At 64.1% G+C, this 114234-nt stretch carries 103 protein-coding genes (1 of these 103 cut by a window edge); 67 read left to right on the forward strand and 36 right to left on the reverse strand.

What is annotated here, in order from left to right:
* Positions 1 to 177: 177 nt before the first annotated feature.
* Together QCE58_RS24500 and gabT are read right to left on the reverse strand one after the other, a co-directional pair.
* A complete protein-coding gene (locus QCE58_RS24500; RefSeq protein WP_250440452.1) occupies positions 178 to 1638 on the reverse strand; it encodes an NAD-dependent succinate-semialdehyde dehydrogenase in 1461 nt (486 codons plus the stop codon).
* Between the two features lie 185 nt (positions 1639 to 1823).
* Positions 1824 to 3119, reverse strand: a complete 1296-nt coding sequence (gabT, locus tag QCE58_RS24505; RefSeq protein WP_309780482.1) for a 4-aminobutyrate--2-oxoglutarate transaminase — start codon at positions 3117 to 3119, stop codon at positions 1824 to 1826.
* 115 nt (positions 3120 to 3234) lie between these two features.
* On the opposite strand from gabT, the gene QCE58_RS24510 reads away from it, so the two are divergent.
* Together QCE58_RS24510 and QCE58_RS24515 are read left to right on the forward strand one after the other, a co-directional pair.
* On the forward strand, positions 3235 to 4722 hold the full coding sequence (locus QCE58_RS24510; protein ID WP_175979121.1) for a PLP-dependent aminotransferase family protein: 1488 nt from the start codon (positions 3235 to 3237) through the stop codon (positions 4720 to 4722).
* A 121-nt stretch (positions 4723 to 4843) separates the two neighbouring features.
* Positions 4844 to 6037, forward strand: a complete 1194-nt coding sequence (locus QCE58_RS24515; protein ID WP_175979559.1) for a M20 aminoacylase family protein — start codon at positions 4844 to 4846, stop codon at positions 6035 to 6037.
* A 6-nt stretch (positions 6038 to 6043) separates the two neighbouring features.
* Here QCE58_RS24515 and QCE58_RS24520 read toward each other — a convergent pair whose 3' ends face one another.
* From QCE58_RS24520 to QCE58_RS24540, 5 genes are all read right to left on the reverse strand, one after another.
* A complete protein-coding gene (locus tag QCE58_RS24520; protein WP_034474397.1) occupies positions 6044 to 7585 on the reverse strand; it encodes a methyl-accepting chemotaxis protein in 1542 nt (513 codons plus the stop codon).
* A gap of 138 nt (positions 7586 to 7723) precedes the next feature.
* Positions 7724 to 7885, reverse strand: coding sequence for a hypothetical protein (locus tag QCE58_RS24525; RefSeq protein WP_008353824.1), 162 nt, complete (start codon positions 7883 to 7885; stop codon positions 7724 to 7726).
* A 27-nt stretch (positions 7886 to 7912) separates the two neighbouring features.
* Positions 7913 to 8500 (reverse strand): glycosyltransferase family 9 protein, encoded by a 588-nt coding sequence (locus tag QCE58_RS24530; protein WP_008353823.1) that lies wholly within the window; start codon positions 8498 to 8500, stop codon positions 7913 to 7915.
* 295 nt (positions 8501 to 8795) lie between these two features.
* A complete protein-coding gene (locus QCE58_RS24535) occupies positions 8796 to 9302 on the reverse strand; it encodes a hypothetical protein (protein ID WP_008353817.1) in 507 nt (168 codons plus the stop codon).
* A gap of 129 nt (positions 9303 to 9431) precedes the next feature.
* Positions 9432 to 10928, reverse strand: coding sequence for a UdgX family uracil-DNA binding protein (locus tag QCE58_RS24540; RefSeq protein WP_250440453.1), 1497 nt, complete (start codon positions 10926 to 10928; stop codon positions 9432 to 9434).
* A 198-nt stretch (positions 10929 to 11126) separates the two neighbouring features.
* Here QCE58_RS24540 and QCE58_RS24545 point away from each other — a divergent pair, with 198 nt between their 5' ends.
* Complete coding sequence (locus QCE58_RS24545; RefSeq protein ID WP_250521554.1) at positions 11127 to 11837, forward strand: glycosyltransferase family 2 protein; 711 nt, start codon at positions 11127 to 11129, stop codon at positions 11835 to 11837.
* 7 nt (positions 11838 to 11844) lie between these two features.
* Here QCE58_RS24545 and QCE58_RS24550 read toward each other — a convergent pair whose 3' ends face one another.
* The 6 genes from QCE58_RS24550 to QCE58_RS24575 form a co-directional block, all read right to left on the reverse strand.
* Positions 11845 to 12432, reverse strand: a complete 588-nt coding sequence (locus tag QCE58_RS24550) for an NTP transferase domain-containing protein (protein ID WP_250521555.1) — start codon at positions 12430 to 12432, stop codon at positions 11845 to 11847.
* 110 nt (positions 12433 to 12542) lie between these two features.
* Positions 12543 to 14765, reverse strand: a complete 2223-nt coding sequence (locus QCE58_RS24555; protein WP_008353812.1) for a xanthine dehydrogenase family protein molybdopterin-binding subunit — start codon at positions 14763 to 14765, stop codon at positions 12543 to 12545.
* A complete protein-coding gene (locus QCE58_RS24560; RefSeq protein ID WP_250521556.1) occupies positions 14762 to 15751 on the reverse strand; it encodes a xanthine dehydrogenase family protein subunit M in 990 nt (329 codons plus the stop codon). Before QCE58_RS24560 ends, QCE58_RS24555 begins: the two co-directional genes overlap by 4 nt.
* Before the next feature lie 10 nt (positions 15752 to 15761).
* Positions 15762 to 16454 carry a (2Fe-2S)-binding protein gene (locus tag QCE58_RS24565; protein WP_250435556.1) on the reverse strand — a complete coding sequence of 231 codons (693 nt, stop codon included), beginning with the start codon at positions 16452 to 16454 and terminating at the stop codon, positions 15762 to 15764.
* Positions 16455 to 16763: 309 nt separating this feature from the next.
* The gene (locus QCE58_RS24570; protein ID WP_250521557.1) at positions 16764 to 17279 is read right to left on the reverse strand and encodes an isochorismatase family protein; all 516 of its coding nucleotides are present in this window, start codon (positions 17277 to 17279) and stop codon (positions 16764 to 16766) included.
* Positions 17280 to 17283: 4 nt separating this feature from the next.
* A complete protein-coding gene (locus QCE58_RS24575) occupies positions 17284 to 18612 on the reverse strand; it encodes an inositol monophosphatase (protein WP_250521558.1) in 1329 nt (442 codons plus the stop codon).
* 62 nt (positions 18613 to 18674) lie between these two features.
* Here QCE58_RS24575 and QCE58_RS24580 point away from each other — a divergent pair, with 62 nt between their 5' ends.
* The 9 genes from QCE58_RS24580 (at position 18675) to QCE58_RS24620 (ending at position 32461) form a co-directional block, all read left to right on the forward strand.
* A complete protein-coding gene (locus tag QCE58_RS24580; protein ID WP_008353807.1) occupies positions 18675 to 19097 on the forward strand; it encodes a GFA family protein in 423 nt (140 codons plus the stop codon).
* 7 nt (positions 19098 to 19104) lie between these two features.
* Entirely contained in the window at positions 19105 to 20016 is a 912-nt protein-coding gene (locus QCE58_RS24585; protein ID WP_250521559.1) for a DUF72 domain-containing protein, read from the forward strand.
* 151 nt (positions 20017 to 20167) lie between these two features.
* A complete protein-coding gene (locus QCE58_RS24590; protein ID WP_250440457.1) occupies positions 20168 to 21754 on the forward strand; it encodes a protease pro-enzyme activation domain-containing protein in 1587 nt (528 codons plus the stop codon).
* A 43-nt stretch (positions 21755 to 21797) separates the two neighbouring features.
* On the forward strand, positions 21798 to 23495 hold the full coding sequence (locus tag QCE58_RS24595) for a S10 family peptidase (RefSeq protein ID WP_250458860.1): 1698 nt from the start codon (positions 21798 to 21800) through the stop codon (positions 23493 to 23495).
* 896 nt (positions 23496 to 24391) lie between these two features.
* A complete protein-coding gene (gene katE / locus QCE58_RS24600; protein WP_250521561.1) occupies positions 24392 to 26512 on the forward strand; it encodes a catalase HPII in 2121 nt (706 codons plus the stop codon).
* 218 nt (positions 26513 to 26730) lie between these two features.
* Positions 26731 to 29886 (forward strand): ATP-binding protein, encoded by a 3156-nt coding sequence (locus QCE58_RS24605; protein ID WP_309780483.1) that lies wholly within the window; start codon positions 26731 to 26733, stop codon positions 29884 to 29886.
* A gap of 125 nt (positions 29887 to 30011) precedes the next feature.
* Positions 30012 to 30545 carry a hypothetical protein gene (locus tag QCE58_RS24610; protein ID WP_008353800.1) on the forward strand — a complete coding sequence of 178 codons (534 nt, stop codon included), beginning with the start codon at positions 30012 to 30014 and terminating at the stop codon, positions 30543 to 30545.
* A 227-nt stretch (positions 30546 to 30772) separates the two neighbouring features.
* Entirely contained in the window at positions 30773 to 31039 is a 267-nt protein-coding gene (locus QCE58_RS24615; RefSeq protein ID WP_008353799.1) for a hypothetical protein, read from the forward strand.
* 207 nt (positions 31040 to 31246) lie between these two features.
* Positions 31247 to 32461, forward strand: a complete 1215-nt coding sequence (locus QCE58_RS24620) for a L,D-transpeptidase (protein ID WP_250521563.1) — start codon at positions 31247 to 31249, stop codon at positions 32459 to 32461.
* A 15-nt stretch (positions 32462 to 32476) separates the two neighbouring features.
* On the opposite strand, the gene QCE58_RS24625 is transcribed toward QCE58_RS24620, so the two are convergent.
* Both QCE58_RS24625 and QCE58_RS24630 read right to left on the reverse strand, forming a co-directional pair.
* Entirely contained in the window at positions 32477 to 33361 is an 885-nt protein-coding gene (locus tag QCE58_RS24625) for a DMT family transporter (protein WP_175979134.1), read from the reverse strand.
* Positions 33362 to 33448: 87 nt separating this feature from the next.
* Positions 33449 to 33634: a hypothetical protein gene (locus QCE58_RS24630; protein WP_008353795.1), complete on the reverse strand. Its 186-nt coding sequence runs from the start codon at positions 33632 to 33634 to the stop codon at positions 33449 to 33451.
* A gap of 181 nt (positions 33635 to 33815) precedes the next feature.
* On the opposite strand from QCE58_RS24630, the gene QCE58_RS24635 reads away from it, so the two are divergent.
* From QCE58_RS24635 to QCE58_RS24660, 6 genes are all read left to right on the forward strand, one after another.
* Positions 33816 to 34571: a DeoR/GlpR family DNA-binding transcription regulator gene (locus tag QCE58_RS24635; protein ID WP_250521564.1), complete on the forward strand. Its 756-nt coding sequence runs from the start codon at positions 33816 to 33818 to the stop codon at positions 34569 to 34571.
* An 845-nt stretch (positions 34572 to 35416) separates the two neighbouring features.
* The gene (gene phnS / locus QCE58_RS24640; protein ID WP_250521565.1) at positions 35417 to 36490 is read left to right on the forward strand and encodes a 2-aminoethylphosphonate ABC transporter substrate-binding protein; all 1074 of its coding nucleotides are present in this window, start codon (positions 35417 to 35419) and stop codon (positions 36488 to 36490) included.
* Complete coding sequence (phnT, locus tag QCE58_RS24645) at positions 36490 to 37551, forward strand: 2-aminoethylphosphonate ABC transport system ATP-binding subunit PhnT (protein ID WP_250435565.1); 1062 nt, start codon at positions 36490 to 36492, stop codon at positions 37549 to 37551. The genes phnS and phnT overlap by 1 nt, the downstream gene beginning before the upstream one ends.
* Positions 37529 to 38470, forward strand: a complete 942-nt coding sequence (locus QCE58_RS24650; protein WP_250435566.1) for a 2-aminoethylphosphonate ABC transporter permease subunit — start codon at positions 37529 to 37531, stop codon at positions 38468 to 38470. The genes phnT and QCE58_RS24650 overlap by 23 nt, the downstream gene beginning before the upstream one ends.
* Position 38471: 1 nt before the next feature.
* Positions 38472 to 39290, forward strand: coding sequence for a 2-aminoethylphosphonate ABC transport system, membrane component PhnV (gene phnV, locus QCE58_RS24655; RefSeq protein ID WP_175979137.1), 819 nt, complete (start codon positions 38472 to 38474; stop codon positions 39288 to 39290).
* A 245-nt stretch (positions 39291 to 39535) separates the two neighbouring features.
* On the forward strand, positions 39536 to 41989 hold the full coding sequence (locus tag QCE58_RS24660; RefSeq protein ID WP_008353789.1) for a glycogen/starch/alpha-glucan phosphorylase: 2454 nt from the start codon (positions 39536 to 39538) through the stop codon (positions 41987 to 41989).
* A gap of 8 nt (positions 41990 to 41997) precedes the next feature.
* Here the strand turns inward: QCE58_RS24660 and QCE58_RS24665 are convergent, their stop codons facing one another.
* Together QCE58_RS24665 and QCE58_RS24670 are read right to left on the reverse strand one after the other, a co-directional pair.
* Positions 41998 to 42324, reverse strand: a complete 327-nt coding sequence (locus tag QCE58_RS24665) for a hypothetical protein (RefSeq protein WP_175979138.1) — start codon at positions 42322 to 42324, stop codon at positions 41998 to 42000.
* A gap of 110 nt (positions 42325 to 42434) precedes the next feature.
* Positions 42435 to 42842, reverse strand: coding sequence for a DUF6232 family protein (locus QCE58_RS24670; protein WP_008353787.1), 408 nt, complete (start codon positions 42840 to 42842; stop codon positions 42435 to 42437).
* A gap of 186 nt (positions 42843 to 43028) precedes the next feature.
* Between QCE58_RS24670 and QCE58_RS24675 the strand changes: the two genes are divergently transcribed.
* From QCE58_RS24675 to QCE58_RS24690, 4 genes are all read left to right on the forward strand, one after another.
* Complete coding sequence (locus QCE58_RS24675) at positions 43029 to 43322, forward strand: helix-turn-helix transcriptional regulator (protein WP_008353786.1); 294 nt, start codon at positions 43029 to 43031, stop codon at positions 43320 to 43322.
* A gap of 54 nt (positions 43323 to 43376) precedes the next feature.
* A complete protein-coding gene (locus tag QCE58_RS24680; RefSeq protein WP_008353785.1) occupies positions 43377 to 44438 on the forward strand; it encodes an alkene reductase in 1062 nt (353 codons plus the stop codon).
* Between the two features lie 157 nt (positions 44439 to 44595).
* Positions 44596 to 46287, forward strand: a complete 1692-nt coding sequence (gene aspT / locus QCE58_RS24685) for an aspartate-alanine antiporter (protein ID WP_008353783.1) — start codon at positions 44596 to 44598, stop codon at positions 46285 to 46287.
* Between the two features lie 49 nt (positions 46288 to 46336).
* On the forward strand, positions 46337 to 47983 hold the full coding sequence (locus tag QCE58_RS24690; RefSeq protein ID WP_008353781.1) for a bifunctional aspartate transaminase/aspartate 4-decarboxylase: 1647 nt from the start codon (positions 46337 to 46339) through the stop codon (positions 47981 to 47983).
* Between the two features lie 60 nt (positions 47984 to 48043).
* On the opposite strand, the gene QCE58_RS24695 is transcribed toward QCE58_RS24690, so the two are convergent.
* Entirely contained in the window at positions 48044 to 49246 is a 1203-nt protein-coding gene (locus QCE58_RS24695; protein ID WP_175979140.1) for a porin, read from the reverse strand.
* 240 nt (positions 49247 to 49486) lie between these two features.
* Between QCE58_RS24695 and QCE58_RS24700 the strand changes: the two genes are divergently transcribed.
* Positions 49487 to 49855 carry a nuclear transport factor 2 family protein gene (locus QCE58_RS24700; protein ID WP_175979141.1) on the forward strand — a complete coding sequence of 123 codons (369 nt, stop codon included), beginning with the start codon at positions 49487 to 49489 and terminating at the stop codon, positions 49853 to 49855.
* Between the two features lie 15 nt (positions 49856 to 49870).
* Here the strand turns inward: QCE58_RS24700 and QCE58_RS24705 are convergent, their stop codons facing one another.
* Both QCE58_RS24705 and QCE58_RS24710 read right to left on the reverse strand, forming a co-directional pair.
* Positions 49871 to 50986 carry a succinylglutamate desuccinylase/aspartoacylase family protein gene (locus QCE58_RS24705; RefSeq protein ID WP_250521566.1) on the reverse strand — a complete coding sequence of 372 codons (1116 nt, stop codon included), beginning with the start codon at positions 50984 to 50986 and terminating at the stop codon, positions 49871 to 49873.
* Positions 50987 to 51185: 199 nt separating this feature from the next.
* Positions 51186 to 51980: an ABC transporter substrate-binding protein gene (locus QCE58_RS24710; RefSeq protein WP_008353777.1), complete on the reverse strand. Its 795-nt coding sequence runs from the start codon at positions 51978 to 51980 to the stop codon at positions 51186 to 51188.
* A 374-nt stretch (positions 51981 to 52354) separates the two neighbouring features.
* Here QCE58_RS24710 and QCE58_RS24715 point away from each other — a divergent pair, with 374 nt between their 5' ends.
* Complete coding sequence (locus QCE58_RS24715) at positions 52355 to 53767, forward strand: MFS transporter (protein ID WP_250521567.1); 1413 nt, start codon at positions 52355 to 52357, stop codon at positions 53765 to 53767.
* An 86-nt stretch (positions 53768 to 53853) separates the two neighbouring features.
* Positions 53854 to 54750, forward strand: a complete 897-nt coding sequence (locus QCE58_RS24720; protein ID WP_250435573.1) for a ferritin-like domain-containing protein — start codon at positions 53854 to 53856, stop codon at positions 54748 to 54750.
* On the opposite strand, the gene QCE58_RS24725 is transcribed toward QCE58_RS24720, so the two are convergent.
* Complete coding sequence (locus QCE58_RS24725; protein WP_008353774.1) at positions 54740 to 55474, reverse strand: TetR/AcrR family transcriptional regulator; 735 nt, start codon at positions 55472 to 55474, stop codon at positions 54740 to 54742. The genes QCE58_RS24720 and QCE58_RS24725 overlap by 11 nt on opposite strands.
* Positions 55475 to 55637: 163 nt before the next feature.
* Here QCE58_RS24725 and QCE58_RS24730 point away from each other — a divergent pair, with 163 nt between their 5' ends.
* From QCE58_RS24730 to QCE58_RS24740, 3 genes are read left to right on the forward strand one after another with little or no spacing between them, the layout of a single operon-like run.
* On the forward strand, positions 55638 to 56819 hold the full coding sequence (locus QCE58_RS24730; protein ID WP_250521568.1) for an isovaleryl-CoA dehydrogenase: 1182 nt from the start codon (positions 55638 to 55640) through the stop codon (positions 56817 to 56819).
* Positions 56820 to 56829: 10 nt separating this feature from the next.
* Positions 56830 to 58437, forward strand: a complete 1608-nt coding sequence (locus QCE58_RS24735) for a carboxyl transferase domain-containing protein (RefSeq protein ID WP_175979144.1) — start codon at positions 56830 to 56832, stop codon at positions 58435 to 58437.
* 17 nt (positions 58438 to 58454) lie between these two features.
* Positions 58455 to 60458 (forward strand): acetyl/propionyl/methylcrotonyl-CoA carboxylase subunit alpha, encoded by a 2004-nt coding sequence (locus QCE58_RS24740; protein ID WP_250521569.1) that lies wholly within the window; start codon positions 58455 to 58457, stop codon positions 60456 to 60458.
* Here the strand turns inward: QCE58_RS24740 and QCE58_RS24745 are convergent.
* Positions 60448 to 60975 (reverse strand): OmpA family protein, encoded by a 528-nt coding sequence (locus QCE58_RS24745; protein ID WP_167561848.1) that lies wholly within the window; start codon positions 60973 to 60975, stop codon positions 60448 to 60450. The genes QCE58_RS24740 and QCE58_RS24745 overlap by 11 nt on opposite strands.
* 174 nt (positions 60976 to 61149) lie before the next feature.
* Here QCE58_RS24745 and QCE58_RS24750 point away from each other — a divergent pair, with 174 nt between their 5' ends.
* The gene (locus QCE58_RS24750; protein ID WP_033536337.1) at positions 61150 to 62238 is read left to right on the forward strand and encodes an AI-2E family transporter; all 1089 of its coding nucleotides are present in this window, start codon (positions 61150 to 61152) and stop codon (positions 62236 to 62238) included.
* A 48-nt stretch (positions 62239 to 62286) separates the two neighbouring features.
* On the opposite strand, the gene QCE58_RS24755 is transcribed toward QCE58_RS24750, so the two are convergent.
* The 3 genes from QCE58_RS24755 to pcaH all read right to left on the reverse strand — a co-directional run bounded on the left by QCE58_RS24755 (position 62287) and on the right by pcaH (position 63996).
* Complete coding sequence (locus QCE58_RS24755) at positions 62287 to 62592, reverse strand: DUF2288 domain-containing protein (RefSeq protein ID WP_008353766.1); 306 nt, start codon at positions 62590 to 62592, stop codon at positions 62287 to 62289.
* A gap of 87 nt (positions 62593 to 62679) precedes the next feature.
* Complete coding sequence (gene pcaG / locus QCE58_RS24760) at positions 62680 to 63288, reverse strand: protocatechuate 3,4-dioxygenase subunit alpha (RefSeq protein WP_008353765.1); 609 nt, start codon at positions 63286 to 63288, stop codon at positions 62680 to 62682.
* 6 nt (positions 63289 to 63294) lie between these two features.
* The gene (pcaH, locus tag QCE58_RS24765; protein WP_033536333.1) at positions 63295 to 63996 is read right to left on the reverse strand and encodes a protocatechuate 3,4-dioxygenase subunit beta; all 702 of its coding nucleotides are present in this window, start codon (positions 63994 to 63996) and stop codon (positions 63295 to 63297) included.
* 115 nt (positions 63997 to 64111) lie between these two features.
* Here pcaH and pcaQ point away from each other — a divergent pair, with 115 nt between their 5' ends.
* Positions 64112 to 65050 carry a pca operon transcription factor PcaQ gene (gene pcaQ, locus QCE58_RS24770; protein WP_034471860.1) on the forward strand — a complete coding sequence of 313 codons (939 nt, stop codon included), beginning with the start codon at positions 64112 to 64114 and terminating at the stop codon, positions 65048 to 65050.
* Positions 65051 to 65103: 53 nt separating this feature from the next.
* Positions 65104 to 65622, forward strand: coding sequence for a response regulator transcription factor (locus tag QCE58_RS24775; protein WP_235366236.1), 519 nt, complete (start codon positions 65104 to 65106; stop codon positions 65620 to 65622).
* A gap of 7 nt (positions 65623 to 65629) precedes the next feature.
* On the opposite strand, the gene QCE58_RS24780 is transcribed toward QCE58_RS24775, so the two are convergent.
* Positions 65630 to 66343 carry a 1-acyl-sn-glycerol-3-phosphate acyltransferase gene (locus QCE58_RS24780; RefSeq protein WP_008353761.1) on the reverse strand — a complete coding sequence of 238 codons (714 nt, stop codon included), beginning with the start codon at positions 66341 to 66343 and terminating at the stop codon, positions 65630 to 65632.
* A gap of 153 nt (positions 66344 to 66496) precedes the next feature.
* Between QCE58_RS24780 and pip the strand changes: the two genes are divergently transcribed.
* Positions 66497 to 67486, forward strand: coding sequence for a prolyl aminopeptidase (gene pip, locus QCE58_RS24785; RefSeq protein ID WP_008353760.1), 990 nt, complete (start codon positions 66497 to 66499; stop codon positions 67484 to 67486).
* 12 nt (positions 67487 to 67498) lie between these two features.
* On the opposite strand, the gene QCE58_RS24790 is transcribed toward pip, so the two are convergent.
* Positions 67499 to 68719, reverse strand: a complete 1221-nt coding sequence (locus tag QCE58_RS24790; protein WP_144403698.1) for an EAL domain-containing protein — start codon at positions 68717 to 68719, stop codon at positions 67499 to 67501.
* A gap of 325 nt (positions 68720 to 69044) precedes the next feature.
* On the opposite strand from QCE58_RS24790, the gene QCE58_RS24795 reads away from it, so the two are divergent.
* The 3 genes from QCE58_RS24795 to QCE58_RS24805 all read left to right on the forward strand — a co-directional run bounded on the left by QCE58_RS24795 (position 69045) and on the right by QCE58_RS24805 (position 73922).
* Positions 69045 to 69467 (forward strand): hypothetical protein, encoded by a 423-nt coding sequence (locus tag QCE58_RS24795; RefSeq protein WP_008353757.1) that lies wholly within the window; start codon positions 69045 to 69047, stop codon positions 69465 to 69467.
* Between the two features lie 656 nt (positions 69468 to 70123).
* Entirely contained in the window at positions 70124 to 70798 is a 675-nt protein-coding gene (locus QCE58_RS24800; protein WP_250458883.1) for an N-acyl amino acid synthase FeeM domain-containing protein, read from the forward strand.
* A gap of 154 nt (positions 70799 to 70952) precedes the next feature.
* Positions 70953 to 73922, forward strand: coding sequence for an EAL domain-containing protein (locus tag QCE58_RS24805; protein WP_309780484.1), 2970 nt, complete (start codon positions 70953 to 70955; stop codon positions 73920 to 73922).
* Between the two features lie 10 nt (positions 73923 to 73932).
* On the opposite strand, the gene QCE58_RS24810 is transcribed toward QCE58_RS24805, so the two are convergent.
* Positions 73933 to 74142 (reverse strand): hypothetical protein, encoded by a 210-nt coding sequence (locus QCE58_RS24810; RefSeq protein WP_008353754.1) that lies wholly within the window; start codon positions 74140 to 74142, stop codon positions 73933 to 73935.
* Positions 74143 to 74314: 172 nt separating this feature from the next.
* Here QCE58_RS24810 and QCE58_RS24815 point away from each other — a divergent pair, with 172 nt between their 5' ends.
* Positions 74315 to 75538: an ROK family transcriptional regulator gene (locus QCE58_RS24815; RefSeq protein ID WP_175979148.1), complete on the forward strand. Its 1224-nt coding sequence runs from the start codon at positions 74315 to 74317 to the stop codon at positions 75536 to 75538.
* 1 nt (position 75539) lies between these two features.
* On the opposite strand, the gene QCE58_RS24820 is transcribed toward QCE58_RS24815, so the two are convergent.
* Positions 75540 to 76163: a LysE family translocator gene (locus QCE58_RS24820; protein WP_250521570.1), complete on the reverse strand. Its 624-nt coding sequence runs from the start codon at positions 76161 to 76163 to the stop codon at positions 75540 to 75542.
* A gap of 129 nt (positions 76164 to 76292) precedes the next feature.
* On the opposite strand from QCE58_RS24820, the gene QCE58_RS24825 reads away from it, so the two are divergent.
* The 3 genes from QCE58_RS24825 (at position 76293) to hutI (ending at position 79806) form a co-directional block, all read left to right on the forward strand.
* Positions 76293 to 76757: an Lrp/AsnC family transcriptional regulator gene (locus QCE58_RS24825; protein ID WP_008353751.1), complete on the forward strand. Its 465-nt coding sequence runs from the start codon at positions 76293 to 76295 to the stop codon at positions 76755 to 76757.
* 155 nt (positions 76758 to 76912) lie between these two features.
* Positions 76913 to 78589: a urocanate hydratase gene (hutU, locus tag QCE58_RS24830; protein ID WP_250435582.1), complete on the forward strand. Its 1677-nt coding sequence runs from the start codon at positions 76913 to 76915 to the stop codon at positions 78587 to 78589.
* Positions 78586 to 79806, forward strand: coding sequence for an imidazolonepropionase (gene hutI, locus QCE58_RS24835; RefSeq protein WP_250521571.1), 1221 nt, complete (start codon positions 78586 to 78588; stop codon positions 79804 to 79806). Before hutU ends, hutI begins: the two co-directional genes overlap by 4 nt.
* 65 nt (positions 79807 to 79871) lie before the next feature.
* Here hutI and QCE58_RS24840 read toward each other — a convergent pair whose 3' ends face one another.
* Positions 79872 to 80123 (reverse strand): GlsB/YeaQ/YmgE family stress response membrane protein, encoded by a 252-nt coding sequence (locus QCE58_RS24840; protein ID WP_008353746.1) that lies wholly within the window; start codon positions 80121 to 80123, stop codon positions 79872 to 79874.
* A gap of 204 nt (positions 80124 to 80327) precedes the next feature.
* Between QCE58_RS24840 and QCE58_RS24845 the strand changes: the two genes are divergently transcribed.
* Positions 80328 to 80816 carry a hypothetical protein gene (locus QCE58_RS24845; protein WP_008353745.1) on the forward strand — a complete coding sequence of 163 codons (489 nt, stop codon included), beginning with the start codon at positions 80328 to 80330 and terminating at the stop codon, positions 80814 to 80816.
* A gap of 97 nt (positions 80817 to 80913) precedes the next feature.
* Here QCE58_RS24845 and QCE58_RS24850 read toward each other — a convergent pair whose 3' ends face one another.
* On the reverse strand, positions 80914 to 82728 hold the full coding sequence (locus QCE58_RS24850) for an OmpA family protein (protein ID WP_250521572.1): 1815 nt from the start codon (positions 82726 to 82728) through the stop codon (positions 80914 to 80916).
* A 140-nt stretch (positions 82729 to 82868) separates the two neighbouring features.
* Entirely contained in the window at positions 82869 to 83105 is a 237-nt protein-coding gene (locus QCE58_RS24855) for a hypothetical protein (RefSeq protein ID WP_008353743.1), read from the reverse strand.
* A 150-nt stretch (positions 83106 to 83255) separates the two neighbouring features.
* On the opposite strand from QCE58_RS24855, the gene QCE58_RS24860 reads away from it, so the two are divergent.
* Positions 83256 to 83552, forward strand: a complete 297-nt coding sequence (locus QCE58_RS24860; protein WP_008353742.1) for a YciI-like protein — start codon at positions 83256 to 83258, stop codon at positions 83550 to 83552.
* Between the two features lie 13 nt (positions 83553 to 83565).
* On the opposite strand, the gene QCE58_RS24865 is transcribed toward QCE58_RS24860, so the two are convergent.
* Together QCE58_RS24865 and QCE58_RS24870 are read right to left on the reverse strand one after the other, a co-directional pair.
* Complete coding sequence (locus tag QCE58_RS24865; protein ID WP_033536340.1) at positions 83566 to 84558, reverse strand: LysR family transcriptional regulator; 993 nt, start codon at positions 84556 to 84558, stop codon at positions 83566 to 83568.
* Between the two features lie 187 nt (positions 84559 to 84745).
* Positions 84746 to 86011, reverse strand: a complete 1266-nt coding sequence (locus tag QCE58_RS24870; RefSeq protein ID WP_250521573.1) for a mechanosensitive ion channel family protein — start codon at positions 86009 to 86011, stop codon at positions 84746 to 84748.
* A gap of 218 nt (positions 86012 to 86229) precedes the next feature.
* On the opposite strand from QCE58_RS24870, the gene QCE58_RS24875 reads away from it, so the two are divergent.
* The 17 genes from QCE58_RS24875 (at position 86230) to QCE58_RS24955 (ending at position 102502) form a co-directional block, all read left to right on the forward strand.
* Positions 86230 to 87204 (forward strand): MurR/RpiR family transcriptional regulator, encoded by a 975-nt coding sequence (locus QCE58_RS24875; RefSeq protein WP_033536341.1) that lies wholly within the window; start codon positions 86230 to 86232, stop codon positions 87202 to 87204.
* A complete protein-coding gene (locus tag QCE58_RS24880; protein WP_008353738.1) occupies positions 87201 to 88175 on the forward strand; it encodes an isoaspartyl peptidase/L-asparaginase family protein in 975 nt (324 codons plus the stop codon). The genes QCE58_RS24875 and QCE58_RS24880 overlap by 4 nt, the downstream gene beginning before the upstream one ends.
* Positions 88172 to 90064 carry a dipeptide ABC transporter ATP-binding protein gene (locus tag QCE58_RS24885; RefSeq protein ID WP_008353736.1) on the forward strand — a complete coding sequence of 631 codons (1893 nt, stop codon included), beginning with the start codon at positions 88172 to 88174 and terminating at the stop codon, positions 90062 to 90064. Before QCE58_RS24880 ends, QCE58_RS24885 begins: the two co-directional genes overlap by 4 nt.
* 49 nt (positions 90065 to 90113) lie before the next feature.
* Positions 90114 to 91664, forward strand: a complete 1551-nt coding sequence (gsiB, locus tag QCE58_RS24890; RefSeq protein ID WP_250521574.1) for a glutathione ABC transporter substrate-binding protein GsiB — start codon at positions 90114 to 90116, stop codon at positions 91662 to 91664.
* 46 nt (positions 91665 to 91710) lie between these two features.
* Positions 91711 to 92631, forward strand: coding sequence for a glutathione ABC transporter permease GsiC (gene gsiC / locus QCE58_RS24895; protein WP_008353734.1), 921 nt, complete (start codon positions 91711 to 91713; stop codon positions 92629 to 92631).
* 7 nt (positions 92632 to 92638) lie between these two features.
* Entirely contained in the window at positions 92639 to 93529 is an 891-nt protein-coding gene (gsiD, locus tag QCE58_RS24900; protein WP_250521575.1) for a glutathione ABC transporter permease GsiD, read from the forward strand.
* Positions 93526 to 94536 (forward strand): P1 family peptidase, encoded by a 1011-nt coding sequence (locus QCE58_RS24905; protein WP_250521576.1) that lies wholly within the window; start codon positions 93526 to 93528, stop codon positions 94534 to 94536. Before gsiD ends, QCE58_RS24905 begins: the two co-directional genes overlap by 4 nt.
* Positions 94533 to 95351: a M55 family metallopeptidase gene (locus QCE58_RS24910; RefSeq protein WP_250435600.1), complete on the forward strand. Its 819-nt coding sequence runs from the start codon at positions 94533 to 94535 to the stop codon at positions 95349 to 95351. The genes QCE58_RS24905 and QCE58_RS24910 overlap by 4 nt, the downstream gene beginning before the upstream one ends.
* 57 nt (positions 95352 to 95408) lie before the next feature.
* On the forward strand, positions 95409 to 95657 hold the full coding sequence (locus tag QCE58_RS24915) for a hypothetical protein (RefSeq protein WP_033536342.1): 249 nt from the start codon (positions 95409 to 95411) through the stop codon (positions 95655 to 95657).
* A 33-nt stretch (positions 95658 to 95690) separates the two neighbouring features.
* On the forward strand, positions 95691 to 96068 hold the full coding sequence (gene crcB / locus QCE58_RS24920) for a fluoride efflux transporter CrcB (protein WP_008353729.1): 378 nt from the start codon (positions 95691 to 95693) through the stop codon (positions 96066 to 96068).
* Positions 96069 to 96235: 167 nt separating this feature from the next.
* Positions 96236 to 96715: a GNAT family N-acetyltransferase gene (locus QCE58_RS24925; protein WP_008353727.1), complete on the forward strand. Its 480-nt coding sequence runs from the start codon at positions 96236 to 96238 to the stop codon at positions 96713 to 96715.
* A gap of 122 nt (positions 96716 to 96837) precedes the next feature.
* Positions 96838 to 98367, forward strand: a complete 1530-nt coding sequence (gene hutH / locus QCE58_RS24930) for a histidine ammonia-lyase (protein WP_008353726.1) — start codon at positions 96838 to 96840, stop codon at positions 98365 to 98367.
* A complete protein-coding gene (gene hutC / locus QCE58_RS24935) occupies positions 98364 to 99059 on the forward strand; it encodes a histidine utilization repressor (RefSeq protein WP_008353725.1) in 696 nt (231 codons plus the stop codon). Before hutH ends, hutC begins: the two co-directional genes overlap by 4 nt.
* Positions 99060 to 99061: 2 nt before the next feature.
* Positions 99062 to 99634 (forward strand): HutD family protein, encoded by a 573-nt coding sequence (locus tag QCE58_RS24940; protein WP_250521577.1) that lies wholly within the window; start codon positions 99062 to 99064, stop codon positions 99632 to 99634.
* A 31-nt stretch (positions 99635 to 99665) separates the two neighbouring features.
* Positions 99666 to 101045: a formimidoylglutamate deiminase gene (locus QCE58_RS24945; protein WP_250521578.1), complete on the forward strand. Its 1380-nt coding sequence runs from the start codon at positions 99666 to 99668 to the stop codon at positions 101043 to 101045.
* Between the two features lie 8 nt (positions 101046 to 101053).
* Positions 101054 to 101860 carry an N-formylglutamate deformylase gene (gene hutG, locus QCE58_RS24950; protein WP_250521579.1) on the forward strand — a complete coding sequence of 269 codons (807 nt, stop codon included), beginning with the start codon at positions 101054 to 101056 and terminating at the stop codon, positions 101858 to 101860.
* A gap of 318 nt (positions 101861 to 102178) precedes the next feature.
* Positions 102179 to 102502, forward strand: a complete 324-nt coding sequence (locus QCE58_RS24955) for a DUF4148 domain-containing protein (RefSeq protein WP_250521592.1) — start codon at positions 102179 to 102181, stop codon at positions 102500 to 102502.
* Between the two features lie 206 nt (positions 102503 to 102708).
* On the opposite strand, the gene QCE58_RS24960 is transcribed toward QCE58_RS24955, so the two are convergent.
* Entirely contained in the window at positions 102709 to 103431 is a 723-nt protein-coding gene (locus tag QCE58_RS24960) for a TetR/AcrR family transcriptional regulator (protein WP_250440483.1), read from the reverse strand.
* A 381-nt stretch (positions 103432 to 103812) separates the two neighbouring features.
* Between QCE58_RS24960 and QCE58_RS24965 the strand changes: the two genes are divergently transcribed.
* From QCE58_RS24965 to QCE58_RS25005, 9 genes are all read left to right on the forward strand, one after another.
* On the forward strand, positions 103813 to 105093 hold the full coding sequence (locus tag QCE58_RS24965) for a Zn-dependent hydrolase (RefSeq protein ID WP_008353719.1): 1281 nt from the start codon (positions 103813 to 103815) through the stop codon (positions 105091 to 105093).
* 87 nt (positions 105094 to 105180) lie between these two features.
* Entirely contained in the window at positions 105181 to 106515 is a 1335-nt protein-coding gene (locus tag QCE58_RS24970) for an NAD(P)-dependent oxidoreductase (protein ID WP_250521581.1), read from the forward strand.
* A gap of 21 nt (positions 106516 to 106536) precedes the next feature.
* A complete protein-coding gene (gene preA, locus QCE58_RS24975; RefSeq protein ID WP_008353716.1) occupies positions 106537 to 107823 on the forward strand; it encodes an NAD-dependent dihydropyrimidine dehydrogenase subunit PreA in 1287 nt (428 codons plus the stop codon).
* 73 nt (positions 107824 to 107896) lie between these two features.
* Positions 107897 to 109384, forward strand: a complete 1488-nt coding sequence (locus tag QCE58_RS24980) for an NCS1 family nucleobase:cation symporter-1 (protein WP_250521582.1) — start codon at positions 107897 to 107899, stop codon at positions 109382 to 109384.
* 737 nt (positions 109385 to 110121) lie between these two features.
* Positions 110122 to 111585: a dihydropyrimidinase gene (gene hydA, locus QCE58_RS24985; protein WP_250521583.1), complete on the forward strand. Its 1464-nt coding sequence runs from the start codon at positions 110122 to 110124 to the stop codon at positions 111583 to 111585.
* Positions 111586 to 111714: 129 nt separating this feature from the next.
* Positions 111715 to 112479, forward strand: coding sequence for a CDP-diacylglycerol diphosphatase (locus tag QCE58_RS24990; RefSeq protein WP_239295030.1), 765 nt, complete (start codon positions 111715 to 111717; stop codon positions 112477 to 112479).
* 109 nt (positions 112480 to 112588) lie between these two features.
* The gene (locus QCE58_RS24995) at positions 112589 to 112864 is read left to right on the forward strand and encodes a BrnT family toxin (protein WP_250435610.1); all 276 of its coding nucleotides are present in this window, start codon (positions 112589 to 112591) and stop codon (positions 112862 to 112864) included.
* Entirely contained in the window at positions 112848 to 113027 is a 180-nt protein-coding gene (locus QCE58_RS25000) for a hypothetical protein (RefSeq protein WP_008353711.1), read from the forward strand. The genes QCE58_RS24995 and QCE58_RS25000 overlap by 17 nt, the downstream gene beginning before the upstream one ends.
* A gap of 30 nt (positions 113028 to 113057) precedes the next feature.
* Complete coding sequence (locus tag QCE58_RS25005) at positions 113058 to 113309, forward strand: hypothetical protein (protein ID WP_250521584.1); 252 nt, start codon at positions 113058 to 113060, stop codon at positions 113307 to 113309.
* A 148-nt stretch (positions 113310 to 113457) separates the two neighbouring features.
* On the opposite strand, the gene QCE58_RS25010 is transcribed toward QCE58_RS25005, so the two are convergent.
* Positions 113458 to 114234, reverse strand: partial view of an aspartate carbamoyltransferase gene (locus QCE58_RS25010; protein ID WP_409014153.1) — the 3' portion only. Its footprint extends 507 nt past the window's final position; the window shows 777 of its 1284 coding nt (coding positions 508-1284); its start codon lies beyond the right edge, outside the window — the gene reads right to left on this strand; its stop codon occupies positions 113458 to 113460.

Consider the following 114234-nt stretch of genomic DNA (forward strand, 5'->3'; position numbering starts at 1 on the left):
AGCCTGCTTGAGCGCGGCCACGATCTGCTCCACCGAATATTGCTTGCGCTTCATCGCCAACCTCCCGTTCCTATTGGGAAAATTGCCTCCGAAACACTAACACTCATTTGTGTCCAGGATTTCTAGAGCAGATCAGAAAGCGCCGAGGCTTTTTCTTTTCGCGTCAACGAAACGCGATCACACCGCCATGCAGAGATACTTGATGACGACGTAATCGTCGATGCCGTAATGCGAGCCTTCGCGCCCGAGGCCCGACTGCTTCACGCCGCCGAACGGCGCGACTTCGTTCGAGATGAGGCCGGTGTTGATGCCCACCATGCCGTATTCCAGCGCTTCGGCGACGCGCCAGATGCGGCCGATGTCGCGGCTATAGAAGTACGCGGCGAGGCCGAACTCGGTGTCGTTGGCGAGCTGCACGACTTCATCGTCGGACGAGAATTTGAAGATCGGCGCGAGCGGGCCGAAAGTTTCTTCCTTCGCCACTTTCATGTCCGGCGTGACGCCGGTCAGTACGGTCGGCTCGAAGAACCCGTGACCGAGCGTGTGCCGCTTGCCGCCCGAAGCGAGCGCGGCGCCTTTCGCGAGCGCGTCCGCGATATGCGATTCGACCTTTTGCACGGCCGCTTCGTTGATGAGCGGCCCGAGCGCGACGCCGCTTTCCGTGCCGCTTCCGACCTTGAGCTTGCTCGCGGCTGCCGCGAGCTTTTGCGCGAAGGCATCGTAGACGCGCTCGTGGACGTAGAAGCGGTTCGTGCACACGCAGGTTTGTCCGCTATTCCGATATTTCGATGCAATCGCGCCTTCCACGGCGGCGTCGAGATCGGCGTCGTCGAATACGATGAACGGTGCGTTGCCGCCGAGTTCCAGCGTCACCTTTTTGACGGTCGGCGCGCTTTGCGCCATCAGCAGACGGCCGACCGCCGTCGAGCCGGTGAACGACAGCTTGCGCACGATCGGATTGCCCGTCATTTCGCCGCCGATTGCTTTCGGATCGCCGGTGAGGACGCTGAGCACGCCTTTCGGCAGGCCCGCGCGTTCTGCGAGCACCGCGAGCGCGAATGCGGAGAAGGGCGTTGCTTCGGCGGGCTTCACGACGATCGGGCAGCCGGCTGCGAGCGCCGGTCCGACCTTGCGCGTGATCATCGCGGCGGGGAAGTTCCACGGCGTGATTGCGGCGCAGACGCCGATCGGTTCCTTGGTCACGACGATGCGCTTGTCGGCGGCGGGCGTGGCGAGCGTATCGCCGGCGACGCGCTTGCCTTCCTCCGCGAACCATTCGATGAACGACGCCGCGTAGGTGATTTCGCCCTTGGCTTCGGCGAGCGGCTTGCCTTGCTCGGTCGTGAGGATGAGGGCGAGATCGTCGGCGTTTGCCATCATCAGGTCGAACCAGCGGCGCAGGATGGCCGCGCGTTCCTTCGCGGTTTTTTTGCGCCAGGCGGGCCAGGCGGTGTTGGCGGCATCGATCGCGCGGCGCGTTTCGGTTGCGCCCATGTTGGGGACTTTGCCGAGGGATTCTCCCGTTGCCGGGTTCACCACTTCAAACGTTTCGCCGTTGTCGGCTTGTTGCCATTCGCCGTCGATGTACGCTGCGTGACGCAAGAGCGTCGGGTCTTTCAGGTGTTCTTTCAGGCTCATTTGCTAGTCCTTTCGGGTCGGCTCGGGGTTGTCGCTGGATCCCGTTCTCGTGTCGGCTCCGGTGTTTCGCCGGATCCCGTTTTCTTAGTGGTCTATTAGCACTGCCCCGCACAGGGGCAACGCTAATAGACCGACGCGAATACGGGATCCGGCGACCAACGCAAAACAAAAAACCAAAAACCAAATCAAACCGCAACGCCAACAGTCTCCGTCAACACATCTTCAAGAATACCGAGCGCCTCATCAAAAACCGCATCCTGAATGGTGAGCGGAAACAGGAACCGAACCACGTTCGAATAAACGCCACAAACCAACAGCAGCAACCCGCGCTCCAGCGCCCGCGTCTGCACGAGCTTTGCAAAAGCAGCATCCGCATCATGCGAATCGGGCTTGCAGAACTCGACCGCGATCATCCCCCCCGGCCCGCGCACATCGGCGATCTGCGGCACATCGCCCTTCAGCGCTTCGAGTTTCGCCTTCAGCTTGTCGCCGAGCACAACCGCGCGCTCGCAGAGCTCTTCATCGTCGATGATGTCGAGCACCGCATGCGCCGCCGCCACCGCCAGCGGATTGCCCGCATACGTGCCGCCGAGCCCGCCCGGCGCCGCCGCATCCATGATCTCCGCGCGCCCGACGACGCCCGACAGCGGCATCCCGCCCGCCAGCGACTTCGCGATCGTCATCAGATCCGGCACGACGCCGTGATGCTCCATCGCGAACAGCTTGCCGGTGCGCGCAAAGCCCGTCTGCACTTCATCGGCGATCAGCAGAATGCCGTGGTCATCGCAAATCTTGCGCAGGCCGCGCACGAATTCCGTCGGCGCCGGAACGAAACCGCCTTCGCCCTGCACCGGCTCGAAGATGATCGCGGCAACACGCGTCGCTTCGATATCCGCCTTGAAAAGATGCTCGATCGCGCGCAGCGAATCCTCGACGGACACGCCATGCAGCGAATTCGGGAACGGCGCATGGAACACGTCCGACGGGAACGGCCCGAAGCCGATCTTGTACGGCGCGACTTTGCCCGTGAGCGCCATGCCCAAGAGCGTGCGGCCGTGAAAGCCGCCCGTGAACGCGATCACGCCGGGCCTGCCCGTCGCGGCGCGCGCGATCTTCACCGCGTTCTCGACAGCCTCCGCGCCCGTCGTGAAAAACGCCGTCTTCTTCGCGTGCGAGCCCGGCGCGCGGGCGCTGATCTTCTCGGCGAGCGACACATACGACTCGTACGGCACGATCTGATACGCCGTGTGCGTGAAGCAGTCGAGCTGCGCGCGAATCGCCTCGACGATCTTCGGATGGCGATGCCCCGTATTGCACACCGCGATGCCCGCCGCGAAGTCGATGAAGCGGCGGCCCTCGACATCCCACAGTTCCGCGTTCTCGGCGCGCGCCGCGTAGAAATCGCACATCACGCCGACACCGCGCGGCGTCGCAGCGTTCTTGCGGGCGTGCAGATCGGCATTCTTGAGGTTGGTGCTCACGGAAATCTCCTGGATCGTTGGTGGCCGCATCGGCCGACTGAATATAGAGACGACTATAGTAAGATTTGGCCCTCAAGTTCAGAGCCATTTCAATAAATCTATAGGAGCCAATTTGATGTCGACGCGCGCAAGCGTGCTGTCCGACTGGCTGGCGCAGCGCATCGATCGCACGAACGGCCAGCCGATCTACCGGCAATTGCATCGGCTGCTACAGCAGGCCATCCTCACGCGCGAGCTCGCGGCGGGCGCGAAAGTGCCGTCGTCGCGCTTGCTTGCCGCCGAGCTCGGCGTCGGGCGCAACACGGTGACGCAGGTCTACGAGCAACTCGCGCTCGAGGGCTACGTGTCGTCGGCGACGGGGCGCGGCACCTTCGTCGCGGACAGCACGCCCGACGACATCGTGTTCGACGACGCGCCGCCCGCGGCGATCGCGCCATCCGATGCACAATCGACGCTCTCCACGCGCGGCGCGCGGCTGATTTCGGGCGCGGGCGTGTCGAAGCGTCAGGGCGGCGCGTTCATGCCGGGCGTGCCGGACGTATCGCGGTTTCCGTCGCGCGTGTGGAACCGGCTGCACGCGAAATACTGGCGCAAGCCGCTGCCCGATCTGCTCACCTACGCGCCGGGCGGCGGCCACGCGGGACTGCGCCACGCGCTCGCGCACTATCTGCGCACATCGCGCTCGGTGCGTTGCACGCCGGAGCAGATCGTCGTGACGACGGGCATCCATCAATCCATCGATCTCGCCGCGCGCCTGCTCGCCGATCCGGGCGACACGATCTGGACGGAGGATCCGTGCTACTGGGGCGTGCGCAGCGTTCTGCAGGTTTCGGGGCTCGATCTGAAGGCGATTCCCGTCGACGCGGAAGGCATCGCGCCGACATCCGCCGATCTCGCGTCGCCGCCGAAGCTGATGCTCGTCACGCCGTCGCATCAGTATCCGCTCGGCATGGTGATGAGCCTCGCGCGCCGCCGCATGCTGCTCGAATATGCGCGCCAGCACCGCTGCTGGATCATCGAGGACGATTACGACAGCGAATTCCGCTACGGCAGCCGGCCGCTCGCGTCGCTGCAGGGCATGGACACGGCGGGGCAGGTGATTTACGTCGGCAGTTTCGGCAAGACGCTGTTTCCGGGGCTGCGCATCGGTTATGTGGTCGTGCCGGAAGCGCTCGCGGAGAGCTTCGCGATGGCGAGCGCCGAGTTGTATCGCGAAGGGCAGTTGCTGCAGCAGGCCGTGCTCGCGGAATTCATCGAGCAGGGGCATTTCACGTCGCATATCCGGCGGATGCGCGCGCTCTACGGCCAGCGCCGCGACGCGATGCTCGCGACCATCGCCGCGCGCTACGGCGACACGCTTTCGATCGCCGGGGGCGATGCCGGGCTGCATCTCGTGCTGAAACTGCCGCGCCACGTCGATGATCGCGCGCTCGCCGCCGCCGCGCTCGCGCAGAACATCGTCGTGCGGCCGCTGTCGGGGTATTACGCGCATCGGCCGGACGCGGAATCCGGTTTGCTGATCGGATATGCATGCGTGCCGGACGACGACATCGCGCCGGCTTTCGCCACGCTCGCCGACGTGATCGACCGGTTTCTGCGCTAAAAGCGGTCGAAATTTCACGATTCGCTTACGGTCAGCGAAAAAAACGCGCGCGGAACTGGCAAGGGCGGCGCATGTGGAGGATCATGTGCGCCGTTTTCCGATCAACCGCAAGGGCTTCTCCATGACGATCTCGTCCGACCACCACTTCACCGTCATCGCCGATCTCTCCGACGACGCGCCTTCGCTGCGCGAAATTCGCCACGATATCCATCGTCATCCGGAGTTGTCGTATGAGGAGACGCGCACTGCGGCGCTCGTCGCGGAGCGGCTCGAAGAGTGGGGCTGGACGGTGACGCGCGGCGTCGGCGGGACGGGCGTCGTCGGCACGTTGAAGGCGGGCGACGGCACGAAGAGCATCGGACTGCGCGCGGACATGGACGCGCTGCCGATCATCGAGCAGAGCGGCAAGCCCTGGGCGAGCGAGACGCACGGCAAGATGCACGCGTGCGGCCACGACGGCCACACGACGATGCTTCTCGGCGCGGCGCGCCATCTCGCGCGCACGCGCAATTTCAACGGCACGGTGCATCTGTATTTTCAGCCGGCGGAAGAGCACGGCGTGCCGAGCGGCGCGCAGAAGATGATCGAGGAAGGTCTTTTCGAGCGCTTTCATTGCGACGCCGTGTTCGGCGTGCACAACCATCCCGGCGCGCAGCCCGGCACGTTCCTGTTCCGCAAGGGGCCGTTCATGGCCGCGGGCGATCAGGTGTCGATCGTGGTCGAAGGCGTCGGCGGGCACGCGGCGCGGCCGCATCTGTCGGTCGATCCGGTCGTCGTGACGGCGAGCATCGTCATGGCGCTGCAGACGATCGTCGCGCGCAACGTCGATCCGGCGCAGCCGGCCGTCGTCACTGTCGGCTCGATGCACGCCGGAACGGTCAACAACGTCATCCCGAATCGCGCGACGCTCGAACTGTCCGTGCGCTCCTTCGACCCGCAAGTGCGCGAACTGCTCAGGCGCCGCATCAAGGAACTGGTGGAATCGCAGGCGGCGAGCTACGGCGCGAGCGCGACGGTGAAGTATCTGGAAGGCTATCCGGTCGTCGTGAATTCGGACGCGGAAACGGAGTTCGCTATGGAGGTCGCGCGCGAACTGGTCGGCGCAGAGAACGTCGTCGCGCACGCCGATCTGCTGATGGGCAGCGAGGACTTCGCGTTCATGCTGCAGCAGCGGCCGGGCTCGTTCCTGCGCCTCGGCAACGGTGCGGGCGAGGACGGCTGCATGGTCCACAACCCGCACTACGATTTCAACGACAAGAATCTGCCGGTCGGCGCGGCTTACTGGGCGCGCCTCGTCGAACGATTCCTGGCGTGACCGAAATCACGCCGGCAGCCTGAAACTTCCGATCGCCTCGCGCAGCACATCGACCTGATCCTTCAGCGAATGCGCGGCGGCGGCGGCTTCCTCGACGAGCGCGGCGTTCTGCTGCGTCACCTGATCCATCTCGACGACCGCGCGGTTCACCTGCTCGATGCCCGCGCTCTGCTCGCGCGACGCGTGGCTGATCTCGTCGAGAATCTCGTTCACGCGGCGCACCGATTGCACGATTTCCGTCATCGTCGCGCCCGCGTTCGTCACGAGCGACGCGCCTTGCTCGACCGTCTGCGTCGACGTTTCGATGAGCGCCTTGATTTCCTTCGCCGCCGTCGCCGAGCGCTGCGCGAGACTGCGCACTTCCGCCGCCACGACCGCGAAGCCGCGTCCCTGTTCGCCCGCGCGCGCCGCTTCGACCGCCGCATTCAGCGCGAGGATGTTCGTCTGGAACGCGATGCCGTCGATCACGCCGATGATGTCGCCGATCTGCTGCGAGCTCGCGGTGATGCGCGTCATCGTGTCGATGACGTCGTCGACCACGCCGCTGCCGCGCGTCGCCACGTCCGCCGCCTGTTCCGCGAGACGCGCCGCCTGCGCGGCGCTCTCCGCGTTGTTCTTCACGTTCGCGGTCATCTGATCCATGCTCGACGCGGTCTGCACGAGCGCCGCGGCCTGTTCCTCGGTGCGCTGCGACAGATCGGTGTTGCCCGCCGCGATCTCCGACGCGCCCACGTTGATGTTGTCCGTGCCGCTGCGCACCCGCGACACGGTATCGACGAGACCGCTCTGCATCACGCTGAGCGCGTGCAACAGACTTGTCGTGTCGTTCGGACGGACGTCGACGCTGCTCGTCAGATCGCCACGCGCGATGCGATGCGCCGCGTCGACCGCCAGTTCGAGCTCGCCGCCGAGATTGCGTTTGATGCTGCGCAGAACGATGAGCATCGCGGCCGTCGCGAAGCCGCCGAGCACGGCCGTGATCGCGAGCCAGCGCAGCGCGCTTGCCCAGAACGCGCTCTGCACGTCGTCCATGTACATGCCGGTGACGATGTACCAGTCCCACTGCCCGAAGCGCTGCGAGTAGGAGAGCTTGCCGACTGGCTTGTCGCTGCCGGGCTTCGGCCACAGATAGCTGATGAAGCCGCCGCCGGGCTGATCGCCCGCCTTGACGATATCGACGAACAGGCGAGTGCCCGCCGGATCGGCATAACTCGACAGATCCTGCCCGTTCATCGCGGACTTGATCGGGTGCATCACCATCCTCGGATGCGAGTCGTTGATCGAGAGATAGCCGTCCGTGCCGTAGCGGATCGCGCCGACCACTTCCAGCGCGCGCTTTTTCGCTTCGTCTTCGGTGAGCGTCTTGTTCGCGGCGAGCGCCGCGTAGTGCGCGGTGATCGAGTGCGCCTCGTTGACGAGCGTCTTCAACTGCTCCTTGCGGTCGTCGATCATCGACGTCCGGTTTTGCCATGCCCCGATGATCCCGATCGCGATCAAGCCGATCCACAGCACGGCGATCAACGAGCCGAGCTTCTTGTTCAACGTCATTCTGTTCATGTTGCGCCCGTCGCCTGTTTGCGTTGTATTCGCGTTGTCGTTTGCGACGGCGCACGCCGCCGCATGCCCGCTTTACGGCAGGCATGGGCGGCGAATGTAGGGCGGGAATTCCCGTAGGGAAGCGTCGGATCAGAGACGCCGGATCGGATCCTTGTCGGGCGGCGCGTCGGGATGCTGCGGCTCCTCCGGCCGATGACCGGGCGAAGGCGGCGTGAGCGGATCGGCTTCCGGATCGCGGTTCGGGTCCGCGACGGGATCCGGAACGGGATTGGTCTGCATGTCGAATTTCATGATGTCCCCCGAAAGGTGGCTCTTCGTCTATGCCGATTCGTGCGCCGCCGGCATGTGCAGCGTGAACGGCTCGCCCGGATGCGCGCCGCCGGTGTGCGAGAGCGCGTCGCGGGCGTGTGCGGCGATCGCGTCGCTGCCGGTGTCGCGCGGATGTTCGTCGAGCACGATATGCGGCGTGCCGAGCGCGCGGGCGGCGGCGACGGGCGAGGACGCTTCGGCGTCGTCGGACAGGAGCAGCCGCGCATTGGCGATCAGGCGCGGCAGCGTCGCCGGCGCGACGGCGCCCGCGAGAAAGAGCGCGGCCGTCTGCATCGCGCCGAGCACGCCGGCGGTGCGCTCGGGATCGGGCGAATCGCCGACGATCGCGATCTGCCAGCCATCGGCGGCGAGCTGGTCGGCGACATCGGCATATCGTTCGGCGGGCCAGGCGGGCGCGGCGTGATGGCTGCCCGGATGGATCAGCACCAGGCGCTCGCGCTCGATGCCGTGGAACGCGGCGAGCGTGTCGTAATCGTCGCTCCCGTCACGCGCGGCGGCGGGCGGGGCGCTCGGCGCGTCGGGGACGAGCGTTGTCGTGAGGTCGTCGCTCAACGTGGAAAGGGGATTGGCTCGCATCTTGGCTCCTGCAAGTGGCGTGGCCTCGCTCGATTCGGCGCAACTCGCGGGGCCGCGCGCTTGGCAAGCACCCGCCATGCCCGGCGCGTTTGCGGCACGTTCCGCCTGAAAATGCCCGCGTTGGACACAGATTGCGTTCCGAAGCGTGACAGTTTGAGCGTCGATTGCGGCATCTGTCACGTATTGAAGGAGGCGCGGCGGCGCTCGTCAAGGCGCGAAGTTTTCAGCGTCGATGTAAAAAAGCCGCCACCTCGCGATGGCGAGGCGGCGGCTTGGATGCGGCGTCGAGCGGCGCTCAGGTTTCCGTGTTGCCGTCGGCGGCGGGCAGCGTCTTCGGCGTGAACGCTTCGGCGCGGCGGCGGATGCCGTCGACTTCGCCAGTCACGAACGTGCGCTTGTCCGCGGCGAGCGCTTCCTGATACGACACGCCTTCCGGCACGCGATGCAGCAGCGCGCGCAATTCGCCTTGCGTCGTCTGCTCGACGGGCTCGTAGTCGTAAAGACCGAGCTCCAGTTCGGCGCGCTCGTGCAGGATGAACAGGCACGACGCGAACACCGCGACGCCGAGCACTTCCTGCACGCCGAAGCGGAATGCGTGCGGCACAGGCGAGAACGGCAGCCACGCGATGAGCGCGACGCCCGCGAGCGCCACCGCGATGGTCACGTTGAGCAGCAATTGCAGACGCGCGACGATGCGCTCGCGTTCGGTCTTCAGTTGCCCGGCCGATTTCGGCACGAGCGCGCGTGTGTGCAAGCCCTGCGATTGTTGACGGCGGAGTTCTTCGAGCGGGAGAGCGGCCATTTGGGTGTGATGTGGACCATCGGTGAGCGCCAGTCGGCGCGACACCGGTATAACGCGCGGCTTACAGGAACGTTGACGACGCTTTCGTCTTGTTGCGTCCTGTTTCGTCCTGTTGCATCTGCGGCTCGTTCAGCGCGTCGGGTCCTTCACCGGCGTGCGGATGGTCGCGGTGCCGTCGGCGATCTGCTGCGCGAAAACGAGCGCCTCGACGATCGTCCCGAAGACTTCCGCGCGCACTTTGTCGTCGGCGAGGCGCATCAGATACGACGGGTGATACGTCGGCACGATGATGTGCCCCTTATGCTCGATGGTCTTGCCGAGATACTCGGACAACGCCGTGCGATGCCCCGTGAGCGCCTTGAGCGCCGTCGCCCCGAGCGCGACGACGACTTTCGGCCCGATGCGCTTCAGTTCTTCGTCGAGCCAGTAGCGGCAGGCTTCGCGTTCGCGCTGCGCGGGCGCGAGATGCGCGCGCTCCTCGCCTTGCGCTTCCCATTTGAAATGCTTCACCGCGTTGGTCAGATAGAGCGATTCGCGCGCGATCTGCGCCTCGGCGAGCGCTTCGTCGAGCAGCTTGCCCGCCTGACCGACGAACGGCTTGCCCTCGCGGTCTTCCTGATCGCCCGGCTGCTCGCCGACCAGCATCACGCGGGCGTCGCCGGGACCGACGCCCGGCACCGCCTGCGTCGCGTTGCGCCACAGCGCGCAGCGCCTGCATGCATCGAGCGACGGCGGCTCGATCAGCATCGTGCCCTTGATCGGCTCCAGATCCGTGTTGATGGCGACTTCCATGTCGGGCGGCACATTACGCGGATGACGGTCGCGCCGCGAATAGGGATCGGCGCGGGAGATCAGCGCGGGATCGGTGCGCGCGTTCTCCGGGCTTTTCCAGTAGCGCACCGGCATATGCGACGCCATTTCGGCGGCGTTTTCCTGCGCCGGCGCGAACGTGCTCTCGTAATACGCGAGCCAGAGCGCCTCGATGGCGTCGCCGCTGATGGCTTCGCCGCTCATCGCGGTGTCGCCGAAATCCATCGGCTTTTCTTCCGGCTCGCTCGTGCGGTCCACGCGCAGGAGCGCGCCGTCCCAGAACGCGGCGCCGTGCGGCGTGGCGATCATCCACGTGGCGCTGCCCATGCGCGTGGCGAAGTGCATCGCGGCGTGCTCCAGCACATCGTGCACCGGCTCGAACCAACTGATGAACTCGGGCGGCCCGAGCGACGAATCGCGATGCCGGAAACGCAGCACTCTGCGCATTTCGCTTTCTTCGGCCTCGACCGATTCGATCATGCGCCGCAGCCGATGCCCGTCCGGATCTTCCGGCGAGGCGATCGCGCGGTCGCCCTGCGTCCAGCGCCACAGCGCCTTGTAGAGAAACCGCCAGCGGTCGGGCGCGCGATAGCACGCCGCCGTTTCGAGCATGGCGAGGAATTCGCGCGCGATCTTGACCGGCTTCTTCGCATTCGGATCCGACGGGCCGCGCGACGCAACGATGGAGCCGAACACCGTTGCCGATGCATCGGTTTCGAGCCATTCCACGTCTTCCGGGCGCGCGTCTTCCATGAGGAGATTGCGCGCCTCGGTACGCCAGGCAGCGAACGACGGATCGATGGTGACGCTTTTCATCGGCGAGCGGAATCATAAAAGCACTGTATATCCATACAGTAATTCTAGCGATTCCCGCCGCTTTTCAGCAACTATTTAGAGACGATCGCGCCCTTATACGGCGGAGCGGCCCGCCATTCACGGGAACGGCCATTGCTGAAATTCATCCATCGCGCCGTCCGATTGCCAACGGAAAAAAACTCACACACGGAGCCGCCAATGCTTGCCATCGTCATTCCTGCTCACAACGAAGCCGCGCATATCGGCGCGTGCGTCGCGGCTGCACGTCGCGCGGCAGATCATCATCAACTGCTTGGCGAGGCGGCGCGCGTGATCGTCGTCGCCGACAGTTGCAGCGATGACACCGCCGCCATCGCGCGGGCGCTGGGCGCGGAAGTGACGTGCATCGAGGCGTGCAATGTCGGCGTCGCGCGCGCGCATGGCGCACAGCGGGCGCTGGCGCTGGGCGCGCGCTGGCTCGCGTTCACCGATGCCGATACGACCGTCGCCGCAGACTGGCTCGTGCGCCAGCTCGACTGCTGCGCGGACGCGGTGTGCGGCGTGATCGGCGTGCACGACTGGTCGCCGCATATCGGCGCGGTGCGCGAGCACTTCGGGCGCACTTATACCGATGCGGACGGGCATCGGCATATTCACGGCGCGAACATGGGCGTGTCGGCGAGCGCGTACGTGAAGGCGGGCGGATTTGCGCCGCTGGAGACGAGCGAGGACGTGGCGCTCGTCGAAGCGCTGATCGCGACCGGCGCACGGATCGAGTGGAGTGCGTCGCCGCGCGTGGTGACGAGCGCGCGGACGGATTTCCGGGCGAAGAAGGGATTCGGCGCGACGCTGCTCGAAGTCAGCCGGCGCTATCTGCCGATCGGCGCCGACGCCGAAGATTCCGCGGAAACGGCGGCGATCGCGGCTTAAGTCGCGCTCAAGTCTGCCCGAGGTCGCTCGGCAAATCCACGTCGCGCAGCACGTTCGCATCGTCCACTTCGACGATGAACGGCTTGTGCGTCGTGAAGATGGCGCGTGCGCCCGCGTCGCCGTCGAGCGTGGCGAGCATCTCGCGATGCGCGATGCCGAAGCCCACCGGATGCCCGCGCTTGCCACGATGGAACGGCGCGACGAGCGCTTCCCCGCCGTCGAGCGCACGCGCGACCGCTTCATACGACGACGCTTCGATCCATGGCATGTCGCCGAGCGCGACGAGCCAGCCATCGGCTTCGGACGTCGCGCGCACGGCCGCGGCGAGCGTCGCGCCCATGCCGCGCTCGGCGTCGACGCTGAAGATGACGTTGCAGCCTGCTTCGTTGAGCACGTCGGCGAGCTTTTCGGCGCCGGGACGCACGACCGCGATCACTTCGGCGCACACGGCGAGCACCCTGCGCGCCGACTGGAACACGATGGGCGTTCCGTCGGGCAGGGTGGCGAGCAGCTTGTTGTGGAGTCCGGACGGGTCGAAACGGGTGCCGAGACCCGCCGCCAGCAGAATGCCGGTCGCGTTCGACGAATAGGTCATCGCGGGTGCTCGTGTGGGGATGAATCGCGATTGTGCGGCGCATCGAACGGCGTCGCAAGCATAAAAAAACACACGGCGGCCGGGCGGACCGCCGTGTGCGTCGTTTCACTTCACGCCATCGTCGGCGGCAGGATTTTGTCGAGCGTGATCGGCAGATCGCGCACACGCACCCCCGTCGCGTGATACACCGCGTTGCCGAGCGCGCCTGCCACGCCCGTAATGCCGATCTCGCCGATGCCCCGCGCGCCGTGCGGATTGATATGCGGGTCCGGCTCGCCGACGAACGCGATATCCAGCATGCCGATATCCGCGTTCACCGGGACGTGATATTCCGCGAGATTCGCGTTCGTATAGCGCCCGTAGCGCGAATCCATCTCGCTCTTTTCCAGCAGCGCCGAGCCGACGCCCCACACGATGCCGCCCATCAACTGGCTATGCGCGGTCTTTTCGTTGAAGAGCGTGCCGACGTCGTACACGCCGACGATGCGCGGCACGCGGATGATCCCGAGGTCCGCATCGACATGCACTTCCGCGAACACCGCGCCGAACGAGTGAAACGAATACTGCTTTTTCTCGTCGCCGGGTCGGGTCGTGGCGATCGCCTCGATCGGCTTGCCGCCGTTGCGCGCGATGATCGCCGCCGCGGGATCGCGCTTGTCAGGATTCGACAGGCTCACGACCCAGCCGTTGGACACGGTCACGTCCTCGCGCGCGAGACCGGCGACGGGCGATCCGCGATCCGCGAGCGCCATCGCGATGAGTTGATCGCGCGCCTCCATCGACGCCGCCCGCACCGCCGGCGACACGCTCGCCGCCGATTGCGAGCCGCCCGAGACCGGCGCCTTCGGCAAGGACGAATCGCCGAGCGCGAAGCGCACGTAATCGAGCGGAAAGCCGAGCGCGTCGGCGGCGACCTGCGTCATGATCGTGTACGTGCCGGTGCCGAGATCCTGCGTGCCGGAGGCGACCATCGCGGTGCCGTCGGGCAGGATGCGCGCCACCGCCGACGCCTCGCTGCGATTCGCCGGATACGTCGCCGTCGCCACGCCCCAGCCGATGAGCGTATTGCCTTCGCGCATCGACTTCGGCGCGTGGTTGCGCTTGGACCAGCCGAAGGTATCCGCGCCGCGCCGATAGCATTCGAGCAGCGCCTTCTCCGACCACGGCTTCTTCTCCTGCGGCTCCATGTTCGCGTGATTCTTGATGCGAAACGCGAGCGGATCCATGTTCAGTCGATACGCCATTTCGTCCATCGCCGATTCGAGCGCGAACGAGCCGCTCGTCTCGCCGGGCGCGCGCATGAAGGTCGGCGTGCCGATGTCGAGCTTGACCAGCTTGTGCGACGTCGACTGGTTCGGCACCGCGTACAGCATGCGCGTGACGATCGCGGAGCTTTCGGTCCAGTCCTCGAACGTCGATGTCGTCGAAACGACGTCGTGACGCATGCCGGTCATGATGCCGTCGTCGCGCGCGCTCACCTGAAAGCGCTGCTCGGTGAATGGCCGGTTGCCGACCATGCCGAACATCTGCGGCCGTTCGAGCACGAGCTTGACGGGGCGGCCGGTCTGCTTCGACGCCATCGCCGCCAGCACGACGTGCGACCACACCGACCCCTTGCAGCCGAAGCCGCCGCCGACGAACGGGCAGATCACGCGCACGTTCTCATCGGAGATGCCGAAGAACTTCGCGACCGCGCTTTTCGCGCCGGACACGCCTTGCGTCGCGTCGTAGAGCGTGAGATTCGGGCCGTCCCAGCGCGCGACGGTCGCGTGCGGCTCCATCGGATTGTGATGTTCGTACGGCGTCGTGTAGACGGCGTCGAGGCGCGTCGGGCCTTGTTTCAAACCGGCGTCGACGTCGCCGCGTTTCGTCGTGATCGCGCGGCCCATCATCTTTTCCGGCTGATACGCCGAGGCCTTCGCGCGCGTGAAATCCGCGTTGGGCATCGCGGCTTCGTAGCGCACGTCGACGTAACGCGCCGCGCCTTGCGCGTGCTCCAGCGAGTCCGCGACGACGACCGCGACCGGCTCGTTGCTGTAGCGCACCTCGTTGGTCTGCAAGAGCGTGAGCTTGCGCACGGCGGGCGGCTGCGCGTCGGGGACGCCGTTGTTCGGCAGGCGCATCGCGTTCCGATACGTCATCACAAGAAGCACGCCGGGCATCGATTGCGCGCGGCTCGTGTCGATCGACGCGATACGGCCGTGCGCGACCGTGCTCGTGACGATGACCGCATGCGCGAGCTTGGCGTCGGTGTTGTCGGCGGAATAGCGCGCCTGGCCGGTGACTTTCAGCACGCCGTCGGTGCGATCGAGCGGTTTTCCGATGACAGTCATGCGACACCTCCGGCCTGTTGAACCGCGCGCACGATCGCGCGCTGCGCGAGCACGATCTTGAACGCGTTGTCGCGCTGCGGCTGGGCGCCCTGTACGGCGAGCGCGGCGGCGTTCTGCAGCGTGGCTTTATCGAGCAATTGGCCGACGAGCGCGCGTTCGGTCGCGTTCGCGCGCCACGGCTTGTGCGCGACGCCGCCGAGCGCGATGCGCGCGCTCTTCACCGTGTTGCCGTCCATCTGCAACGCGGCCGCGACCGACACCAGCGCGAACGCATAACTCGCGCGATCGCGCACTTTCAGATACTTCGAGTGCGCGGCGAAGAGCGGCGGCGGCAGATCGACCGACGTGATGAGCTCGCCTGCCTGCAAGGTCGTGTCGAGCTCGGGCCTGTCGCCCGGCAGCCGATGAAACTCCGCGAACGGAATCGTCCGCTCGCCGTTCGGGCCCGCGACGCGCACGACGGCATCGAGCGCCGCGAGCGCGACGCTCATGTCGGACGGATTCGTCGCGATGCACTGACGGCTCGCGCCGAGAATCGCGTGCATGCGATTGTTGCCGTCGATGGCCGCGCAGCCGCTGCCCGGCGAGCGCTTGTTGCATTGAGGAAAGCCGGTGTCGTAGAAGTACGCGCAACGCGTGCGCTGCATCAGATTGCCCCCGACGGTCGCCATGTTGCGCAGTTGCGCCGATGCGCCCGCGAGCAGCGCCTGCGACAGAAGCGGATAGCGTTCGCGCACCCACGCATGATTGGCGGCGTCGCTGTTGCGCACGAGCGCGCCCAGGCGCAGACCGCCATCGGGCAGGGCGGTGATGCCATTCAGGCCGTCGATGTGCGTGATGTCGACGAGCCTCATCGGCCGCATGACGCCGCCTTTCATCAGGTCGAGCAGATTCGTGCCGCCGCCGATGAACATCGTGCCCGGCTGGCTCGCGGCCGCGAGCGCCGCGCCAATATCCGGCGCGCGCTGATAGGAGATCGCGTCCATGTGCGTCTCCTTATGCGTTGCCCGACGCGACGGCTTTTACCGCCGCGACGATGTTCGGATACGCGCCGCATCGACAGATGTTGCCGCTCATGCGCTCGCGAATTTCGTCGTCGGAGAGTTGCGCGGGGCGAAAGCGCACGTCGGCCGTGACCGCGCTCGCGTCGCCGTTGCGATATTCGGCGATGAGCGCCGTCGCCGAGCACAATTGCCCCGGCGTGCAGTAGCCGCACTGAAAGGCGTCCTTCTCGATGAACGCGCGCTGGATCGGCGCGAGCGTGTCGCCGTCGGGCGCGAGGCCTTCGACGGTCGTGACGGATTCGCCGTCGTGCATCACCGCGAGCGTCAGGCACGAGTTGATGCGCCGGCCCGACACGATCACCGTACACGCGCCGCACTGGCCGCGGTCGCAGCCTTTCTTCGTGCCGGTGAGGTTGGCATATTCGCGCAGCGCGTCGAGGAGCGTCGTGCGCGCCTCGACCTGCAGTTCATACGGATGGCCGTTGATGGTGAGCTTCACGGGCAACATCGGCGTGGCGGCGGGCGGCGGCGCCAAGGCAGGCGTCGCGGCCGGTTGCTGCGCGTGCGCGTGCGGCGCGGCGGTCACTGCTGCGGCCGCGGCGGCGGATTGCAGGAAACGACGGCGCGACGGCTTTTGCGCCGCGTCGCTGGCGTCGTCGTGAGGATGGGTATCGGCTGGGGACATGGCGATCGATTGCTCCTCGCTCGTTCGGAAGGGCGTCGACGGGCTCAAGTCTTCACGGGGATTCGCTCGCAGCCGATTGCGACGGATCGGGCGGAGCGCCGATGCTCGAGTCCTCGGGGCGGCGCAAGAGGCGCGGTTCGCGATCGTTCGGCAACTGTAAGGGAACCGAACGTTCGTCGAGCCGCAATCGCAGACTACAGCAAGTGGGGTGCCATGCGCTCGGGACGGACGCTGGCTGGCTTATGAGCGGGCCGTGCGGGTAAATGCTGCATGCGCGCGTAAAACTAACGGTCTGGTTCGAAACCCACGTCACTTGATAAGCGCAAGCACGTCCCGAAAGCGCGGATGCCGGCAACTGCCCATCCATCCGAAGATCGTCGTTTCGACCGTCGTGAGCCGCGCGCCGTCCTGCCGCGCCCGTTCGACCGCGACGGCGCGATCCGCGGCTCGCCGCGACGCGACCGCGTCCGCCACGAATTCCACGCGATAGCCGAGCCGCAACACTCCGAGCACCGTCAGCAGCACGCACACATGCGCCTCCGCGCCGGCGACCCACAGCGTCGCGGGCGCGGGCGGCAGCGCATCGACGAACGCGGGTTCGAGCGTCGCATCGAATGTGTGCTTTTCGACGACTTTCGCCGACCGGAGATCGACGGGCAGGCTTTCGACCGTCCCGCCGAGCCCGCGCGGATTCTGCTCCGTAAAAAGCACCGGCACGTCGAGCAGGTTCGCCGCGCGCAAGAGCGTGCCGGCGCGCTCCGTCAGACGTTGCGCGCCATCCAGATGCGGCAGGAGCCGCGCCTGCATGTCGACGATGACGAGCATCGCGTCAGGCCTCGCTCTCCATGATCCGGTCGATGAGCCGCGCGTTCTCGCCCGCGGAGCCGATGCCCGCATGCTTGGCCATCGGCACGAAGAAGTGCGTGGCGATCGGCAGCTTCGAGCGTTCGAGCCAGTTGGTCAGATGCGCGGCGAGGCGCTTCGCCGGCGTCTTCAGTTCCTCGCGCAGCACGCCGGGCAGCTTCTCGAAGTGCCGCATGTCGGTCTGATACGGCTCGGGCGCGACGCACAGCGCGTTCGGCCGGCCATCGACATCGACGGGAAGGCGTTCCAGCGCCTGATGCAGCAGCGCGACGCCGAGGCCCTCGCCGCGCCACGGCTTTCTCACTTCCCACAGGCTGATGTAAATCACGCGATGCGCGTTGTAGACCTCGCACAGCTTCTCCGGACCGAGCGCTTCCGTCGATGCGAGCGCGAGCGAGAGCATTTCGACCGAGTAAGTGTCGAGCGTGTAGACGAGATCGGCGCTGCTCGTGAGCGGCGGCACCTTGACGAGTTTCAGCCGCACCGCCGCCGCGACGATATCGCTGCCCGCCTCGTGGAAGACGGCGAACGCGGTGCCGAGCCGCTCGTCGTCGACCTGCGGGTATTCGTGGCGATAGGTCATCGTGAAGAGAAACGGCCCGATCTTCTCGCGATACGCGAGCGGCCTGTCGACGTCGTAATCGTCGACGCCGTCGAGACCGTACGGATCGTAATCGCGCTTTTCTCGCCGCTCGCCGTTTTGCGCGGCGGCGAGCGCCGCGAGCGGACGGCGCGATTCCGGCACGAGATCCTCCGGCAAACCTTCCCAGCTCAGACGCAAAAACTCCCGTCCGCCGCGATAGTGCGTCTCGAAGAGCGAAAGAACCGGCTCGCCCGCGACCGGATCGAGAATGCGCTGGGCGCACTCGTAGGCGCGGTCGAGCAGCTGATCGGCTTCGGCGGGATCGGGCGCGAGATGCGGCTCGCTGCCTTGCGGCTCGGCAGGCAAGCCTTTTGCAACGCGTTCCTTGTGCGCGAGTTCGAGCCATTCGTCGGCCGCGCGTTCGGCGATGAAACCCGCCGCGATGCGATAGCCCGTCAGCACGATCGACTGGCCGGTGCGGCCGAGCGGGAACACGTACTCGTCGTTCATGACGTCGTCGACGGTGACGCCGCGGAACGTTTCGCGCGGCGCGTTCGCATTCGCGACCGCATCGAAGCGATCATGCGACAGCACCTGGGCGACGAGGTCGGATGCGGCCGGACCGAACTCCGATCCGACGCCGGGAAGCAGCTTCAGCAGGGACAAGGTACTCGCGGTATACGTGGTGCCGGTCGTGCTTGGTGTGCTCATGAGTGCCATCTCCGATCGTGAAGGGTTATCGTAACAAACCATCGTATTTACGGGAGAGATCGATGAGCGTTGAAAAGGACGAAACGCGGGCGGCTACGGTTCATGAAGGCGGATGCGCGTGCGGCGCGTTCCGCTTTCGCGCGACGGGCAAGCCCATTCGCGTCTGCATCTGCCACTGCACGACGTGCCGGCAAGTGCATGGCTCCGCCTTCGGAGCTTATGCGATTTACGCGCGCGGCAACGTGATGATGAGCGGCAGCCTTTCGACGTGGAAGAGTTCCGACGATGGCCGGCGGCACTTCTGCCCGGCGTGCGGCTCGGTCGCGTACATGGAATTCACGACGCGCGACGAAGTCGATCTGCCCATCGGCGCATTCGACGAAACCGGCGTCTTCGAGCCGACTTACGAGCTCTGGTGCAAGCATCGCGAGCCGTGGCTGCCGCAGGGCGCGCGGGCGGAATACGACGAAGGCCGTCCGCACTAGGCGCGCGATGACCGGGCGCATCCGCATCGGTATTTCGGGCTGGCGCTATGCCGGCTGGCGCGGCGTGTTCTATCCGAAAAAGCTCGCGCAGGCCCGCGAGCTCGATTTCGCGTCGCGCGCGGTCCAGACGGTCGAGATCAACGGATCGCATTATTCGCTGCAAGGCGTGACGAGCTATCGCGCGTGGCGCGACGCGACGCCCGATGGCTTCGTCTTCAGCGTGAAGGGGCCGCGCTATCTGACGCACATGCTGCGTTTTCGCGACGAAACGGCGATTCCGGCGATCTCGAACTTCTTCGCGTCCGGCGTGCTCGCGCTCGGCGACAAGCTCGGTCCGTTCCTCTGGCAGTTTCCGCCGAACTTTTCCTTCCGTCCCGAAGCCTTCGAACGCTTTCTCGAATTGCTGCCGAAGGATACGGTCGCCGCCGCGCGGCTCGCCCAGGGCCACGACACGCGCGTGAAAGACCCGTGGTTCGAGCCCGGAAGAAAGCGCGCGCTGCGGCACGCGATCGAGATCCGTCATCCGAGTTTCTGCACCGATGAATTCGTGCGGCTGCTGCGCAAACACGGCGCGGCGCTGGTCGTGTCGGATTCGGTGGCCGGCTGGCCCTATGCCGAAGATCTCACGTCCGACTTCACTTATTTGCGGCTTCACGGCAGCGAAACGCTTTATGGCGGCAGTTATAAGGACGAGGCGCTCGACGAATGGGCGCGCCGCATCGAATGCTGGGCGTCGGGCGGACAGATCGCCGACGCGCGGCTGATTTCATCGGCGAAAGCGCGGCCGCGCGCGGGCCGCGACGTCTTCTGCTACTTCGACAACGATCAGAAAGTGCGCGCCCCGTTCGACGCGCGACGCCTGATGGAGCGCCTCGGCATCGCGCTCCCCGCCGAGCCGCACATCGAGACGAAACGTTGAAGACCGGGACAGCTTTTGTCTCGCTGGAACTGCATGCTCTCGTCAACGGTCCGAGCAATTGCATTCGCGCCCGGAAAATAAGACGATAAGCGCGGGCAGCGGCAGGATCGAGAAACTTTGATTTTCATGGCCAACGAGGAGCATCGATACCATGACGAAGCAACCGGTCAGCGGCAGCGACAAGATTCATCCCGAAGGCGCGCAATGCATCGGCGACTGCGATCCGTCCGAACAGATCGAAGTCATCGTGATGCTGCGGCGCAAGGACGAGGCGGGCTTCAAGCAGATGATGGCGCGCATCGATTCCGGCGAAGCGCCCGCGCAAGCCGTATCGCGCGAGGAATTCGACAAACGTTTCACCGCCTCGGACGACGACATCGCCAAAGTGAAGGCGTTCGCGCAGCAGTACGGCCTGACGGTCGTGCGCGCGGAAACCGAAACGCGCAGCGTCGTGCTGAAAGGGACCATCGAACAATTCCAGAAGGCTTTCGACGTCAAGCTCGAACGCTTTCAACATCACAACATCGGCGAATATCGCGGACGCTCGGGGCCGGTGAAGGTGCCCGACGAAGTGCACGACGCCGTCACCGCCGTTCTCGGCCTCGACAGCAAGCCGCAGGCGCGTCCGCACTTTCGTTTCCGTCCGCCGTTCAAGCCGGCGCGCGGCGCGGCGAGCGCGTCGTTCACGCCGGTCGATCTCGCGCGTCTCTACGATTTCCCCGATGGCGACGGCGCGGGCCAATGCATCGCCATCATCGAGCTGGGCGGCGGCTATCGCGATGCCGATCTTTCCGCGTACTTCTCGAAGCTCGGCGTGAAGTCGCCGCAAGTCGTGTCGGTCGGCGTCGATGGCGGCAAGAACGCGCCCACGGGCAATCCGAACGGCCCGGACGGCGAGGTGACGCTCGATATCGAGGTCGCGGGCGCGGTGGCACCGGGCGCGCGCATCGCCGTGTACTTCGCGCCGAACAGCGACGCCGGTTTCGTCGATGCCGTCAATCGCGCGCTGCACGATTCCACCAACAAGCCTTCGGTCATATCCATCAGTTGGGGCGGGCCGGAGGCGAACTGGTCGTCGCAATCGATCGGCGCGTTCAACGACGTGCTGCAAAGCGCGGCCGCGCTCGGCGTGACGGTGTGCGCGGCATCGGGCGACAGCGGCTCGTCCGACGGCGCGGGCGACGGCGCGGATCACGTCGACTTTCCGGCGTCGAGCCCGTATGTGCTCGGCTGCGGCGGCACGAGCCTGAAGGCGTCGGCGACGGGCATCGCGAAGGAAGTCGTCTGGAACGACGGCGATCAGGGCGGCTCGGGCGGCGGCGGCGTGTCCGGCGTGTTCGCGCTGCCGGCGTGGCAGAAGGGTTTGTCGGTGATGCGTAACGGCAAGCCAACGGTGCTCGCGAAGCGCGGCGTGCCGGACGTTGCGGGCGACGCATCGCCGCTGACCGGCTATGAGGTGCTGATCGACGGCGAGGATACGGTCGTCGGCGGCACGAGCGCGGTCGCGCCGTTGTGGGCTGCGCTGATCGCGCGCATCAACGCGATCAACGGTTCGCCATCGGGCTTCGTCAATCCGAAGCTCTACACGGCGAAGACGGCGTTTCGCGACATCACGGAAGGCAACAACGGAAGTTTTTCCGCGGCGGCCGGCTGGGACGCGTGCACCGGCATGGGCAGTCCCGACGGCGCGAAGATCGCGGCCGCGTTGAAACCCGCGAAGTCTTTGAGCAAGGCGTAAGACAGTGAACAACAACCACGACGACGATTCTGGAGCGATCACGATGAACTCCGATCCACTGGCAGCGAGCGACAAACCTGCGAACGCGGAAGAACCGGCCTTGACCGCCGCCGCGAAGAAAGCGCCGAAGAAGACCACGACGGCGAAGAAGGATCAGCCGTATTTCGATCCGGTCGCGTACGGCAACGGTCCCGACGACGCCATCGCGGCGACCGAGGCCGACGAGAACGCGGCGATCACGCATCACAGCGTGACGATCGGCGGCGCGAAGATCGCTTATACGGCGACGGTCGGCCATCTCGTCACGGTCGATCCGAGCAGTTCGAAGCCGAGCGCGAAGATGTTCTACGTCGCGTTCACGAAAGACGGCGCGAAGGAAGAGGCGCGTCCGCTGACGTTCTTCTATAACGGCGGGCCGGGGTCGTCGTCGGTGTTCGTGTTGCTCGGCTCGTTCGCGCCGCGCCGCATCAAGACGGCGATGCCGGGCTTCACGCCGCCCGCGCCGTATCAGATGGAAGACAACCCGGACAGCCTGCTCGACCGCAGCGATCTCATCTTCATCAATCCGGTCGGCACGGGCTATTCGGCGGCGATCGCGCCGAACAAGAATCGCGATTTCTGGGGCGTCGATCAGGATGCGGGGTCGATCGCGCAGTTCATTAAGCGTTATCTGACGAAGAACAATCGCTGGAATTCGCCGAAGTTTCTGTTCGGCGAGTCGTACGGCACGGCGCGCAGTTGCGTGCTCGCGTACAAGCTGCATGAGGACGGCATCGATTTGAACGGCGTCACGCTGCAATCGTCGATTCTCGATTACGCGCAGGCGGGCAATCCTGTCGGCGCGTTGCCGACCGCCGCCGCCGACGCGTGGTATCACAAGAAACTCGGCGTGCATCCGACGCCGACCAACTTGCTGACGTTCGTGGAGGAAGTCGCGGAGTTCTCGCGCACGGATTATCTGAACGCGCTGCGCAAATTTCCGCAGACGGACGATGAAGTGGTCGAGAAGCTCTCCGAATACACGGGCATCGACCGCGCGACGTTGCTGGCGTGGAGTCTCGATATCGCGGCTTACGACAGCCGGGGGAATTCGCTTTTTCTCACGACGCTCTTGAAGTCGAAGGGCGAATCGCTCGGCTCCTACGATGGTCGCGTGACGGCGATATCGACGGGCATCGCGGGCAAGATCGATCCGAATTCGGGCGGCAACGATCCGACGATGACCGCGGTGAGCGGCGTCTACACGACGATGTGGAACAGCTATCTGAACGAGCAGTTGAAGTTCACGTCGACGTCGTCGTTCACGGACCTGAACGATCAGGCGTTCCTCAACTGGGACTTCGAGCATACGGACCCGACGGGCGAACAGAAGGGCCTGGATTCGAAGGGCAACATCATTCTCTACACGGCGGGCGATCTCGCCGCGGTGATGGCGCTGAACGTCGATCTGAAGGTGCTGGCCGCCAACGGGATGTACGACTTCGTGACGCCGTTCTATCAGACGATCATCGACTTGCAGCAGATGCCGCTGATCGACAAGACGGTGCGGCAGAATCTTTCGGCGACGTTTTATCCTTCCGGACACATGGTCTATCTCGATGGCGGATCGAGGACGCAGCTCAAGGCGGATCTCGCGAAGATGTACGACGAAGCGACCACGAATCATGCGGCTATGAGCCGGATCATTACGTTGCAGAAGACTACGGCGGATAAGTTGGGGGCGTTGTCGCCGGTGGGGTGATGGTTTGCTTTTACCGCGAGGCGGTGGGGTTCGGGGGTTTTCTGTTTTGTTGTCGCCGGATCCCGTATTCGTGTCGGCTCCGGTTTTTCGCCGGATCCCGTTTTCTTAGTGGTCTATTAGCACTGCCCCTGTGCGGGGCGGCACTTACTTTCTTTGCTGCTGCAAAGAAAGTAAGCAAAGAAAGCAGCTTCCGATACGCCCGCGGTCACACGCAATTTGGGTAGTCCTCTCGTCGTTCGTGGGCTGCCTAAAGAGTGCCCTCATAGGCCCCATCGGGCTTGGCTCGCGCACGGTCTGTCACATCGCACCACACAACAAACTGGTTCAGCACCAAATAGCTCCAGCCCGCTTCGCGGCCGACCGGTCTATCGGGTCGGCGCGTGCTTCGCTACTAACATCTTTATCGCACTGCGCGCGCAAACCGATGGTTTCCCTTGCAGACCCAGCGGCAGCGCGTAGCGCTGTGCCGAAGCTGTTTCGTGCTGAACCAGCGCGCTCAACGTATTCGGGCGGCAGACCGTGCGCGAGCCAAGCCCGATTAGGTGTTTGAGGGCACTCTTTAGGCGAGTGCCGCCTGGGACGAGAGGACTACCCAAATTGCGTGTGACCGCGGGCCTGAAAAGCTGCTTTCTTTGCTTACTTTCTTTGCAGCAGCAAAGAAAGTGAGTGCCGCCCCGCACAGGGGCAGTGCTAATAGACCGACGCGAAACCGGGATCCGGCGACAACAGCAAGGAAAGCGACTGCCGCCCCGCAAAGGGGCAATGCTAATAGACCACAAAGAAAACGGGATCCGGCGAAAACAACCACGGCGAAAAGCACCCCCGCCCGGGAACATCAATTGCGGTAGAGGACCGCAAGTCCTCACCCAAACCCCGGAGTCCGCAAAAAAATGGCAATGGAGAAGCAACCGCCCGAAGGCGGCGTAGCCCGCACCCCCTCGCAGAGCAACACCAACAAAAAAGTCGAATCCCTCGAAACGTTCCGCTCCGACGCGACCAACCAGGCCCTGACGACAAACCAGGGCGTCAAGATCGCCGATAATCAGAACACCCTGCGCGCCGGCGAACGCGGCCCTTCGTTGCTCGAAGACTTCATCATGCGTGAAAAAATCACGCACTTCGACCACGAGCGCATTCCGGAACGCATCGTCCACGCGCGAGGCTCGGCCGCTCACGGCGTCTTCAAGGTGTACGAATCGCAGGCCGAACTGACGAAGGCCGCCTTCCTGCAAGACCCGTCGAAGGAAACGCCCGTCTACGTGCGCTTCTCGACCGTGCAAGGCTCGCGCGGCTCAGCCGATACCGTTCGCGACGTGCGCGGCTTCGCCGTCAAGTTCTACACCGAAGAAGGCAATTTCGATCTCGTCGGCAACAACATGCCGGTATTCTTCATTCAGGACGCGATCAAGTTCCCCGACTTCGTCCACGCGGTCAAACCCGAGCCGCACAATGAAATGCCGCAAGGCGCATCCGCGCACGACACCTTCTGGGACTTCGTCTCGCTCGTGCCCGAATCGGCGCACATGGTGCTCTGGACCATGTCCGATCGCGCGATTCCCCGCAGCCTGCGCACGATGGAAGGCTTCGGCATCCACACCTTCCGCTTCATCAACGCGCAAGGCAAAGGACGCTTCGTCAAGTTCCACTGGCGGCCGACGATCGGCTCCGCATCGTTGCTCTGGGACGAAGCGCAGAAACTCGCGGGCAAGGATTCGGACTTCCATCGGCGGGATCTCTGGGAAGCGATCGACAACGGCGACTATCCCGAATGGGAACTCGGCGTGCAGATCGTCGAAGAAGAGGATGAACACAAGTTCGACTTCGATCTGCTCGATCCGACCAAGATCATTCCCGAAGAGCTCGTGCCGCTCAGGATGATCGGCAAGCTCACGCTGAATCGCAATCCCGACAACTTCTTCGCCGAAACCGAGCAGGTCGCGTTCTGCCCCGGGCACATCGTGCCGGGCATCGATTTCACCAACGATCCGCTGCTGCAAGGGCGTCTGTTCTCCTACACCGACACGCAGATCAGCCGGCTCGGCGGCCCGAACTTCCACGAAATTCCGATCAACCGGCCACTCGCGCCACTCGCCAACGGCCAGCGCGACGCGATGCATCGCCAGACGATCGACAAGGGACAGGCGTCCTACGAGCCGAATTCCATCGACGGCGGATGGCCGAAGGAAACCCCGCCCGCCGCATCGGGCGGCGGCTTCGAAAGCTACACGGAGCGCGTCGAAGGCTCGAAGATCCGCGTGCGCAGCCCGTCGTTCAAGGACCATTATTCGCAAGCCACGCTCTTCTGGAACAGCATGACCGATCCGGAAAAGGATCACATCGTCGGCGCGTATTCGTTCGAGTTGTCGAAGGTCGAGCGCAAGCACATCCGCGAGCGCCAGCTCTGCATTCTCGCGAACATCGATGAGACGCTCGCCGCGCGCGTCGCCGAGAATCTCGGCTTGCCCGCGCCGAAGAAGAACGCGGATGCCGACGAGCTCGGCAAGTCTTCGGTGACGGAATCGCCGGCGCTGTCGATCGTCGCGAAAACGAAGCCGTCGATCAAGACGCGCAAAGTCGCCATTCTCGCCGCGCCCGGCGCCGATGCCGCGAGCATCAAGGCCGTCCAGGACGCGCTGGAAGCCGAGGGCGCGCACGCAAAGGTCATCTCGCCGACGCTCGGCTCGCCCGCGCAAGGCATCGAGGCCGATGCGACCATCCTCGGCATGCCGTCGATCATGTTCGACGGCGTGATCGTCGCGGGCGGCAAGGACAGCGCGAAGACGCTGTCGGAATCCGGCGACGCGCGTCACTTCGTGCTCGAAGCGTTCAAGCATCTGAAGGCCATCGGCGCGATCGGCGACGGCGAGGACCTGCTCGCGGCCGCGCATCTGCCGGGCGGCGAGGAAGGCGTCGCCGTGGGCAGCGACGCGAATGCCGTGCTGAAGAGCTTCATCGAAGCGATGAGCAAGCATCGCGTGTGGTCGCGCGCGCAAAAGGCGGAGTCGGTGCCCGCCTGACGCGCGTTTCGCGCCGCGCAACGAAGCGCGGCTTCATGCGTCACGCCGTCGATATACGCGCCCGGGTGTTTTTGAGACACTAGCCGCACTCGGGTCCATCGGGGCGTGACGTGTTCAATCTAGCGCAGCATCGCGCCGGCGCCGGGCGGGGCGCGTGCGCTGTTCTCGCTTGTGTGCTCTGCATCGCGTGCGGGTTTGCGCATGCGAAGGAGTCCATCGTGATCGGCGCGGTGCCGGGCATGGCGCCGCCGCTCGACATGGCCGATTCGGTGAATCATTGTTCGGCGCGGCCGGGCTTGCCGCGCGGCATCTCGGCCGATTTCGCGAACGCCGTCGCGAGTGCGCTCGGAATCGATCCGGACTGGCGCTTCTTTCCCGACAGGCCGGCGATGATCGCGGCGCTCAGGCTCGGCGACATCGACATGGCGACGGGCGCGACAGGCGAAGACGCCGGCGAACCGCTCGCGTTCAGCCGCCCGTATCTGCCGACGAAGCTGATCTACGTCGAGCCGCTCCATTCCCATCCGCCGACGCATCGGCTTGCTTACGTGGCCGCGCAGACATCGCCGGCGCGTCTGCGCGCGGCGTATCCATCGCTCGAACCCGTCGCTTATCCCGATCTGACCGGCGCGCTGCTCGCGGTGTCGCTCGGCGACGCGGACGCCTTCGTCGGCGACATGACCGTGGCCTCGTACACGATCGATCATTTCGATTTGCCGAACCTGACGATCACCGGTTTCGCGACCCTCGACGAAGGCGGCTACAGTTTCGCGTTCGCGCCCGGACGCGCCGACGCCGATGCGCTGCGCAAGCGCGTCGACGATGCGCTCGCCGCATTGCCGCCGAGCTTCGCGCTCGTGACGCACGAGCGCTGGCAGCCGGCGGCGTCCGCGATCACGCGCAACACGCCGATCCCGCTCACGCGCGAGGAAGCAGCGTGGATCGCGGCGCATCCCGTCGTGCATTATTCGATGCTCGCGCAGGCCGCGCCGCTGATGTTCCGCGATCAGCGCGGCAACGCGGCGGGCATCGCCGTCGATATCCTCGACGCGATCGCGCGCGTGACCGGCTTGCGCTTCGAGCCGCGCATACGCACGTCGATGGCGCAGTTGCGCGCCGATCTGAAGAGCGGCGCGTCCGCGATCGTGCCGTTCAGTCTCGGCGCGTTGTCGCCGTTGCCCGGCGGCGAGGCGACCACGCCGACGGGCGAAAGCATTTTTGCGATCGTGACCGCCGTGGGCCGTCCGCCCTTGCGCGACGCCGCCGCGCTCGCCGGCAAGCGCATCGCGATTCCGCACGATTGGCCGATCCTGAACTTCGTGCGCGAGGATGCGCCGCAAGCGCGCATCGTCGATTCGAAACCGTTCGACGGTCCGTTTCGCGCCGTGGCCAACGGCGACGCCGATGCGGCCGTCGCCGATCTGCCTTTCGCCAATTACGCCGTGGGCAATCCGTTTCGCGGCACGCTCACGATCAGCGGCGTGCTGTCGACGAAGCCGATTCCGCACGGACTCATCGTCAGTGCGGGCGAGCCGGTGCTGCTCGGCATCCTGAATCGCGCGATCGCGAGCCTGCCGCCGCCGGAACTCGAATCGATCCGCACGCGCTGGAAGCTCGCCGAGCATCCCGAAATGATGTGGGAGCGCCGCCGTCCGCAAGTCGAGCTGGGCGCGCTGCTCGGCATTGCGCTTTTGCTCGCGCTCGCGGGCTGGGCGTTGACGCTGCGCGTGCAGATCGCGCGACGGATCGCCGCCGAACGCGCCATGCGCGCCGCGAAGGAAGAGGCGGAAACGGCGAATCGCGCGAAATCGACGTTCCTCGCGACGATGAGCCACGAAATCCGCACGCCGATGAACGCCGTGCTCGGCCTGCTGGAAATGGAGCTGCGTGCGCCCGGCGAGCGCGCCGCGACCGAGCGCGCGCTGTCGACCGCGCATCACGCCGCGCGCGATCTGCTCGGCATGATCGACGATCTGCTCGACGTCGCGAAGATCGAGGCGGAGCGCCTCGTGCTCGCGCCCGCGCCGCTCGAGGTCGAATCGTGGATCGCGGGCGTCGCGGCGATCTACGAGCCGGCCGCCCGCGCTAAGGGCATCGCGCTCGTCGTGAAGCGGCTTTCCGGCGACGGTCCCGTCTCGATTCGTGCCGATGGTCAGCGTTTACGGCAGATCGTCGGCAATCTGCTCTCGAACGCGATCAAGTTCACCGATACCGGCGCGGTCACGCTCGAACACGACGTCGCGCCGGCGCTGGACGGCAGGCGCGTGGTGACGCTCGCGGTGTCCGATACGGGCATCGGCATCGCGCCCGGGAAGCAGGCGCTGCTGTTCACGCCGTTCGTGCAGACGCACGATGGCCGTGCGCGCAGCGTCGGTGGCACCGGCCTCGGCCTCACGATCAGCAAGCGGCTCGTCGAGATGATGGGCGGCGCGATCGAGCTGGCGAGCGAGCCGGGGCGCGGCACGCGCTTCACCGTGCGGCTCGATTTGCCCGAGGCGGATGCCGTCGCGTGCGCCGCCGATGCGCCGGCCGTGGAGACGGGCGTATCGGCGGAATCGCTTGCGGGCTTGCGCGTGCTCGTCGTCGACGATCATCCGGCGAACCGCATCGTGCTCGACGGACAAATCCGGCTGCTCGGCGGCGTCGCGCAACTGGCCGTCGACGGCAAGAGCGCGCTCGCACGCTGGCGCGCCGCGCCGCACGCCGTCGACATGATTCTGACCGACTGCTCGATGCCCGAAATGAGCGGCGAGGAACTGGCCCGCACGATTCGCGAGGACGAAGCGAAGCATCCGGCGACGCGCGCCGTGCCGATCATCGGCCTGACAGCGAACGCGCAGCCCGAGGCGGCATTGCGCGCGGTCGCATCGGGCATGAACGCGTGCCTCGTGAAGCCGCTCGGCCTCGACGCGCTGCGCGAGGCCTTGCTCGGCGCGACGCGCGACGGCCGCGTGCCGGTTGCAGCGCCGGTCGCATCGGCGACGCGCGAATCCGGCGAGCCGGTTCTGGATGCCGAGTTGCTCGCCGGTTTCGGCGATCAGGCCGGGACGCTCGTCGATACGCTGAAGTCCGCGAACGCGAGCGATCTCGCCGGTGCGCACGCCGCGTTCGCCGACAACGACCACGCCTTGCTGCGCGACATCGCCCATCGCATGAAGGGCGCGGCGGCGGTGATCGGCGCGGCGTCGTTCATGCGCGCGTGCGTCACGTTGCAGCGCGACTGCGAACTGGCGGTCGACGACGATCGCAACGGCGAGGACGATGCGCGCATCGCGGCATCGTTCGCGGCGTTCGTCGCGGCGGCCGAGGCGCTCGATGCGGCGCTCGACGCGGCGTCGGCATCGGTTTGTCCGGCGTCCGGCGCGTCGACGTGACGCGGCTTCGCGGATCGCGAGCAACTCTTCGCGTGCGGCGCGCGTTTCGTGTGCTTTAATTGAACCTCCGATCATCTTGAAAACAAGCGGCGGACCGAGGCCGCGATCGATGGCGCACGAAACGCATGAGTCGAAGGGATACCGGGTTCACCGAGGAACCGAAACCGGGCGCGCGCCGCGCCCGCCGGGCCGCGCGCGCGGCGCTCGCGTGCTGCTGCGCGATGCTCGCATGCGTGCCCGGCACGCCGCGCGCCCAGCGCGCCGAATGGCTCGATGCGCGCGTCACGCAGGCGACCATCGTCGATACGATCTGCATTCCGGGTTACGTCGACCGCGTGCTGCCGTCGTTTGAAATCCAGATGCGTCAGAAGGAGCGGCTGCTCAAGCAGCGCAGCATCGATCCGTCGTTCGCGTCGGAATACGCGCTCGATCATCGTATGCCGGTGCTGCTCGGCGGCTCGCCCAACTCGCCCGCGAATCTCGATCTGCGCCGCTGGGAAGGGCGCGAGGGCCAGCGCCGAAAGGAACGGCTCGCGGTGTACCTGAAGCGCTGCGTCTGCACCGGCGACATGACGCTGAAAGAAGCGCAAACCGCAATGGCGGGCGACTGGCCGAATCGGTATCCGAATCTTTCCAGCATGACCTGTACGGGCCTGTAACGATGCGTTCGGCTTATCCGTCCGATTTAGAACATCTATTGAAATAGGCGGAATGTCGCATCACACGCGCCATTAACGGGATTAGTATGGAGCTATCTCGAAATTAGTCCTGGAGTCGCCATGATGCTCGCGTATGTGTCCCTCTTCGTTGTCGGTACGCTCGCGGCGCGGATGATCGCGAGGCAGAGCCGGCGGCCTGTTTTCGCACGCGCAAGAAGGTGACGGCGATGAACCTGCTCGTCTGGAATCTTCCTCAACGCTGCGCCGCGCGCGACGTGCGGCGATTTCTCGAGCACGAACTCGGGCAGTATGCGAGCGACATCGAAGTTCACGGCGCGGGCACCGCTCACGCCTACGCGACCGCCAGGCTCGCGACCGATGTGCCTTACATCGGCGAGGCGATCGCCCAGAAGCTGTGCCATCAGCGCTTTCACGACGAACCTTTGCGTGCCCGGGCTTCCGCGTCCGGCGACGCCTCCATCCGTCTGCATTGATGTTTCCGCTGCGCCGCGCATCGTCGCGCGTGCGGTCGGAACGAACTTTGCTGCGCTTCCGTTGACGAACCTCAAGTAGCGGCGAAGCCGGCGCGTCGTGCGCGCCGGCTTTTTTGTCGATGCGCGCAGTCTCGCGCATGGGCCGCTCGAACCGGGCGATCCGGTGGATCGTCCGTTGGCGAATGGCAGAGCGGATCAATCAAATCAATGCATCAGGCAGGAAAGAGCAGGACGAACAAGACGCCGATCGGCGCAAGGTTTCTCGTGTGCGCGGCGGCGGGCGCGCTTCTTTCGATCTCGACGGCGGCTCGCGCGCAGCCTCAGGCGGCCTCGGGCGCATCGGGAGCGGTCGCGCAGGGACGCGTGACGGCGTTGCCCGTCGCGCCCGTGGCCCGCTCTATCCCGGTGCGGCCGATGCCGCAGGGCGCAAGCATTCCGCAAGCCGCGAGCGCGCCCGAGCGCGCGCTTCCCGCCATGCCCGTGCCGATGCCCGCGCAACCGGCTCCGGAGGCGTCGGCTGCATCGGCTGCATCGGCGGCGAGCGCAGCCAGCGCGGCATCGGCGGCGAGCGCGGCATCGGAAGCGGCCGTGCCCGAAGTGCCCTTGCCGCCGGAAACACCCGAGCCGAATCTCGCGCAGCGCAGCGGCATGCAGCCGGCCGGCGCGTATGCGATGCGGCAGACTTTCGCGAAGGAAGTCGATCGGCGGCTCAATGTGCCCGTCGCGGATCAGCAGGGCTACGGCCGTCTGCTGCAACGTACGCTGGAAGAAGACGGTCACGGCGGCCTCGTCAACGAATTCGTCGTGATGGTCGATCGCAGCGCGAACGTGCAGGCGATCTTCGTCTATTTCCGTGCGAAGGCCGACGATGCGTGGTCGATGATCGGCGCATCGCCGGTATCGACGGGGCGTCCCGGCAGTTACGATCACTTCCTCACGCCGCTCGGCGTCTTCCAGCATGTGCCGGGCAACATGGACTTTCGCGCCGAGGGCACGCTCAACGAGTTCAAGATTCGCGGCTACGGCGCGCGCGACATGCGTATCTACGATTTCGGCTGGGCCGAAGGCGAGCGCGGCTGGGGCCATGGCGGCAAGTCGCCGATGCGCTTCCAGATGCACGCCACCGATCCCGAGAAACTGGAGCCGCTGCTCGGCATGCGGCACTCGAAGGGCTGCGTGCGGATTCCGTCGACGCTCAACACGTTCTTCGATCATCACGGCATTCTCGATGCGCAATACGAGGCGCGCGTATCCGAAGGCCAGTCGATGTGGGTGCTGAAGGCCACGCGCAAGACGACGCCCTGGGCGGGGCATTATCTCGTCGTCGTCGATACCGGAAGGAAGACGCGGCCCGCGTGGGCGCCGGGTCCGGGCAAGGCGGTGCGCGAGCACATCCCGGCGGGCGCGGACACGGTCGATTGAGGCGTGCCGGGCGTGCTATTTCGAGCGCGCGAGCAGCACGCCCGCGAGCGCGACGCCGAAGCCCGCGAGCTGCATCGCGTCGAGCGTCTCGCCGAATGCGAGATAGCTTTCGAGCGCGGCGAGCGGCGGCGCGAGAAAGAGCAGGGCGGTCGCGCGCGATGCGTCGCCGCGACGGACCATCCATACGAGCAGCGTCGTCGCGACGCCCGAGAGCATCACGATGCCCCACGCGAGCGCGAGCCACGTCGTCGTGGAGACGATGAAGCGATGCTCGCCTAGCGCGATCACGAGCACGAGCGCGACGATCGTCGCGCCCGCGTTCTGCAACGCGCTGGCGCTGCGGATATCGGCGCGCGCGAGCGAAGTCTTCTGATACAGCGTGCCCGCGGTGATCGCGACGACGGCGAGCACGGCGATCGTCGCGACGAGCCATTGCGGCGCGTGTCCGGACGATGCGTGCGTGACGGGCGCGCCGCTCGCCGCGATCTTCGGCGCGAGCACGAGCGCGACGCCGAAGAGGCCGAGCACGAGCCCGCTCCATGCGCGCGGCGAGAGCCGTTCACCGAAGAGCCGCGCGGCGACGGCGGCGGTCAGAAGCGGTTGCAGCGCGCCGAGCAGCGCCATGATGCCCGCACCCATGCCTTGCGCGACGGCCCAGTAGCCCGCGCCGAGATAGACGCCTTGCAGCAGCGCGCCGGCGAACAGATGGCGGCCGATGTCCCCGCCTTTCGGCCATGGCGCGCGCGTGACGACGGCGATTGCGAGAAACAGCAGCGTCGTGCCGCCGAAGCGCGCGAGCAAATAGAGATTCGGATCGACGTAAGGCGTGATCGCCCTTGCGACGATGAAACCCGTCGACCAGAGAAACACGAAGACGGGCGCGGCGAGAATCGAGACCATGTGAGGCAAGCGGCGAAACGAAATGCCGCAGTATCGGCCGGAACGCTTGCGCGCGTCTTGTCTAACCGTGCACTTCGGCGCGGCGCGTCATTCGATGGTGAACGTATCGAGCGGCTGATTGGCGCGCGCTTCGCCCTCGAAACGCCGCGATAGTTGCGCATGCAAGCGCTTTGCCTCGTCGAGTGTGAGGTCGATCCAGTAGGGATCGCCAGCCGCGTCGTTCAGACGTTCGGGAGGGAACTGGATTTCGATCACCACGCCTTTCTTGTACATCGTGTTGCCTCGTTCAAAGCTCGTGCATAAGGCACGAAGTCTAGCGGAGGCGTGCTTGTCGATTGCGTACCCGGGGGAAAGAATTCATTGCGCGTCGTGGCTTGACGAATCGCGCTTGCCAGAGAAATGCCACATAGGGCCGCTAAACTCCACACGCCGCCTTGCCTTTCTTCATCGAACGATGCTCGCCGAACAACGTCACCAGTACATCCTCTCCGAATTGGACAAGCATGGCGCGCTCGCGGTGGCGGATCTCGTGCGTGCGTTGTCGGTGTCGCGCGAGACGGTGCGGCGCGATCTTAACGCGCTCGCCGGACGCGGGCTCGTGACGACGACGCATGGCGGCGCGTTATCGGTCGACCGGCGCGAGCCGCACGTCGATGTGCGCGAAGCCGAAAACGCGGCGGCGAAACATGCGATCGGCGTGCGCGCGGCGGCGTTCGTGCCGGACGGGGCGTCGCTCGTCATCGATTCGGGAAGCACGACGCAGGCGTTGGCGCGTGCGTTGGGGCAGCGGCATCGGCTGACGGTGTATACGAACGACTGGCGTATCGCGATGTTGCTGGCGCGGCGCAATGGCAATCGCGTGACTTTGCTGGGTGGCGAGATCGCCGATGTCGAAGATGCGACGTTCGGGCTCGATACCATTCAGCAGCTTGCGCAGTATCACGCGGATTTTGCTTTCGTCGGGGCGGGGGGGATTACGAATGACGCGCATCTGACGGATTATTCGCGGCTCGCCGCTGAGGTGCGCGGGAGCATGATCGCGTCTGCTGCGTGCCCGGTCGTGGTTGCTGATTGCTCGAAGTTCGGCCTGGTTTTGCCAGTTAGGATCGCCGGGTTTGAGGCGGTTCGGTTTCTGGTGTGTGAAGCTCTGCCTGAGCGGGGGGTCCGAAGGGCGCTGGCCGCGCGGGGGCTTGAGGTCGTTGTTGCTTGATTTTTGTTGTTCGCTTTCGCTGGGTCTCGTTTTCGTGTCGGCTCCGGTTTTTCGCCGGATCCCGTTTTCTTAGTGGTCTATTAGCGTTGCCCCTGTGCGGGGCGGCACTCACTTTCTTTGCTGCTGCAAAGAAAGTAAGCAAAGAAAGCAGCTTCCGATACGCCCGCGGTCACACGCAATTTGGGTAGTCCTCTCGTCGATCGTGGGCTGCCTAAAGAGTGCCCTCAAACACCTAATCGGGCTTGGCTCGCGCACGGTCTGTGTCATCGCACCACACAACAAACGGGTTCAGCACCAAATAGCTCCGGCCCGCTTCGCGGCCGACCGGTCAAGCGGGGATGCATGTGCTTCTCTACTAACGTCTCCATCTCACGGCACTCGCCGCTCGCCGGTTTCCCTTGCGGACCCGGCGGCAGCGCGTAGCGCTGTGCCGAAGCTATTTCGTGCTGAACCAGCGCGGTAAAGGGAATGGCTCGTCAGACCGTGCGCGAGCCAAGCCCGGTTGGGCCTATGAGGGCACTCGTTAGGCGAGTGCCGCCTGTGACGAGAGAACTACCCAAATTGCGTGTGACCGCGGGCCGTGACGAGCTGCTTTCTTTGCTTACTTTCTTTGCAGCAGCAAAGAAAGTGACTGCCGCCCCGCACAGGGGCAGTGCTAATAGACCGACACCATAACGGGATCCGGCGAAAAAGCAGACACCAAAGAACAAACCACAAGCCCCTTGGCGAAATATGCAAATACGTGGCGACCCGTGGCGCCTTCACGTCGATGTCACACATCTCTGCAATATTCCGGGTCGAAGGTCGCCCCCGACCTTCATCGATCCCCGACACGAGAGACCACCATGACCCGCGATTCCCGCTTCGCGCGCACTGTGCTGCCGGCGTTCGCCGCCGCGTTTGCTCTGCTTGCCGCGATGCCCGCTCACGCCGCCGACGCCGTCGTCCTCTACACCGCCGATGGCCTCGAGAATCTCTACAAGGACGTGCTTCCCGCATTCGAAAAGAAGGAAGGCGTGAAGGTCAACATCGTCACGGCGGGCAGCGGCGAAGTGGTGAACCGCGCGACCGTCGAAAAGGATTCGCCGAAAGCAGACGTCCTCGTCACGCTGCCGCCGTTCATCCAGCAAGCGCAACAAGGCGGCCTGCTGCAGCCGTATCAGAGCGTGAACTACAAGAACGTGCCCGCCATCGCGAAGGAAAAAGACGGCGCATGGGCCACCTTCGTGAACAACTATTTCTCGTTCGCGATCAATCCCGAAGTCACGAAAACCGCGCCCAAGACCTTCGCCGATCTCCTGCATCCGAACTACTCCGGCAAGATCGCATACTCGAATCCAGCCACGGCAGGCGACGGCATGGCCGTCATCATCCTGACGTCCGCGCTGATGGGCGAAGACCAGGCTTTCAATTACCTGAAGGATCTCGAACAACACGCGAAGTTCCATACGAAGGGCACGGGCTATCTCGACGTGCTGCTCTCGCGTAACGAGATCGCATTCGCGAACGGCGATCTGCAAATGGACCTCGACGATGCCGCGAACGGCGGTCTCTCCATCAAGCCGCTCTTCCTGTCGCACAAGGCAGGCGAAGCGCCGAGCACATTCCAGCTTCCGTATGCAATCGGCCTCATCAAGAGCGGACCGAATCAGGCGGCGGGCAAGAAGCTCATCGACTATCTGATGTCGTCGGATGTGCAGTCGAAAGTGCCCGATATCTACGGCATCCCCGGCCGCACCGACGTGCCGCTCGCCGGCAAGAACGGCGAAGCCGTCAAGCAGGCGATCTCCGGCGTGAAGCTCATTCCCGTCGACTGGAACGAAGTCATACAGAAGAAGGCGGGCTGGACCGAGCGCTGGAAGACCGAAGTGATCGGCAACACCGGCAAGCAGACCGACGTCGTCAAGCCGAAGTCCTGATGAGCGCCGTCCCCAAGGAAGCGTTCGGCGTCGATCAAACGCCGGGCGTGCACATCGATCGTCTGACGGTGCGCTTCGGCACGCGTACCGTGCTCGACGATCTCTCGCTTCGGATCGAACGCGGCGAATTCCTCACCGTGCTCGGCCGAAGCGGATGCGGCAAGACCACGCTGCTGCGCTTCATCGCCGGCTTCGTGAAGGCCGATGCGCTCGCGGGCACGCTCGCCGTCGCGGGCCGCGATCTCACGCACGTGCCGCCGCATCAGCGCAATCTCGGGCTGCTGTTCCAAAGCTATGCGCTGTTCCCGCATTTCTCGGTGTTCGACAACGTCGCGTTCGGCTTGCGCGCACGGAAGCTGAAGACGGGCGAGATCGCGCGACGCGTCGCCGATGCGCTCAAGCTCGTGCAGCTTTCCGATGCCGGTCACGTCATGCCCGCGCAGCTTTCCGGCGGCATGCAGCAGCGCGTGGCGCTGGCGCGCGCGCTCGTCATCGAGCCGGACGTGCTGCTGCTCGACGAGCCGCTCTCGGCGCTCGATGCGAATCTGCGCGCTTCGGTGCGCAGCGAGCTGAAGGCGTTGCATGAGCGCTTGCCGAATCTGACGATCGTCTGCGTGACGCACGATCAGGACGATGCGCTCGTGCTCTCCGACCGCACGCTGCTGATGCGCGATGGCCGCATCGCGCAACTCGGTGCGCCGCGCGAGCTGTACGACGCGCCCAACGATGCGTTCGTCGCGCGCTATCTCGGTGCCGCGAATTTGCTGCCGCCGCGCGTGGTGTATCCCGTCGGCGATGCGCGGCACGACGAGCGCGAACGTCTCGCGTGCATTCGTCCCGAACGATTCGCGATCGCGCCGTTGGGAGAAGGCCATCTGCATGGCACGATCGCGTCCGTCGAATGGTATGGCGCGGCGCTTTCCATTTCCGTTGCGCTCGATGCGTTGCCCGGCGAGCCCGTGCTCGTGACGACGCAGCGCGGCCATTCGCGCATGCCGGACAAAGGCGCGCGCGTTTCCCTTCGCTTCGAGGCTGACGATGTCGTCCTTGTTCGTCCCTGACAGCGTCGCGCGCGACGAACGCGGCATCTGCGACGCCTATCTCTCCGCGCAATTCGCAGCGCACGCCAAAGAAGCGCAACGCCGCGAGCGCAAGGCGCGGTGGCATCTGCTCTTCATTCTCGTCGTCGTGCTCGGGCCGCTCGTGGTGTATCCGCTCGCGCGCCTCGTCATGTCGAGTGTGACCGGGCCGCACGGTTTCTCGCTGCACGCGTACAGCGCGTTCTTCAGCAACCCCGAAACGCGCGGGATGATCGGCACGACGCTCGGCATTCTCTTCGCGAGCGCGAGCATCGCTTCGTTGCTCGGCGTCGCGCTCGCATCGATGCTGTTCTTCAGGCCGTTCGCGCTCGCGCGCCTGCTCACGCGTTTTCTGGAATTGTTCGTCGCGTTTCCGTCGTTTCTGGTCGCGTTCACGCTGATCTTTCTATACGGCTCGCAAGGTTCGGTGAGCATCGGTCTGCAGCGGATCTTTTCGCTCGATGCGCCGCCGCTCGATTTCCTTTTCGGCATCGGCGGCGTGATTCTCGCGGAGGTCGTGTTCTATGCGCCGTTCGTCGTGCGTCCGACGCTCGCATCGTATGCGACGCTCGACATGCGGCTCGTCGAAGCCGCAAAGAGCCTCGGCGCCGATGGCTGGATGGTCGCGACGAAAGTCGTCTTGCCGCTCGCGTGGCCGGGCATCGCGGCAGGCACGATCCTCTGCTTTCTGCTGACGTTGAACGAGTTCGGCATTCTGCTCGTGCTCGGCAGCGCACATCTGATCACCTTGCCGATCGCGATCTACAGCGCCGCGACCGTCGACCTCGATCTGGCCACCGCGGCCGCGGGTTCGGTCGTGATGCTGTTGATGTCGCTATCGCTCTATGCGTTGTATCGACGCGTGAATCGGCAAACGAGTCGCCGTTCGGGAGAGCGCTGACATGCAACTCATCGCTGCTGCGTTCAGACCTCGCGCGCTCCTGCGTCATGCGTTCACGGGCCTCTTCGCGTTGCTGTGCTTCTGGCTCTTCGTGCTGCCGGTGATCGTCGTCGCGTTGTCGAGCGTCGCGTCGCACTGGTCCGGCACGATCCTGCCCGATGGTTTTTCCACGCGCTGGTTCGCGCGTCTTTCATCGAGCGATCTCGATGCGGTCGCGACGAGTCTCGAAGTCGGCCTGGGCGTCGCGTTTCTCGGCACCGCGCTGGGACTCTGGCTCGCGCTCGCGCTGGAAGGACGCGACCGGCGCGGTCTCGGCGCACTCGTCGATGCCGTCGCGATGATGGGCAGCGGCGTGCCGAGCGTCGTCCTCGGGCTCGCCGTGTTGATCGCGTATCACAAGCGTCCGCTCGATCTGTCGGGATCGGCCGCAATCGTCGTGCTCGTGCAACTCGCGCTCGTGTTGCCGTTCTGTTATCGATGCGCCGCCGCGGCGCTGCGCCCCGAGCTCACGACGCTGCGCGAAGCCGCCGCGAGTCTCGGCGCGCCGCCGCGCATGGTGCTCGCGCGCGTGGTATTGCCGCAACTCGTGCCCGCGATCCGCGCGAGCCTCGCGCTCGGTTTCGCGCTCTCGCTCGGCGAACTTGGCGCGACGCTCACCGTGTATCCGCCCGGATTCGCGACGGTGCCGATCGTCGTCGTCGGGCAGGTGAATCGCGGTTACTATCTGCCTGCGTCCGCGCTCTCGCTGATTCTGCTGGGCGTATCGCTCGCGGCGCTTCTGCTGATCGCCGCACGCGCGCCACGCCGCTCCATCGCATGACAAACATACGGAATCCGAACTAAATATCGATGCCATCATGTGCCCGCAAGCTCTTCGTTAGCAATTTGCGGGCCGCTCTCCGTTTCCGCCTTGTCATACCAAAAAAAATAAAACTGGCGTAACCTGCACGTTCAGGCACGTCCGCACCCGCCAGACCGGGGCAGGGCGCCAATTCGGTGCGTCCGGATTGAACTCCCGTCAGGCTTTCGCGGTCGTTGCATATGTTGCAAACACCGGAGGTTTCGATGACATCCGTCGATCTGGAATTCGACCAGCTCAACAGTACCGTCGATGCGCTCAGGCGCTCCATCTCGAACCGCCTGATGTACGGCGTCGGCAAGGATGCAGTCACCGCGCAGCCGCGGGACTGGCTTCACGCCGCTGAACTGGCCGTGCGGGATCGTCTCGTCGCGCGCTGGATGCGCACCACGCGGCTCCAATACGAACAGGACGTGAAACGCGTCTACTATCTGTCGATGGAATTTCTCATCGGCAGAACTTTCAGCAATGCGCTGCTCGCGCTAGGCATCTACGACGAAGTGCGCGATGCGCTCGCCGGCTTGGGCGTCGATCTCGCGGCGCTCGAGGAACTCGAGCCGGACGCCGCGCTCGGCAATGGCGGCCTCGGACGCCTTGCGGCCTGTTTCCTCGATTCGATGGCGACGGTCGGCGTGCCGGGCTTCGGCTATGGCATCCGTTACGAATACGGGATGTTCCGTCAGACGATCGTCGACGGCAATCAGGTCGAGATGCCCGATTACTGGCTGCGCGCGGGCAATCCGTGGGAGTTTCCGCGGCCCGAAGTCGTGTACACCGTGCATTTCGGCGGGCGCACGGTGCAACATGACGATCGCACCGACTGGATCGACACCGAGCACGTCAACGCGATGGCCTACGACACGGTCATTCCCGGCTTCGCGACAACGGCCACCAACACGCTGCGCCTGTGGTCCGCGCGCGCAACCGACGAGTTCGATCTCTCCGCGTTCAATCAGGGCGACTATCGGCGCGCGGTGGAGGCGAAGAACACATCGGAACATGTGTCGCGTCTCTTGTATCCCGACGACTCGACTCAGGCCGGACGCGAGTTGCGTCTGCGTCAGGAATACTTCTTCGTCTCCGCGACGATGCAGGATCTGATACGCCGCTATCAGCGCACGCATACGCACTTCGGTCGGCTCGCGGAAAAGGTCGCCGTGCATCTGAACGACACGCATCCGGTGCTCGCGATTCCGGAGCTGATGCGCCTGCTCGTCGATCGGCATCATCTGCCGTGGGACAAGGCGTGGAAGCTCGTGCAGCAGATGTTCTCCTACACGAATCACACGCTGATGCCCGAAGCGCTCGAAACATGGGACGTCGAGATGCTCGCGCGCTTGCTGCCGCGGCATCTGGAGATCATCTTCGAGATCAACGCGCAGTTCCTGAAGCAAGTCACCGAGAAGTTCGGGCGCGATGTCGAACTGATTCGGCGCATCTCGCTCGTCGATGAATTCGGCCAGCGGCGCGTGCGCATGGCGCATCTCGCGATCGTCGCGAGTCACAAGGTGAACGGCGTATCGAAGCTGCACTCGCAACTGATGGTGCAGAACATCTTCTCCGACTTCGCGCGCATGTATCCGGAGCGCTTCACGAACGTGACGAACGGCATCACGCCGCGCCGATGGCTCGCGCAGGCGAGTCCGTCGCTGTCATCGCTGATCGACAAGCGGCTCGGGCCGCGCTGGCGCACCGATCTCTTCGAACTCGGCAGGCTGCGCGAATGGCGCGACGATCCGGAGTTCTGCAAGGCCTTTCACGATGCGAAGTTCGCCAACAAGCTGCGGCTCGTGGAACGCGCGAAACGGGACGCCAACGCGATCATCAATCCGGAAGCGCTGTTCGATCTGCAGGTGAAGCGCATCCACGAATACAAGCGGCAATTGCTCAACATCCTGTATGTGATCGTGCGCTATAACCGCATCCGCGAAAATCCGGAGCAGGACTGGACGCCGCGCGTCGTGATGTTCGCGGGCAAGGCGGCGTCCGCGTACAAGATGGCGAAGAACATCATCAAGCTCATCAACGATGTGTCCCGCAAGATCAACACGGACCCGCTCATCGGCGATCGGCTGAAGGTCGGCTTTATTCCGAACTACGGCGTTTCCGTGGCCGAGCTCATCATTCCGGCGGCGGATCTGTCGGAGCAGATTTCGATGGCGGGCACCGAAGCATCGGGCACCGGCAACATGAAGCTCGCGTTGAACGGCGCACTGACAATCGGCACGCTCGATGGCGCGAACATCGAGATCTGCGATGCCGTGGGGCGCGAGAATATTTTCATCTTCGGCAACACGACCGACGAGATCGAATCGTTGCGCGCGGCGGGTTATCGGCCACGGCAGATTTACGAGGAAAACGCGGAGCTCAAAGTCGCGCTCGACCAGATTCGACTCGGGCACTTCTCGCCGGAAGAGCCGCACCGTTTCTACGACATCTTCCATACGCTCGTGGACTGGGGCGATCACTACATGGTGCTCGCCGATTTCGACAGCTTCGACAAGACGCAGACCGAAGTCGATCTCAAGTACCGCGACAAGGATGCGTGGACGCGGAGCGCGATCGAGAACGTCGCGGGCATGGGCATTTTTTCGTCGGACCGCACGATCGCGGAGTATGCGCGCGACATCTGGCACGTCGAGCCGTTGCAGATCACCTGACGACGCGTTCAGCGCCGTGTGATGCGCGTAATGCGCGTCACGCGGCCGAGCGTTGCGTTGGGAAAATGCGCGGTGAGCGTGCCGATGACATCGTCGATGTCATCGCGATCGGTCTCGACATGGAGCGTGGTGCAATCGCGGAGGCGGCTCGTCTCCACGATATAAGCCTGCGTGCCCGCGCCGAACGCATACGCGAGCATGTCGCGTGCGGCCGACGAATCCAGTCCCGGAACGGTGAGGTCGAACGCGACGCAGTGGCGTGCTTCGCGGCGGCGCGGCGAGCCGCCGTTGACCACGCGCGAAAGAGCGATCGAGTCGAATGTGCGGATATCCATCGATGGAAGCCGTCCGGCGACGGCTCGTTGTGGCGATGCCCGCACTCTAGCGCCGCGCGCCTAAAGGCCGGGCTAAAGAAGCGCGCCGCCGTGTAAACGGCGCATCAAGATCAGGCTTGCGATGACTTCGCGCCTGCGCTCGCCGCATGTTTCGCGACCGCCTCGCCGACGAGCGCCGCGACCTTGTCCGCGAATTCCTGATCCTTCGTGATGAGCACTTCGCGCTCGCCGTCGGGCGTCGCGACCATCAACTGATAGATCACGTCCTGCGTGATCCAGGTGAGATAACCCACGACGACGATCATCACGCCGAGCACGAGCGCCGCGCCCGAGCCGGTGAAGATGCCCGCGCCGAGCACGATCAGCCCGATCAGCGCGATGATGATCGGCAAAGGCTTCTGGCGCGGGATCATCACGACGCGCGCGGCGCGCAGATCGCGCAGCGGAATCATCTGACCGGACGCCGAGAGTCCGGCGCGCGAAAGCGTCACGCCACGTTCATTGAAAGGAGTATCCATAAGGTTTGTGCAGTCTTCTTGCAGCCGATGAAACCGGGGAGCGTACCAGACGGCGCGGCGCGGCGGCATGTCGCACATCGACGCATTCGGCGGGGTTTGCATATCGTAAATTTACGATATATACTTCGCAGCAAGACGATTCGGAACAGGCTGCACGTTCCGTCCGTCAGACGCACGAGCAACGAAATGGACATCGACGCAATTCACAAGGCCCTCGCCAACCCCCTTCGCCGCGAGATTCTGGAATGGCTGAAGGAACCCGAGCTGCATTTCCCTGATCAGGAATTGCCGCACGTGCACGGCGTTTGCGCGGGTCAGATCGATGGGCGCTGCGGCATGTCGCAGTCCACCGTTTCGGCGCATCTCGCGACCTTGCACAAAGCCGGACTCGTCACCACGAAGCGCGTTGGACAGTGGGTGTTCTTCAAGCGCGACGAAGCGGTCATTCAGGCGTTTCGCGATTCCATCGGGAATCTCTGAGCTTGCTTGCCATTCGGTGAAAGTCTGCTTTCAATTTCATTAGGAATCCAATTCATGTCGACTCTTTTCGATCCGCTTAAAGTTGGCGCACTCACGTTGAAGAACCGCATCATCATGGCGCCGCTCACGCGTCAGCGCGCGGGCGTCGAACGCGTGCCGAACGCGTTGATGGCGCAGTACTACGCAGACCGCGCATCGGCGGGGCTGATTCTGAGCGAAGCGACGTCGGTGACGCCGCAAGGCGTCGGCTATGCCGACACGCCGGGCATCTGGTCCGACGAGCAAGTGGAAGGCTGGAAGCTCGTCACGAAGGCCGTGCACGAAGCGGGCGGCAAGATCTTCCTGCAACTGTGGCACGTCGGCCGCATTTCCGATCCGATCTTTTTGAATGGCGAACTGCCGGTCGCGCCGAGCGCGATCGCGGCGGGAGGACACGTGAGCCTCGTGCGTCCGCAGCGTCCGTACGTGACGCCGCGCGCGCTCGAACTGGATGAAATCGCCGGTGTCGTCGCGGCGTACCGCAAGGGCGCGGAAAACGCGAAGCGCGCGGGCTTCGACGGCGTCGAAGTGCACGGCGCGAACGGCTATCTGCTCGACCAGTTCCTGCAGGACAGCACGAACAAGCGTACCGACGCCTACGGCGGCCCGATCGAAAATCGTGCGCGCCTGCTGCTCGAAGTCGTCGATCAGGCTATCGAAGTTTGGGGCGCGGATCGCGTCGGCGTGCATCTCGCGCCGCGCGCGGATTCGCACACGATGGGCGACAGCGATCGCGCCGCGACCTTCGGTTACGTCGCGCGTGAACTGGGCCGCCGCAAGATCGCGTTCATCGCGGCACGCGAGCATGAAGCCGCCGACAGCCTCGGGCCGCAATTGAAGAAGGCGTTCGGCGGCGTGTATATCGCCAACGAAGGCTTCACGAAGGCCAGCGCCGAAGCGATCATCGCCCGCGGCGACGCCGATGCCGTCGCGTGGGGCAAGCCCTTCATCGCGAATGCGGATCTGGTGCGCCGCTTCGAAGTCGATGCCGATCTCAACAACTGGGACACGTCGACGTTCTATGCGCCGGGCGCGAAGGGCTATACGGATTACCCGTTGCTCGAAACGGCGGAATAAGACGCGTCGAAGTTAGCGTCTCGATGAAAACAGCGGCTCCGGCCGCTGTTTTCATTGATGGTTTCAAAGCTGCACCAAATAGTGTATTGCTGGCGTTCGGATCATTCATTCCCTTCATCGCTGATGTGCGAGCGGCTCATACCGCAAAGGAGTGCCTATGTCCTGGCTTACGGCAACACTGCGCAGTTATCCTGAAATCGCCATCTTTCTGTCGCTCGGCGTCGGCTATTGGGTCGGCGGAAAAAGCTTTCGCGGCTTCAGCCTCGGCGCCGTGACGGCGACCTTGCTCGCGGCCATCGCCATCGGGCAACTAGGCATCACCATTTCGTCGAACGTCAAATCGGTCTTCTTTCTGATGTTCCTGTTCGCCGTCGGTTACGGCGTCGGTCCGCAGTTCGTGCGCGGCATCGCGAAAGACGGCTTGCCGCAGGCGATCTTCTCCGTCATCCAGTGCGTGCTGTGCCTCGCGGCGCCTTACGCGGCGGCGAAGATCGCGGGTTATGACGTCGGCTCGGCGGCGGGCCTGTTCGCGGGCTCGCAGACGATTTCCGCTTCGATGGGCCTTGCCACCGACGCCATCAACCGGCTCGGCCTGCCGCCGGATCAGGCGAAGGCGCTGCTCGACGCGATGCCGACCGCCTACGCCGTGACCTATATCTTCGGGACGATCGGCTCCGCGCTGATTCTCGCGATGCTCGGGCCGAAGCTGCTCAACATCGACCTCGTCGCGGCCTGCAAGGAATACGAGGCGACGCTCGGCGGCGGCGGCGATCTCGGCGGCGCGGGGCAGGCGTGGCACAAGTTCGAACTGCGCGCGTATCGCGTGGCCGAGCACGGGCGCGCGGCGGGCATGTCGGTCGCGCAGGCCGAAGCGCTGGAGCCGGAAGGCGCGCGGCTCTTCATCGAGCGGATTCGGCGCGGCGGAACCATTCAGGAAGCGAAGATCGACGACGTGCTGCAACCGGGCGATGTCGTCGCGGTCTCCGGGCGGCGCGAGCTGCTCGTCGATCTGCTCGGCGGCGTCGCGACCGAAGTGGACGACGCCGAACTGCTCGCCGTGCCGATCGAAGGCGTCGATATCTACGTGACGAGCAAGGCCGTCGACGGCAAGACGCTGCAGGAGCTCGCGCATATGCCCGCGTCGCGCGGCGTGTTTCTGCGCAAGATCAAGCGCGGCGCGACCGAAACGCAGATACCGATTCTGCCGAGCACGAAGCTGCATCGCGGCGACACGATCACGCTCGTCGGCCGGACGCAGGACACGTCGGCGGCGGCGAAGGCGATCGGCGTGCTCGACCGTCCGACCGACGCCGCCGACATGGCGTTCGTCGGCCTCGCGATCACGCTCGGCGCGTTGATCGGCGCGCTCGTGCTGCATGTCGGCGCGATTCCGCTCACGCTGTCGACGGCGGGCGGCGCGCTCATCGCGGGCATCGTGTTCGGCTGGCTGCGCGCGATCCATCCGACGTTCGGCCGCATTCCGTCGCCGACGATCTGGTTCATGAACTCAGTCGGCCTGAACGTCTTTATCGCGGTCGTGGGGATTTCGGCGGGGCCGGGCTTCGTCGCGGGCTTGCAGAAGCTCGGCGTGAGTCTCTTTCTGTGGGGCATTTTCGCGTCGGCGGTGCCGCTCATCATCGGCATGTACATCGCGAAGTACGTGTTCAAGTTTCATCCCGCGATCCTGCTCGGCATCTGCGCCGGCGCGCGCACGACCACCGCCGCGCTCGGCATGATCTGCGACGCCGCGAAGAGCCAGGTGCCGGGCCTCGGCTACACGGTGACGTACGCGGTCGGCAATACGCTGCTCACGATCTGGGGCATGGTCATCGTGATGCTGCTGACGTGACGCGGTCTTCCTGCCGCATTGTTTCCATCATCAATTCTGGAGGTGTTGGATGGCAAAGTCCGATAAATCGGGTTCCAACGACCGCGCCGGCATGGCGGCGCTCAGCCCGTTCGAGCTGAAGGACGAGCTCATCAAGGCGGCGGGCGGCGGGGCGGTCGAGCGTCCGGCCAATCTCGCGATGCTCAATGCGGGGCGCGGCAATCCGAACTTTCTCGCGACGATACCGCGTCATGGTTTCTGGCAACTCGGCCTCTTCGCGATGCGCGAGTCCGAGCGCTCGTTCGCGTACATGCCGGAAGGCGTCGGCGGTTTTCCGAAGCGCGAAGGGCTCGAAGAGCGCTTCGAGATTTTCGCGCGCGAGAACAAGGGCGTGCCGGGCATCGCGTTTCTTGCGGGCGCGGTGTCGTACGTGCGCGATCAGCTCGGCCTGAACGCGGGCGACTTTCTCTATGAGATGTGCGAAGGCATCCTCGGATCGAACTATCCCGTGCCGGACCGCATGCTGAAGCTGTCGGAGCAGATCGTCGCGCAATATCTGAGGCGCGAGATGATCGGCAAGCATCCGTTCGTCGGCGAATTCGATGTCTTCGCGGTCGAAGGCGGCACCGCCGCGATGACCTACATCTTCAACACGATGCGCGAGAACTTCCTGATCGCGCCCGGCGACACGATCGCGCTCGGCACCCCGATCTTCACGCCGTACATCGAGATTCCGCGCCTGAACGATTACAAGCTGAAGGTCGTCAATCTGGAGGCGGACGTCGCCCGCGGCTGGCAATACTCGAAGGCCGAGCTCGACAAGCTGCGCGATCCGAAAGTGAAGGCGTTTTTCCTCGTGAATCCGAGCAATCCGCCATCGGTGAAGATGGACGACGAAAGCCTCGAATACATCGCGGAGATCGTGAAGGAGCGGCCCGATCTGATCCTTCTGACCGACGACGTCTACGGCACCTTCGCCGACGATTTCGTGTCGCTGTTCGCGTTGTGCCCGAAGAACACGATCCTCGTTTATTCGTATTCCAAGTATTTCGGCGCGACCGGCTGGCGTCTCGGCGCGATCGCGACGCATCGCGACAACGTGCTCGACAAGCAGCTCGCCGCGCTGCCGAAGGACAAGCGGGCGGAGCTTCACGAACGCTACGAATCGATCACGACGGAGCCCGACAAGCTCAAGTTCATCGACCGGCTGGTTGCGGACAGCCGTACCGTCGCGCTGAATCACACGGCGGGATTGTCGACGCCGCAGCAGGTGCAGATGGTGCTGTTCTCGCTCTTCTCGCTGATGGACACGCCCGACGCGTACAAGAACGCGTTGAAGCGCCTGATCCGCAGCCGCAAGCAGGCGCTGTATCGCGAGATCGGCATCGCGCTCGAAGAAGAGGACAAGAACGAGGTCGATTACTACACGATCCTCGATATCGAATATCTCGGCGAGCGCAGGCACGGCCGCGAACTGGTCGACTGGGTCATCAAGAACACGGAGCCTTCGGAGATGCTCTTCAGGCTCGCGAAAGAAGCGCGTGTCGTGCTGCTGCCGGGGCGCGGCTTCGGCACGCAGCATCCGTCGGGGCGCGTGTCGCTCGCGAATCTGAACGAGAGCGACTACATGCAGATCGGCCGCGCGATCCGCAAGCTGATGGACGAGTACATCGAGCGCTATAACAAGGCCGTCGGCAAGAAGTCCGACAAGAGGTAAACAAATCGGGCCGCCCGATACGTCTGGCGGCCCGATCTCATGTCAACTCAGCAAGCAAGCTCAGAACTTGTGGCGGATGCCGATGCGGAACGCAAGCTGATCGTCTTCGCCCAGACCCGACGTGCCGAAGTAGCTCGACGACGACGAACCGATCGACGCCTGATTCTCGACGCCGCGGTTCGAACCCGAAGCCTTCTGATAGATGCCGAGCACGTACACATCGGTGCGCTTGGAAAGCGCGTAGTCGACGCTCGCGTCGACCTGGTTCCAGTGGCCGCTCGAGTTGCCCGTCATGTTCAGGTACGAGTAGCCGAGGCCGGCCGACAGCGCCGACGTGAAGCTGTACTTGCCGCCGATATCGAACGCGTTGAGCTTGGAGCTCGCGCCGTTGATCGGCTCGAACAGCGTGTTGGTCCACAGGCCGAACACGGTCGCCGCGCCGAACGCGTAGTTCGCGCCGACGCCGAACGTGCGCAGATCCTTGCCGGCGTTCGCGGTGCCCATCGTCTGGATGTTCGCGACGGCCGTGCTGAACGCGGGCGTCGATGCCGCCGGATAGCGGATGTCGGTGTACGCCGCGCCGATGCCGAACGGACCCGCCTTGTAGTTCAGGCCGAAGCTGTACGCGCGCGACGAACCCGCCGTCGTGGTCGTGCCGACGGTCGTGTTGGGCGTGCCCGCGAACGCGCCTGCCTGGTTCGAGAAGCCGTACATCGCGCCGAACGTCACGCCGTAGAAGCTCGCGCTGCTGAACTTGACCGCGTTGTTGATGCGGCTCGACGTCAGCTGGTCGACGTCGTTCATGTGATACGCGTAGTTGCCCGCGAGCGTCTGGCCGCCGATCGAATAGTTGCTGCCGAGGTAATCGGTCGAGAACGAATATTGACGGCCGAAGGTCAGCGAGCCGACGTCGTTCTTCGCGAGACCGACGTATGCCTGACGGCCGAACAGCGCGCCGCCCTGGCCGAGCGTGCCGGTGCCGCTATTGAAGCCGTTCTCCAACGTGAAGATCGCCTTCAGGCCGCCACCCAGGTCTTCCGAACCCTTCAGGCCCCAACGGCTGCCTTGCGCGACGCCGTCGTCGTACTTGAAGAGCTTATCGCCCGCGCGCGTCGCGGTTTGCGTGCTGTTGTTCACGTAGCTGATGCCGGCGTCGATGATGCCGTAGAGCGTTACGCTGCTTTGCGCTTGCGCTTGCGCGGACGTGGCGGCGAGGGCGGCAAAGGTGGCGAGCGCGGCGGTCGCCAAGAGATTCTTCTTCAAAACAAGCTCCGTATGATGGTTCGCGGTGTGGTTGTTGACGGTGTCTGCAGTGCGTCGCGCTCTGATGGCGCGTGGCGTTCGACGGGCGCAAATGTAGCGGGCGCTAAAGAAAGAAATGTGACAGTGCTTTCAGCCGCCTTGCGGTGTGTCGCGTGTGCAACAGGGATGGCGAAATATCGGCGCTTGTGTATTCGGCGCGTCCGATGCGATGCTCTCGGTTCCGTCACCGCGAGCGAAAACATGGACGAGCAAGGAATCCGGGAACTGGAGGAGCGCCTGAAGAAGGCGATGCTGGCATCGGACGTGGACGCACTCGATGCGCTATTGGCCGACGACCTCAGTTTCGTCGATGCGACCGGCAAGGTCTGGACGAAGTCCGACGATCTCAACGGACATCGTTACGGCATGCAGCGCATCGAGAAACTGGACGTCGAGGATCAGAGCGTGCGCGTGTACGGCGCGTTTGCCGTGACGGTCACGCGCGTGGCGCTTTCGGGAACGTTCGCGGGCGCGCCGTTCGCGGGCAGCTTGCGCTACACGCGAACGTGGGGTGACATTGGCGGCGCGTGGAAGATCGTCGCGGCGCAATGCTGTCTCGCGCCGTTCTGATCCGCCGCGAAACGCTTACGCCGACAGCAGCGAGCCCGTGCGATAGGCCTTCGCGCCCGCAATGCGCGCCACTTCCAGCCCGGCCGTCGCGAAGCGCGTGATATGCCGTGCGTACATCACGCCGGAGGTCGTGCACTTGAGCGTGGTGACGACATCGGTGAGCGGATCGACGATATCGGCGATCGGCTCGCCCGCTTCGATGAACGCGCCCACTTGCGCGCGAAACACGAGCACGCCCGACGCCGGCGCGACGATCGGCTCCGCGCCCGCGAGCGGCGTCGCCGGATACGCGAGCGGCGGCTGCTCGGGCACGGGCGCGTCGATCACGCCGCGGTGGATCAGATAGTTGACGATGGCCTGCGCGTCTTTATCCGCGAGTTCGTAGGACACGTCGTGCTGGCTGCGCAGTTCGACCGTCACCGAAATGCCGCCATTCGGAATCGGGAAGCGCTCGCCGTAACGCTGGCGCAAATCCGACCAGCAGAAGCTGTGGATTTCGTCGAACGGATTGCCGACCGAATTCAGCGCGAGCAGCGACGCTCTTGCATCGAGATAGCGCGCGAGCGGCTCGACTTCGTCCCAGATGTCCGGATTGGTGTAGAGATGCAGCGCGGCGTCGAGATCGCAGTGCAGATCGAGCACGACATCGGCGTCGAAGGAAAGCTTTTGCAGCGCGAGGCGTTGCGATTCGAGCTCGGTGTGCGGCGTCTGCTCGTCGAGCGCTTCTTTCATCGCGGCGCGCACGGCGAGCTTGTTCGCGCCGGCGTCCTTGCCGAGGCGCGCTTCGATGCGCGGCGCGATCAGCGCGGCGAGATCGTGGAAATTGCGGTTGAAGTTGTGGCCGCTGTTGGTCTCGAAGCGGCCCATCAGCGTGCCGTGCAGATGTTGCGACAGGCCGATCGGATTCGGCACCGGCACGATGACGACTTCGCCGCGCAGCTTGCCCGCCGCTTCGAATTCGGTGAGCTGGCGGCGCAGACGCCATGCGACGAGCATGCCGGGCAGTTCGTCCGCGTGCAGCGACGACTGGACGTAGATTTTCTGGCCGCCGCCGGGGCCGTAGTGAAAACTCGTGATGTTGCGGGAAGTGCCGAGCGTCGGCGAGATCAGGGAATGAGTTCTGGTTTGCATGTTGGTCGCGCGCAGGCGAGTGCGCGGTCTTGCCTCGGAAAAGTGCTCCGCGCCGCGGCGTCTCCTTCCGTCGGCGCTGTCTCGAACGTTCGATCTTAGCGGAAATCGGCCGCCGAAACCGCTGTCCGAAAAGCAAACGGGCTCCGCGCCCTTGAGCGCGGAGCCCGTTCGTCAGCCGGTGTGGCTTGTGGCGAGCGGCTTAGCTGCCGTACACGTCGAAGTCGAAGTACTTCTTTTCGAGCTTCTTGTAGGTGCCGTCCTTGATGATGTCGGCGATAGCCTTGTCGATCTTCGCCTTCAGATCGGTGTCTTCCTTGCGCAGACCGATGCCCGCGCCGTTGCCGAGCGTCTTCGGATCGTCGATGTTTTGACCGGCGAAGTCGTAGCCCGCGCCGCGCGGCGTCTTCAGGAAGCCGATTTCAGCCTGCACCGCGTCTTGCAGCGCGGCGTCCAGGCGGCCCGAGATCAGATCGGCATAGACCTGGTCCTGGTTCTGGTACGGCGTGACCGTCACGCCCTTCGGCGCCCAGTAGGTCTTGGCGTAGGTTTCCTGGATCGTGCCCTGTTCGACGCCCACGTTCTTGCCCTTCAGGCTTTCGGCCGTCGGCAGGATGTTGCTGCCCTTTTTCGCGACGAGGCGCGTCGGCGTGTTGAAGAGCTTGCTCGAGAAGGCGATCTGCTCGGCGCGTTGCGGCGTCATCGACATCGAGGAAAGCACGCCGTCGAACTTCTTCGCCTTGAGCGCGGGAATCATGCCGTCGAAGTCGTTTTCCACCCACACGCACTTTGCCTTCAGGCGCGCGCAGATCTCATTGCCGAGATCGATGTCGAAACCGACCAGCTTGCCGTCGGAACCCTTCGACTCGAACGGGGGATAGCTTGCGTCGACGCCGAAACGGATCGTCGAATAGTCCTTCGCAAGCGCCGGCGTGACGGCGGTGAGCGACGTGGCGGCGAGGAGGGACATCGTCAGTGCCGCGAGCAGTTTCTTCACTGTTTTAACTCCAGAAGGTGGTCAGTTCAGCCCGGAAGGTCTCGTACCGGACGTCCGGCGCGTCGTTGGGCGCCAGAGCATGATATTCCGCGGATCGTGTCCGTTCAGAATCGGCAGAAGGTTACCAAGCCAAAATAGTTCGGGAGCTAGTAAAAGCCCGGATAGCGGGGCTTTAGAGCTTTTCTTCGTATCGGGGGCTGAGCGGATGGTTCTTCCGGAACCCCGGCAGTCCGATGGCGATCGGTGTGACGCACGAGGCGACGGGATTCAGCTTCCAGCTCATGTTACCCACCCGGTTAAAATTCGTCCCTCGTCCGACCGCGCCGCGCCAGCGATGCCGCGCGGCGCACCCCGCCTCATCAGGAGACACCCCGATGGCAACACCCCGCAGCGCACACGCACAGGCGCTTCCCGTCACCGCCGGCAGCATTTCCGCCCGGCTCGATCGCCTGCCCGCCACGCGCTCCGTCTGGACGCTCATCGTCCTTTTGAGCCTCGGTTTCTTCTTCGAGCTCTACGATCTGCTGTATTCCGGATACGTCGCACCGGGTCTCGTCAAAAGCGGCATTCTCACGCCGACGACCAGCGGACTTTTCGGCATGACGGGCGTCGCGAGCTTTATCGCGTCGCTGTTCGCGGGGCTTTTCATCGGCACGATCGCCTGCGGATTTCTCGCCGACCGCTTCGGACGGCGCGCGATCTTCACGTATTCGCTGCTCTGGTACACCGGCGCCAACCTCGTCATGGCGTTCCAGGACACGGCGACCGGCCTGAACGTCTGGCGCTTCGTCGCGGGCGTGGGCATCGGGGTGGAACTGGTGACGATCGGCACGTATATCTCCGAACTCGCGCCGAAACACATCCGCGGGCGCGCGTTCGCATGCGAGCAGGCGGTCGGTTTCATGGCGGTGCCGGTGGTCGCGTTTCTCGCCTATCTGCTCGTGCCGCGCGCGCCCTTCGGCATCGACGGCTGGCGCTGGGTCGTCATCATCGGCGCGCACGGGGCGCTCTTCGTCTGGTGGATTCGCCGCACGCTGCCCGAAAGCCCGCGCTGGCTCGCGCAGAAAGGACGCCTCGACGAAGCCGATCGCGTGATGCGCGCGCTCGAAGAGAAAGTCGCGCGCGAATACGGCAAGCCGCTGCCGCCGCCCGAACCCGCCGTCGAGACAGCGGAGCGGCGCGGCGCGTTCGCCGACATGTGGAAGCCGCCCTACGGCAAGCGCGCCGCGATGATGATCATCTTCAACATATTCCAGACCGTCGGTTTTTACGGCTTCGCCAACTGGGTGCCGACGCTGCTGGTCAAGCAGGGCATCACGGTGACGTCGAGCCTGATGTATTCGAGCATCATTGCGATCGCCGCGCCGGTCGGACCGATCATCGGGCTCGCCATTGCCGACAGGATCGAGCGCAAGACCGCGATCGTCGCGATGGCCGCGCTCAACATCGTCTGCGGGCTGGCCTTCAGCCAGTCGGGCAACCCGGCGTTTCTGATCGCGATGGGCGTCGGCCTCACGCTCTCCGCGAACATCATGTCGTACAGCTATCACGCGTATCAGACCGAACTCTTTCCGACGAGCATCCGCGCGCGCGCCGTCGGTTTCGTGTATTCGTGGAGCCGTTTCTCCGCGATTTTCACGTCGTTCATCATCGCGGGCGTGCTGAAGGGTTTCGGGACGACGGGCGTGTTCGTGTTCATCGCGTCGGCGATGCTGATCGTGATGGCCGCGATCGGTTTCATGGGCCCGCGAACGCGCGATCTCGCGCTGGAGAAAATCTCGCGATAGGCGAAAATGCGCGCATGATGCTGCGAGTCAGCGTCCTGTATGCCAAAATCCGCAGGACCTACCCATTCGGCGGCCAATATTCGAATATGTCCGACACGCTCAACCCGGTGGAAGCAGATCATGCGATGCGCAACTGGACGTACCGGTCGACGGGGAAGATTCCGATCGGTTCGGACCTGCACAAGCGCATGTTCTGCGAGATGTTGCTGACGACGCACAATCCGTACAAGCCGGCCGTCATCGACTGGCCGAAGCTCGATCCCGCGGCGTTGAAGCGCGTGACTTCGCTGCCGATCTGGGATATCGCGGTGCAGACGGAAGGGCGCGCGTCGATCCGCGTCGCGACCTACGCGGGCACCGTCGGCGATCCGCAATTGCGCGAAGCCTTGCGCATGAACGGCGGCGAGGAAGCGCGGCACAAGCTGGTGCTGTCGAAGCTCGTCGAGGCATATGGCATCGAGCTCGCGCCCGAACCGCCGTATCCCGCTCCCGACGATGCATTGCGCGCGTGGATGCTCACGGGTTACAGCGAGTGCATCGACAGTTTCTTCGCGTTCGGCCTATTCGAGGCGGCGCGACAATCGGGTTATTTTCCCGAGGAACTCGTCGAAACCTTCGAGCCGGTGATTCAGGAAGAGGCGCGGCACATCCTGTTTTTCGCGAACTGGGTCGCGTGGTATCGGCGGAGTCTGCCTTGGTATCGCAAGCCGTGGTTCCTGGTCAAGACCGCGAGCGTGTGGATTTCGCTGATTCGCGACCGCATCTCGCTCGCGCGCGGCTTCGACAAGAGCGGCGCGGCGCAGGATGCGAACTTTCCGGCGAATGTCGGCGATTCGGTCGCGGGCGATGTATCGGTTCGCTCGCTGATCGAACTGTGTCTCGCCGAAAATGATCGCCGCATGGGCGGTTACGACGCGCGCCTGCTGCGTCCTACGACCGTGCCGAAACTCGCGCGGCTCGCGCTGCGCTTCGTCAAGAAGTAGGTTTCTCGCGCGCGGCGCTCGCTTCGAAGCGCCGCGACGCTTCCTCGACGTCCTGCCGGAACTGCGCGAGCGCCGCCAGTTGCGCGTTCGGCGGCTGCAGCGCCGCCCACAATACTTCCACCAATTCGTTCGCCGTCGTCTCGATCTGAGTCTGACTCAGGCGGCGCTTCGCGAGCGTCGCGTCCCACAGGACGTGCTCCATCGGCCCGAAAACGAGCGAGCGCAACAGACGCAACGGCATGTCGGCGCGCACGTGGCCGAGCGCCTGGCCGCGCGCGAGCACGTCCATCAGCGGCGCGGTGTAGCGGCGTTGCAGCTCGGTCAGCGTGTCGGAGAGATCGTGCTGCTTCGTGCGGCCTTCCGACAGCACGAGCGCGCACAACCCGGTGCCGTTCATCAGCATCAGCCGCATGTGCGTTCTGACGATGAACGCGAACTGCTGCCGCACGGAGCCGTCCCGCGGGAGGCCGCTCTCGAACGCATCGATGATTTCGTCGTACCAATCCGCGATGACGCGCGCGCACAACTCGCGCTTGCCGCTGAAATAGCTGAACACCGTCGCTTCCGAAATGCCCGCGCGCTGCGCGATCTCGGCGCTCGTCGCGGCGTCGTAGCCTTTCTCGGCGAAGACGTCGCGCCCCGCCTGCAGGATGTCCTTCACGCGCTGCTGCGATTTGACGCCGGCGGGCGCGCGGCGGCCGGTGGCGGTGGTTTGCGTCGACATTGGCGGGAAACGTGGGGAAATAAATGTGAGCGTAGCTCAAAAATCTATTGACGGCTAGGCGATTTGAGCGTGAAATTGCCCCATTCCGTGGTTTGTGGTCCTGTGTGAGTGAGGCTCATATTTCAGGACGCACCGAAAACATCGCATCTGGAGGAGACGACCCATGAGCAACGTACCCGGCCTGAATTTCGCGTTGGGCGAAGACATCGACATGTTGCGCGACTCGCTCGCCAATTTCGCAGCGAAGGAAATCGCGCCGCGCGCGGGCGAGATCGATCACAGCGATCAGTTCCCGATGGACCTCTGGAAGAAATTAGGCGATCTCGGCGTGCTCGGCATGACGGTCTCCGAGGAATACGGCGGCGCGAACATGGGCTATACGGCGCACATGGTCGCGATGGAAGAGATTTCGCGGGCGTCGGCGTCGGTCGGGTTGTCGTACGGCGCGCATTCGAATCTGTGCGTGAACCAGATTCATCGCAATGGCACCGAGGCGCAAAAGCGCAAGTATCTGCCGAAGCTCGTGTCCGGCGAGCATATCGGCGCGCTTGCGATGAGCGAGCCGAACGCCGGTTCCGACGTCGTCAGCATGAAGCTGCGCGCCGAGGAAAAGGGCGATCACTACGTGCTCAACGGCACCAAGATGTGGATCACCAACGGGCCGGATTGCGACACGCTCGTCGTGTACGCGAAGACGGACATCGAAGCCGGTCCGCGCGGCATCACGGCGTTCATCGTCGAGAAGGGCATGAAAGGCTTTTCGGTTGCGCAGAAGCTCGACAAGCTCGGCATGCGCGGCTCGCATACCGGCGAACTCGTGTTCGAGAACGTCGAAGTGCCGAAGGAGAACATTCTCGGTCAACTGAACGGCGGCACGAAAGTGCTGATGAGCGGCCTCGACTACGAGCGCGCGGTGCTCGCGGGCGGGCCGACCGGCATCATGCTCGCGTGCATGGACGCGGTCGTGCCGTATATCCACGATCGCAAGCAGTTCGGTCAGGCGATCGGCGAATTCCAGCTCATTCAGGGGAAGGTCGCGGACATGTACTCGACGCTGCAAGCGTGCCGCGCGTATCTTTACGCCGTCGGCCGTCAGCTCGATACGCTCGGCTCGGACCATGTGCGGCAAGTGCGCAAGGACTGCGCGGGCGTCATTCTCTACACCGCCGAAAAAGCGACGTGGATGGCGGGCGAAGCGATTCAGGTGCTCGGGGGCAACGGCTACATCAACGAATATCCGGTCGGCCGTCTGTGGCGCGATGCGAAGCTCTATGAAATCGGCGCGGGCACGAGCGAAATCCGCCGCATGCTGATCGGCCGCGAACTGTTCGCCGAGACGGCTTGAGGCGCGCGTCATGACGATCATCGAATCGAAACTGAATCCGCGCGGCGAGGAATTCCGCACGAACGCGGCGGCGCTCGAAGCGCTCGTCGCGGACCTCAAAGAGAAGATCGCGAAGATCGCGGAAGGCGGCGGCGCGGCCGCGCGCGACAAGCACGTATCGCGCAACAAGCTGCTGCCGCGCGATCGCATCGCGCAACTGCTCGATCCGGGCACGCCGTTTCTCGAACTGTCGCAGCTCGCGGCGTACGGTATGTACAACGATGACGCGCCCGGCGCGGGCATCATCACCGGCATCGGGCGCATTGCGGGGCAGGAGTGCGTCGTCGTGTGCAACGACGCGACGGTCAAGGGCGGCACGTACTATCCCGTCACCGTGAAGAAGCATTTGCGCGCGCAGGAAATAGCGGAGCAGAACCGCCTGCCGTGCGTGTATCTCGTCGATTCGGGCGGCGCGAATCTGCCGAATCAGGACGACGTGTTTCCCGATCGCGATCACTTCGGCCGCATCTTCTACAACCAGGCGAACATGTCGGCGCAAGGCATCGCGCAGATCGCCGTGGTGATGGGCTCGTGCACGGCGGGCGGCGCGTACGTGCCCGCGATGAGCGATGAATCGATCATCGTCAAGAATCAAGGCACGATCTTTCTCGGCGGTCCGCCGTTGGTGAAAGCCGCGACGGGCGAAGAAGTCAGCGCCGAAGATCTCGGCGGCGGCGATGTCCATACGCGTCTGTCCGGCGTCGCCGATCATCTCGCGCAGAACGACGCGCATGCGCTCGGCATCGCGCGCAGCATCGTCGGCAATCTGAATCGCGTGAAGACGCCGACGCTCGCATTGAAAGAACCGCTGCCGCCGCGCTATGACCCGCAAAGCGTCTACGGCGTGATTCCCGTCGATACGCGCAAGCCTTTCGACGTGCGTGAAGTGATCGCGCGCATCGTCGACGATTCCGCTTTCGACGAATTCAAGGCGCGCTACGGCACGACGCTCGTCTGCGGTTTCGCGCATATCTGGGGGCATCCGGTCGGCATCGTCGCGAACAATGGCATTCTCTTCAGCGAATCCGCCTTGAAGGGCGCGCATTTCATCGAACTGTGCGCGCAACGCAAGATTCCCCTCGTGTTCCTGCAGAACATCACGGGCTTCATGGTCGGCCGCAAGTACGAGAACGAAGGCATCGCGCGCAACGGCGCCAAGATGGTGACGGCGGTCGCGACCGCCAAGGTGCCGAAGTTCACGGTGATCATCGGCGGCTCGTTCGGCGCGGGCAATTACGGCATGTGCGGCCGCGCGTATTCGCCGCGCTTTCTGTGGATGTGGCCGAACGCGCGCATCTCGGTGATGGGCGGCGAGCAGGCCGCGTCCGTGCTCGCGACGGTGCGGCGCGACGGCATCGAGAAGAAGGGCGGCACGTGGTCGAAGGAGGACGAGGAAGCGTTCAAGGCGCCGATCCGCGATCAATACGAAGTGCAAGGGCATCCGTATTACGCGAGCGCGCGTCTGTGGGACGACGGCGTGATCGATCCCGCGCAGACCCGCGACGTTCTGGGCCTCGGATTGGCCGCGACGATGAACGCACCTATCGAAGAAACACGCTTCGGCGTGTTCCGCATGTGACCTCGGGATGTAACGCCATGTTCAACAAAATACTCATAGCGAACCGCGGCGAGATCGCATGCCGCGTCGCGGCGACGGCGAAGCGCCTGAACGTCGGCAGCGTCGCGGTGTATTCGGACGCCGATGCCAAAGCGAAACACGTCGATGTCTGCGATGAAGCGGTGCATGTCGGCGGATCGGCGGCGTCGGAGAGTTATCTGCGCATCGAGCGCATCGTCGATGCAGCGAAGAAAACCGGCGCGCAAGCAATTCATCCGGGCTACGGATTTCTTTCGGAAAACGAAGCATTCGCGAACGCGTGCGAAAAAGCCGGACTCGTGTTCATCGGACCGCCCGTCGAGGCGATCAGCGCGATGGGTTCGAAAGCCGCCGCGAAAGCGCTGATGCAATCCGCATCGGTGCCGCTCGTGCCCGGCTATCACGGCGACGATCAGGATCCGTCGCTGCTTCAGCGCGAAGCGGATCGCATCGGTTATCCGGTGCTGCTGAAAGCGAGCGCGGGCGGCGGCGGCAAGGGCATGCGCGTCGTCGAGAGAAGCGAGGATTTCGCGGCGGCGCTCGCGTCGTGCAAGCGCGAGGCGGCGTCGAGCTTCGGCAACGATCGCGTGTTGATCGAGAAGTATCTGCTGCGTCCCCGTCACGTCGAAGTGCAGGTTTTCGCGGACAAGCACGGCAACGCGGTCTATCTATTCGATCGCGATTGCTCCGTGCAGCGGCGCCATCAGAAAGTATTGGAAGAAGCGCCCGCGCCCGGCCTCAACGACGAAACCCGTCGCGCGATGGGCGAAGCTGCGGTCGCGGCGGCGCGCGCCGTGAATTACGTCGGCGCGGGCACGGTCGAATTCATCATGACGCAGGACGGCCAGTTCTACTTCATGGAGATGAACACGCGCCTGCAGGTCGAGCATCCGGTGACAGAGATGGTCACGGGCCTCGATCTCGTCGAGTGGCAACTGCGCGTGGCGGCGGGCGAGCCGCTGCCGTTGAAGCAAAACGAGCTGAAGGTGCATGGCCACGCGATCGAGGCGCGCATCTACGCGGAGAATCCGTCGCGCGGCTTTCTGCCGTCGACGGGCACGCTCAAGCACGTGCGCATGCCGCACGCGGTTGAGTTTTCGATCGATGGCGACGTGCGCGTCGATAGCGGCGTGCGTCAGGGCGATGCCATCACGCCGTTCTACGATCCGATGATCGCGAAGCTGATCGTGCATGGGCGCGACCGTCGCGACGCGCTCGCCCGCATGGCGCGCGGGCTGGCGGAATGCGAGATCGTCGGCTTGTCGACGAACGTCGAGTTCCTGCAGCGCATCGTGAAGAGCGAGCCGTTCGCGTCGGCTGATCTCGATACGGGCCTGATCGAGCGTCATCACGATGCGCTCTTCGCGCCGACGCACGTCTCGCGCAAGAAGGGGCTCGCGCTCGCATGCGCCGCGCTGCTCACGCGCGAGGGCGGCGAGGCGCACGGACATTCGCCGTGGGATGCGCTGTCGCACTGGCGCATGGCGGGCGGCTACAGCCAGGATTTGAACTGGCGCGCGCTCGATACCGACGAAACGCTCAAGGTCGTGTTCACGAAGAACGGCGAGAAGCGCCTGCGTCTCGACGATGCCAGCGCGCGCTTCGACTGGTCGCATAGCGGCGAGACATCGTTCGCGGTGCAACTCGACGATGCGCTGATCAAAGGCCACGTCTTCACCGACGGCGACGTCTTCCACGTCTTCCACGAAGGCGCGGCGTTCCAGTTCGAATGGCAGAACCTGATGGCGCACGCGGGCGATGCCGAGCACGAAGGCCGTCTCACCGCGCCGATGCCCGGCAAGGTGATCGCGGTGCTCGTGGAAACGGGCGCATCCGTGACGAAGGGCGCGCCGCTGATGGTGATGGAAGCGATGAAGATGGAGCACACGATCGTGGCTCCGGCGACGGGCAAGATCGGCGAGATTCTGTTCGAGGTCGGCGATCAGGTCGCCGACGGCTCGCAATTGCTCGTGCTGGAAGTCGAGCAGGCCGCTAGCGCTTGACCTTGGCGGGCGCGCCGAGCAGCGTCTCTTCGCTCTCGGCGCGCACGAGAATTTCCACGCGGCGATTCAGTGCGCGCCCTTCACGGGTGTCGTTCGTCGCGATGGGCCGCAGATACGCCATGCCCTTCGTCGTGATGCGTTCGGCGGGCACGCCGCGCGCGATCAACGCCTGCGCGACGGCATCGGCGCGCGCCGCCGACAGTGCGCGGTTATAGGCGAGCGAGCCTTCGTTGTCGGTATGGCCTTCGATCAGCACGGGCCGCATGCTGCGCTTCAACACTTGCGCCGCGCGATCGAGCATCGGCGAATCGCTGCGGCGAAGCGTCGATTCATCGGTATCGAAGAGCGGCGTGTTCGGCAAGCGCATCTCCACGCCTCCCTTGACCGGCAACATCGTGATGCCGTATTGCGCGTTCAACCGGTCTTCCTTCGACCGATTGAGCCCGCTTGAACATCCGGCGAGCAGCGCGAGCGACACACATGCGCCCACCGTTGCGCGCGAAGCCATTGCCTTCATTGCATAGTCCTGCATCGAAATCGAGTCTCGATTATAGGGAGCGCGAAAGGTGCCTTCTGTAAATAACGTTGCCTGACTGCGCGCATCGAGTGGAATGATTCGTGCGTGATTACAATGCTGGCGAGCTTTCATGTTTCGCCGGTCATCGATCTCACGAACAGAGCCTCATCATCCATGCCGATCCAGCCGCGCAACGACCCGACCCCGGACTCATCCGAGCGCACGCGAAAGATGCAGCGCACCGCTTCCGCCGCGCTCTATGCCGTGCTCGTTCTGGTCGCGCTCTATACGGCGCGTACCTTCATTCCGGCGGTCGTCTGGGCGAGCGTGATCGCGATTGCGCTGTGGCCGGCTTTCGGCTGGCTCGAACGCCGGCCCATGTTCAGACGGCATCACAACGTGCTTGCTGTCGGGCTGACCGCGGCCATCGGCCTGCTTTTCGTCGTGCCGTTTTTCATCGTCGCGGCGCAGACGGTGAGCGAAGCGCGCGACATGCTCCACTGGTTCCACGAAGTGCTGCGCACCGGCCTTCCGATGCCCGCGTTCATCGAGCATCTGCCGATGGGTTCGCAACAAGTCGCGCGCTGGTGGCAGGAGAATCTCGCGACGCCGCTCGAAGCATCGCCCGCAGTGAAGAACCTGCATAGCGCGACGGTCGTCGCGATGACGCGGCACTTCGGCGGGCGCGTCGTGCATGGTTTCGTCATCTTCGGCTTCATGCTGATGACGCTCTTCTTCGTGTTTCTCGCGGGTTCGAAGCTCGGCGAGCAACTGCTCGCGGGTTCGCGCCGCGCGTTCGGCCCGGATGGCGCCGCGATCGTTCGCCGGATGGCCGAATCGGTGCGCAGCACGGTCGTGGGGCTCGTGGTCGTCGGCTTGGGGGAGGGCGCGCTGCTCGGCGTCGCCTATGCGGTGACGGGCGTGCCCCATGCGACGCTGCTGGGCATGCTGACGGCCGTCGCGGCGATGCTGCCGTTCTGCGCGCCGATCGTCTTTCTCGGCTCGGCGCTATGGCTGCTCGCGCAAGGCTCGACCATCGCGGCGGCGTGCGTCGCCGTGTTCGGGCTGATCGTGGTGTTCGTGGCGGAGCACTTCGTGCGGCCGGTGCTGATCGGCGGATCGGCGCGGCTGCCGTTTCTGCTCGTGCTGTTCGGCATTCTCGGCGGCGCGGAGACGTTCGGGCTGATCGGCCTTTTCATCGGTCCGGCGCTGATGACGATTCTCGTCGTGCTGTGGACGGATTACGTCGACAACCGCAGTTAGCGCTTCAGCGCCTACTGCGGTGTCGCGAGGCAGCGCGACTGCATCCGTTCACCCGCGTTCCTGGACGCACACCCACGGCGACAGCACCACCGCCCACAGTTGCGGATCGCGCGCGGCGACATCGGCGGCGGTCTCGGCCTGCATGCGTTCGACGAGTCCTGCCGAAAGCCATTGCGTGACCTGCTGCTTGTCGTCGTTGGCGATGGCTTCCGCGACGCTTACGAGATCGAGATCGCCCTTCACCCAGATGAGCTTGCCTTGCGCGAAAAAGCGCTCCAGCTCGGACCAGCCGATCTGGGCGGTTTCGGCGAGAAGCTTGACGTAGAGCGGGCTGGGCGTGGGAGCGTCGGACATGGAAAGAGTGCGGAGAAAAACGAAAGGCGTCCGACACTATAGCGCAGTGCCGGACGCCCTCGTTTCAAACGACTGCTGCGAGAAACTTTACAGATCGAAGAAAACCGTCTCGTTCGGGCCGCGCAGATGGATGTCGAAGCGATAGATCGTGCCCGACGAACCCGGCTTGGCCGACGCGCCCGCTTCGCGCTTCGCGACAAGCGTATGACGGCGCTCCGCCGGCACGCTCTGCAGCACGGTGTCCTTCGCGTTGGCTTCGGTTTCGTCCTCGAAGTAGATGCGCGTGTAGGTGTGCAGCAGCATGCCGCGCATCAGCACGATGACATCGAGGTGCGGCGCGGAATCGTCGGCGGTTGCGCCCGGCTTCACCGTATCGAAGATGAAGCGCAGCTTCGGATCCGTGCCCGTGCCGCAGCGCGCGAAACCGCGAAAGCCCGACTCCCGCGCTTCCTGCGCGCTCTGCACGTAGCGGCCGTTCGCATCGGCCTGGGCGATTTCGATCAGCGCGTCGTTGACGGGCTTGCCTTCCGCGTCGAACACGTTGCCGACGACGGCGATATGCTCGCCCGGCACTTCACGATCCGCCGCCGATGCGGTGAAGAGGCTCTTCAGATCGAAGTTGTACTGCTCGGGAACGAGGCCGTAAGCGAAGTACGGTCCGACGGTCTGCGAAGGGGTCTGTTTCAGCGTGGTCATGTTCGGTTACTCCGTCGGCGTTTGGTCCGGGCCGCGCAGCACGATGTCGAATTCGTAGCCAAGCGCGTAGTTTTCCTGCGTCGTGTCGATCGAAAAGGCCGAAACCAGACGCTTGCGAGCGTGCTCGGGAATGCCTTGGTAGATCGGATCGAGATCGAGCAGCGGATCGCCGGGGAAATACATCTGCGTGACGAGGCGCGAGCCGAAATATTCGCCGAAGAGCGAGAAGTGGATGTGCTGCGGACGCCACGCGTTCGGGTGGTTGCCCCACGGATACGCGCCCGGCTTGATCGTCATGAAGCGATAGCGGCCTTCGTCGTCGGTCAGGCAGCGGCCCGCGCCGAGGAAGTTCGGATCGAGCGGCGCATCGTGCTGGTCCGCCTTGTGCACGTAGCGGCCGGCGGCGTTCGCCTGCCACACTTCCACGAGCGTGTTGCGCACCGGACGGCCGCCTTCGTCGAGCACACGGCCCGTCACGATGATCCGCTCGCCGAGCGGTTCGCCGTTTTTCGCGGCGTTACGGGTGAGGTCGTTGTCGAGCACGCCCAAGTCTTCAGCACCGTAGACCGGCACGCGGCGGTTGCGCAGATTTTCCTTCAGCGGAATGAGCGGCAAACCGGGGCTGCGCAGGACCGACGACCGGTAACCCGGCGACAGATACGCGGGATGGGATTCCCAGTCACGCGGTGTGAGGATGGGGGAGGTCATGTCGACTGTCTCCTGTATTTGTGGAAGTTGAATAGGATGTTTCTGACGGCTACTTTATAGAACGACACAAGTTATGGAAAATGATGTTTCGTGCCATCTTGCATAACGGATCGTCATGGATACCGATTTCACCAACACCCGCGTCAAGTTCCGGCATCTCCAGTGTTTTCTGGCCGTCACGCAACTCGGCAGCGTGCAGCGCGCCGCCGATAGTCTGTCGATCACGCAGCCCGCCGTTTCCAAAACGATCGGCGAGCTCGAATCCATTCTAGGCGTGCGGCTGTTCGAGCGTGGGCGGCGCGGCGCGGTGCCTACGCGCGAGGGCCGGCTCTTCGCGCCGCACGCGAGCGCGTGCGTGGCGTCGCTGCGCGAGGGCGTCGACATGCTTCTGCGGGAACGTGGCGACGTGCCGGGATCCATTTCGATAGGCGTTCTGCCGACGGTCGCGCCGGTGCTGCTTTCGCCCGCGCTGACATCGTTCCGGCAGCAGTGGCCGGCGGTGTCGCTGTCCGTCTGGACCGATTCCAACGCGCTCTTGCTGGAAAAGCTGAAGGCGGGCGACGTCGATCTCGTCGTCGGACGCTTGTCCGAGCCGGAAGCGATGCACGGGCTGTCCTTCGAGCAGATTTATCGCGAGCCGCTCGCGGTGGTCGTGCGCCGCGAGCATCCGCTGACGCTCGAAACGCCGCTCACGCCCGCGCTGCTCGCGCGCTTCGTGATCGTCGTGCCGCCTTTCGGCACGCTGATCCGTCAATCGGCGGAAAGCGTGCTGACCGCGTTCGGCGCGCACGCGCTGACGGCGCTCGTCGAAACGTTGTCGGTGTCGCTTGGGCGCGCGCTCGCGATGAACAACGACGCCGTGTGGTTCGTGCCGGCCGGCGCGGTCGAGCAGGACATCGGCCTCGGACTGCTCGCCGCGCTGCCGATGCCCTTCGCGGGCACCGACGAGCCCATCGGCCTGATCCGCCGCAACGACGCCGCGCGCACGCCGGTGGAAGAGGCGCTCGTCGACGCACTGCGCGACGCCGGCCGCTCGCGCGCCGGGAGCAAATGACCGCCGACGCCGGGCGGCGCGCAAGTTGCTGAAGCAGCATTTACCGCGCAGATTTGGCGCGAAAGAAATACTATGACAAAAAGCTGCAGATAAGCGGTGACGGCAACCATCGGCCTTGGCGGCAGTCACTACCGATGTTGCCGGCAGCCTTTGTCCTGCACCTCCCGCCGCACAAACGCGCCGCACTCGAACAAGTTCGCAAGATGAAGACTGTACTGCTCGTCGACGACGACCCCGCCACCATCGAAGCCTGGACCCTCTCTATGCAAGGCGAGGATTGCAATGTCTTATGCGCGTTCGACGGCAACAAGGCGTTGTCGATACTCGGCGAACAGAGCGTGGACATCGTCGTATCGGACTGGATGATGCCGGGCTTGGGCGGCGCGCTGCTCTGCCAGACGATGAAGAACGACGCGTCGCTCGCGCACATTCCTTTCCTGATGATTTCGGGGCATCCGAACCCGCCGGCGTTCGTCAGCTACGACGGCTATTTGCGCAAGCCCGTCGACGTGGGGACGCTGATCGCCGCGGTGAACCGCTTGTGCGCCGCAAAGAAACGTCCGCCGTATTGAGCGCCGTCTAGCGCAACACGGCGAGCGCATCGTCCATTTGCGACTGCGCGAGGCGGTTCAATTCCTGCGGAATCTGGCAGTCGAGCGGCAGGCAGGGCGTGACGATCACGCGGATATGCCCGCCGCGATCCGGCCACCCTTTCGCCGGCCAGACCTTGCCCGCGTCGTGGACGACAGGTACGACCGGCACCTTCGTCGCGCACGCGAGACGCACGCCGCCCGACGCCAGCTTGAGCGGCGCATCGTGCGCGACGCGCGTGCCTTCCGGAAAGATCACGACGGAATCGCCCTTTTTGAGCCGCGCGGCGCATTCGCGCGTCACGGCCGTATGCGCCTGACGGATCGAGCCGCGGTCGAGGCTCACCATGTCGAGCCCGCGCAGCACCCAGCCGAAAAACGGAATGTTCATGAGTTCGTGCTTGAACACGAAGCTGATGCGTCGCGGAAAGAGCGCCATGAACGAAAGCGTTTCCCACGTCGATTCGTGACGCGACAGGATGATGCACGGCCCGTCGGGCAGATGCTCCAGACCTTCGATCGAGCACGTCACGCCGGTGATGACGCGCATCATCACGACCATCGCGCGGCACCAGAGCTTCGCGAGCCGGTAACGTCCGTTGCGGCCGACGAACGGAAAGAGCGGCAGGATCAGAATCGACCAGACGATGCCGCTGCCCAGCAGATAGGTTGCAAAGAGCCACTTGACGAGGGTGCGTCGCATCGGGATTCGTGAATGACTGTGGGATGAACGGCGGGAATCCGCAAGCATAGCGTATCGGGTGAAACGCCCCGGATCGGCGTTTCGCGTCATGCGGCGTCATCGAAGCGATGCAACAATGGACCCCGACAAAACACACAGCAAGGAAACAGCGCAATGGAAAATCAGACGCCGGTGCAGTTCGACGAAGGCATGCTCGACGTGGGCGACGGTCATTCGATCTACTGGCGCGCGCAGGGCCCGCGCGACGCGCCGGTGATGCTCGTCGTGCACGGCGGCCCCGGCGGCGCGATGAACGTCAAATGGGCCGAGGTGCTGGAGCAGGACAAATGGCGCGTCGTGTTCTTCGATCAGCGCGGCTGCGGCAAGTCCACGCCGTTCGGCAAGCTGGAAGCGAACGGCATCGATGCGCTCGTCGGCGATATGGAAAAGCTGCGCGTCGCGTTACAGATCGAGCAATGGGCGATCTTCGGCGGCTCGTGGGGCACGACGCTCGGGCTCGCGTATGGCGTCGCGCATCCCGAGCGCTGCACGGGCTTTCTGCTGCGCGGCATCTTTCTCGCGCGGCGCGAGGACATCGACTGGTTTCTATGGGACGTGCGGCGCGTGTTTCCGGAAGCGCATCGCGCGTTCCTCGATGCCATCGAGGCGGCGTGCGGCCAGCGTCCCGCGAACGGGCAGGACATTTTGCGGATGACCGAAGCGCCGCTCGCGCGCTTCGACGAAGCCGGCACGCGGCTCGCGCGCGCGTGGACGCAGTACGAGACGACGCTTTCCGTCGTCAACAAGCCCGAGAAGGAACCGGCCGAGGAAGAGAAACGTCCGAGCGCGGAAGCGAACGCGGCGGCGATCTCGATGGCGTTGCTCGAACGGCACTACATGGCGAACGAACTGCCGCCGATCCCGCTCTTGCCGCTCATCGCGCGAATTGCGCATCTGCCTTGCCGGATCGTGCATGGCCGCTTCGACATGGTGTGTCCGGCCGATCAGGCGCTCGACCTCGCGGCTCACTGGCCGGGCGCGGAACTGACCGTCGTGAATGCGGCGGGACACTGGACTTTCGAGCCCGGCAATGTCGCGGCGCTGCGCGCGGGCGCGGCGGCGCTGGCCGATGCGATCGCGCGGACGAAGCGCGCGACCGCCTGAGACGCTGAAGAGTCAGAGAATCGCGGGCGCCGCTTCGCTCAGGCGACGCCAGTCGAGATCGACGCCAATCACGACCGGTTTGGCGTTGCGCTGCGTCGCGATCGTCAGCGTCACACATAGCGACGTGCCCGTCACCGAGAGATACGGCGTGCTCGCGACGACCTGCTGCGGCTTCGCGTGCGCATCGACGAAATACGGACGATTGTCCCAGCGGCCCGTCGACGGATCGGCGATCGGCGCGAACCGCGCGGTCGGCGATCTCGCGGCCGCGCCCGCCAGGCCGGGCATGAACTCGCGGCCGCCCTGATCGAGGAAAAAGCAACTCAGCGTGCACGGCTGCGCGAGCAGGTCGGCGCAAGAGGCTTCGGCCGTCGCGCCCGACGCGAAACGCCGCGCCGCCTGCGTGAGTCCCGCGCGATAGGGCAGCAGAAGCAGATCGCCCGCGAGGCGCTCGGTGCGGCGCATCTGCGCGAGCGTGTCGAACACGTCTTCGAAAAGCGGCGTGACCGCGCCGCGCTCGGCGAGCCGCACCGACGGCATGCCGAGCAGATAGCCCTGGACGAAATCGACGTTCGAGCGCGCCGCCAGCATCAGATCCTTGTGCGTCTCGATGCCTTCGGCGACCACGAACATGCCCGACTCGTGCAGCAGATCGACGAGCTTCGGCAGCAACGCGTCGCGCATGTGAGCGCTTTTCGCCCGCACGAGACTGCGATCGAGCTTGACGATGTCCGGCCGCAGCGTCAGCAGCCGGTCGATGTTGGAATGCCCCGCACCGAAATCGTCGACCGCGACGAGAAAGCCTTGAGCGCGAAAGGAACGCGTCGCGCGCGCGATTTCCGCGACGTCCGTGCCGCCGGATTCGAGCACTTCGATCACCAGTTGCTCGGGCGCGAGACCGGATGCGCGCGTGGCCGCCGCGAGCCGCGCGGCATAGCCGGGATCGGTGAAGGTCGCCGGATTGATGTTGACGAAGAGCCAGTGCGCGGCGGGCAGCATCGGCGCCGCGTTGCGCAGATGCGTGAGATGGCTCATGCGGTCGAGCTCGGTCAGCTTGCCCGCGACGATCGCGCGCGCGAAGAGATCGAACGGTCCGACTAGCGCGCGGTCTTCGGCTTCGCCGCGCAACAGCGCCTCGTAGCCCACCTCGCGCTGGTGCGGCAGGCTGTAGATCGGTTGCAGATGCGTGCGCAGCGTGATGCCGTCGACGATCTCCGTATGTCCGGTCAGCACGTTCAGGGACGCTGTCGCGGCGGCCGCACGGCGGTGCCCGGAGACGGCATGCGGGAAGCGAGCGCCGGCGGACGAACGCACAAAGGAGCAGTCAGGTCGATGAACGGCACGGCAGTCACGCGTTTCGGTGGGGATGAGCGCAATATCGGCTGGTCGCGTGCAAACTTGAGCGCGATCCGTCCATGCGTCGAGCGGGCTTTGTCGTCTCCGGTTTGCCGCCGACGCCCGCGCGACCTATCTTTGTTGGTGCGATGCTACGATCCGCGTGCAACTTAAGCCGGGCCGTGCCCGTCGAAAGTCGCAACGAACCCCTTGAGAGAGATAGATGGCGCAACAGAAAACCAACCCCAAACTCGAGCAGGCGCTGACGCGCGGCGATCTCGCGATCCGCCAGGCCAACTCGGGCCGCGCCACCGCGGTGCTGCGCGCGCTCGGCAAGATGATCGTCGAGGCGTCGGCGACGATCGGCGTCGAGGCGCACGTCGTCATCCACGACGGCGACAAGATCTACGATCCGGCCGACGGCGTCTGGCCGCAGCAATTGCTCGTGTCGCTCGACGGTCCGGTCGAGGATAACGATCCGGACGAAATCCGCACCATCACGCTGCTCGCCGACACGCCCGCGACGATTTTCCGCTGCGAGTGGCAACGCGCCGACGGCAATATCGGGCGGCAGGAAGGCCGTCCGCTCGCGATGGTCGCGTTCATTACCGACGTGGATATCCCCTGGCTAGACGAAGAGGACTGATTTTTTAATTCGCTTCAGCGCGTTTCATACTGCCGACACGATTATGTCGTGATAGAGCGGGCGTCCTTTCGGAAGGGCGCCCGCTTTTTTTCGTCCTCCTCGATCGCCTTTCGGCAATCCCAAACTTTGCATATTTTTGGTTTCGCAGAATCTGCGAAGAAAAATGTAAGCAAACGTTACCGAACCCCTTTTATTAAATGTTTTCCAGCGTTTACGCGATGCTCCGCGACTGTTCGCCGAACGCTATTCTCCTGAATGCCTCTCGCGTTGGCCGGTGGCTGCTTACCCTCGTTCTTTCACCCTCATCGGGCGCGCATATACCTTCCTGGCATATGCATATTTCGGTTTGCGGCTGCGGCCGACGATTGGCTTATTCGCCGATTAGAAGCTTTCTTCCACTGAATTAGCCCAAAAGTTGCTGAGAAACAGCGGCAAGCGCGCACCCCCTTTTTCGACTTCGTGAGAGGCTCGACCCGCCCGTGTAAGGAACCCTCCAATAAACGTCCTCAACACGCGGCACCTTTCCAATCGCCAAGAAAAAATGGGGTTTACAAATGGAACGTCTGAACCTTGCCAACAATGCCGCCGCTAACCAGACCGAATCGGCGGTACGCCCGACTCTCACGGTCGTCCCCGCGCTTCAGAAAACGGAGCGCATGCCGTTTACTATCCGTATCGTCGAAGACGATGGCGGACTGCAGAAAGCCGTGAGCATCAGACGTTCGGCCTACGGGCGGCATCTGCCCGAATTCGCCGAAAAGATGACGATCGAGCCGTCGGACCGCGATCGCGGCACGGCGGTGCTTCTCGCGGAATCGAAACTCGACGGCGCACCGCTCGGGACGATGCGTATTCAGACCAATGCGTACGGCCCGCTCGCCGTCGAGCAGTCGGTGCGTCTGCCGGATCATCTGGCGACGAGCCGCCTCGCGGAAGCGACGCGTCTCGGCGTCGCGGGCGGCATGGTGGGGCGGGTGGTGAAAGTGGCGCTGTGCAAGGCGCTCTGGATGTTCTGCGAACTGCACGGGATCGATTACATGGTGATCACGGCGCGCACGCCGCTGGATCGGGAGTATGAGGCGATGCTCTTCAAGGATGTTTTCGGCGTCAACGAATTCCTGCCGATGTCGCATGTCGGCGGGCTGCCGCATCGCGTGCTCGCGAAGGACGTCGCAGCGGCGCGCCAGCGCTGGGAAGAAGCCCGTCATCCGCTCTTCAATTACATGGTGAACACGCATCACCCGGACATCGATTTGCATTCTGTAGATTTATCTTTTGACTGGGAACCGGTACGATGCCCAGACGCTCCGTTGATGGCTTACGGCAGGTAAAAGAAACGGACGATCGTATTTAGGACGGTAATAGCGAATAACCGGACCACGAGCGGTCCGGTTGGCCAAAAGCGGCGGCGCGCGGGGCTTCGGCCTCCGCCGCTGTCTGCGCCGGCGCATTTCGCGCTGGGCGCAAACGGGGGTTTTTCCAAGAATGGCGTCGGTTATTCCAGCTTCCTTATCGAGATTCAGACGCACGGGCTCGTGGATCGACGACGCGCTGTACGCGGTCGCCGTTTACGCCGTGCCTTTTCTGATTTTGCTCGGTACGATCGCCACGCTCTATTTCCTTCCGCGTCAATACGAAACGCGCGGCGCGGTTCCGCTCCAACTGCGCGTCGTCGCCGATAAAGCCGCGATCATGAATCCCGGCGACGCGCTCGTGGCGCTTCGAGGCGTCACGCCGGTATCGCGCTACAGCACGCGTCTTTCGGAAAAGCCGGTCTGGTTCAGTTTCACCACGCCAAGCATGAGCGCGCATTCATCGACGGTCGTCGAATTGCCGTCGCGTCACGCGCAAACGCTTGCCTGCTGGAACGCGGACACGCTTGCGCCGCTCGGCGAGGCGAGCCGCGAATCCGTCAGCGGCCAGATGCGCGCGGTTAAAGCCGGTTTCTCGATTCACGTCGGGCGATTGAAAGAACCGGAAAACATTCTCTGCCGGGGCACATTTTCCGGACCCGCGCAAATCAACGCATTTACATGGGAATGGCAAGGCCTCCGTAATTCGGCGCTCGATTTTCAGGAAAGCTCCGGATTGATCGCCGGCGGTTTGCTGACGCTCGCGGTATTCGTCTTCGTGACGGCGCTCATCAATCACGAATGGACCTATGTGATTTTCGCGGTATGGCTCGTCGGCAATCTGCGCCTCTGCGCAAATGCGATGGGCTGGGACATGCAATGGCTCGGCCGCGTATTGCCGACCGAATACATTCAGCCATTGCGGCAAATCACCTTCGCGGCCTATTACCTGTTGACGGCCGCGCTCTTTCAACAGCTTTTCCGGCGCGAGTTGCGCGTGGTCGGTTATCGCTGGCTGCTGCGCGTCATTCAGTACGTCGGCATTGTGCTGCTCGCCGCCGCGATCGCGTTGCCGTATGAGCTTTTCATTCCGACGCTCTGGGTCATCGCGGGTTTCGGCATATGCGTGCTGTTGTTCTTCCTCGCGCGGCTCGTGTGGATGGCGCGTTCGCGCACCGTGCTGTGGTATGTCGCGTCGCTCGCGATCGTGCTTTTCTCCACGTTCTCCGAAGTGCTCGGCGCGGCCTTCGGGCTGAAGGTGCTCGTCGGCGGCTTCAATACGGTGATGGCCGCGCTGTCGTCGAGCATGATGGCGGCGTTCGCGATCGCCGAGCAGATGCGCGCGGAACGCGATTTCCGCCGCCAGGCGCAGATGGAACTGCGCAACACCTACGAAGTCACGCCGATCGGCCTCTTCACGCTCGATTCCGACGGTCACTTCGTGCGCGCCAATCCGGCGTTGCGCGCGATGCTCGATCTGCAAAAGGCCGACTACAAGGTGCGGCACTGGAACGACTACTTCGAAGCCGGCGCGTGGGGCGCGCTGCAGGCGCTCGCGTCGAAGGGCAGCGACGGCGAACTCGAAATGGGCGGCTCGCCCGAACGCGGCACCGCCGAGCGCCGCTATCTGTTGAAGGCAATCCGCTCGAACGGCTGGATCGAAGGCTCGCTGCAGGACACGACCGAACGGTCGAAGGCCGTCGAGCGCCTGCGCTTTCTCGCCGAGCACGATTCGCTGACGGGCTCGCTCAACCGGCGCGGCGTCGAGAAGGCGATTGCCGCGCAAAGCGAAGAGACGCTGCCGTGGGCACTGGCCTATGTCGATCTCGACCGCTTCAAGCTCGTCAATGATCTCTTCGGCCATCGCAGCGGCGACGAAGTGCTGCGCCAGGTCGCGGCCCGCACGCGCGCGCACTTCGCGCGCAGTTATCCGGTCGGACGCATCGGCGGCGACGAGTTCGTCTGCGTGATGCACGACACGTCGATCGAAGACGCCATCGCGCAATGCCGCGAACTCATCTCCATTTTGTCGGATGCGCCGTATCAGGTCGGCAATCGCGCGTTTCAGGTGAAGGCGTCGATCGGTCTCGTCGAATGCTCGCAGGGCGTGCGCGTGCAGGACGCGCTTTCACACGCGGATCGCGCGTGCCGGGAAGCGAAAAAGGTCGCGCACACGCATCTCGTCACGTACCGCAAGGGCGCGGCGGCGTTCGAGGAGCGCGCGGAGGAACTGAAGCTCGTCGAGACGCTCGGGCGCAATCGCCTGCCGCCGGGACTTTTCCTCGTGATGCAGCCGATCATGTCGCTCACCAAGCCGACCGAATCGCTCAACTTCGAAGTGCTGCTGCGCATGCGCGCGCCCGATGGCGCAACGCTGCCTGCAGGCAAGGTGATCGTCGCGGCGGAGGAATCGGGCAACATTGCGGCGATCGATCGCTGGGTCATCTCGACGCTGCTGGACTGGATCGAAGCGCATCGGCATCAGCTCGGCAACACGCAGTTCATTTGCGTGAATCTTTCAGGCGGTTCGCTGAACGACGAGCAGTTCATGGAGGATATCTTCGCGCTCTTCGCGCGGCATCAGTCGATCGTGCATTACCTGTGCCTCGAAATCACGGAAAGCGTCGCGCTGCACGATCTGGAGAACACGCAGCGTTTCATCGCGCGCGTGCACGACATGGGCGGCAAGATCGCGCTCGACGACTTCGGCGCCGGCTACACGTCGTTCAAATATCTGAAGGCGCTATCCGCCGATGCGCTCAAGATCGACGGCGAATTCGTGCGCTCGATGTGCGCGCATCCGGCCGATATCGCCATCGTCGAGGCGATCGTCGCGCTGGCGCGCAATCTCGGCATGCGCAGCGTCGCGGAGTGGGTCGAGGACATCGATACCTTGCGCGCGCTGCAGGAGATCGGCGTGGACTATGTGCAGGGTTTCCTCGTCGCGCGGCCGCAGGACAGCTCGGCGATTCTCGCGGCGAGCTCGGCTGCGAGCTTCGTCAAGGATCCGGAAGTCATCGGTTTCGTCGAAAGCCTGTCGGAGCCGGTGCAGGCGACCGTCTTCGACTACGAATGGCACGCGCGCGCCTCGGGCACGCACTGAGCGGCGCGCGTCAAGCCGTCTTCATCTCGTTCAAAATCTTCGCCGCCGCGATGGGAATGCGCGTGTCTTCCCATTGCGCGAGCCATTGAATCTCCTTGCGCGTGAAATAGCCGGGATGGTTGCGCAGCGCGAACTGCAAAGAATCGACGATGTGATCGCGAATGATTTGCGGCGCGTTTTCGTCGTTGACGATCGCGTGAAGGGCTTCCAGGGTGCTCATGTTTTCGATAAGACGAGGTTGATCGGCGATGACGCTCTCCCGAACATAACCGACTAAAAATCCGGAAAAAATTCGGCGCGGATGTTTAAATAAAAGGACTCGAATTAATCCAGCGGGGACAAACACATGAATCGCTCACGGCGCGCACGCTCGCGCCACGAGGCACGCGCCGATGTCTGAGCGGCCCGCGCACAAAGCTTCGATGCACTCCATCGGCTCGAATCAACTGGGCATGCGCCAGTTCAACGAGCGCATCGTCTTGCAGGCAATCCGCCTGCATGGCGCGCTGCCGAAGGCCGATGTCGCGCGCATGACGCGCCTGTCGATGCAGACGGTTTCGCTGATCGTCGATCATCTGATCGAAGACGGCCTGCTCGCTAAAGAGCCGCGTTCGCGCGTGCGCGGGCGCATCGGGCAACCGTCGGTGCCGATTTCGCTGCGCGCGGACGGCGCGTTTTCCATCGGCGTGAAAGTGGGGCGGCGCAGCCTCGACGTGCTGTCGATGGACTTCGCCGGCAACGTGCGCACGCGCGAAACGCTGGAGTATCCATATCCGGATCCGCATACGCTGTTTCCCGCGCTGGAAGAGCGGCTCGCGCGCGTCACCGCCGCGCTCGGCGACGACGCGCGCAAGATCGCGGGCATCGGTGTCGCGGCGCCGTTGTGGATCGGCGGCTGGCGCGATTTCTTCGACACGCCGCCCGACGCGCTCGCGGCGTGGGACGACATCGACATCCGCGCGCGCATCGAAGCGATGACCGCGCTGCCGGTCGAATTCGCGAAGGACACGACCGCCGCGTGCGCCGCCGAACTCGTGATGGGCCAGGGGCGCGGGCTGCGCGATTTCCTGTATGTGTTCATCGGGACGTTCATCGGCGGCGGGCTTGTCATCGATGGCCGATTGCACGCGGGACCGGGCGGGAATGCGGGCGCGATCGGATCGCTGCCGCTCGTCGGCGGAGGCAAAGGCAAGCGCGCCGGGCAGTTGCTCAACACGGCGTCGGTGTACGTGCTGGAAAAGGCGCTCGCCGCGGCGGGCGCGCCGGCCGCCGCGGCGCACGATGAGCGCGCGTGGTCGCCGGAGTGGCGCGCGCTGTCGGAAGCGTGGATGCGCGAGACGTGTCCCGCGATCGCGACGGGCATCGCGTCGTCGGCTGCATTGCTCGATCTCGAAGCCGTGGTGATCGACGGTGAAATCGACCGGAATCTGCTGCGCGAAGTCATTGGCCGCACCGATGCGGCGCTCGGCAACTTCGACTGGCAAGGCATGACGCGGCCGCGTCTCGTCGAAGGGCAGATCGGCCCCGACGCCCGCGCGATGGGCGGCGCGATCCTGCCGCTTTACGCGCACTTCGCGCCGAAGCACGAGCTCTTTCTGAAGCCGCTCGACGTCTGAATCATTCGAGCGAAAGGCGCGCCGCGAATGCGAGCAGCGCCGCGGAGAACGTCCAGCGCTGCACCGTCTGCGCTTTCGGATGACGGCGCAGCCAGCCGGAGATACGCACCGCGCCCGCCGCGAGCGTCAGGTCGAACGCGACGCCGACAACGACCAGCACGACGCCCAATTCCACCACTTGCGACCAGACCGGCCCCGTCTCCGGCCGCACGAATTGCGGCAGCAGCACGGAGCAGAACAGCAGCGCCTTCGGATTGAGGATGCTGCTCAGAATGCCTTTCGCGTAGGCAGAGCGCAGCGTGGATGCAGTGTGTCCGGATGCGGCTTCGAGTCCGAAAGCGGGCGAGCGGAAGATCTGGATCGCCACGTACGAGAGATATAGGCCACCCGCGATACGCACGCCGTCGTAAAGCCACGGCGCGCTGCGCAAAAGTGCTGCAACGCCGAGCGACGACAGCGTGACGTGCGTCGCGCGTGCCGTGGCGAGACCGGCGGCGACGGCGAGTCCGTGGCGGAATCCGCGCGTGCCGCTCGTCTGCAGCACGAGCGCCATGTCCGGTCCGGGCAGCGCGTAGACGACCGCGAGCGCGCCGATGAAAACCCAAAGCAAGTGTGCCGAAACCATGATGCGCTCCTGTTCAGAAGGCTTTATCGTGCCACTTCGGAAAGAGCGATTTATGGTCTTTTGAGGCGATTTTGCGAGTCGGGTTGCAGCTTTCCTCTAAGATCAGAAGAGTTTAAAGGGGATAGCACCATGACTGAAATCGACCGCATCGATCGCGCGATGCTTGCTGCGCTCCAACACGACGGCCGCATGCCCGTCGCGAAACTGGCCGAGCGCGTCGGCCTGAGCGAAACGCCGTGCGCGCGCCGTCTCAGGCGTCTCGAAAGCGAGGGATTCATCGACGGCTATCGCGCCGTGCTGTCGCGCAAGGCGCTGGAACTGGGCGTCGTCGCGTTCGCGCAGGTGCGCTTCAGCGTGCACGACCGCGCGCTCTCGGATCGCTTCGAGCGCGAAATTCAGGGCATTGCCCGCATCGTGTCGTGCCACAACATTTCGGGGACGGCGGATTATCTGCTTCAGATCATCGCGCGCGATCTCGACGAATACGGCATCTTCATGCGCGACGTGCTGCGGACTTTGCCGGGCGTCACCGCCGTGGAATCGATGCTCTCGCTGCGTGAAGTCAAACGCGACAGCGGGCTTCCCCTGCCGTGAAGATTGTCTAGACAAGGAGCGACATCGCTCGAATGGGAAGCCTCGGGATTCCCCTAATACAACGTAAGTTGTATATACAAGAAGATGAAGTGAACTCGACGCGGGTTGTCGTTCGCGTCTGTCCACACTCACTTCTTGATGCGCAGGAGCAATCCGTGACTTCGACTTCCCGTTTTCGCGACACCGAGATCCGCGCGCCGCGCGGCACGCAACTCAGCGCAAAGAGCTGGCTGACTGAAGCGCCGCTGCGCATGTTGATGAACAATCTCGATCCCGAAGTGGCCGAGAATCCGAAGGAACTGGTCGTGTACGGCGGCATCGGCCGGGCGGCGCGCGACTGGGCGTGCTACGACAAGATCGTCGAAACGCTGAAGCGTCTGGAAGCGGACGAGACGCTGCTCGTCCAGTCGGGCAAGCCAGTCGGCGTGTTCAAGACGCACGAAAACGCGCCGCGCGTGCTGATCGCGAATTCGAACCTCGTGCCGCACTGGGCGAACTGGGAGCACTTCAACGAGCTCGACGCGAAAGGTCTCGCGATGTACGGCCAGATGACCGCTGGAAGCTGGATCTATATCGGCAGTCAGGGCATCGTGCAGGGCACGTATGAAACCTTCGTCGAGGCCGGGCGACAGCATTACGGCGGCGATCTCAAAGGCCGCTGGGTGCTTACCGCCGGTCTCGGCGGCATGGGCGGCGCGCAGCCGCTCGCGGCGACGCTCGCGCTCGCGTGTTCGCTGAACATCGAATGTCAGCAGAGCCGCATCGATTTCCGTCTGAAGACGCGTTACGTCGACGAACAGGCGACCGATCTCGACGACGCCCTCGCGCGCATCCGGCGCTACACGTCCGAAGGCCGCGCGATCTCCATCGCACTGTGCGCGAACGCGGCGGACGTGCTGCCCGAACTTGTGCGTCGCGGCGTTCGGCCGGACTTGGTCACCGATCAGACCAGCGCGCACGATCCGCTCAATGGCTATCTGCCGAAAGGCTGGACGTGGGCGCAGTATCGCGATCGCGCGCAAAGCGATCCCGCGGCGACCGTCAGGGCCGCGAAGCAATCGATGGCGGAGCACGTCCGCGCGATGCTCGCGTTCCGCGAACAGGGCGTGCCGACCTTCGACTACGGCAACAACATCCGCCAGATGGCCAAGGAAGAGGGCGTCGAGAACGCGTTCGACTTCCCGGGCTTCGTGCCGGCGTATATCCGGCCGCTCTTCTGCCGCGGCGTCGGGCCGTTCCGCTGGGCCGCGCTGTCGGGCAATCCCGAGGACATCTACAAGACCGATGCGAAGGTGAAGGAGATCATCGCCGATGACGCGCATCTGCATCGCTGGCTCGACATGGCGCGTGAGCGGATCAGTTTTCAGGGCTTGCCGGCGCGCATCTGCTGGGTCGGCCTCGGGCTGCGCGCGAAGCTCGGCCTGGCGTTCAACGAGATGGTGCGCAACGGCGAATTGTCGGCGCCGGTCGTGATCGGCCGCGACCATCTCGATTCCGGCTCCGTCGCGAGCCCGAATCGCGAAACCGAAGCGATGCAGGACGGCTCGGACGCCGTGTCCGACTGGCCGCTGCTCAACGCGCTGCTGAACACGGCGAGCGGCGCGACGTGGGTGTCGATCCACCACGGCGGCGGCGTCGGCATGGGCTTTTCGCAGCACGCGGGCGTCGTGATCGTCTGCGACGGGAGTCGTGAAGCCGATGCACGCATCGCGCGCGTGCTGCACAACGATCCGGCGACGGGCGTCATGCGCCATGCCGATGCCGGTTACGACATCGCGATCGAATGCGCGCGCGATCAAGGCCTCGATCTGCCGATGATCGACAAGCGATGAAAAAGCTCTGGCAACACTGCCACGCCGCGACGATGGCCGGCGGCAAGTATTCGGTCATCGACGACGCGGCGATCCTGACCGATGGCGCGCGCATCGAGTGGATCGGACCGCGCGCGGCCGCGCCGGATATCGGCGAATGCGAACGTGTCGAACTCGATGGCGCGTGGGTGACGCCGGGTCTGATCGACTGTCACACGCATCTGGTTTTCGGCGGCGATCGCAGCGGCGAATTCGAGGAGCGGCTCGAAGGCGTGAGCTACGCGGAGATCGCGGCGCGCGGCGGCGGCATCGCGAGTACGGTGCGCGCGACGCGCGAAGCCAGCGAAGACGCGCTGTTCAAAGCGGCGAAAACGCGCGCGCTCGGCCTGCTGCGCGAAGGCGTGACCACGCTCGAAGTGAAGTCAGGCTACGGGCTCGACCTCGCGAACGAGCGGAAGATGCTCGCCGTCGCGCGTCGTCTCGGCGAAGCGCTGCCGCTGACCGTGCGCGCGACCTGCCTCGCCGCGCACGCGTTGCCACCCGAGTACGCGAATCGCGCGGATGACTATATCGCCCATATCTGCGATGAGATGCTGCCAGCGCTCGTCGAAGAAGGCCTGGTCGATGCCGTCGATGCGTTTTGCGAGCACATCGCGTTCTCCACGGAGCAAGTCGAGCGCGTGTTCCGATGCGCGCGCGATCTCGGCGTGCCAGTCAAAGCGCACGCCGAGCAGTTGTCGTCCTTGCATGGATCGTCGCTGGCGGCGCGGTATCGGGCGTTGTCGGCGGATCATCTCGAATACATGACCGAGGACGACGCCATCGCGATGGCGCAATCCGGCACCGTCGCCGTGCTTTTGCCGGGCGCGTTTTACATGTTGCGTGAAACGCAGTTGCCGCCCATCGACGCACTGCGGCGGCATCGTGTGCCGATCGCGCTCGCGAGCGATCTGAATCCGGGAACGTCGCCCGCGCTTTCGCTGCGCATGATGCTCAACATGGCCTGCACGCTCTTTCGCCTGACGCCCGAAGAAGCGCTCGCCGGCGTGACCTTGCATGCGGCAAAGGCGCTCGGCTTGCACGCGACGCACGGATCGCTCGAAGCGGGCAAGACCGCCGATTTCGTCGCCTGGCGCATCGGCAGGCCGGCCGAGCTTTCCTACTGGCTCGGCGGCGCGCTCCCGAACCGCGTCGTGCGGGGCGGTGCGGAGGTCGATATCGAGCGCATCGCCCGATGAAACAAACGCCTCGTCCGAACCGGAACGAGGCGTTTCACCAAGAAAAGAAACGATGAGGCGCGGCGTTACGTGCGCTTGCGGATCATTCCCCAGACGACGAGCAGGATGATTGCGCCGATCACCGAGGCGATCCAACCCGCCGGTTGTCCCGGCTGATACCAGCCGAGCGCCCGGCCGACGTACCCCGCGATCAGCGATCCGGCGATGCCGAGGACGATGGTCATGATCCAGCCCATGCTGTCGTCGCCCGGCTTCAGTGCGCGTGCGATGAGACCGACGACGAGTCCGACGATCAAAGTACCGATAAATGCAAGCATGCGGTCGCTCCTTGACTAAGTTTTACGGCGTTTTGATTGCGTTTGCGGAAGGATTCCGGACGATCCGGTACATCCAAAGTAGCACGGCGCAATGCGTTTGGATATGACACTGGCCGTTCGGCTAACCCGTGGAGCACGAACGATGCCGCGTCCCGCCCCAAGGTAAAATTCGTCGCATTGCCTCTCTGCATGCGTTGCTACGATATGACCGATTCCGAATTCCCCTCCACCGACGAAGCCATCCACGAAGACCGCCTCTGGCGCGACGACGGCTGGACCGCGCGCGTCATCAAGAACGAGGACGACGACGGCTGGGCCGTCGAGATGATCCAGGCGGGCGAGGCGGAACCCGCGCTCGTCGGCCCGTGGACAATGGGCCGCGACAAGAAAAATCCGAAGCCGCTCGATGCAGGCGCGTTCCGCACGCTCGTCAAGACGGCGTCGGAAGTGTTGCGTCGCCATGAACAGCAACGTCATGCGATGTTGAACAAGAACGTCACCATCGACGTGCGGGGTGAGGACATCACCGTCACGCTGGAGATCGTTCCGGATGAAGACGATCCCTACGCCAATCTCAAAGCCTTCGATGCGTACGGCGCGCAGCTCGCGTTCGTGCGTGTGTCGCCGGCGTTCAAGCTCAGCAAGGCGAGCGCCGAACGCTGGGCCGAGAACGATTTCGCCAAGCCGAACTGAATCGGCTGCAGACCGCGCATGGCGCGGGCACAAATAGAAACGCCGTCGCGCTTTCGTGCGACGGCGTTTGAAGAAATCTTGCGAGTCGAAGCGGCGCTCAGCCCTTTCTGACGACGAACTCGATTCGGCGATTCGCGAAACGTCCGCTGGCAGTATCGTTGTCGGCGATCGGATTGGCGTCGCCGTAGCCCGCTGCCGTGAGCGATTGCGGCGGCACGCCGTTACGCACGAGGAAGCCTCGGACCGCCTGAGCGCGTTCCTTTGACACTTCCAGCTTGGCCGCCGCTCCGCCCTGGGCATCCGAATAACCCGCGATTTCGAGATTCACCATCGAACCCTTGGCTGCGCAGTTCTTGAGCAGCTGCGCCGTCTCGCCGAGCGTGGCGTAGGCGCTTTCCGGCACCTGCGCACTCGAACGCTCGAAATTGACAACCTGAAGGTCGAGCACGCGCGTCAGCTTGTCGCCGGAGCAAGGCGTGTCCGTGGCGAGCAGGCTCTTTAGCGCGCTGCGAAAGGATCGTGTCGCCGTGGCGACCGCGCCGTCCACGTCGAACGCCGCGACCTGGAACATGCCGCCGAGCGAGCTTCTCATCCTATCGACCCAGCCGAGCTTCGCGTTTGCGGCCGCGCCGCTCAGTTCCACCTTCGAGCCGGTGATCTTGGCTTCCGCGCCGGGCACGGCCATGAGCGGGAAGAAGTCGCTCAGACGCGAAAGCCAGGCTGCCGGGCGTGTTTCGGCAACGACGGAAATATCAGCCGTGTAGGCTTTGCCGAAGCGAGCCGTCAATGCGTCGATGAGATGCTTCTTCTCTGCTTCGGTGCCGACCGTCGCCTCGATCGCCGGGACGCCCGCCGAGTTGACGCTGAACAGCAACTGCGCGTCTTTCCATGAAGCCGGCGCCGCTTTCATTGCCGAGGCCGATTGCGGTGCTGCCGCCGTGTTGGCTGACGCATCGATGGATGACACGGCCGGCGTTTCATCGCTGACCGGCGAGACCGATGGCGTCGCGGAGGAAGCCTGCGTCGACGCATCGGCGACCGGCTGCGTGGCTGGCGCGGCGCTCAGATCGACGCTTTCGCCATGCGTGAAGCCACGGTAATAGACGAGCGCGAGGACGACGGCCAACACAGCGAAAAGCAGCCAGATCCACTTGTTCGAACGCTTCTCCGCCGGCTTGCGAACCGGTGCGCGCATCGGCGGCGGCGAGGGGGGCAAGGACGGCGCGGGCTTGGGCGCCGAGGCGCTTTGCGTGACGGCTTTCGCGACGGGTTCGGGCGCAAGCGCCACCGCGACGTCGCCGTCGATGCGCGGTTCGAGGCTCGATGCGACGGTATCGAGGCGCGGCGTGATACAACTGGTGAAGCCTTCGGTGTTGCCAACGCCGATGGCCGTCGCGACCGCGTTCGACATCGACGAATTGATCTCGCCGACCTGATCGCGCAGGAGCTTGGGCACCTGCGGCAGTCCCCACTGTGCAAGCAGGAAGTGGCGTTTCATGACGCCGAACAGCACGGCCGCCACGATGCCGGCGAGCGCCGACGTCGCTTGCGTCGGAACGCCGGTTTCTGCCGAGACGGCGTCGGTCAGGGCATCGACACGCTGGCCCGTCGCGAGCGCGGCAAGCGAGTGCCCGGTGGTTTCGAGCTGCTTGAGCCCGCCGGTGGTGGCGATCAGCTTTGAGAACTGTTCCGCGATGTAGGCGTTGGTCTCCGGCTGCATGATGACGGCGTAGACCGACTGCGAGCCGGGCACGAGCGTCGCCCGGTCCATGAGCGAGGCGACGAGTCCGGGCGCGATGCGCGCCGCGAGTTGCCGGACCATTTGCCCAGGTATGCCGAACTGCTGCGACAACTGCTCCGCGACGTTTTCCGAGATCGCGGCGTTGACCGCCTGGACCAGATTGATGCTCATCGACTGAATTTCCTTTCTACATGAGCGCTTAACGCAAGCGCAGAAGCGCAGCGGATTCTATATGCACAGTTATCCTAAAAAGAATCGTGCAAACTTCTTTACAAAAACGGTGCTTCGATGCGACTTGCCTTACGCTTTTTTTAGCGTGCAAGCGGGCTCATTTGCGAGAAAAATTTGAGAATCCGCTTGCAGGCGATGCCGAGCCACGACGGTTCGGCGGGCGCGGTTTCCGCGCTTTTCACGGACAGCGCGACGAGCGACAGCATGGAATGAGACTGGATGAGCGTGCGATACGAAGCGTCGAGCGGCGACGTCCACGCGCACGAGCGGCAATCGTGCTTCGCGCACATATTGCAGGGAGGTTGATCGCGGTTCATGGCAGAGTCCTTTACAAGTATCCGCTCATGATCTTCGATACGGGATCGCAAGGCGATCAGAGCCTTCCGATTGAACTCTTGGTTTTATTTTCGGAAATAGGACAAACTAGCTTGATAAATCCGGCACTGTTCGCACCAAAGGAGATGGCGATGCACTACCTGTTGATTTACGAACTTCGGTCTGACTATCTGGAGCGCCGCGCGCAGTTTCGCGATGAACATCTGGCGCTCGCGTGGGCGGCGGTCGAACGGGGCGAAATCGTGCTCGCCGGCGCGCTCGATGCACCCACCGATCGCGCGATGCTGCTGTTTCACAGCGAATCGCCCGCCGCCGCCGAAGATTTCGCGAAGAACGATCCTTACGTGACGAACGGGCTGGTGGAGCGTTGGGAAGTGCGCAAGTGGAACACGGTCGTGGGCGCGAACGCAGCCACGCCCGTGCGATAGCGCGACGCGAAGATCACGCGTCGGCGGTTTCTTCCTCCGGCCGGTCCCGCCGCGAGGAACCGCGCCGCTGCGCCGAGCGATACAGGCTCGTCAACGTATCGTCGATCTGTTGCGAACGCTCGAAGAGCGTCGCGAGCCAGTCGACGAACGCGGATACGCGCGGCGTCGCCTGACGGCTCTTCAGGAACGCCACCGACACCTTGAGCGGCGGCGATTTCCATTGCGGCAGCACTTCGCGCAACTGTCCCGAGCGCAGATAAGGCTGCGCCGCGATCCGCAGCGGCTGAATGAGCCCGAGCCCTTCGACGCCGCACGCGAGGTACGCGTGCTCGTCCGCGACCTGAACGAAACCGCGCATCTTCATCGTGACGGCTTCGCCGTCGACAGCGAAATCGAAATCGGCCGGGCGCCCGCTTTTCTCGGCAAGACAGTTCACCGCGACGTGCTGCGCGAGCTCGTCGAGCGTTTCCGGCGTGCCGTGCTTCTCCAGATACGCGGGACTCGCGCACGTCACCTGTTCGAGCATGCCGAGCCGGCGCGCGATCAATCCGGAATCGGGCAATTCGCCGAGCTGCACGCTGCAATCGACGCCTTCGCCGACGAGATCCACATTGCGATTGCCGATGCCGATCGACAGTTCGATCTGCGGATAGCGCGCGTGGAACTCCGGCAGCGCGGGCACGACGATCGACGTCGCGACGGTATCCGGCATTTCGACGCGCAGCCGTCCGCGCAGGCGCTCTTCGCCCGCGCCGAAACCGGATTCGAGCTCGTCGATATCGGCGAGAATTTGCGCGCAGCGCTCGTAATAAGCGGCGCCGTCGACGGTGAGATTCAGGCGCCGCGTCGTGCGTGCGAGCAATTGCACGCCGACTAGCGCTTCGAGTTGTTGCACGGTCGTCGAAACACTCGCGCGCGGCATGCCGAGCGACTCGGCGGCGCGCGTGAAACTGTTCGTATCGACGACACGCGTAAAGACACGCATGGCATGGACGCGATCGATCACGTTGAGTTTTCCTTTTATGACGATTGAATGGCGATGCGCGAGAAAAAACGACTTCACCGCGGCTACGAAACCGCGGAAAAAAGGCGCATCGGCGATGGTTGAATCGTACGGACGGGAAGCGTCAACGTGAATACACAAAAATGGCGGATTCTTGCCTGATTCTTTTCGACGGCGAATCCTGCGCGCGTCACAGCATCGGCATTTCGCCGCGCAGGCGGCCCGCGACGCCCGAGAAGTCGCTGCCCGACGGCGCCTGATAAAGCCGCAGGCCCATCTCGGGAAGGATCGAGAGCAGATGATCGAAGACGTCGCCCTGAATGCGCTCGTATTGCGTCCACGCGGTCGTCGCGGTGAAGCAATTAACCTCGACAGGGATGCCGTCCGATTGCGGCTCCATCATTCGCACCATGATCGCCATGTCCTGGCGAATCTCCGGATGGCGCTGCAAAAACGCAAGCCCGTACGCGCGGAACGTGCCGATGTTCGTGAGCCGCCGCCGGTTCGCGGGCTCGTTCGCGAGTTCGCCGAGATTGCGGTTGGTTTGCTCCACCTCGGTCTGCTTCTGTTCCAGATAATCGTGCAGCAGGCGAAAGCGTTTCAGGCGCGCAGTCTCTTCCTCGGTGAGAAAGCGCACGCATTGCGCGTCGATACGCATCGTCCGCTTGATGCGCCGCCCGCCCGATTCGAACATGTGCCGATAGTTGCGATAGCTCTCCGAAAAGAGCTTGTAGGTCGGCACCGTGGTCACCGTGTTGTCCCAGTTCTGCACCTTGACGGTGTGCAGCGCGATGTCCTTCACGAAGCCATCGGCGGCGGCTTGCGGCATTTCGATCCAGTCGCCGATGCGCAGCATGTCGTTCGACGTCAGTTGCGTGCTCGCGACGAGCGACAGCAAGGTGTCCTTGAACACGAGCAGCAGCACGGCCGAGAGCGCGCCGAGACCGGAGAGCATCCAGAGCGGCGAACGGTCGATCAGTATCGACAGGACGAGCACGCCGCATACGAGCGCGAGTCCGAGCTTGCCGATCTGGATGTAGCCTTTGATCGAGCGTGTCTGCGCTTCCTTGCTTTCCGCATAAACGTCCTGCCACGCGGACAGGGCGCTGCCCGCGGCGAAGAACATGCAGATCCACGCGCCGCCGTGCGCGACGCGGCCGATGATCGTCGCCCAGTGACCGATGCGCGGCACTTCGTCGATGCCGAGCGCGACCGTCGCGAACGGCACCGCATACCAAAGCCGGTGATAAGCGCGATGCTTGATGAACGCGCGGTCCCACTTCTGATGCCCCGCGAGCACGAGCAGGCGATGCGCGACATGGAGCACGATGCGGGCCACGACCCATTGCACGAAGAGCGCGATCAGCGCGAGCGCGACGAGACCCGCGACCGTTTGCGCCCACGGATGAATGGCGAGCAGATGCGGCAGCGGATCGGGCAGGAAATCGAAATTCATAGGGATCGTGGAGGACTGAAGACGCGCGATCTTGCATCGCGACGCGCTCCGTATTGTGCATGATCGTGCGCGTCCGAGGCATCGGATGCGGCCGAGTTGCGGGCCGTGGCGCGCCTTATCGAAAACCCGAGTTCGATGAAAATGAATTTTTTTTGGCCGGATTTTCGAGTAAATATACTTTCATCGCGTTCAATCGCCATGAGGGCGCAGCGCATTTCATGTCCCGTTCACTATCGGTCCGTGCGCCGGCGAGCGCCGACGATCTGATCTCCGCGCGCATCGCGGCGGCCATGCCGACGCTCACGCCGATCCATCGGCGCATGGGGGCGTTCGTGCTCGCGAACCTGTTCCGCTCGGCGACGATGCGTATCGACGAACTGGCGGGCGCGGTGGGCGCGTCGGTGGCGACGGCGAACCGTTTTGCGCGCGCGCTCGGCTTCTCCGGCTATCCCGCGTTTCGCGAGGCGCTCGTGCGCGGCTTCGAGGCGACCATCGCGCCGGTCGAGCGCTTGCGCACCGCGCTCGAATCGCCGGCGAGCGGCGCCGAAGTATTCGATGCATCGCTTGCACAGGCGGCGGCGAATCTGCGTCTCGCGCAAACATCCGTCGATGGCGCGAGGGCCGAAGCGATCGTCGATACGATTCTCGCCGCGCCGCGCGTCTTCGTGATCGGCTACGGCGCGAGCGCGTTTCTCGCCGGCCTGATGGAGCACGGTCTCACGCCGTATTGCGCGAACGTGCAATCGCTCGCGCTGATGGGCGGGCCGTCGCACGCGGCGCGCAGGCTTTTCACGGCTTCGCGCGGCGATGTGCTCGTCGCGATCGCGTTCCCGCGCTATGTCGACGACACCATCACGCTTGCGCGGCTCGCGCGCGATCACGGGTTGCGCGTGGTCGCGTTGACGGACAGCGCCGCGTCGCCGCTCGCGCAGGTCGCCGATCTCGTGCTCGCGATCCGCGCCGAACGCAGGCTCGCGGCGAATTGCGATACCGCCGTGCTCGCCGTCATCGAAGCGCTGTGCGATGCGGTCGCGCATCGGGCGAAGCGTTCGGTGGAGGCGGCATCGGGATTGACCGAATTCGTGTTGCCGTGGCTCGTCGCCCCGGCGCTCGCCAAAGATGCGCGCGCCGCTCATACGACGCGCCGCACGACCGCGAAACGACACACTCACAGGGAACCGCGCGACTCATGAAGGTCACACCAGTCATTGCGATTCACGGCGGCGCGGGCACGCTCCTGCGCAGCGCGATGAACGCCGAAACGGAAGGGCGCTATCTCGCCGCGCTCACCGATATTCTCAGCGCGGCTCAGCGCGTGCTCGCCGATGGCGGCAGCGCGCTCGACGCCGTCACCGAAGCCGTGCGTCTGCTCGAAGACTGTCCGCTCTTCAACGCGGGGCACGGCGCGGTGTTCACGGCGGCCGGCACGCACGAACTCGACGCCTCCGTGATGGACGGCGCGACGCTCGAAGCGGGCGCGATCAGTTGCGTGACGCGCGTGAAGAACCCGGTGCTCGCCGCGCGCCGCGTGCTCGACGCGAGCGATCACGTCATGTTTACGGGCGCCGGCGCGGAAGCCTTCGCGCAGTCGCAGGGTCTCGAATTCGTCGATCCGTCGTACTTCTACACGGAAGCGCGCTTTCAGCAATGGCAGAAGGCGCGTGGCACGTCCGGCACCATGCTCGATCACGATGCGATGACGAAATTCGCCTTCGATAACGGCCCGGACGATCCTATCGATCCCGACAAGAAGTTCGGCACGGTCGGCGCGGTCGCGCTCGATTCGAACGGTCATCTCGCGGCGGCGACGTCGACGGGCGGCATCACGAACAAGCAGGCGGGTCGCGTCGGCGATGCGCCCCTGATCGGCGCGGGCTGCTATGCGAACGACGCGACGTGCGCGGTCTCCACGACGGGCACGGGCGAGATGTTCATCCGCATGCTCGCGGCGTATGACGTGTCGGCGCAGATGGAATATCGCGGCGTGTCGCTGGAAGAAGCATCGAACGATGTCGTGATGAACAAGCTGCCGCGCATCGAAGGACGCGGCGGACTCGTCGCCGTCGATGCGAAAGGCAACGTCGTGCTGCCGTTCAACACGGAAGGCATGTATCGCGGATTCGCGCGCGTGGGCGAAGCGCCCGTCACGGCGATCTATCGATGATGACGCTGCCCGAAGCGTGCGTCATCGACGTACACGGCCTGTCCGTGAATTTCCGCTCGCGCTCGCGCACCATCGAAGCGGTGCGCAACATCTCGTTTAGCGTCGACCGCGGCGAGACGCTTGCGATCGTCGGCGAATCGGGCTCGGGCAAGTCGGTCACGTCGCTCGCGCTCATGCGTCTCGTCGAGCATGGCGGCGGACAGATCGTGTCGGGCAGCATCGCGTTTCGCCGGCGCAACGGGCAAGTGCTCGATCTCGCGAAAGCATCGTCGGCGACGATGCGCGGCGTGCGCGGCGCGGACATCGCGATGATCTTCCAGGAGCCGATGACATCGCTCAATCCCGTGTTCACGGTCGGCGACCAGATCGCGGAAGCGATCGCGTTGCATCAAGGCAAGAGCCGTTCCGATGCGCGCGCCGAGGCATTGCGTCTGCTCGATCTCGTGCGGATTCCCGAGGCGAGGCGCGTGTTCGCGCGCTATCCGCATCAGTTGTCGGGCGGCATGCGCCAGCGCGTGATGATCGCGATGGCGCTCTCGTGCAAGCCCGCGCTCTTGATCGCCGATGAGCCGACGACCGCGCTCGACGTGACGATTCAGGCGCAGATCCTGCAACTCGTGCGCGGCTTGCAGGACGAGATGAACATGGGCGTGATCTTCATCACGCACGACATGGGCGTGGTCGCGGAAGTGGCCGATCGCGTGCTCGTCATGTATCGCGGCGAGAAGGTGGAAGAGGCGCCATCGGACGCGCTGTTTCATGCGCCGAAGCATCCGTACACGAAAGCGCTGCTCGCCGCCGTGCCGACGCTCGGCGCGATGCGCGGCACCGATCGTCCCGCGAAATTCCCGATCCTCGAAGTCGAGTCCGCCGACATCGCGCCCGACGATGCGAGCGCGTTGCGTCCGTCGGAAGCGGTCGAGAAGGAGAAGCAGCCCGCCGTCGATGAAGCCATTGAACCGATACTGCGCGTGCGCGATCTGGTCACGCGCTTTCCGGTGAAGAGCGGCCTCTTTGGCCGAACGACGGCGGCGGTGCACGCGGTCGAACGCGTGAGCTTCGACTTGCGGCCTGGCGAAACGCTTGCGCTCGTCGGCGAATCGGGTTGCGGCAAATCGACGACGGGACGTTCGCTGCTCAGGCTCGTCGAGAGCCAGAGCGGGTCCATCGAATTCGATGGACGCGATATCAGCAAGCTCGAAGGTCACGCGTTGCAGGCGCTCAGGCGCAATATCCAGTTCATTTTTCAGGACCCGTTCGCGTCGCTCAATCCGCGTCTGACCGTGGGCTTTTCGGTGATGGAACCGCTGCTCGTGCATGGCGTCGCGAGCGGAAGACAAGCACAGGCGCGGGTCGACTGGCTGCTCGACAAAGTGGGCTTGCCGCCCGAAGCCGCGCAACGTTATCCGCATGAATTCTCGGGTGGTCAGAGGCAGCGCATCGCGATTGCGCGCGCGCTCGCGTTGAACCCGAAAGTCGTGATCGCCGATGAATCCGTGTCCGCGCTCGATGTCTCCGTGCGCGCGCAGATCGTCAATCTGATGCTGGATTTGCAGCGCGAACTGGGCGTCGCGTATCTCTTCATTTCGCACGACATGGCGGTCGTGGAGCGCGTGAGTCATCGCGTGGCGGTGATGTATCTCGGGCAGATCGTCGAGATCGGGCCGCGCGCGGCGGTGTTCGAAGCGCCGCGTCATCCGTACACGCGCAAGCTGATGAGCGCGGTGCCGGTCGCCGATCCGTCGCGTCGGCACGCGAAGCGCATGCTCGCCGCCGACGAGATTCCAAGCCCGATCCGCAAGCTCGGCGATGAGCCGATCGTCGCAAAACTGGTTGCTGTCGGACCTGATCACTTTGTCGCCGAGCATCACGTTGGCGGCGCTTACTAAAAGCAATTCGAAGAGCACCTCGAAAAGCACTTCAACAAGGAGTCCAACGATGCCGTCCTTCAAATTGCGCGCGATGCTCGCAGCAAGCGCGTTCGCCACATTGACCGTTCTCGCGCCGGTCGCTGCGCACGCGCAAAGCACCGCCGTGATGGCCGTCGCCTCGACCTTCACGACGATGGATCCGTACGACGCCAACGACACGCTCTCGCAAGCCGTGGCGAAGTCGTTCTACGAAGGCTTGTTCGGTTTCGACAAGGACATGAAGATTCGCAACGTGCTCGCGACGAGCTACGAGGCGAGCCCCGACGCGAAGGTGTACACGATCCATCTGCGCAAGGACGTGAAGTTCCAGGACGGCACCGACTTCAACGCCGATGCGGTGAAGGCCGTCTTCGACCGCGTGACGAATCCGGACAACAAGCTGAAGCGCTACAACCTCTTCAACAAGATCGAGAAGACCGAAGTGGTCGATCCGTACACGGTGAAGATCACGCTGAAGATTCCGTTCTCGGCGTTCATCAACGTGCTCGCGCACCCGTCGGCGGTGATGATCTCGCCGACCGCGCTGCAGAAATACGGCAAGGACATCGCGTTCCATCCGGTCGGCACGGGGCCGTTCGAGTTCGTCGAATGGAAGCAGACCGACGACCTGAAAGTGAAGAAGTTCGCGGGCTACTGGCGCAAGGGCTTGCCGAAGATCGACATGATCGACTGGAAGCCCGTGGTCGATAACAACACGCGCGCCGCGCTCATGCAAACGGGCGAAGCGGACTTCGCGTTCTCGATTCCGTTCGAGCAGGCCGCGACGCTCAAGTCGAGTCCGAAGGTCGATCTGATCGCGGCGCCTTCGATCATTCAGCGCTACGTCAGCATGAATACGCTGCAGAAGCCCTTCGACAATCCGAAGGTGCGCGAGGCGATGAACTACGCGATCAACAAGGAAGCGCTCGTCAAGGTCGCGTTCGCGGGTTATGCCGTGCCGTCCGAAGGCGTCGTGCCGCCGGGCGTCGACTACGCGATGCCGAAGCTCGGACCGTGGAAATACGATCCCGCGAAGGCGCGCGAGCTGTTGAAGGAAGCCGGTTATCCGAACGGCTTCGAAACCGTGTTGTGGTCCGGCTATAACCACACGACCGCGCAGAAGATCATCCAGTTCGTGCAGCAGCAACTCGCGCAAGTGGGCGTGAAGGCATCGGTCGAAGCGCTCGAAGCGGGGCAGCGCGTGCAGCGCATCGAGAGCGCGCCCGATCCGAAGACCGCGCCGGTACGCATGCTCTACATCGGCTGGTCGTCGTCGACGGGCGAAGCGGACTGGGCGATCTCGCCGCTCCTGAGCGGCGGCTCGTTCCCGCCGAAGCTCTTCAACACGGCGTACTACAAGAACGATCAAGTCGATGACGATCTGCAAAAAGCGCTCGCGACGACCGATCGCAACGAGAAAGCGAAGCTCTACGCCGATGCGCAAAAACGCATCTGGGCCGATGCACCGTGGATCTTCCTCGTCACGGAAAAGGTCGTGTATGCGCGCAGCAAGCGCTTGTCGGGCGCATACGTGATGCCGGACGGCTCGTTCAACTTCGACGAAATCGCAATCAAGTGATGGACGACGGCCGGGCTTCATCGCCCGGCCTTATCTGACGAACACGATGCTCAACTTCATCGCCAAACGCCTGTTCGGATTGCTGCCGACACTCTTCATCGTCGCAGTGCTGGTGTTCTTCTTCGTGCACATGCTGCCGGGCGATCCCGCGCGTCTCGCAGCAGGCGCGGAAGCCGACGAAGCCACGGTCGCGCTCGTGCGCGCCGATCTCGGCCTCGACAAGCCGCTGCCGCAACAGCTCGTGAGCTTCTTCGGCAAGGTCGTGCACTTCGATTTCGGCATGTCCACGCGCAGCAAGCGGCCCGTGTCGACGGAAATTGCCGAGCGCTTCATGCCGACCTTGTGGCTCACGCTCGCGAGCATGGTATGGGCCGTGATCTTCGGCATGACCATCGGCATCGTGTCGGCGGTGTGGCGCAATCGCTGGCCCGATCGACTGGGCATGACGCTCGCGGTGTCGGGCATCTCGTTTCCGGCCTTCGCGCTCGGCATGCTGCTGATGGAAATCTTCTCGGTGAAGCTCGGCTGGCTGCCCATCGTCGATGACGGAACGTGGAAAGGCTACGTGCTGCCATCGATCACGCTGGGCGCGGCGGTGGCAGCCGTCATGGCGCGCTTCACGCGCGCGTCGTTCGTCGAAGTGCTCGGCGAGGACTTCGTGCGTACCGCGCGCGCCAAGGGCGTGCATGAGCCGATGGTCATCGTGAAGCACTGCCTGCGCAACGCGATGATTCCCGTCGTCACGATGATGGGCCTGCAATTCGGCTTTCTGCTCGGCGGCTCGATCGTCGTCGAGAAGGTGTTCAACTGGCCGGGCCTTGGCCGCCTGCTCGTCGATGCCGTCGAGATGCGCGACTATCCCGTGATTCAGGCAGAGGTGCTGCTGTTCTCGCTGGAGTTCATCGTGATCAATCTGATCGTGGACGTGCTGTACGCGATCATCAATCCGACCATTCGCTTCAAGTGAGGACGCGATGAGCGTGACAGCCGAAAGCGCGACAACCGCGCCGCAAGAGATCCGCACGCCGTGGACCGAGTTCTGGCGCAAGTTCAGGCGGCAACACATCGCGATGATCGCGGCCGTGTTCGTGCTGCTGCTGATCGTGATCGCGATCATCGCGCCGTACATCGCGCCGTATGACCCGGAAAACTACTTCGACTACGACGCCCTCAACGCCGGTCCTTCGGCTGCGCACTGGTTCGGCGTCGATGCTCTGGGCCGCGACATTCTGAGCCGCATACTCGTCGGCAGCCGCATATCGTTGACGGCGGGATTGCTCTCGGTCGTGCTCGGCGCGGTGATCGGCACGTTCTTCGGCTTGCTCGCGGGCTACTACGAACGATGGTGGGACCGCATCGTGATGCGTATCGCGGACGTGCTCTTCGCGTTTCCCGGCATTCTGCTCGCGATCGGCGTCGTCGCGATTCTCGGTAACGGCATGGTGAATGTCGTGTGCGCGGTCGCGATCTTCAGCATTCCCGCGTTCGCGCGGCTCGTGCGCGGCAATACGCTCGCGCTGAAGCATCTCACGTATATCGAGGCGGCCAAGAGCATCGGCGCCTCGGACTGGACGATACTCGCGCGGCACATTCTGCCCGGCACGATTTCATCGGTGGTCGTGTACTTCACGATGCGGATCGGCACGTCGATCATCACGGCCGCGAGCCTGTCGTTTCTCGGACTCGGCGCGCAGCCGCCGACGCCCGAGTGGGGCGCGATGCTCAACGAAGCGCGCGCCGACATGGCGATGGCGCCGCATGTCGCCATCTTCCCGAGTCTCGCGATCTTCTTCACGGTGCTCGCGTTCAATCTGCTCGGCGACGGCCTGCGCGACGCGCTCGATCCGAAGCTCGACCGGCCATGATGCACATCGGCTCGCTCGTCGCGGGGCCGCGCGGCACGATCGCGGATGTCGCGGGCGTGACGGTCGGTCATTGCACGCTTGCGCAAGGCGCGGTGCAGACCGGCGTCACGGTGATTCGTCCGCATGACGGCGACGTGTATCGCGACAAGGTGCCCGCTGCGGCGTGCGTCATCAACGGGTTCGGCAAGAGCGTCGGGCTCGTTCAGGTCGACGAGCTCGGCGTGATCGAAACGCCGATCGCGCTGACCAACACGTTCGGCGTCGGCACGCTCGCCAATGCGCAGATTCGCGCGGCCATTGCTGCGAATCCGCGCATCGGACGCGAAGACCCGAGCGTGAATCCGCTCGTGTTCGAATGCAACGATGGCTATCTCAACGACATGCAGGCGCTCGCGATTCACGAAGCGCACTACACGAGCGCACTCGATGCGTGCAGTGTCGAGTTCGAGCGCGGCGCGGTCGGCGCCGGGCGGGGCATGTCGTGCTTCGAACTGAAGGGCGGCATGGGTTCGGCTTCGCGTGTGGTGCATATCGGCGGCGACGCTTATACGACGGGCGCGCTCGTGCTCGCCAATTTCGGCAAGCTGCAGCAATTGATTGTCGAAGGCGAAGCGCTCGGTCGCAAACTTCAATCGAGCGTCGATGAGAAGCCCGAGCAAGGATCGATCATCATGTTGATCGCCACCGATGCGCCGCTCGATGCACGTCAGTTGCGCCGTCTCGCGATGCGCGCCGCGGCCGGTCTCGCACGCACCGGATCGGTCTTCGGACACGGCAGCGGCGACATCTCGCTCGCCTTCACGACCGCGTACACCGTGCCGCACGATGCAGACTTCATCGCGATGCCGCCGCTCATCAACGACGCGCGTCTCGATCCGCTGTTTCAAGCCGCCGCCGATGCCACCGAACAGGCGATCCTCGATGCGCTTTACAGCGCGGAAACGGTCGCCGGGCGCAACGGTCATCGGCGCATCTCACTCAAGGACGCATTGAGAACACGACCATGAAAGTGCTGATCTCGGTGGATATCGAAGGCATCGCGGGCGTGTTTCATCCGGAGCAGACGCGCGCCGGCAACACGGAATACGAACAGGCGCGCCGCTGGATGTCGCGCGAAGCCGATGCGGCCGCGCAAGGTGCATTCGATGGCGGCGCGACGCAAGTCTGGATCAACGATTCGCATGGCGGCTTTCGCAATCTGATGCCCGATCTCATCGATCAACGCGCGCGGCTCGTGCTCGGCAAGCCGCGCACGCTCGGCATGATGGCGGGACTGGAAGCATCGCCGGAAATCGTGTTCATGATCGGCTATCACGCGCGCGCGCAAAGCCGCGGCATTCTCGCGCATACGATCAACAGCGCGGCCTTTGCGCGCGTCATGCTCGACGGCGAGGAAGTGGGCGAGGCCGGACTCTATGGGCGGCTTGCCGAGGAACGCGGCGCACGCGTCGCGCTGCTGACCGGCGACGACGTGTTCGGCGCCGAAACGCTGCCCGCATTCCCAGGCGCGCGCTTTCTCTGCGTGAAGACGGCGCACGGCTATTCGAGCGGTGTCACCGAAACGCCCGCCGCAGCGTGCGAGGCGATCCGGCTCGCCGCGCGCGAAACGATCGAAACGTCTTCCGGACATGCCCGCCGTCCGGCGATCACGGAACACCGCTGCGAGTTGCGCGCGCAAACGAGCGCATTCGCCGATCTCTTCTGCCAATGGCCGACGCTCGAACGCATCGATGCCGTGACGCTCGCTTTCGATGCGCCTTCGATGGAGCATGTCGTGCGGATACTCAATTGCCTTTCGGCAATGTCTTTCATGATACGGTGAGTGGTTGAACCAGGCGCTTCGAGTATCGTTAGAATGGCGTCTTTCGCGAGACCGCTCATGGTTTCGACTTGCTTGCAGACGACGCTCATGCATACCGTGAAGCTTGAACATAACGACGACGAAGTCCTCGATCCCGCCGATCCGCAACTTGTCGTGCGCGGCTCGCTCTTCATCGACGGTCACGATGCCGGTTGCTGGGAAGAGCGGCGCGACGGCACATGGGCGGCGCATGTGCGGCACAAGGGCGGCTGGATCGTCGAGACGAGCCGTGGCGCGCTGATCGAGCGGCTCGCCCGCGGGGCATAACGCAGTTTTCTTCGAACTGATTTAACACATTTCATGTATCTGTCGATCATCGCCGTGGGGCTCGGCGGCGGGCTGGGCTCGTTGCTCAGATGGGTCCTCGGCTTGCGCCTGAATGCGATTTTTCCGAATCTGCCGCTCGGCACCTTTGCGGCGAACGTCATTGCGGGCTACATCATCGGCGTAGCGGTCGCTTTTTTCGCGCGCTTTCCCGATATTTCGGTGGAATGGCGCCTGTTCATCATCACCGGATTGATGGGCGGCCTGTCCACGTTTTCCACGTTCTCGGCCGAAGTGGTCGCGCATCTGCAGCAAGGGCGGCTCGGCTGGGCGCTCGGGGAGATCGCGATTCACGTTGGCGCGTCGCTCGTGATGACCGCGCTCGGCATCGCGACGGTGGCCGTCGCTTCCTGAAGGACCCGATCGGCGGCGCGGCATCGGCATCCGTCTTTTTATCGATTTGAACGTTTGCGCGCGCCGATTCCGCTCATTCCCGTAAAGTTTTTTTCCCGCGTTTTGAACGCTAGACCCTCGCTGCTTCGGCAGCGGTTTTTTCTTTTGACAGTAACGAAGGTGATGAAATGCCAGGCCTGCCGCTCATCGAAGTCAGACCGTATCGTGCGAGCGATCTCGACGGTGTAATCGATCTGTTCCAACGCGCCGTTCGCGAAACGGCATCGGCCGACTATAACGAAGCGCAGATCGCAGCCTGGTCGCAAGCCGATCGCGACGAATGGGAACTCGCGCGCTTGAGCCGCCCGACTTGGGTCGGACTTGTCGACGGCGAACTCGCGGGCTTCGCCGATCTCGAGAAGAACGGTCTCATCGACATGATGTTCGTCGATCCGATACATCAGCGCAAAAGCGTGGCGACGTCGCTGCTCGCGCGCATCGAGGCCGAAGCGGAGGTGCTCGGCCTGACGACGCTGCATACCTATTCGAGCGTCACGGGGCGGCCTTTCTTCGAATATTGTGGTTTCACGATGCTGCTGGCGCGCGCCGTCGTCGTGCGGCAGCAGCGCTTTGTCCAGTTCGTGATGGAGAAAGTGCTGGATCTGTGAAATCTGTATAGACAACACGCGTCGATCTTCCGGGGCGAGCTTAGTGAAATCCCGGATAACCCCTTGTTTCGTCCTTTCTGCGCGATTAGACTTGAGTCTAACTTGTATAGACAGGACGAACCATGATCACGCTTACGCCCGGAAAACTGACGCTGCCGCAACTGCGCCGCATCGCGCGAGGCTCGGACCCGCTTCTGCTCGATCCGGCCAGCTTCGACGCGATCGATGCCAGCGCGCGCGCAGTCGCCGCGATCGCCGCGAAGGGCGATCCGGCTTACGGCATCAATACGGGCTTCGGGCGGCTCGCCAATACGCACATTCCGGCCGATCAGCTGGAACTGCTGCAAAAGAATCTCGTGCTGTCGCATGCGGTGGGCGTGGGCGAGCCGATGTCGCGTCCGGTCGTGCGGCTTTTGATGGCGCTCAAGCTGTCGAGTCTCGGGCGCGGCCATTCGGGCATCCGCCGCGAAGTCATCGACGCGCTCATCACGCTCTTCAACGCCGACGTCCTGCCGATCATCCCGATCAAGGGTTCGGTCGGCGCATCGGGCGACCTCGCGCCGCTCGCGCATATGTCGACGGTGCTGCTCGGCATCGGCGAAGTCACGATTCGCGGTGAGCGCGCCAGTGCGCTCGACGGTCTGGCGGTCGCGGGCCTCAAGCCGCTCACGCTGCAGGCGAAGGAAGGTCTCGCGCTGCTGAACGGCACGCAGGCGTCGGCGGCGCTCGCGCTTTACAACCTTTTCGCGATCGAAGATCTGTTCCGCACCGCGCTCGTCGCGGGCGCGCTGTCCGTCGATGCAGCCGCCGGCTCGGTCGTTCCGTTCGATGCGCGCATCCATGAACTGCGCGGTCATCGCGGGCAGATGGAAGCCGCATCGGCGTATCGCACGCTGCTGAAGGGCTCCGGCATCAATCTGTCGCACGCGGATTGCGACAAGGTGCAGGACCCGTACAGCCTGCGCTGCCAGCCGCAGGTGATGGGCGCGTGCCTCGACCAGATGCGCCACGCGGCGGATGTCCTGCTGATCGAATCGAACGCCGTCTCCGACAACCCGCTGATCTTCCCCGATACGGGCGAAGTGCTCTCGGGCGGCAACTTCCACGCCGAGCCGGTCGCATTCGCCGCCGACAATCTCGCGCTCGCCGCAGCCGAAATCGGCGCGCTCGCGGAACGCCGCATCGCGCTTTTGATCGACGCGACGCTCTCGGGCCTGCCGCCGTTCCTGGTGCGCGATGGCGGCGTCAACTCCGGCTTCATGATCGCGCACGTGACGGCGGCCGCGCTCGCATCGGAGAACAAGACGCTCGCGCATCCGGCGTCGGTCGATTCGCTGCCGACGTCCGCGAACCAGGAAGACCACGTCTCGATGGCGACGTTCGCCGCGCGCAAGCTCGGCGACATCGCCAGCAACACCGCGAACATCCTCGCGATCGAACTGCTCGCGGCGGCGCAAGGCGTCGATCTGCGCGCGCCGCATCAGACGAGCGCGCCGCTCGCCGAAGTGATGAAGACGCTGCGCGCGCACGTGCCGCACTACGACCTCGACCATTACTTCGCGCCCGACATCGCCGCGATCGCGACGCTCGTGCAGCAAGGCGCGATCGCGCGGCACAGCCCGTTCTCGTTCGCGTCGGAACAAGCTGAATGAGCACGCCCGCGTATCAGGAGATCAAGGACTACATTCTCCAGCGCATTCATATCGGCGAGTGGAAGGAGGGCGACCAGGTGCCTTCCGAAAACGAGCTTGCGCGCGAATTCAAGGTCGCGCGCATGACCGTGAACCGCGCGCTGCGCGAACTGACCGCCGAACAGGTGCTGACGCGCGTGCAGGGCGCGGGCACCTTCGTCGCGCAGCCGAAATACGCGTCGACGCTCGTCGAGATTCGCAGCATTTCGGATGAAATCGTCGCGCGCGGTCACACGTATCGCGCGCAGGTGCTGCATTTGGGCGCGTCGATCGTCGATGAAGCGCTCGCCGCCGAAATGCATCTCGCGCTCGGCAGCCCGGTGTTTCATTCGCGCGTGCTGCATTTCGAAAACGACGAGCCGGTACAGATGGAAGAACGTTACGTGAATCCCGCGCTGGCGCCGGAATACGCGCGCCAGGATTTCACGACGATCACGCCGAACCAGTATCTGATGACCGCCGCGCCGCTGCAGCGCGTCGAGTATCGGATCGAGGCATCGGTGCCGTCGGCGGAAATTCGGCTCGCGCTCGCGATGGCCGAGCACGAGCCGTGTCTGCTGCTGCATCGGCGCACGTGGTCGCGCGATGCGGTGGCGTCGGTTGCGAATCTCTGGCATCCCGGCGACCGCTACCAATTCACCGGACACTTCTGAACGTGACGATCATTCGTGCCGATTCGCTGACGCCCACGCCGTGGAAGAACGGCGGCGGCATCACGCGCGAGATCGCGGCGGGGCCGCAGGGCGTGTCGCTCGATGCGTTCGCGTGGCGTCTGTCGCTCGCCGACGTCGCATCCGACGGTGCGTTCTCGAAGTTCGAGGGCGTCGATCGCGTGCTCGTGCTGCTCGACGGCGCGGGCATGCGTCTGACGGAAGCGCACGGCAACGTGCATGTTCTCGATGCGCCGCTCGCAATCGCGCGCTTTGCCGGCGAGACGCCGATTCACGCCACGCTCCTCGCCGGCCCGACGCGCGATTTCAACGTGATGGTGCGCCGCGATCGCGCGCGCGCAACGGTGAACGCCGGGCGCGCGTCATGCTCGCTCGCGTTCGAACACGACGTGACGTTTCTGTTCTGCGTGCAAGGGCGGCTCGACATCAAGTTCGCCGACGACACATGCCATACGCTCGAAGCAGGCGACACCTCGCGCATCGATGGCGCGAGCGCGCTCGAATGCGCGGTTCAGGATGGCGCATCGTGGCTGCATATCGGCATCGACATGATGTAGACGCGCATCGACATAACAACGGAGACAAGCGATGAACGCATTCTTCGCGGAGCACGCGCGCCTCGCCGATGGCTGGCGTCGCGACGTGCTGCTCGAATGGGACGACGCCGGCACGCTCGTGCGCGTCACGCCGGACAGCGCGGCGCCCGCGGGCGTCGAGCGCGCGAAAGGACCGATCCTGCCCGGCATGCCGAATCTGCACTCGCACGCGTTCCAGCGTGCGATGGCGGGCCTCACCGAGTATCGCGCGAGCGTCGCCGATACGTTCTGGAGCTGGCGCGATCTCATGTATCGCTTCGCCGCGCGGATCGGCCCGGAATCGATCGCGGATATCGCGCACTGGCTTTACATCGAGATGCTGAAGGCCGGCTACACGTCGGTGTGCGAGTTTCATTACGTGCATCACGCGCCCGATGGCGCGCCGTACGCGAATCGCGCGGAACTCGCGGAGCGCGTCGTCGATGCGGCGGAGCGCGCGGGCATCGGCATGACGATGCTGCCGGTGCTCTACGAATACAGCGGCTTCGGCAAGAGCGCGCCGCGCGACGATCAGCGGCGCTTTCTCAATACGCCCGATTCGCTGCTCGGGCTCATCGACGCCCTCGCGCGCTCGCGGCCCGAAAACGGCGCGCGGCGTTACGGCGTCGCGCCGCATTCGTTGCGCGCGGTGTCGGGCGAATCGCTCGCGGCGCTCATCGAGGGAATCGATGCGCGTTTTGAGCGCGCGCCGGTGCATATCCATATCGCCGAACAGATGGCCGAAGTGGACGCCTGCGTCGCGGCTACGGGGCATCGTCCGGTGGACTGGCTGCTCGAACATTTCAACGTCGATGAGCGCTGGTGCCTCGTGCACGCGACGCACGTCGATGCCCGCGAATGCGCGCGTCTCGCGGCGAGCGGCGCGGTCGCGGGTCTGTGTCTCACGACCGAAGCGAATCTCGGCGACGGCGTGTTCCCGTCGCGCGATTATCTCGACGCGGGCGGGCGCATCGGCGTCGGGTCCGACAGTCATGTCGGCGTCGACTGGCGCTCGGAGCTGCGTCTGCTGGAATACGGGCAGCGCCTTTGCCGCCAGCAACGCAACGTGCTGGCGTCGCCGACGCAAAGCCGTCCGGCCGATCGTCTTTTCGATGCCGCGCTCGATGGCGGCGCGCACGCGACGGGACGCGCTGTCGGTGCGCTCGCGCAAGGCTTGCGCGCCGACTGGCTCGTGCTCGACGACGCGCATCCGGGCATCGGCGGACATGCGAGCGACGCGTGGATGTCGAGCGCGGTGTTTTGCGAGCATGGCGAGACGCCGATCCGCGATGTCTTCATCTCCGGCCGCAAGGTGATCAACGCGCGCCGTCACGCCGACGAAGACGAAGCGCTCGCGCGTTATCGCGCCGCCTTGCGCGGCTTGCTGGATTGAGGTCTCACATGAACGGCTCTTCGATCTTCACGCTGGAACGCGGCAACGCGCCGCTCCTGATTTCGATTCCGCACCGCGGCACGCAGATTCCCTGCGCCCTCGCCGACGAGATGACGCCCGTCGCCAAGCTCACCGAGGATTGCGATTGGCATCTCGAACGCCTCTATGCGTTTGCGCGCGATCTGGGCGCATCGATCCTGACGCCGCACTACGCGCGCTATGTCGTCGATCTGAACCGCCCGCCCGACGACGCGAATCTCTATCCCGGCCGCGACACGACGGGGCTCTGTCCGGTCGATACCTTCGACAAGGCGCCGCTCTACAAGCCGGGCCACGAGCCGTCGCGCGATCAGATCGATGCGCGCCGCGCGATGTACTGGCAGCCGTATCACGATGCGCTCGCCGGCGAGCTCGATGCGCTGCGGCGGACGCACGGCCGCGTGCTGCTATGGGAAGCGCATTCGATCCGCTCGGTCGTGCCGCGCTTTTTCGATGGCCGCCTGACCGATTTCAACTTCGGCACGGCGGATGGCGCGTCGGCGGCGCCGGGGCTGGCGGAACGGCTTGCGAGCATCGTCGAGCGCGACGGCCGGTACACGACGGTGGCCAACGGGCGCTTCAAGGGCGGCTATATCACCCGGCGTTACGGGCGGCCCGAAGAGGGCGTTCACGCGGTTCAACTGGAGCTTACGCAGGTCAGCTACATGGAAGAAGCGCCGCCATTCGCTTACGACGAAGCCAAGGCGAACGCGATCGAACCGCTGTTGCGCGAGCTCGTATCCGCCGCGCTTGCCTATGTGACCGCGGCTTGCTGACTGTCAGCCGGATGACGAATTGCTGGCGTCGGCGTAATGGCCGGATCCGCAGCGATCTCGCGTGCGCGCGGCGGACGTGAAAATTACGCTGGAAAAACAGTAACTTAAGCAGGGTCCGCCACGCGATCCCGCGCACGCCGCGCAACACGGAGCGAAACGCATTGTTGCGGTCCGGACAATTATGTTTCCTTGAAATTGGGGTTTCCCCTAAGTCTGCGGCCTCCTACACTGTCTTCAAGCGAAACGAAATCAGAAAACGCTTAAAAAGCTTCCGATTCGGTTTCGATTTCAAAACAAGACTACTGGAGGTTCATCATGATCAAGGCATTCGTTCCCGCACTCGTCGTCGCTGCTGCTTTGGCTGCCCCGACTTTCGCTTCGGCACAAAGCAATGCGCCGGTGACTCGCGCTCAAGTCCGCGCTGAACTGGTTCAACTGGAAAAGGCTGGCTACAACCCGTCGGAAGACCGCGTGAACTATCCGCAGAATCTGCAGGCCGCTCAAGCACGCGTGAACGCTGAAAATGGCGCGAACGGTTATGGTCCTTCGACCGCTGGCACTTCGCAATCGGGCGTAGCTGCTCCGGCCGCACGCGCCAACGTGTCGATGTCGGATCGCAACTCGGTCTACTTCGGTCACTAATCGAAGGTTGATGCAGCAGGGCAGTAGATGTGGTGAGCAGTAGCGGTTGAAGTAGCAGCAAGCATCAGAAAGTGCAGTACTTGCGAGAATGCAGTAGTAGTGCGTAGTAAAGCAGTACAGCAGCAAGAAGCAAGAAGCAAGAAGCAAGAAGCAAGAAGCAAGAAGCAAGCAGTGAACGCCGGCCGCCATCGAGCGGCCGGCGTTTTTTATTGCGCGTCGTCCTTCTCTTCGATGCGCGGCGACACCGCCCCGCACGCGCGAATCACGAGTCGCACGACTTCTTCCGTCTGTTCATCGAAGGCCTTGCGTGTGAGCGCGCGCTTGCCTTTCAACGCCCGTATCTGCGCATCGAAGTCGGCATAGTGCTGCGTGATCGCCCAGATCATGAACATGAACGTGTCCGGCTCGACCGGCGCGAGCAAGCCGCGCGCGATCCAGCTTTCGATGACGATGACGCGTGTATCGAGCCAGGGCTTCACGCGTTCGTTGAGAATGTCCTGCATGTGATGCGCGCCGTGGATGATCTCGCTCGCCCACACCTTCGAGCCGAGCGGCCTGCGTCGCGACAGGTCCATCTTTGCGCGCACATAGCCGCCGATCGCTTCCACGGGATCGTCGCTGCATTCGAAGGTATCCGCCGCGCGATGCCAGTCCTCGAACAGATCTTCGAGCACGCGCCGATAGAGCGCGAGCTTTGTCGGAAAGTAGTAATGCAGGTTGGCCTTCGGCAAGCCGGCGCGTTCGGCGATCATCGCCGTGCTCGCGCCTTCGAGTCCTTTCTCCGCGAACACTTCCTCGGCGCAAGCGAGAAGCTGCGCTTCGTTGCTCTCGCGGATTTGCGCCTTGCTACGCCGTGAAGGCGGCGCAGTGTCTTCGTTTCCGGCGATGCCGTTCGCCGCGTCGTCGTATCTCATCGTCGAGTTCTTCATCGTCGAATTCTTGGGCCGTGTGCCGCATCGTGCCTGATTCGCGTTATTCGTGCTATTCGCATGTTTGGCGCTGCATCGCGTCGAAAAGGCCATTGCACCCAATAGCTGCCGATGCTGCATCGCAATGGCACGCTTATCGCTTTATTTGCTCGGTGTTTGCCCGCACACGAAAGACGTTGATTTGCTTATTTTAATCGGCTACAACCTGTCCAACTGGACAGGATTGAAGAGCGCTCGATTTATCGAAGAGGCGTGTCGTTCGCATCATTCATCGCATAAGAAAAACGTGCACCGGGCGCGTGCAGCATCGCACCGCAAACGTCCGGCATGCACGAAACGAAGTCACTCACATACGAAGTCCGATCGTAAGGAGCGAGGCGAATGAACGTCGTAACGGATGCAATCAGAGAAGCTGGTCTCGATACGTCCATCAAGGTGAACGGTCAGCGTCTATGGGACAGCCTGATGACGATGGCCAAAATCGGCGCGACACCGAAGGGCGGTGTCTGCCGTCTCGCGCTGACCGATCTCGATCGCGAAGGGCGCGATCTCATCGTGAGCTGGGCGAAGGCAGCGGGCTGCACGGTGAGCGTCGATCAGATGGGCAACGTGTTCATGCGCCGCGCAGGACGCAATCTCGACGCGCTGCCGGTGGTTACTGGCTCGCACGCGGATTCACAGCCTACGGGCGGGCGCTTCGACGGCATCTACGGTGTGCTTGGCGGACTCGAAGTGATCCGCTCGCTCAACGATCGCGGCATCGAAACCGAGCATCCGATCGAAGTCGTCATCTGGACCAACGAGGAAGGCTCGCGCTTCGCACCCGCGATGGTTGCGTCGGGCGTGTTCGCGGGCGTGTTCTCGCTCGATTACGGTCTGTCGCGCAAGGACGTCGATGGCAAGACGATCGGCGAAGAACTCGAGCGCATCGGTTATGCGGGCGATGTGCCGTGCGGCGGCCGCAAGCTGCACGCGGCGTTCGAGCTGCATATCGAGCAAGGGCCGATACTCGAGGCCGAAGACAAGACGATCGGCGTCGTCACCGATGCGCAAGGTCAGCGCTGGTACGAGATCACGCTGACGGGCCAGGAAGCCCACGCAGGCCCGACCCCGATGCCGCGCCGCAAGGATGCGCTCCTCGGCGCATCGCGCGTGGTCGATCTCGTGAACCGCATCGGCCTCGACAACGCGCCGCTCGGGTGCGCGACGGTCGGCATGATGCAAGTGCATCCGAACTCGCGCAACGTGATTCCGGGCCGCGTGTTCTTCACCGTCGATTTCCGTCATCCCGACGATGCCGTGCTCGCGCGCATGGATGCCGCGTTGCGCGAGGGCGTGGCACGCATCGCGGGCGAGATCGGTCTGGAGACCGCGCTCGAACAGATCTTCTACTACGAGCCCGTCAAGTTCGACGCCGCGTGCGTCGCTTCCGTGCGGGCGGCGGCGCAGCGCTTCGGCTATTCGCATCGCGACATGGTGTCGGGCGCGGGCCACGATGCGTGCTATCTCGCGCAGGTCGCGCCGACGTCGATGGTGTTCGTGCCGTGCGTCGATGGCATCAGCCACAACGAGATCGAAGACGCGACGCAGGAATGGATCGAGGCAGGCGCGAACGTGCTGCTGCACGCAATGCTGGAGCGCGCGTCGGAACCGGCTTCATAAGCGACGTTTTCTGTTGTTACGTTCAGCACTGTCCGCGTCGATCAAACGCGGACGGCGGGCACTCGTACGTCCTCACAAGGAACGCGCATGACCATGAAATCGACCGGCGATATCGCGAGCCATCGCCTCACGCAGGAACAGCTCGCATGCGAATTCGCGGATGTCGCGCCGCTCCTCGACGCCACCGCCGCCGCTGCCGCCGCGAGCCGCTGCCACTACTGCTACGACGCGCCGTGCGTCCAGGCATGTCCGACGAGCATCGACATTCCAGGCTTCATCCGCAAGATCGGCAACGGCAATCTGAAGGGCGCGGCCGTCGATATCCTGTCGGCCAATCCGCTCGGCGGAATGTGCGCGCGCGTGTGCCCGACGGAGATTCTTTGCGAGGGTAGTTGCGTACGCAACCATCCGGGCGACGAGCCGGTGAAGATCGGCGCGTTGCAGCGTCATGCGACCGATTGGGCGATGGCCAAAGGCGTCGCGTTATTCGAACGCGCGCCGGAAACCGGGCGCCGCATTGCGATCGTCGGTGCGGGACCGGCGGGACTCGCGTGTGCGTATCGGCTTGCGCTTGCGGGGCATCGCGCGGTGATCTTCGATGCGCGCGAGAAGCCAGGCGGACTCAACGAATACGGCATTGCTGCGTACAAGACCGTCGAGGATTATGCGCAGCGCGAAATCGAATGGCTGTATTCGATCGGCGGTATCGAGATCAACATAGGTCAGTCGCTCGGCCGCGACTTCACGCTCGACGAGTTGCGCAAGCAATACGACGCAGTGTTTATCGCGTTCGGCCTTGCTGGCGTGCGCGAGCTGGCGCTCGAAGGCGAAGCGCTCGAAGGCGTGATGAACGCCGTCGATTTCATCGAGCAAGTGCGCGAGGCAGATGATCTCGCGAGCGTGCCGGTCGGGCGGCGCGTCGTCGTGATCGGCGGCGGCAACACGGCGGTCGATGCGTGCGTTCAAAGCCGCAAACTTGGCGCGACGAACGTGACGATGGCGTATCGGCGGGGCGTCGAGAACATGAGCGCGACGTGGGCCGAACGTGAGTTCGCGCAGACGAACGGCGTGAGCATCGTCACGCACGCGAATCCGGTGCGATTGGTCGGCGATAACGGGCAGGTGACGGGCGTCGAGTTCGAACGCGGCGGCGAGCGCTTCGTGATCGAAGCGGACATGGTGCTGAAGGCGATCGGGCAAACGCTTGTTCCCGTCGGAATCGATCGCGAGTTATTGACGCTCGATGGCGGGCGCATCGTCACCGACGAGAACCGTCAGACGACGCTCGCGAAAGTCTGGGCCGGCGGCGATTGCGCGACCCATGAAGGACTCGATCTCACCGTGCAGGCCGTACAGGACGGCAAGCTGGCGGCCGCGTCCATCGACGCGTCGTTCGAACTGACTGCGATCAAAGCCGCCTGAGCCAAAAGGAGAACCACGAACATGGCCGATCTGACTTGCAACATCGCCGGCATCACGTCGCCGAATCCTTTCTGGCTCGCGTCTGCGCCGCCGACCGACAAAGCCTACAACGTCAACCGCGCTTTCGAAGCGGGCTGGGGCGGCGTCGTGTGGAAGACGCTCGGGCTTGATCCGCACGTCGTGAACGTGAGTTCGCGTTACGGCGCGGTGCAATGGAACGGACAAAGAATCGCAGGACTGAATAACATCGAACTGATTACGGACAGACCGCTCGACGTGAACTTGCGCGAGATCGAACAGGTGAAGCGCGACTGGCCCGACCGCGCGCTTATCGTCTCGTTGATGGTTCCGTGCAACGAGAAGGACTGGAAGTGGATTCTCACGCAAGTGGAAGACACGGGCGCAGATGCGGTGGAACTGAACTTCGGTTGTCCGCATGGCATGAGCGAACGCGGCATGGGCGCGGCCGTCGGACAAGTGCCTGAATATGTCGAAATGGTGACGCGCTGGGTGAAGGAAGGCACGAAGCTGCCGTGCCTCGTGAAGCTCACGCCGAACATCAGCGATATTCGCATGGGTTCGCGCGCCGCGTTCAAAGGCGGCGCCGATGGCGTGTCGCTCATCAACACGATCAACTCGATCGTTGCGGTCGATCTCGATCAGATGGCGCCGATGCCGACCGTCGACGGCAAGGGCACGCACGGCGGCTATTGTGGTCCCGCCGTGAAGCCGATCGCGCTGAACATGGTCGCCGAAATCGCGCGCGATCCGCAGACGCCGAATCTGCCTATCTCCGGCATCGGCGGCATTTCATCGTGGCGCGATGCGGCGGAATTCATGGTGCTTGGCGCGGGCAGCGTGCAGGTGTGCACGGCCGCGATGCACTACGGCTTTCGCATCGTGTCCGATCTCGCCGATGGCCTCTCGAACTGGATGGACGAGAAAGGCTACGCAACGCTCGATGACATTCGCGGGCGCGCCGTGCCGAACGTCACGGACTGGAAGCATCTCAATCTCAAGTACGACATCAAGGCGCGCATCGATCAGGACAAGTGCATCCAGTGCGGGCTGTGTCATATCGCTTGCGAGGACACATCGCATCAGGCGATCCTGAAGGAGAAGGACGGCAAGCGTCATTTCGAAGTGGTCGATTCGGAATGCGTCGGCTGCAATCTGTGCATGCACGTTTGTCCTGTCGAGCAGTGCATCACGATGGAACGCGTCGATGCGGGCGAATATGCGAACTGGACCACGCATCCGAACAATCCCGCGCGCATCGATGCGGAAGAACCCGCGAAAGCGGCATGAACATAGACATAACGTAGCGCTCGTCGTCGTTGAATCCCCATGATCAACCGCACACTCAACCGGAGTGCATCCGATGAATCAGACAGCGCATGACGTCGAGACGAGCAGCTTGTATAACGATGACCTCGCACCGACCGGCCCCGCACAGCGCACGTGGAAGTGGTATCACTTCGCGGCGTTGTGGGTCGGCATGGTGATGAACATTGCGTCATACATGCTGGCCGCGGGTCTCACGGACCAGGGCATGTCGCCGTGGCAGGCCGTGTTGACGGTTCTGCTCGGCAACATGATCGTGCTCGTGCCGATGTTGCTGATCGGCCATGCGGGCGCGAAGCACGGCATTCCGTATGCGGTACTCGTGCGCTCGTCGTTCGGCACGCAAGGCGCGAAGTTGCCGGCGCTGCTGCGTGCGATCGTCGCGTGCGGTTGGTACGGCATTCAGACGTGGCTGGGCGGCAGCGCCATCTATACGCTCTTGAATATCCTGACGGGAAACGCATTGCATGGCGCGGCGCTGCCGCTCATCGATATCTCGCTCGGACAACTTGCGTGCTTTCTCGTGTTCTGGGCCTTGCAGCTCTACTTCATCTGGCACGGCACCGATTCGATTCGCTGGCTCGAAAGCTGGTCTGCGCCGATCAAGGTTGTGATGTGCATCGCGCTCGTGTGGTGGGCGACGAGCAAGGCGGGCGGCATCGGTTCCATGCTTTCGGCGCCGTCGCAGTTCGTCGCGGGCGGCAAGAAGGAGGGCCTTTTCTGGGCCACGTTCTGGCCGGGGCTCACGGCGATGGTCGGCTTCTGGGCGACGCTCGCGCTGAACATTCCCGACTTCACGCGCTTCGCGCGCACGCAACGCGATCAGGTGATCGGGCAATCGATCGGCCTGCCTGTGCCGATGGCGCTGCTCTCGGTGATCTCGGTTGTCGTCACGTCGGCGACGGTCGTGATCTACGGCAAGGCGATCTGGGATCCGATCGATCTCACGAGCCGCATGACGGGCATCGGTGTGGGCGTGGCACTGATCATCCTCACGCTCGATACGATGTGCTGCAATCTGGCGGCCAATCTCGTTGGACCGGCTTACGATTTTTCGAGCCTTTGGCCGAAGGGGATTTCGTATCGCGCGGGCGGCATGATTACGGCGACGATAGCCATCGTCATGATGCCTTGGAAGATTCTCGCGACTACGCAGGGTTACATCTTCACGTGGCTCGTGGGCTATTCGGCGCTGCTCGGTCCGGTCGCGGGCATTCTGATGGTCGATTACTTTTTGATTCGCGGCACGCGGCTCGATCAGCGCGAACTCTTCGATGAAGACGGTGAGTATTCGTATAGCGGCGGATGGAATGTGGCGGCGGTGGTGGCGCTTTTGATCGGCGTGCTGCCGAATCTGCCGGGTTTTTTGCACACTGCGTTTCCGGGTTCCTTTCCTAACGTGCCCGCGTTTTTCAATACGCTCTATACGTATGCGTGGTTCGTTGGTCTCGTGCTGGCTGCCGTCGTGTATGGATCGTGGATGAAGTTGCGCGGTGGCGCGCGGGCCAGGGTTTTGAGTGCTTGAGTTTTTCGCTTTCGCTTTCGCTTTTGCTTCGCCGGATCCCGTTTTCTTGGTGGTCTATGAGCGTTGCCCCTGTGCGGGGCGGCAGTCACTTTCTTTGCTGCTGCAAAGAAAGTAACCAAAGAAAGCAGCTCGTTAAGGCCTCGCGGTCACACGCAATTTGGGTAGTTCTCTCGTTGCAGATGGCACTCGCCTAAAGAGTGCCATCGAAGGACTAACCGGGCTTGGATCGCGCACGGTCTGACAAGCTAGTTTTCCAAGGGCGCTGGATCAGCACGAAACAGCTTCGGCACAGCGCTACGCGCTGCCGCCGGGTCTGCAAGGGAAACCAACGTGAGGAACACGCGGCGTGGTCAGAGGGAAGGGTAAGCAGAGAAGCACTCGCGGACCCGATTGGCCGTTCGGCCGCGAAGCGGGCTGGAGCTATTTGGTGCTGAACCGGTTTGGTGTGTGGTGCGATGAGACGGACCGTGCGCGAGCCAAGCCCGATGGGGCCTATGAGGGCACTCTTTAGGCAGCCCACGATGGACGAGAGGACTACCCAAATTGCGTGTGACCGCGGGCGTATCGGGAGCTGCTTTCTTTGCTTACTTTCTTTGCAGCAGCAAAGAAAGTGAGTGCCGCCCCGCACAGGGGCAGTGCTAATAGACCGACACGAACAAAGGATTTCACGAGAGCGGAAGCGAACAAGCAACGCAACGCAACGCAACGCAACGATAACCTCCCGGAGGGACACTTCAATGCCAACATTGATCCGCGGCGGCACCATCATCGACGCTGACCGCACCTACCGCGCCGATGTTCTCTGCGCAGACCCGCAAGCCGGTGGCACGATCCTGGCGATAGGCCTCGACATAGAGGCACCGGCCGATACGCACACCATAGACGCCGGCGGTCAGTACGTCATGCCGGGCGGCATCGATCCGCACACGCACATGGAACTGCCCTTCATGGGCACCACCGCGAGCGACGATTTCTATACCGGCACCGCAGCGGGATTGTCAGGCGGCACGACGAGTATCATCGACTTCGTGATTCCGAGCCCGAAGCAACCACTCATGGATGCGTTCAAAGAATGGCGCGGCTGGGCTGAGAAAGCATCGGCGGACTACGGCTTTCACGTCGCGGTGACGTGGTGGGACGAGTCGGTGCATCGCGACATGGGCCTGCTGGTTCACGAACACGGTGTGTCGAGCTTCAAGCACTTCATGGCCTACAAAAACGCGATCATGGCCGACGACGAAGTGCTCGTGAACAGCTTCACGCGCTCGCTTGAACTCGGCGCGCTGCCGACCGTGCACGCGGAAAACGGCGAGCTCGTCTTTCAGTTGCAGAAGCAACTACTTGCGAAAGGCTTCAGAGGACCGGAGGCGCATCCGTTGTCGCGTCCGCCCGAAGTGGAAGGCGAGGCGGCCAATCGCGCGATCCGCATCGCGCAAGTGCTCGGCGTGCCGCTCTATATCGTGCATGTGTCGGCGAAAGATGCAGTCGATGTCATCGCCAAGGCGCGCAACGAAGGACTGCGCGTATTCGGTGAAGTGTTGCCGGGCCATCTGGTGATCGATGAATCGGTGTATCGCGATCCCGACTGGACGCGCGCCGCCGCGCACGTGATGAGCCCGCCGTTTCGCACGAGCGAGCACCGCGAAGCATTGTGGCGCGGGCTGCAATCGGGACAGCTTCATACGACGGCGACGGATCATTGCGTGTTCTGCGCATCGCAGAAGGCGATGGGCCGCGAGGACTTCACGAAGATCCCCAACGGTTGCGGCGGCGTGGAAGATCGCATGTCGGTGCTGTGGCATCACGGCGTCAACATGGGACGTCTCACGCCGAACGAATTCGTGCGCGTGACATCGACGAACGCGGCGCAAATCTTCAATCTCTATCCGCGAAAGGGGGCGGTGCAGATAGGCGCGGACGCAGATCTCGTCGTATGGGATCCGAACGCGACCCGCACGATCTCCGTAAAGGCGCATCATCAAAAGGTCGATTTCAACGTCTTCGAAGGCATGCAAGTGCAGGGCGTCGCGACGCACACGCTCACGCGCGGCGCGCTCGCGTGGACCGACGGCGATCTGCGCGCGGAACGCGGCGCGGGACAGTATCTGAAGCGTCCGCCGAACGCGTCGTACTTCGAGGCGGCGCGCGTCGCCAACAAGCTGAAGGAACCGCATCCGGTGAATCGCGCTGAATCGGCTTGATTTGGGCATCGGTCGACGAAGCTCCGCGTTGCATTCGACGCGGAGTTTTGTCACGTTTCGCGGCGTGGTCACGCGCCTGCAAGCATAATCCGGCAGGCTATCGATTTTTTGCGCCGCCCGATCATGCCGATGAAAATCACAAAGAAGCTACGCCGCCTCGCCGCGCCAGGGTTGCTCTGTCTGCCGCTCGCGTGCGCGGCAAATCCCAACGCGCTGTGGGAAATCGTCCACGACTACTGCGAGCCCGCCGCCGAGGGCGCGCAGGTCCGGCAGAAATGCGCGGACGTGAATCTGGCGGGCGGCTATGCGGTGCTGAAGGATATCGTCGGCGTCGCGCAATATCTGCTGATTCCGACCGCGCGCGTGAGCGGCATCGAAAGTCCCGAACTGCTCGAGCCCCACGCGCCGAATTACTTTCGCGACGCATGGAATGCGCGCGGCTATGTCTTTCGCGCGTTGCGCCGGACGCTGCCGCGCGACGAAATTTCGCTCGCGATCAACTCGGCAAGCGGGCGCACGCAGAATCAATTGCACATTCATATCGACTGTCTCGCGTCGGATGTCGCCCAGACGCTGCGCGAACTGGGACCGGGCATCGGCACGGCGTGGAAGCCGCTGCCGGTGAGATTGCGCGGCCATGTGTACAGCGCGATGCGTATCGATGATGCTGATCTCGCGCATACGGATCCCTTCAAGCTCGTCGCGCCCTATGCCGCAAGCCGCGGCCAGACCATGGGCGAACAGACGCTGCTGCTCGTCGGCGCCGTGCGTGGCGATGGCGTGCATGCGTTCTTTCTTCTCAACGATCACGTTCAGCCAGGCAACTGGGCGTCATCCGAAGAGCTGCAGGATCATACGTGCTCGTTGGCCAATCGGTCTATAGAAAAGCCGTGAGGTTTTCAGAAGAATGAAGTGACGCAAATCGTTCGGAGTTCGGATGAATCGCAATCCGCAAATCAGAACTTTCGCGCCTTGTCACTTCTACTTCTGGGAACCACAATGAATGCACTTCGACATCACGTTTGACCCGTTGAAGGACGCGATCAATCGGCTTCAGCATGGTGTGTCGCTGGAGCTTGCGAGGGAGATTGCGTGGGACGATGTCGCGCCGAAGGTTGATGGTCGTCGCGACTATGGAGAGGTACGCGAAGTCGGTTTCGCGCCTATTCGAGGCCTCATGTTTTGCGTAGTGTTCACGCAGAGAAACGAAACGCGGCGCATCATCAGTTTGCGCCGCGCCAACAGAAGAGAGATAAATCGGTATGCAACAAACGTATAAAGGATTCATCCTTCCTACGCCCGAGGAAGAGGCGGCGATTCAGCGCGGCATCGAACTCGATCCGGACACGTGGAATCTGTCCTACGAAGAGTTTGAGCGACTGGAATCATCCGCCGCTTATCATCGTCGGCAGTCGATGTCTGGCGAGCTTCCGGCCGCATGACCCTCACCCCGCGTCGCGCGTGTTCATCCGATGCGCAAACACACGCGGCGCGATCCCTTCGACACGCGCTTCCGGCAAGACGCGCTTGAACGTTCGCAAGGTGAACGCAAGGTCTTCGCTAGCAGTATCGAATTCGAGCCGCAGTTCGCAGCCTTCACGCTGCGCCTGACTCACGTAGATGCCAAGCGGCGAATGAAACAACGCGCGTATGCGTTCCCGCGATGCTTCGCTATCCGCGAAATGCGCAAGCGCCAGAACCCGCACACGTTGACATGCACCTAACCCATCATCCTGCAATTTTCGACGGCTGACCGCCCACGCAAGCGACATATCCATGGCCGTTGCTCCATCACGTTTCCCTTGTGTAGAAGGATAGGGCGGCTCGCGTCAACGTCGCGCAAAGACATGTGCGCCGCGTGTAAAAAACGTATCAATCGAAGCCATGAAAGACCGCATCGTCCGGACCGATGGAAGCAGGCGACTTCCATGCCGCATCGCGCATCGAGTGACGCACCTGATGCTCGACGCCGAGCAGCACCGCGAAAATCGCCATGCGAACCGCAATGCCGTTGTCGGTCTGACGGAAGATCGCGAGGCGCGAGTCGTGATTCAGGTCGGTGGCGAGATCGTTCGCACCGGGGCGGCTGTCGCGCGGCAGCGGATGCATGATGAGCGTGTCGCGTCCGCATACATCGTCGACGAGCGCCTGGTTGATCTGGAAATCCGGCGTATAGCCTTCGATGGACTCATCGGCGAAACGCTCTTTCTGGATGCGCGTCGCGTAGACCACGTCGGCGCCCGCGAGTCCCGCGCGCAAGTCGCTCGTTTGTTCGATCACATGATCGCCGCGCGCGATGCGCTCGATGATATGCGCCGGCATCTCCAGCGAACCCGGCGACACGAGCGTAAATTTCAGTCCTTTGTAAAGCGAGAGCAGCTTGGCGAGCGAATGCACGGTGCGGCCGTACTTGAGATCGCCGACCATCGCGATATGCGCGCCATCGACGATCTTGCCGAGACGCGAAAACTCGCGCTGGATCGTATACAGATCGAGCAGCGCCTGACTCGGATGCTCGCCGGGGCCGTCGCCGGCATTGATGACGGGAATGTTCGTCGCGCGCGCGAATTCCGCGACGGAGCCTTGCTCCGGATGCCGCACGACAATCGCGTCGGCGTATCCGCTGATGACGCGGCTCGTGTCGTAGAT

The sequence above is a fragment of the Caballeronia sp. LZ028 genome (genome assembly GCF_031451415.1).
In the GTDB taxonomy this organism is placed as follows: Bacteria; Pseudomonadota; Gammaproteobacteria; order Burkholderiales; family Burkholderiaceae; genus Caballeronia; species Caballeronia zhejiangensis.

Excerpts from the sequence above, each read along its gene's own strand:
- QCE58_RS24500 (WP_250440452.1), bottom strand. The coding sequence starts at position 1,638 with ATGAGCCTGAAAGAACACCTGAAAGACCCGACGCTCTTGCGTCACGCA.
- QCE58_RS24510 (WP_175979121.1), top strand. The coding sequence starts at position 3,235 with ATGTCGACGCGCGCAAGCGTGCTGTCCGACTGGCTGGCGCAGCGCATC.
- QCE58_RS24515 (WP_175979559.1), top strand. The coding sequence starts at position 4,844 with ATGACGATCTCGTCCGACCACCACTTCACCGTCATCGCCGATCTCTCC.
- QCE58_RS24520 (WP_034474397.1), bottom strand. The coding sequence starts at position 7,585 with ATGACGTTGAACAAGAAGCTCGGCTCGTTGATCGCCGTGCTGTGGATC.
- QCE58_RS24525 (WP_008353824.1), bottom strand. The coding sequence starts at position 7,885 with ATGAAATTCGACATGCAGACCAATCCCGTTCCGGATCCCGTCGCGGAC.
- QCE58_RS24530 (WP_008353823.1), bottom strand. The coding sequence starts at position 8,500 with ATGCGAGCCAATCCCCTTTCCACGTTGAGCGACGACCTCACGACAACG.
- QCE58_RS24535 (WP_008353817.1), bottom strand. The coding sequence starts at position 9,302 with ATGGCCGCTCTCCCGCTCGAAGAACTCCGCCGTCAACAATCGCAGGGC.
- QCE58_RS24540 (WP_250440453.1), bottom strand. The coding sequence starts at position 10,928 with ATGAAAAGCGTCACCATCGATCCGTCGTTCGCTGCCTGGCGTACCGAG.
- QCE58_RS24545 (WP_250521554.1), top strand. The coding sequence starts at position 11,127 with ATGCTTGCCATCGTCATTCCTGCTCACAACGAAGCCGCGCATATCGGC.
- QCE58_RS24550 (WP_250521555.1), bottom strand. The coding sequence starts at position 12,432 with ATGACCTATTCGTCGAACGCGACCGGCATTCTGCTGGCGGCGGGTCTC.
- QCE58_RS24555 (WP_008353812.1), bottom strand. The coding sequence starts at position 14,765 with ATGACTGTCATCGGAAAACCGCTCGATCGCACCGACGGCGTGCTGAAA.
- QCE58_RS24560 (WP_250521556.1), bottom strand. The coding sequence starts at position 15,751 with ATGGACGCGATCTCCTATCAGCGCGCGCCGGATATTGGCGCGGCGCTC.
- QCE58_RS24565 (WP_250435556.1), bottom strand. The coding sequence starts at position 16,454 with ATGTCCCCAGCCGATACCCATCCTCACGACGACGCCAGCGACGCGGCG.
- QCE58_RS24570 (WP_250521557.1), bottom strand. The coding sequence starts at position 17,279 with ATGCTCGTCATCGTCGACATGCAGGCGCGGCTCCTGCCGCATCTGGAT.
- QCE58_RS24575 (WP_250521558.1), bottom strand. The coding sequence starts at position 18,612 with ATGAGCACACCAAGCACGACCGGCACCACGTATACCGCGAGTACCTTG.
- QCE58_RS24580 (WP_008353807.1), top strand. The coding sequence starts at position 18,675 with ATGAGCGTTGAAAAGGACGAAACGCGGGCGGCTACGGTTCATGAAGGC.
- QCE58_RS24585 (WP_250521559.1), top strand. The coding sequence starts at position 19,105 with ATGACCGGGCGCATCCGCATCGGTATTTCGGGCTGGCGCTATGCCGGC.
- QCE58_RS24590 (WP_250440457.1), top strand. The coding sequence starts at position 20,168 with ATGACGAAGCAACCGGTCAGCGGCAGCGACAAGATTCATCCCGAAGGC.
- QCE58_RS24595 (WP_250458860.1), top strand. The coding sequence starts at position 21,798 with ATGAACTCCGATCCACTGGCAGCGAGCGACAAACCTGCGAACGCGGAA.
- katE (WP_250521561.1), top strand. The coding sequence starts at position 24,392 with ATGGAGAAGCAACCGCCCGAAGGCGGCGTAGCCCGCACCCCCTCGCAG.
- QCE58_RS24610 (WP_008353800.1), top strand. The coding sequence starts at position 30,012 with ATGAGTCGAAGGGATACCGGGTTCACCGAGGAACCGAAACCGGGCGCG.
- QCE58_RS24615 (WP_008353799.1), top strand. The coding sequence starts at position 30,773 with ATGAACCTGCTCGTCTGGAATCTTCCTCAACGCTGCGCCGCGCGCGAC.
- QCE58_RS24620 (WP_250521563.1), top strand. The coding sequence starts at position 31,247 with ATGCATCAGGCAGGAAAGAGCAGGACGAACAAGACGCCGATCGGCGCA.
- QCE58_RS24625 (WP_175979134.1), bottom strand. The coding sequence starts at position 33,361 with ATGGTCTCGATTCTCGCCGCGCCCGTCTTCGTGTTTCTCTGGTCGACG.
- QCE58_RS24630 (WP_008353795.1), bottom strand. The coding sequence starts at position 33,634 with ATGTACAAGAAAGGCGTGGTGATCGAAATCCAGTTCCCTCCCGAACGT.
- QCE58_RS24635 (WP_250521564.1), top strand. The coding sequence starts at position 33,816 with ATGCTCGCCGAACAACGTCACCAGTACATCCTCTCCGAATTGGACAAG.
- phnS (WP_250521565.1), top strand. The coding sequence starts at position 35,417 with ATGACCCGCGATTCCCGCTTCGCGCGCACTGTGCTGCCGGCGTTCGCC.
- phnT (WP_250435565.1), top strand. The coding sequence starts at position 36,490 with ATGAGCGCCGTCCCCAAGGAAGCGTTCGGCGTCGATCAAACGCCGGGC.
- QCE58_RS24650 (WP_250435566.1), top strand. The coding sequence starts at position 37,529 with ATGTCGTCCTTGTTCGTCCCTGACAGCGTCGCGCGCGACGAACGCGGC.
- phnV (WP_175979137.1), top strand. The coding sequence starts at position 38,472 with ATGCAACTCATCGCTGCTGCGTTCAGACCTCGCGCGCTCCTGCGTCAT.
- QCE58_RS24660 (WP_008353789.1), top strand. The coding sequence starts at position 39,536 with ATGACATCCGTCGATCTGGAATTCGACCAGCTCAACAGTACCGTCGAT.
- QCE58_RS24665 (WP_175979138.1), bottom strand. The coding sequence starts at position 42,324 with ATGGATATCCGCACATTCGACTCGATCGCTCTTTCGCGCGTGGTCAAC.
- QCE58_RS24670 (WP_008353787.1), bottom strand. The coding sequence starts at position 42,842 with ATGGATACTCCTTTCAATGAACGTGGCGTGACGCTTTCGCGCGCCGGA.
- QCE58_RS24675 (WP_008353786.1), top strand. The coding sequence starts at position 43,029 with ATGGACATCGACGCAATTCACAAGGCCCTCGCCAACCCCCTTCGCCGC.
- QCE58_RS24680 (WP_008353785.1), top strand. The coding sequence starts at position 43,377 with ATGTCGACTCTTTTCGATCCGCTTAAAGTTGGCGCACTCACGTTGAAG.
- aspT (WP_008353783.1), top strand. The coding sequence starts at position 44,596 with ATGTCCTGGCTTACGGCAACACTGCGCAGTTATCCTGAAATCGCCATC.
- QCE58_RS24690 (WP_008353781.1), top strand. The coding sequence starts at position 46,337 with ATGGCAAAGTCCGATAAATCGGGTTCCAACGACCGCGCCGGCATGGCG.
- QCE58_RS24700 (WP_175979141.1), top strand. The coding sequence starts at position 49,487 with ATGGACGAGCAAGGAATCCGGGAACTGGAGGAGCGCCTGAAGAAGGCG.
- QCE58_RS24705 (WP_250521566.1), bottom strand. The coding sequence starts at position 50,986 with ATGCAAACCAGAACTCATTCCCTGATCTCGCCGACGCTCGGCACTTCC.
- QCE58_RS24715 (WP_250521567.1), top strand. The coding sequence starts at position 52,355 with ATGGCAACACCCCGCAGCGCACACGCACAGGCGCTTCCCGTCACCGCC.
- QCE58_RS24720 (WP_250435573.1), top strand. The coding sequence starts at position 53,854 with ATGTCCGACACGCTCAACCCGGTGGAAGCAGATCATGCGATGCGCAAC.
- QCE58_RS24725 (WP_008353774.1), bottom strand. The coding sequence starts at position 55,474 with ATGTCGACGCAAACCACCGCCACCGGCCGCCGCGCGCCCGCCGGCGTC.
- QCE58_RS24730 (WP_250521568.1), top strand. The coding sequence starts at position 55,638 with ATGAGCAACGTACCCGGCCTGAATTTCGCGTTGGGCGAAGACATCGAC.
- QCE58_RS24735 (WP_175979144.1), top strand. The coding sequence starts at position 56,830 with ATGACGATCATCGAATCGAAACTGAATCCGCGCGGCGAGGAATTCCGC.
- QCE58_RS24740 (WP_250521569.1), top strand. The coding sequence starts at position 58,455 with ATGTTCAACAAAATACTCATAGCGAACCGCGGCGAGATCGCATGCCGC.
- QCE58_RS24745 (WP_167561848.1), bottom strand. The coding sequence starts at position 60,975 with ATGAAGGCAATGGCTTCGCGCGCAACGGTGGGCGCATGTGTGTCGCTC.
- QCE58_RS24750 (WP_033536337.1), top strand. The coding sequence starts at position 61,150 with ATGCCGATCCAGCCGCGCAACGACCCGACCCCGGACTCATCCGAGCGC.
- QCE58_RS24755 (WP_008353766.1), bottom strand. The coding sequence starts at position 62,592 with ATGTCCGACGCTCCCACGCCCAGCCCGCTCTACGTCAAGCTTCTCGCC.
- pcaG (WP_008353765.1), bottom strand. The coding sequence starts at position 63,288 with ATGACCACGCTGAAACAGACCCCTTCGCAGACCGTCGGACCGTACTTC.
- pcaH (WP_033536333.1), bottom strand. The coding sequence starts at position 63,996 with ATGACCTCCCCCATCCTCACACCGCGTGACTGGGAATCCCATCCCGCG.
- pcaQ (WP_034471860.1), top strand. The coding sequence starts at position 64,112 with ATGGATACCGATTTCACCAACACCCGCGTCAAGTTCCGGCATCTCCAG.
- QCE58_RS24780 (WP_008353761.1), bottom strand. The coding sequence starts at position 66,343 with ATGCGACGCACCCTCGTCAAGTGGCTCTTTGCAACCTATCTGCTGGGC.
- pip (WP_008353760.1), top strand. The coding sequence starts at position 66,497 with ATGGAAAATCAGACGCCGGTGCAGTTCGACGAAGGCATGCTCGACGTG.
- QCE58_RS24795 (WP_008353757.1), top strand. The coding sequence starts at position 69,045 with ATGGCGCAACAGAAAACCAACCCCAAACTCGAGCAGGCGCTGACGCGC.
- QCE58_RS24800 (WP_250458883.1), top strand. The coding sequence starts at position 70,124 with ATGCCGTTTACTATCCGTATCGTCGAAGACGATGGCGGACTGCAGAAA.
- QCE58_RS24805 (WP_309780484.1), top strand. The coding sequence starts at position 70,953 with ATGGCGTCGGTTATTCCAGCTTCCTTATCGAGATTCAGACGCACGGGC.
- QCE58_RS24810 (WP_008353754.1), bottom strand. The coding sequence starts at position 74,142 with ATGAGCACCCTGGAAGCCCTTCACGCGATCGTCAACGACGAAAACGCG.
- QCE58_RS24815 (WP_175979148.1), top strand. The coding sequence starts at position 74,315 with ATGTCTGAGCGGCCCGCGCACAAAGCTTCGATGCACTCCATCGGCTCG.
- QCE58_RS24820 (WP_250521570.1), bottom strand. The coding sequence starts at position 76,163 with ATGGTTTCGGCACACTTGCTTTGGGTTTTCATCGGCGCGCTCGCGGTC.
- QCE58_RS24825 (WP_008353751.1), top strand. The coding sequence starts at position 76,293 with ATGACTGAAATCGACCGCATCGATCGCGCGATGCTTGCTGCGCTCCAA.
- hutI (WP_250521571.1), top strand. The coding sequence starts at position 78,586 with ATGAAAAAGCTCTGGCAACACTGCCACGCCGCGACGATGGCCGGCGGC.
- QCE58_RS24840 (WP_008353746.1), bottom strand. The coding sequence starts at position 80,123 with ATGCTTGCATTTATCGGTACTTTGATCGTCGGACTCGTCGTCGGTCTC.
- QCE58_RS24845 (WP_008353745.1), top strand. The coding sequence starts at position 80,328 with ATGACCGATTCCGAATTCCCCTCCACCGACGAAGCCATCCACGAAGAC.
- QCE58_RS24850 (WP_250521572.1), bottom strand. The coding sequence starts at position 82,728 with ATGAGCATCAATCTGGTCCAGGCGGTCAACGCCGCGATCTCGGAAAAC.
- QCE58_RS24855 (WP_008353743.1), bottom strand. The coding sequence starts at position 83,105 with ATGAACCGCGATCAACCTCCCTGCAATATGTGCGCGAAGCACGATTGC.
- QCE58_RS24860 (WP_008353742.1), top strand. The coding sequence starts at position 83,256 with ATGCACTACCTGTTGATTTACGAACTTCGGTCTGACTATCTGGAGCGC.
- QCE58_RS24870 (WP_250521573.1), bottom strand. The coding sequence starts at position 86,011 with ATGAATTTCGATTTCCTGCCCGATCCGCTGCCGCATCTGCTCGCCATT.
- QCE58_RS24875 (WP_033536341.1), top strand. The coding sequence starts at position 86,230 with ATGTCCCGTTCACTATCGGTCCGTGCGCCGGCGAGCGCCGACGATCTG.
- QCE58_RS24880 (WP_008353738.1), top strand. The coding sequence starts at position 87,201 with ATGAAGGTCACACCAGTCATTGCGATTCACGGCGGCGCGGGCACGCTC.
- QCE58_RS24885 (WP_008353736.1), top strand. The coding sequence starts at position 88,172 with ATGATGACGCTGCCCGAAGCGTGCGTCATCGACGTACACGGCCTGTCC.
- gsiB (WP_250521574.1), top strand. The coding sequence starts at position 90,114 with ATGCCGTCCTTCAAATTGCGCGCGATGCTCGCAGCAAGCGCGTTCGCC.
- gsiC (WP_008353734.1), top strand. The coding sequence starts at position 91,711 with ATGCTCAACTTCATCGCCAAACGCCTGTTCGGATTGCTGCCGACACTC.
- gsiD (WP_250521575.1), top strand. The coding sequence starts at position 92,639 with ATGAGCGTGACAGCCGAAAGCGCGACAACCGCGCCGCAAGAGATCCGC.
- QCE58_RS24905 (WP_250521576.1), top strand. The coding sequence starts at position 93,526 with ATGATGCACATCGGCTCGCTCGTCGCGGGGCCGCGCGGCACGATCGCG.
- QCE58_RS24910 (WP_250435600.1), top strand. The coding sequence starts at position 94,533 with ATGAAAGTGCTGATCTCGGTGGATATCGAAGGCATCGCGGGCGTGTTT.
- QCE58_RS24915 (WP_033536342.1), top strand. The coding sequence starts at position 95,409 with ATGGTTTCGACTTGCTTGCAGACGACGCTCATGCATACCGTGAAGCTT.
- crcB (WP_008353729.1), top strand. The coding sequence starts at position 95,691 with ATGTATCTGTCGATCATCGCCGTGGGGCTCGGCGGCGGGCTGGGCTCG.
- QCE58_RS24925 (WP_008353727.1), top strand. The coding sequence starts at position 96,236 with ATGCCAGGCCTGCCGCTCATCGAAGTCAGACCGTATCGTGCGAGCGAT.
- hutH (WP_008353726.1), top strand. The coding sequence starts at position 96,838 with ATGATCACGCTTACGCCCGGAAAACTGACGCTGCCGCAACTGCGCCGC.
- hutC (WP_008353725.1), top strand. The coding sequence starts at position 98,364 with ATGAGCACGCCCGCGTATCAGGAGATCAAGGACTACATTCTCCAGCGC.
- QCE58_RS24945 (WP_250521578.1), top strand. The coding sequence starts at position 99,666 with ATGAACGCATTCTTCGCGGAGCACGCGCGCCTCGCCGATGGCTGGCGT.
- hutG (WP_250521579.1), top strand. The coding sequence starts at position 101,054 with ATGAACGGCTCTTCGATCTTCACGCTGGAACGCGGCAACGCGCCGCTC.
- QCE58_RS24960 (WP_250440483.1), bottom strand. The coding sequence starts at position 103,431 with ATGAAGAACTCGACGATGAGATACGACGACGCGGCGAACGGCATCGCC.
- QCE58_RS24965 (WP_008353719.1), top strand. The coding sequence starts at position 103,813 with ATGAACGTCGTAACGGATGCAATCAGAGAAGCTGGTCTCGATACGTCC.
- QCE58_RS24970 (WP_250521581.1), top strand. The coding sequence starts at position 105,181 with ATGACCATGAAATCGACCGGCGATATCGCGAGCCATCGCCTCACGCAG.
- preA (WP_008353716.1), top strand. The coding sequence starts at position 106,537 with ATGGCCGATCTGACTTGCAACATCGCCGGCATCACGTCGCCGAATCCT.
- QCE58_RS24980 (WP_250521582.1), top strand. The coding sequence starts at position 107,897 with ATGAATCAGACAGCGCATGACGTCGAGACGAGCAGCTTGTATAACGAT.
- hydA (WP_250521583.1), top strand. The coding sequence starts at position 110,122 with ATGCCAACATTGATCCGCGGCGGCACCATCATCGACGCTGACCGCACC.
- QCE58_RS24990 (WP_239295030.1), top strand. The coding sequence starts at position 111,715 with ATGAAAATCACAAAGAAGCTACGCCGCCTCGCCGCGCCAGGGTTGCTC.
- QCE58_RS24995 (WP_250435610.1), top strand. The coding sequence starts at position 112,589 with ATGCACTTCGACATCACGTTTGACCCGTTGAAGGACGCGATCAATCGG.
- QCE58_RS25000 (WP_008353711.1), top strand. The coding sequence starts at position 112,848 with ATGCAACAAACGTATAAAGGATTCATCCTTCCTACGCCCGAGGAAGAG.
- QCE58_RS25005 (WP_250521584.1), top strand. The coding sequence starts at position 113,058 with ATGCGCAAACACACGCGGCGCGATCCCTTCGACACGCGCTTCCGGCAA.